107 protein-coding genes, 1 tRNA gene, 2 CRISPR repeat arrays and 1 riboswitch are annotated in these 111235 nt (G+C 70.2%); of the genes, 57 read left to right on the forward strand and 51 right to left on the reverse strand.

Going from position 1 to position 111235, the window contains the following annotated elements:
* Positions 1–158: 158 nt before the first annotated feature.
* Positions 159–743, reverse strand: coding sequence for a hypothetical protein (locus tag ACGF3A_RS35950; protein WP_393734692.1), 585 nt, complete (start codon positions 741–743; stop codon positions 159–161).
* 173 nt (positions 744–916) lie between these two features.
* Here ACGF3A_RS35950 and ACGF3A_RS35955 point away from each other — a divergent pair, with 173 nt between their 5' ends.
* Positions 917–2005, forward strand: coding sequence for a Gfo/Idh/MocA family oxidoreductase (locus ACGF3A_RS35955; protein ID WP_393734693.1), 1089 nt, complete (start codon positions 917–919; stop codon positions 2003–2005).
* Between the two features lie 41 nt (positions 2006–2046).
* On the opposite strand, the gene ACGF3A_RS35960 is transcribed toward ACGF3A_RS35955, so the two are convergent.
* The 4 genes from ACGF3A_RS35960 to ACGF3A_RS35975 form a co-directional block, all read right to left on the reverse strand.
* Entirely contained in the window at positions 2047–2922 is an 876-nt protein-coding gene (locus ACGF3A_RS35960) for a fumarylacetoacetate hydrolase family protein (RefSeq protein ID WP_393734694.1), read from the reverse strand.
* Positions 2923–2988: 66 nt separating this feature from the next.
* Positions 2989–3693, reverse strand: coding sequence for a YidC/Oxa1 family membrane protein insertase (locus tag ACGF3A_RS35965; RefSeq protein ID WP_393734695.1), 705 nt, complete (start codon positions 3691–3693; stop codon positions 2989–2991).
* Positions 3694–3813: 120 nt separating this feature from the next.
* On the reverse strand, positions 3814–4122 hold the full coding sequence (locus ACGF3A_RS35970) for a DUF6412 domain-containing protein (protein WP_393734696.1): 309 nt from the start codon (positions 4120–4122) through the stop codon (positions 3814–3816).
* Between the two features lie 132 nt (positions 4123–4254).
* A complete protein-coding gene (locus ACGF3A_RS35975) occupies positions 4255–5763 on the reverse strand; it encodes a DUF445 domain-containing protein (protein ID WP_393734697.1) in 1509 nt (502 codons plus the stop codon).
* Between the two features lie 234 nt (positions 5764–5997).
* Here ACGF3A_RS35975 and ACGF3A_RS35980 point away from each other — a divergent pair, with 234 nt between their 5' ends.
* Entirely contained in the window at positions 5998–7308 is a 1311-nt protein-coding gene (locus ACGF3A_RS35980) for an SGNH/GDSL hydrolase family protein (protein WP_393734698.1), read from the forward strand.
* Positions 7309–7338: 30 nt separating this feature from the next.
* Here ACGF3A_RS35980 and ACGF3A_RS35985 read toward each other — a convergent pair whose 3' ends face one another.
* From ACGF3A_RS35985 to ACGF3A_RS35995, 3 genes are all read right to left on the reverse strand, one after another.
* Positions 7339–8307, reverse strand: a complete 969-nt coding sequence (locus ACGF3A_RS35985) for an ATP-binding cassette domain-containing protein (protein WP_393734699.1) — start codon at positions 8305–8307, stop codon at positions 7339–7341.
* 31 nt (positions 8308–8338) lie between these two features.
* The gene (locus tag ACGF3A_RS35990; protein WP_393734946.1) at positions 8339–9103 is read right to left on the reverse strand and encodes an ABC transporter permease; all 765 of its coding nucleotides are present in this window, start codon (positions 9101–9103) and stop codon (positions 8339–8341) included.
* A 70-nt stretch (positions 9104–9173) separates the two neighbouring features.
* Complete coding sequence (locus ACGF3A_RS35995; protein ID WP_393734700.1) at positions 9174–9983, reverse strand: ABC transporter permease; 810 nt, start codon at positions 9981–9983, stop codon at positions 9174–9176.
* Positions 9984–10233: 250 nt separating this feature from the next.
* Between ACGF3A_RS35995 and ACGF3A_RS36000 the strand changes: the two genes are divergently transcribed.
* Positions 10234–12582 carry a transglycosylase domain-containing protein gene (locus ACGF3A_RS36000; protein ID WP_393734701.1) on the forward strand — a complete coding sequence of 783 codons (2349 nt, stop codon included), beginning with the start codon at positions 10234–10236 and terminating at the stop codon, positions 12580–12582.
* 85 nt (positions 12583–12667) lie between these two features.
* A riboswitch (guanidine-III (ykkC-III) riboswitch) is annotated at positions 12668–12730 on the forward strand.
* A gap of 31 nt (positions 12731–12761) precedes the next feature.
* The gene (locus tag ACGF3A_RS36005; RefSeq protein ID WP_393734702.1) at positions 12762–13082 is read left to right on the forward strand and encodes a DMT family transporter; all 321 of its coding nucleotides are present in this window, start codon (positions 12762–12764) and stop codon (positions 13080–13082) included.
* A gap of 98 nt (positions 13083–13180) precedes the next feature.
* Here ACGF3A_RS36005 and ACGF3A_RS36010 read toward each other — a convergent pair whose 3' ends face one another.
* Both ACGF3A_RS36010 and ACGF3A_RS36015 read right to left on the reverse strand, forming a co-directional pair.
* Entirely contained in the window at positions 13181–13483 is a 303-nt protein-coding gene (locus ACGF3A_RS36010) for a GroES family chaperonin (protein WP_393734947.1), read from the reverse strand.
* Between the two features lie 81 nt (positions 13484–13564).
* Complete coding sequence (locus tag ACGF3A_RS36015; RefSeq protein ID WP_393734703.1) at positions 13565–13888, reverse strand: DUF3618 domain-containing protein; 324 nt, start codon at positions 13886–13888, stop codon at positions 13565–13567.
* A 183-nt stretch (positions 13889–14071) separates the two neighbouring features.
* On the opposite strand from ACGF3A_RS36015, the gene bcp reads away from it, so the two are divergent.
* The 5 genes from bcp (at position 14072) to ACGF3A_RS36040 (ending at position 18653) form a co-directional block, all read left to right on the forward strand.
* Positions 14072–14554, forward strand: a complete 483-nt coding sequence (bcp, locus tag ACGF3A_RS36020) for a thioredoxin-dependent thiol peroxidase (protein ID WP_393734704.1) — start codon at positions 14072–14074, stop codon at positions 14552–14554.
* A gap of 71 nt (positions 14555–14625) precedes the next feature.
* On the forward strand, positions 14626–16137 hold the full coding sequence (locus ACGF3A_RS36025; RefSeq protein ID WP_393734705.1) for an MFS transporter: 1512 nt from the start codon (positions 14626–14628) through the stop codon (positions 16135–16137).
* Between the two features lie 46 nt (positions 16138–16183).
* Positions 16184–16265 (forward strand) — tRNA-Leu (locus ACGF3A_RS36030).
* 118 nt (positions 16266–16383) lie between these two features.
* Positions 16384–17628, forward strand: coding sequence for a tyrosine-type recombinase/integrase (locus ACGF3A_RS36035; protein WP_393734706.1), 1245 nt, complete (start codon positions 16384–16386; stop codon positions 17626–17628).
* 59 nt (positions 17629–17687) lie between these two features.
* Positions 17688–18653 carry an MBL fold metallo-hydrolase gene (locus ACGF3A_RS36040; protein ID WP_393734707.1) on the forward strand — a complete coding sequence of 322 codons (966 nt, stop codon included), beginning with the start codon at positions 17688–17690 and terminating at the stop codon, positions 18651–18653.
* A gap of 9 nt (positions 18654–18662) precedes the next feature.
* On the opposite strand, the gene ACGF3A_RS36045 is transcribed toward ACGF3A_RS36040, so the two are convergent.
* Positions 18663–19493 carry a helix-turn-helix transcriptional regulator gene (locus ACGF3A_RS36045; protein WP_393734708.1) on the reverse strand — a complete coding sequence of 277 codons (831 nt, stop codon included), beginning with the start codon at positions 19491–19493 and terminating at the stop codon, positions 18663–18665.
* A gap of 262 nt (positions 19494–19755) precedes the next feature.
* Positions 19756–20214: a helix-turn-helix domain-containing protein gene (locus tag ACGF3A_RS36050; protein WP_393734709.1), complete on the reverse strand. Its 459-nt coding sequence runs from the start codon at positions 20212–20214 to the stop codon at positions 19756–19758.
* A 191-nt stretch (positions 20215–20405) separates the two neighbouring features.
* Here ACGF3A_RS36050 and ACGF3A_RS36055 point away from each other — a divergent pair, with 191 nt between their 5' ends.
* Positions 20406–20789: a helix-turn-helix domain-containing protein gene (locus ACGF3A_RS36055; RefSeq protein WP_393734710.1), complete on the forward strand. Its 384-nt coding sequence runs from the start codon at positions 20406–20408 to the stop codon at positions 20787–20789.
* A 378-nt stretch (positions 20790–21167) separates the two neighbouring features.
* A complete protein-coding gene (locus tag ACGF3A_RS36060; protein WP_393734711.1) occupies positions 21168–21722 on the forward strand; it encodes a WhiB family transcriptional regulator in 555 nt (184 codons plus the stop codon).
* 56 nt (positions 21723–21778) lie between these two features.
* Here the strand turns inward: ACGF3A_RS36060 and ACGF3A_RS36065 are convergent, their stop codons facing one another.
* The gene (locus ACGF3A_RS36065) at positions 21779–21940 is read right to left on the reverse strand and encodes a hypothetical protein (protein WP_393734712.1); all 162 of its coding nucleotides are present in this window, start codon (positions 21938–21940) and stop codon (positions 21779–21781) included.
* A gap of 234 nt (positions 21941–22174) precedes the next feature.
* Here ACGF3A_RS36065 and ACGF3A_RS36070 point away from each other — a divergent pair, with 234 nt between their 5' ends.
* From ACGF3A_RS36070 to ACGF3A_RS36085, 4 genes are read left to right on the forward strand one after another with little or no spacing between them, the layout of a single operon-like run.
* Positions 22175–22459, forward strand: a complete 285-nt coding sequence (locus ACGF3A_RS36070; RefSeq protein WP_393734713.1) for a hypothetical protein — start codon at positions 22175–22177, stop codon at positions 22457–22459.
* A gap of 2 nt (positions 22460–22461) precedes the next feature.
* Positions 22462–23172: an ATP-binding protein gene (locus ACGF3A_RS36075; RefSeq protein ID WP_393734714.1), complete on the forward strand. Its 711-nt coding sequence runs from the start codon at positions 22462–22464 to the stop codon at positions 23170–23172.
* A 21-nt stretch (positions 23173–23193) separates the two neighbouring features.
* A complete protein-coding gene (locus ACGF3A_RS36080; protein ID WP_393734715.1) occupies positions 23194–23859 on the forward strand; it encodes a DUF2637 domain-containing protein in 666 nt (221 codons plus the stop codon).
* A gap of 22 nt (positions 23860–23881) precedes the next feature.
* Positions 23882–24424: a hypothetical protein gene (locus tag ACGF3A_RS36085; RefSeq protein WP_393734716.1), complete on the forward strand. Its 543-nt coding sequence runs from the start codon at positions 23882–23884 to the stop codon at positions 24422–24424.
* A gap of 123 nt (positions 24425–24547) precedes the next feature.
* Here ACGF3A_RS36085 and ACGF3A_RS36090 read toward each other — a convergent pair whose 3' ends face one another.
* Positions 24548–25393 carry a hypothetical protein gene (locus tag ACGF3A_RS36090; protein ID WP_393734717.1) on the reverse strand — a complete coding sequence of 282 codons (846 nt, stop codon included), beginning with the start codon at positions 25391–25393 and terminating at the stop codon, positions 24548–24550.
* 436 nt (positions 25394–25829) lie between these two features.
* Between ACGF3A_RS36090 and ACGF3A_RS36095 the strand changes: the two genes are divergently transcribed.
* The 11 genes from ACGF3A_RS36095 (at position 25830) to ACGF3A_RS36145 (ending at position 36550) form a co-directional block, all read left to right on the forward strand.
* A complete protein-coding gene (locus tag ACGF3A_RS36095; RefSeq protein WP_393734718.1) occupies positions 25830–26351 on the forward strand; it encodes a hypothetical protein in 522 nt (173 codons plus the stop codon).
* Positions 26352–26356: 5 nt separating this feature from the next.
* Entirely contained in the window at positions 26357–27346 is a 990-nt protein-coding gene (locus ACGF3A_RS36100) for an NlpC/P60 family protein (RefSeq protein ID WP_393734719.1), read from the forward strand.
* 35 nt (positions 27347–27381) lie between these two features.
* Positions 27382–27723 (forward strand): hypothetical protein, encoded by a 342-nt coding sequence (locus ACGF3A_RS36105; protein WP_393734720.1) that lies wholly within the window; start codon positions 27382–27384, stop codon positions 27721–27723.
* Positions 27720–28952 (forward strand): hypothetical protein, encoded by a 1233-nt coding sequence (locus tag ACGF3A_RS36110; protein WP_393734721.1) that lies wholly within the window; start codon positions 27720–27722, stop codon positions 28950–28952. The genes ACGF3A_RS36105 and ACGF3A_RS36110 overlap by 4 nt, the downstream gene beginning before the upstream one ends.
* Positions 28953–29037: 85 nt before the next feature.
* Positions 29038–30540 (forward strand): hypothetical protein, encoded by a 1503-nt coding sequence (locus ACGF3A_RS36115; protein WP_393734722.1) that lies wholly within the window; start codon positions 29038–29040, stop codon positions 30538–30540.
* 6 nt (positions 30541–30546) lie between these two features.
* Positions 30547–32082 (forward strand): SCO6880 family protein, encoded by a 1536-nt coding sequence (locus tag ACGF3A_RS36120; RefSeq protein WP_393734723.1) that lies wholly within the window; start codon positions 30547–30549, stop codon positions 32080–32082.
* A complete protein-coding gene (locus ACGF3A_RS36125) occupies positions 32079–33509 on the forward strand; it encodes an ATP/GTP-binding protein (RefSeq protein ID WP_393734724.1) in 1431 nt (476 codons plus the stop codon). Before ACGF3A_RS36120 ends, ACGF3A_RS36125 begins: the two co-directional genes overlap by 4 nt.
* Positions 33510–33524: 15 nt before the next feature.
* A complete protein-coding gene (locus ACGF3A_RS36130; protein ID WP_393734725.1) occupies positions 33525–33719 on the forward strand; it encodes a hypothetical protein in 195 nt (64 codons plus the stop codon).
* Between the two features lie 10 nt (positions 33720–33729).
* Positions 33730–35178, forward strand: a complete 1449-nt coding sequence (locus tag ACGF3A_RS36135) for a type IV secretory system conjugative DNA transfer family protein (protein WP_393734726.1) — start codon at positions 33730–33732, stop codon at positions 35176–35178.
* Positions 35175–35612, forward strand: coding sequence for a hypothetical protein (locus ACGF3A_RS36140; protein WP_393734727.1), 438 nt, complete (start codon positions 35175–35177; stop codon positions 35610–35612). The genes ACGF3A_RS36135 and ACGF3A_RS36140 overlap by 4 nt, the downstream gene beginning before the upstream one ends.
* A complete protein-coding gene (locus ACGF3A_RS36145; RefSeq protein WP_393734728.1) occupies positions 35609–36550 on the forward strand; it encodes a bifunctional DNA primase/polymerase in 942 nt (313 codons plus the stop codon). The genes ACGF3A_RS36140 and ACGF3A_RS36145 overlap by 4 nt, the downstream gene beginning before the upstream one ends.
* Positions 36551–36665: 115 nt before the next feature.
* Here ACGF3A_RS36145 and ACGF3A_RS36150 read toward each other — a convergent pair whose 3' ends face one another.
* Positions 36666–39644, reverse strand: coding sequence for a helix-turn-helix domain-containing protein (locus ACGF3A_RS36150; protein WP_393734729.1), 2979 nt, complete (start codon positions 39642–39644; stop codon positions 36666–36668).
* Between the two features lie 120 nt (positions 39645–39764).
* Here ACGF3A_RS36150 and ACGF3A_RS36155 point away from each other — a divergent pair, with 120 nt between their 5' ends.
* The gene (locus ACGF3A_RS36155) at positions 39765–39968 is read left to right on the forward strand and encodes a hypothetical protein (RefSeq protein ID WP_393734730.1); all 204 of its coding nucleotides are present in this window, start codon (positions 39765–39767) and stop codon (positions 39966–39968) included.
* 63 nt (positions 39969–40031) lie between these two features.
* Positions 40032–40670, forward strand: a complete 639-nt coding sequence (locus ACGF3A_RS36160; protein WP_393734731.1) for a hypothetical protein — start codon at positions 40032–40034, stop codon at positions 40668–40670.
* A gap of 42 nt (positions 40671–40712) precedes the next feature.
* Here ACGF3A_RS36160 and ACGF3A_RS36165 read toward each other — a convergent pair whose 3' ends face one another.
* From ACGF3A_RS36165 to ACGF3A_RS36180, 4 genes are all read right to left on the reverse strand, one after another.
* Positions 40713–41420, reverse strand: a complete 708-nt coding sequence (locus tag ACGF3A_RS36165) for a 2'-5' RNA ligase family protein (RefSeq protein WP_393734732.1) — start codon at positions 41418–41420, stop codon at positions 40713–40715.
* A 30-nt stretch (positions 41421–41450) separates the two neighbouring features.
* A complete protein-coding gene (locus ACGF3A_RS36170; RefSeq protein ID WP_393734733.1) occupies positions 41451–42818 on the reverse strand; it encodes a helix-turn-helix domain-containing protein in 1368 nt (455 codons plus the stop codon).
* Positions 42819–42908: 90 nt separating this feature from the next.
* Positions 42909–43109 carry a DUF397 domain-containing protein gene (locus ACGF3A_RS36175; RefSeq protein WP_393734734.1) on the reverse strand — a complete coding sequence of 67 codons (201 nt, stop codon included), beginning with the start codon at positions 43107–43109 and terminating at the stop codon, positions 42909–42911.
* Between the two features lie 17 nt (positions 43110–43126).
* Entirely contained in the window at positions 43127–43978 is an 852-nt protein-coding gene (locus ACGF3A_RS36180; protein WP_393734735.1) for a helix-turn-helix domain-containing protein, read from the reverse strand.
* Positions 43979–44447: 469 nt separating this feature from the next.
* Here ACGF3A_RS36180 and ACGF3A_RS36185 point away from each other — a divergent pair, with 469 nt between their 5' ends.
* The 3 genes from ACGF3A_RS36185 (at position 44448) to murF (ending at position 47000) form a co-directional block, all read left to right on the forward strand.
* Complete coding sequence (locus ACGF3A_RS36185) at positions 44448–44957, forward strand: ATP-binding protein (RefSeq protein WP_393734736.1); 510 nt, start codon at positions 44448–44450, stop codon at positions 44955–44957.
* Entirely contained in the window at positions 44954–45481 is a 528-nt protein-coding gene (locus ACGF3A_RS36190; RefSeq protein WP_393734737.1) for a DUF6624 domain-containing protein, read from the forward strand. The genes ACGF3A_RS36185 and ACGF3A_RS36190 overlap by 4 nt, the downstream gene beginning before the upstream one ends.
* Positions 45482–45605: 124 nt before the next feature.
* Complete coding sequence (gene murF / locus ACGF3A_RS36195; RefSeq protein ID WP_393734738.1) at positions 45606–47000, forward strand: UDP-N-acetylmuramoyl-tripeptide--D-alanyl-D-alanine ligase; 1395 nt, start codon at positions 45606–45608, stop codon at positions 46998–47000.
* On the opposite strand, the gene murC is transcribed toward murF, so the two are convergent.
* Entirely contained in the window at positions 46997–48409 is a 1413-nt protein-coding gene (murC, locus tag ACGF3A_RS36200) for a UDP-N-acetylmuramate--L-alanine ligase (RefSeq protein ID WP_393734739.1), read from the reverse strand. The genes murF and murC overlap by 4 nt on opposite strands.
* Positions 48410–48565: 156 nt before the next feature.
* On the opposite strand from murC, the gene ACGF3A_RS36205 reads away from it, so the two are divergent.
* Positions 48566–48976 carry a hypothetical protein gene (locus tag ACGF3A_RS36205; RefSeq protein WP_393734740.1) on the forward strand — a complete coding sequence of 137 codons (411 nt, stop codon included), beginning with the start codon at positions 48566–48568 and terminating at the stop codon, positions 48974–48976.
* An 18-nt stretch (positions 48977–48994) separates the two neighbouring features.
* Here the strand turns inward: ACGF3A_RS36205 and ACGF3A_RS36210 are convergent, their stop codons facing one another.
* Positions 48995–49855, reverse strand: coding sequence for a hypothetical protein (locus ACGF3A_RS36210; RefSeq protein ID WP_393734741.1), 861 nt, complete (start codon positions 49853–49855; stop codon positions 48995–48997).
* An 89-nt stretch (positions 49856–49944) separates the two neighbouring features.
* Positions 49945–53580, reverse strand: coding sequence for a MobF family relaxase (gene mobF, locus ACGF3A_RS36215; RefSeq protein WP_393734948.1), 3636 nt, complete (start codon positions 53578–53580; stop codon positions 49945–49947).
* A 224-nt stretch (positions 53581–53804) separates the two neighbouring features.
* Here mobF and ACGF3A_RS36220 point away from each other — a divergent pair, with 224 nt between their 5' ends.
* The 11 genes from ACGF3A_RS36220 (at position 53805) to cas6e (ending at position 66668) form a co-directional block, all read left to right on the forward strand.
* Positions 53805–54416, forward strand: a complete 612-nt coding sequence (locus ACGF3A_RS36220) for a hypothetical protein (RefSeq protein ID WP_393734742.1) — start codon at positions 53805–53807, stop codon at positions 54414–54416.
* Between the two features lie 111 nt (positions 54417–54527).
* Positions 54528–54929, forward strand: coding sequence for a hypothetical protein (locus tag ACGF3A_RS36225; RefSeq protein ID WP_393734743.1), 402 nt, complete (start codon positions 54528–54530; stop codon positions 54927–54929).
* Positions 54930–54935: 6 nt separating this feature from the next.
* Positions 54936–56519 carry a hypothetical protein gene (locus tag ACGF3A_RS36230; protein ID WP_393734744.1) on the forward strand — a complete coding sequence of 528 codons (1584 nt, stop codon included), beginning with the start codon at positions 54936–54938 and terminating at the stop codon, positions 56517–56519.
* 79 nt (positions 56520–56598) lie between these two features.
* Complete coding sequence (locus ACGF3A_RS36235) at positions 56599–57438, forward strand: phosphoadenosine phosphosulfate reductase (protein ID WP_393734745.1); 840 nt, start codon at positions 56599–56601, stop codon at positions 57436–57438.
* Positions 57435–57824, forward strand: a complete 390-nt coding sequence (locus tag ACGF3A_RS36240; RefSeq protein WP_393734746.1) for a hypothetical protein — start codon at positions 57435–57437, stop codon at positions 57822–57824. Before ACGF3A_RS36235 ends, ACGF3A_RS36240 begins: the two co-directional genes overlap by 4 nt.
* Before the next feature lie 229 nt (positions 57825–58053).
* Positions 58054–58807: direct repeats of the CRISPR family, unit length 28 nt; unit sequence GGTTCACCCCCACGCACGTGGGGACCAC.
* 129 nt (positions 58808–58936) lie between these two features.
* Entirely contained in the window at positions 58937–61480 is a 2544-nt protein-coding gene (locus ACGF3A_RS36245) for a CRISPR-associated endonuclease Cas3'' (protein ID WP_393734949.1), read from the forward strand.
* Positions 61402–63342, forward strand: a complete 1941-nt coding sequence (gene casA, locus ACGF3A_RS36250) for a type I-E CRISPR-associated protein Cse1/CasA (protein WP_393734747.1) — start codon at positions 61402–61404, stop codon at positions 63340–63342. Before ACGF3A_RS36245 ends, casA begins: the two co-directional genes overlap by 79 nt.
* Entirely contained in the window at positions 63339–63956 is a 618-nt protein-coding gene (gene casB / locus ACGF3A_RS36255) for a type I-E CRISPR-associated protein Cse2/CasB (RefSeq protein WP_393734748.1), read from the forward strand. Before casA ends, casB begins: the two co-directional genes overlap by 4 nt.
* A 38-nt stretch (positions 63957–63994) precedes the next feature.
* Entirely contained in the window at positions 63995–65260 is a 1266-nt protein-coding gene (locus tag ACGF3A_RS36260; RefSeq protein ID WP_393734749.1) for a type I-E CRISPR-associated protein Cas7/Cse4/CasC, read from the forward strand.
* Entirely contained in the window at positions 65257–65994 is a 738-nt protein-coding gene (cas5e, locus tag ACGF3A_RS36265) for a type I-E CRISPR-associated protein Cas5/CasD (protein ID WP_393734750.1), read from the forward strand. Before ACGF3A_RS36260 ends, cas5e begins: the two co-directional genes overlap by 4 nt.
* Positions 65991–66668 carry a type I-E CRISPR-associated protein Cas6/Cse3/CasE gene (cas6e, locus tag ACGF3A_RS36270; protein ID WP_393734751.1) on the forward strand — a complete coding sequence of 226 codons (678 nt, stop codon included), beginning with the start codon at positions 65991–65993 and terminating at the stop codon, positions 66666–66668. Before cas5e ends, cas6e begins: the two co-directional genes overlap by 4 nt.
* 52 nt (positions 66669–66720) lie before the next feature.
* A CRISPR array of direct repeats spans positions 66721–67356; the repeat unit is 29 nt; unit sequence GTGGTCCCCACGCGCGTGGGGGTGAACCG.
* A 468-nt stretch (positions 67357–67824) separates the two neighbouring features.
* Here cas6e and ACGF3A_RS36275 read toward each other — a convergent pair.
* From ACGF3A_RS36275 to ACGF3A_RS36290, 4 genes are all read right to left on the reverse strand, one after another.
* Positions 67825–68163: a hypothetical protein gene (locus tag ACGF3A_RS36275; RefSeq protein WP_393734752.1), complete on the reverse strand. Its 339-nt coding sequence runs from the start codon at positions 68161–68163 to the stop codon at positions 67825–67827.
* Positions 68164–68168: 5 nt separating this feature from the next.
* Complete coding sequence (locus ACGF3A_RS36280; RefSeq protein WP_393734753.1) at positions 68169–72656, reverse strand: putative T7SS-secreted protein; 4488 nt, start codon at positions 72654–72656, stop codon at positions 68169–68171.
* Entirely contained in the window at positions 72653–73210 is a 558-nt protein-coding gene (locus tag ACGF3A_RS36285) for a hypothetical protein (protein WP_393734754.1), read from the reverse strand. The genes ACGF3A_RS36280 and ACGF3A_RS36285 overlap by 4 nt, the downstream gene beginning before the upstream one ends.
* Before the next feature lie 366 nt (positions 73211–73576).
* On the reverse strand, positions 73577–74050 hold the full coding sequence (locus ACGF3A_RS36290; RefSeq protein ID WP_393734755.1) for an SRPBCC family protein: 474 nt from the start codon (positions 74048–74050) through the stop codon (positions 73577–73579).
* Between the two features lie 46 nt (positions 74051–74096).
* Between ACGF3A_RS36290 and ACGF3A_RS36295 the strand changes: the two genes are divergently transcribed.
* Positions 74097–74669: a TetR family transcriptional regulator gene (locus tag ACGF3A_RS36295; RefSeq protein ID WP_393734756.1), complete on the forward strand. Its 573-nt coding sequence runs from the start codon at positions 74097–74099 to the stop codon at positions 74667–74669.
* A gap of 3 nt (positions 74670–74672) precedes the next feature.
* On the opposite strand, the gene ACGF3A_RS36300 is transcribed toward ACGF3A_RS36295, so the two are convergent.
* Positions 74673–76214, reverse strand: coding sequence for a serine/threonine-protein kinase (locus ACGF3A_RS36300; RefSeq protein ID WP_393734757.1), 1542 nt, complete (start codon positions 76212–76214; stop codon positions 74673–74675).
* Positions 76215–76340: 126 nt separating this feature from the next.
* Between ACGF3A_RS36300 and ACGF3A_RS36305 the strand changes: the two genes are divergently transcribed.
* Entirely contained in the window at positions 76341–77117 is a 777-nt protein-coding gene (locus ACGF3A_RS36305) for an SDR family oxidoreductase (RefSeq protein WP_393734758.1), read from the forward strand.
* 19 nt (positions 77118–77136) lie between these two features.
* Here ACGF3A_RS36305 and ACGF3A_RS36310 read toward each other — a convergent pair whose 3' ends face one another.
* Positions 77137–78144 (reverse strand): DMT family transporter, encoded by a 1008-nt coding sequence (locus tag ACGF3A_RS36310; RefSeq protein WP_393734759.1) that lies wholly within the window; start codon positions 78142–78144, stop codon positions 77137–77139.
* Positions 78145–78223: 79 nt separating this feature from the next.
* Between ACGF3A_RS36310 and ACGF3A_RS36315 the strand changes: the two genes are divergently transcribed.
* Positions 78224–78823, forward strand: a complete 600-nt coding sequence (locus ACGF3A_RS36315) for a TetR/AcrR family transcriptional regulator (protein ID WP_393734760.1) — start codon at positions 78224–78226, stop codon at positions 78821–78823.
* Positions 78824–78836: 13 nt separating this feature from the next.
* Here ACGF3A_RS36315 and ACGF3A_RS36320 read toward each other — a convergent pair whose 3' ends face one another.
* The 3 genes from ACGF3A_RS36320 to ACGF3A_RS36330 all read right to left on the reverse strand — a co-directional run bounded on the left by ACGF3A_RS36320 (position 78837) and on the right by ACGF3A_RS36330 (position 82331).
* Positions 78837–79559, reverse strand: coding sequence for a GAF and ANTAR domain-containing protein (locus ACGF3A_RS36320; protein WP_393734761.1), 723 nt, complete (start codon positions 79557–79559; stop codon positions 78837–78839).
* Between the two features lie 102 nt (positions 79560–79661).
* Entirely contained in the window at positions 79662–80585 is a 924-nt protein-coding gene (bla, locus tag ACGF3A_RS36325) for a class A beta-lactamase (protein ID WP_393734762.1), read from the reverse strand.
* A gap of 48 nt (positions 80586–80633) precedes the next feature.
* The gene (locus ACGF3A_RS36330) at positions 80634–82331 is read right to left on the reverse strand and encodes a penicillin-binding transpeptidase domain-containing protein (RefSeq protein WP_393734763.1); all 1698 of its coding nucleotides are present in this window, start codon (positions 82329–82331) and stop codon (positions 80634–80636) included.
* A gap of 121 nt (positions 82332–82452) precedes the next feature.
* Between ACGF3A_RS36330 and ACGF3A_RS36335 the strand changes: the two genes are divergently transcribed.
* Both ACGF3A_RS36335 and ACGF3A_RS36340 read left to right on the forward strand, forming a co-directional pair.
* Positions 82453–83331, forward strand: coding sequence for a LysR family transcriptional regulator (locus ACGF3A_RS36335; protein WP_393734764.1), 879 nt, complete (start codon positions 82453–82455; stop codon positions 83329–83331).
* A complete protein-coding gene (locus ACGF3A_RS36340; protein ID WP_393734765.1) occupies positions 83328–84242 on the forward strand; it encodes a serine hydrolase in 915 nt (304 codons plus the stop codon). Before ACGF3A_RS36335 ends, ACGF3A_RS36340 begins: the two co-directional genes overlap by 4 nt.
* An 80-nt stretch (positions 84243–84322) precedes the next feature.
* Here the strand turns inward: ACGF3A_RS36340 and ACGF3A_RS36345 are convergent, their stop codons facing one another.
* Together ACGF3A_RS36345 and ACGF3A_RS36350 are read right to left on the reverse strand one after the other, a co-directional pair.
* Positions 84323–84922 carry a hypothetical protein gene (locus tag ACGF3A_RS36345; RefSeq protein WP_393734766.1) on the reverse strand — a complete coding sequence of 200 codons (600 nt, stop codon included), beginning with the start codon at positions 84920–84922 and terminating at the stop codon, positions 84323–84325.
* Positions 84922–85977: a glycoside hydrolase family 6 protein gene (locus ACGF3A_RS36350; protein ID WP_393734767.1), complete on the reverse strand. Its 1056-nt coding sequence runs from the start codon at positions 85975–85977 to the stop codon at positions 84922–84924. The genes ACGF3A_RS36345 and ACGF3A_RS36350 overlap by 1 nt, the downstream gene beginning before the upstream one ends.
* A 246-nt stretch (positions 85978–86223) precedes the next feature.
* Between ACGF3A_RS36350 and ACGF3A_RS36355 the strand changes: the two genes are divergently transcribed.
* Positions 86224–87276 (forward strand): PucR family transcriptional regulator, encoded by a 1053-nt coding sequence (locus tag ACGF3A_RS36355; RefSeq protein ID WP_393734768.1) that lies wholly within the window; start codon positions 86224–86226, stop codon positions 87274–87276.
* A gap of 16 nt (positions 87277–87292) precedes the next feature.
* Here the strand turns inward: ACGF3A_RS36355 and ACGF3A_RS36360 are convergent, their stop codons facing one another.
* Both ACGF3A_RS36360 and ACGF3A_RS36365 read right to left on the reverse strand, forming a co-directional pair.
* The gene (locus tag ACGF3A_RS36360; protein WP_393734769.1) at positions 87293–88177 is read right to left on the reverse strand and encodes an LLM class flavin-dependent oxidoreductase; all 885 of its coding nucleotides are present in this window, start codon (positions 88175–88177) and stop codon (positions 87293–87295) included.
* Positions 88178–88191: 14 nt separating this feature from the next.
* Positions 88192–89754 carry a serine hydrolase domain-containing protein gene (locus ACGF3A_RS36365; protein WP_393734770.1) on the reverse strand — a complete coding sequence of 521 codons (1563 nt, stop codon included), beginning with the start codon at positions 89752–89754 and terminating at the stop codon, positions 88192–88194.
* Positions 89755–89839: 85 nt separating this feature from the next.
* Here ACGF3A_RS36365 and ACGF3A_RS36370 point away from each other — a divergent pair, with 85 nt between their 5' ends.
* Positions 89840–90484, forward strand: coding sequence for a TetR/AcrR family transcriptional regulator (locus ACGF3A_RS36370; protein ID WP_393734771.1), 645 nt, complete (start codon positions 89840–89842; stop codon positions 90482–90484).
* Between the two features lie 34 nt (positions 90485–90518).
* Here the strand turns inward: ACGF3A_RS36370 and ACGF3A_RS36375 are convergent, their stop codons facing one another.
* A complete protein-coding gene (locus ACGF3A_RS36375; protein WP_393734772.1) occupies positions 90519–91430 on the reverse strand; it encodes a class I SAM-dependent methyltransferase in 912 nt (303 codons plus the stop codon).
* A gap of 43 nt (positions 91431–91473) precedes the next feature.
* On the opposite strand from ACGF3A_RS36375, the gene ACGF3A_RS36380 reads away from it, so the two are divergent.
* On the forward strand, positions 91474–92130 hold the full coding sequence (locus ACGF3A_RS36380; protein ID WP_393734773.1) for a TetR/AcrR family transcriptional regulator: 657 nt from the start codon (positions 91474–91476) through the stop codon (positions 92128–92130).
* On the opposite strand, the gene ACGF3A_RS36385 is transcribed toward ACGF3A_RS36380, so the two are convergent.
* Positions 92105–92941: a class I SAM-dependent methyltransferase gene (locus ACGF3A_RS36385; RefSeq protein ID WP_393734774.1), complete on the reverse strand. Its 837-nt coding sequence runs from the start codon at positions 92939–92941 to the stop codon at positions 92105–92107. The genes ACGF3A_RS36380 and ACGF3A_RS36385 overlap by 26 nt on opposite strands.
* Positions 92942–93137: 196 nt before the next feature.
* Between ACGF3A_RS36385 and ACGF3A_RS36390 the strand changes: the two genes are divergently transcribed.
* Positions 93138–94610: an amino acid permease gene (locus tag ACGF3A_RS36390; protein WP_393734775.1), complete on the forward strand. Its 1473-nt coding sequence runs from the start codon at positions 93138–93140 to the stop codon at positions 94608–94610.
* A gap of 9 nt (positions 94611–94619) precedes the next feature.
* On the opposite strand, the gene rdgB is transcribed toward ACGF3A_RS36390, so the two are convergent.
* From rdgB to ACGF3A_RS36410, 4 genes are all read right to left on the reverse strand, one after another.
* A complete protein-coding gene (gene rdgB / locus ACGF3A_RS36395) occupies positions 94620–95234 on the reverse strand; it encodes an RdgB/HAM1 family non-canonical purine NTP pyrophosphatase (protein ID WP_393734776.1) in 615 nt (204 codons plus the stop codon).
* 19 nt (positions 95235–95253) lie between these two features.
* Positions 95254–95643 (reverse strand): hypothetical protein, encoded by a 390-nt coding sequence (locus ACGF3A_RS36400; protein ID WP_393734777.1) that lies wholly within the window; start codon positions 95641–95643, stop codon positions 95254–95256.
* Between the two features lie 150 nt (positions 95644–95793).
* Entirely contained in the window at positions 95794–96519 is a 726-nt protein-coding gene (gene rph / locus ACGF3A_RS36405) for a ribonuclease PH (protein WP_393734778.1), read from the reverse strand.
* Positions 96520–96597: 78 nt separating this feature from the next.
* Positions 96598–96831 carry a glucose PTS transporter subunit EIIB gene (locus ACGF3A_RS36410; RefSeq protein WP_393734779.1) on the reverse strand — a complete coding sequence of 78 codons (234 nt, stop codon included), beginning with the start codon at positions 96829–96831 and terminating at the stop codon, positions 96598–96600.
* Positions 96832–97039: 208 nt separating this feature from the next.
* On the opposite strand from ACGF3A_RS36410, the gene ACGF3A_RS36415 reads away from it, so the two are divergent.
* Positions 97040–98359, forward strand: a complete 1320-nt coding sequence (locus ACGF3A_RS36415) for a PTS transporter subunit EIIC (protein WP_393734780.1) — start codon at positions 97040–97042, stop codon at positions 98357–98359.
* Positions 98360–98577: 218 nt separating this feature from the next.
* Positions 98578–99819, forward strand: coding sequence for a PTS transporter subunit EIIC (locus ACGF3A_RS36420; RefSeq protein ID WP_393734781.1), 1242 nt, complete (start codon positions 98578–98580; stop codon positions 99817–99819).
* 39 nt (positions 99820–99858) lie between these two features.
* Here the strand turns inward: ACGF3A_RS36420 and ACGF3A_RS36425 are convergent, their stop codons facing one another.
* On the reverse strand, positions 99859–100620 hold the full coding sequence (locus tag ACGF3A_RS36425; RefSeq protein WP_393734782.1) for an MBL fold metallo-hydrolase: 762 nt from the start codon (positions 100618–100620) through the stop codon (positions 99859–99861).
* 190 nt (positions 100621–100810) lie between these two features.
* Here ACGF3A_RS36425 and ACGF3A_RS36430 point away from each other — a divergent pair, with 190 nt between their 5' ends.
* A complete protein-coding gene (locus tag ACGF3A_RS36430; protein ID WP_393734783.1) occupies positions 100811–101206 on the forward strand; it encodes a type II toxin-antitoxin system PemK/MazF family toxin in 396 nt (131 codons plus the stop codon).
* A gap of 13 nt (positions 101207–101219) precedes the next feature.
* Here ACGF3A_RS36430 and ACGF3A_RS36435 read toward each other — a convergent pair whose 3' ends face one another.
* The 8 genes from ACGF3A_RS36435 to clpS all read right to left on the reverse strand — a co-directional run bounded on the left by ACGF3A_RS36435 (position 101220) and on the right by clpS (position 107856).
* Positions 101220–102170, reverse strand: a complete 951-nt coding sequence (locus ACGF3A_RS36435) for a PLP-dependent cysteine synthase family protein (RefSeq protein ID WP_393734784.1) — start codon at positions 102168–102170, stop codon at positions 101220–101222.
* A 6-nt stretch (positions 102171–102176) separates the two neighbouring features.
* Positions 102177–102455: a MoaD/ThiS family protein gene (locus tag ACGF3A_RS36440; RefSeq protein WP_344532058.1), complete on the reverse strand. Its 279-nt coding sequence runs from the start codon at positions 102453–102455 to the stop codon at positions 102177–102179.
* Between the two features lie 91 nt (positions 102456–102546).
* On the reverse strand, positions 102547–102657 hold the full coding sequence (locus ACGF3A_RS36445) for a putative leader peptide (RefSeq protein WP_393734785.1): 111 nt from the start codon (positions 102655–102657) through the stop codon (positions 102547–102549).
* Between the two features lie 120 nt (positions 102658–102777).
* Positions 102778–103203, reverse strand: coding sequence for a Mov34/MPN/PAD-1 family protein (locus tag ACGF3A_RS36450; protein WP_393734786.1), 426 nt, complete (start codon positions 103201–103203; stop codon positions 102778–102780).
* A 72-nt stretch (positions 103204–103275) separates the two neighbouring features.
* Positions 103276–104733, reverse strand: coding sequence for an amino acid permease (locus ACGF3A_RS36455; RefSeq protein ID WP_393734787.1), 1458 nt, complete (start codon positions 104731–104733; stop codon positions 103276–103278).
* 262 nt (positions 104734–104995) lie between these two features.
* Positions 104996–106549: an alanine/glycine:cation symporter family protein gene (locus tag ACGF3A_RS36460; protein ID WP_393734788.1), complete on the reverse strand. Its 1554-nt coding sequence runs from the start codon at positions 106547–106549 to the stop codon at positions 104996–104998.
* Positions 106550–106909: 360 nt separating this feature from the next.
* On the reverse strand, positions 106910–107545 hold the full coding sequence (locus ACGF3A_RS36465) for a DUF2017 domain-containing protein (protein WP_393734789.1): 636 nt from the start codon (positions 107543–107545) through the stop codon (positions 106910–106912).
* Positions 107545–107856, reverse strand: a complete 312-nt coding sequence (clpS, locus tag ACGF3A_RS36470; protein ID WP_393734790.1) for an ATP-dependent Clp protease adapter ClpS — start codon at positions 107854–107856, stop codon at positions 107545–107547. The genes ACGF3A_RS36465 and clpS overlap by 1 nt, the downstream gene beginning before the upstream one ends.
* A gap of 139 nt (positions 107857–107995) precedes the next feature.
* Between clpS and ACGF3A_RS36475 the strand changes: the two genes are divergently transcribed.
* Entirely contained in the window at positions 107996–109327 is a 1332-nt protein-coding gene (locus ACGF3A_RS36475) for a nicotinate phosphoribosyltransferase (protein WP_393734791.1), read from the forward strand.
* 299 nt (positions 109328–109626) lie between these two features.
* Positions 109627–110220: a nicotinamidase gene (locus ACGF3A_RS36480; protein WP_393734792.1), complete on the forward strand. Its 594-nt coding sequence runs from the start codon at positions 109627–109629 to the stop codon at positions 110218–110220.
* Between the two features lie 36 nt (positions 110221–110256).
* On the opposite strand, the gene ACGF3A_RS36485 is transcribed toward ACGF3A_RS36480, so the two are convergent.
* Positions 110257–110718: a hypothetical protein gene (locus ACGF3A_RS36485; protein WP_393734793.1), complete on the reverse strand. Its 462-nt coding sequence runs from the start codon at positions 110716–110718 to the stop codon at positions 110257–110259.
* Between the last annotated feature and the right edge of the window lie 517 nt (positions 110719–111235).

A 111235-nucleotide genomic window follows, 5' to 3' on the forward strand; every position in this document is an offset into this window, starting at 1 on the left:
GGGTGGCTGGGGGCGCCAATAGGGGGGGCTGGGCGCGCTGGCCCCCGCGCCCCTGCGGCCTCAGGGGCGCGGGGAACTGCGCGAGCGACCCTCCACAACCCGCAGCCTGCGACCGGCAGGCAGGGGCTGTCCCGGCCCAGTAGCCACGACACAGAGCCCTAACGCCCGGAACCGGCGATCTGGAACCGGTAGGGCGCGGACTCCCCGACCCACTCCCCGTCCGAGCCACGCCGCTGCACCGAACTGACGCTCGCCCGCACCGCGTTGCCGCCCTCCGTGCCGTCGGCGAACCGTAGCTGGACCCGCACGGAGGCGGTGCCGCCCGGCGGGAGCGCGTAGCCGTGGAATCCGGGGGCCGTGAAGACGCCCACGTTCTCGCCGGGCGCGGTGTGCCGGAACCGCACGGGGCGCCACGTACCGCCGGAGTCCCGGAACCGGGCCTGGATCTGCGCGGGCCGCAGCGCCTTGCGCCGGTCGAGCAGCACGAGCACGGGGTGGACGGCGGCGCACCGCTCCCCCGCCTCGTTTCGCAGCTCGATCCGGAACCCGCGCCAGCCCCCGCCCGGCGCGTACGTCGCGGGGCCGCCGCTCACCCGCGTCGTGAGCGGGAACCGGGCCTTCTCGGGGGCGCTGCAGCGCGGCGCCGGGGCCGACGCGGGCGCGGGCGCACTGCCGAGGAGGGCCGGGAGAACCAGAACGGCGGAGCCGAGCACGAGTGCCCGGCGGAGCAAACGGAATCGCATGGGGACGGACCTCTCAGCGCATGCGGCGAACGGGGACGTGTCCGCAACCTCCCCGCTGTCGGCCCCCGCCCCCGTCCCGCGCCGCACGGACGACCCGTACGGCGCACGCCCGTACGGCGCACGCGGCGCCCCTGTCGCTCCCGCTTCACCAGCCCCTTTGCGAGGCTGGGGGCATGACACGCATGGACGCCTCCGTCACCCCGCTCCGCGTCGGCCTCCTCGGCTACGGCCTGGCGGGCTCCGTCTTCCACGCCCCGCTGATCGCGACGACGCCCGGCCTCGCGCTCGACACCGTCGTCACCTCCGACCCCGAACGGCAGGCCCGCGCCCGCGCCGCCGCAGGCCCCGACGCCGGGGACGTCCGTACGGTCGCCTCCGCCGACGAGCTGTTCGCACGCGCGGACGAGCTGGACCTCGTGGTGGTCGCGACGCCGAACAAGACCCATGTCGCCCTCGCCCGGCGGGCCCTGGAGGCCGGGCTCCCGGTCGTCGTCGACAAGCCGCTCGCGGCGACGGCCGCCGAGGCCGACGCGCTGGCCGACCTCGCCGAAGAACGCGGACTGCTCCTCTCCGCGTTCCAGAACCGCCGCTGGGACAACGACTTCCTCACCCTGCGCTCCCTCCTGGACGAGGGCGCGCTCGGCGAGGTGCGGCGCTTCGAGTCCCGCTTCGAGCGCTGGCGGCCGAAGCCCAAGGGCGGCTGGCGCGAGTCGGGCGACCCGGCGGAGATCGGCGGCCTCCTCTACGACCTGGGCAGCCACCTGGCCGACCAGGCCCTCACCCTCTTCGGCCCGGCCGCCTCCGTCTACGCCGAGGTCGACGTCCGCCGCCCCGGCGCCGAGGCCGACGACGACAGCTTCATCGCCGTCACCCACACCAGCGGCGTCCGCTCCCATCTGTGGATGAGCGCCATCGCCGCGCAGCTCGGGCCCCGCTTCCGGGTGCTGGGCAGCGAGGCGGCCTACGTCAAATACGGCCTCGACCCGCAGGAGGCCTCCCTGCGCGAGGGCGCCCGCCCGGCGCCGGGGCTGCCGTGGGGCGTCGAGCCGGAGTTCGCCTGGGGCACCCTCGGCACCGTCGAGGCGACCCGGCCCGTGCCCACGCGCGACGGCGCCTACCCGGCGTACTACGACGCCGTCGCCGTCGCCCTGCACCAAGGCACGCCGCCGCCGGTCACGGCCCGCGAGGCGGCGGCGACCCTCCGGGTGCTGGAGGCCGCCCGCCTCTCGGCGACGGAGTCCCGCGTCGTCTCCCTCGCCTGACGGAGCCCTCGCCCAGGCCGTGAACCGTCAGCCGTCAGCCGTCAGGCCGACTTCAGCAGCTGCCGCTGACGCCCGAGCCCTTCGATCTCCACCTCCACCACATCGCCGTCCCGCAGATACGGCTTGGGCTCGGCCATCCCCATGGCCACGCCCGCCGGGGTGCCGGTGCTGATCACGTCGCCCGGGTACAGCGTCATGAAGTGGCTGAGGTAGCGGACCACCTCCGCCACCGGGAAGATCTGCTCGGCGCTGGTGCCGTCCTGGCGCAGCTCGCCGTTGACCCACAGGCGCAGGCTCAGCGCCTGCGGGTCCGGCACCTCGTCGGCCGTCACGAGCCAGGGCCCCAGGGGGTTGAACGTCTCGCAGTTCTTCCCCTTGTCCCACTGGCCGCCGCGCTCTATCTGGAAGGCGCGCTCGGAGACATCGTTCGCCACCGCGTATCCCGCGACGGACGCCAGCGCCTCCTCGTGCGACTCCAGATACCGCGCCGTACGCCCGATGACGACCGCGAGCTCGACCTCCCAGTCGGTCTTCTCGCTGCCGCGCGGGATCAGCACGGTGTCGTGCGGACCGACGACGGTGTCGGGCGCCTTCATGAACACGATCGGCTCGGCGGGCACGGCCGCGCCCGTCTCCCGGGCGTGGTCGTGGTAGTTCAGCCCGATGCACACGATCTTGCCGATGCGGCCGAGCGGCGGGCCGACCCGCAGGCTCTCCGCCTCGCCCTCGCCGCCGCCCGGCAGTTCGGGAAGGGCGCCGCCCTGGGCCGCCACCCGCAGCCGGTCCATCGCGGCGGCGTCGGCGAGCAGGTCACCGTCGATGTCCGGCACAAGTCCCGACAGGTCCCGGAGCGTTCCGGACGCGTCGAGCAGCGCGGGCCGCTCCGCCCCTACCGAACCTATGCGCAGCAGTTTCACGTGCCTCTCCCCTCACAGCGGTTTGTCAGATCCTCCAAGGCTTCGTTCACGTCGGCAAGACCTGGTTCATCTGCTGGACGCCCCCTCGGTCTCCGGCACCGGCTTCCCCGCCCCGAGCGCGGCCCGCTCGACCGCCGTCCATGACGTCGACGTCACCACGTACAGCGCGGCGGCCAGCGGCACCACGGCCACCGTGACCAGCGTCCCGAAGGCCATCAGCGACAGGTGTCGGGCCGGTCCCTTCGGCGCGGACGCGGACCGCGCCGCCAGCCTCCTCCCCCGCAGATACGTCCACGTCGCCACCGCCCCCGTCAGCGCGAACAGCCCCAGGTACACCAGCCCGTGCGCCCCGAACACCCCGCCGTCGCCGAGCGCGTCCGCCCACCGGCCGCCGAGCGGCGCCCCGAGCAGCGTGTGCCCCAGCAGGCCGTCGTCCGTCGTGAACAGGTGGTACATCACGAAGAACACGGGCAGTTGGAGCAGCAGCGGCAGGCATCCCGCCGCGGGTGACACCCCCTCCTTCGCATGGACGGCGCTCATCTCGCGCCGCAGCCGGTCCGGATCGTTCTTGTGCCGGCGCTGCAACTCCGCGACTCGCGGCGCCAGCCGGGCCCTCGCCCGCTCTCCCCGCACCGCCGCGCGGGCCAGCGGATGGAGCGCGAGCCGGACGGCCAGCGTGCAGGCCACGATGGCGGCGGCGGTGGCGGCACCGCCGAAGAGAGGGGCGAGCGCGTCCGAGAGGGACGCGACGAGCGAGGCGAAAACGGACATGGATGAGCCCTCCACGGGTCTCGTCGTGCCGGCTGGAGACAGATCGGCGTGACGAGCCACGAGGGCTCAGCGGAACGCTGAGTGCGTGAAGGACGTGAAAGCGCGGAAGGGCGCGAGCTCCTACGTGGCCGTCGGTATTCGACGGCCGGGCGCTCGGGGCCGCGGACGCCCCGAGGCGTCCGGATCCCGCTGCGGGAGGAAGGCGGTGCGCCGCTCACGGTCGCGCATCGCCGTGCGTATCCGTCCGGGGGCCAGCGCGGGCGCCGCGTCGGCCCCCGCCAGCGCGAGGCAGAGCAGGGCAATGGCGCCCGTGGCCGCGGCGGCGGCCAGCGCCGTGCCCAGCCCGCTCTGCGTGACGAGGAACCCGGCGAGAAGGAGCACGAGCGCGACGGCGCACATCCGCAGGGCGCTCAGCTTGCGGTGGATCATCCGTCCCCCCTCTCCTCCCCGCTCTCGCGTGCGACTCCCGCACACGCGTGGCCTTTTCACCACGACACCAAGCTAACGCCCACCACTGACAACGCGTTCCCGCCCCCGGAGAGCCCCGGAGAGCCCCGGCGCTCAGACCCCGAAGAGCTTCGCCACCGTGTAGATCGCGAGGCCCGCCAGCGAGCCCACCACCGTGCCGTTGATCCGGATGAACTGGAGGTCCCGCCCGATGTGGGCCTCGATCTTCTTCGAGGTGTGCTCGGCGTCCCAGCCCGCCACGGTCTCCGAGATCAGCGAGGTGATCTCGTCGCGGTACGTCGTCACGAGATAGACCGCGGCGCCCTCGACCCAGCCGTCGACCTTGCCCTGGAGCCGTCCGTCGTTCGCCATCCGCATGCCCAGCGACAGCAGCGCCGTCCGAGCGCGCACCCGCAGTTCGCTGCGCTCGTCCTCGGCCGCCGCCACCAGCATCGAGCGCACCGCGCTCCACGCGGAGGCGATGAGGTCCTGCACCTCGGCGCGGTCCAGCACCTCGTTCTTGAGCCGCTCGACGCGGGCCCGGGTCTCCGGGTCGGACTGCAGGTCGCGCGCGAAGTCGGACAGGAAGCGGTCCACAGCGCCGCGCGCCGGGTGGTCCGGCATGTCCCGCATCTCGGTGACGAAGCGCAGCAGTTCGCGGTAGACGCGCTCGCCGATCCTGCGGTCCACGAAGCGCGGCGTCCAGCCGGGCGCGCCCCCCTCGACCGCGTTCATCACCGAGTCCCCGTGGACCTCCAGCCAGTGCGCCGCACGCTCGCACACGAGGTCCACGACCCGCCGGTGCCCGCCGTCGCCGACGATCTTCTCCAGCATCGTGCCGAGCCCCGGCGCGATCTCCTGCGCGTGCGCACGCCGCGTGATGGCCTCGCTCACCACCGCCTGGACGTCCGAGTCCCGCAGCACGGTGAGCGCCCCGCGCAGTGCGGTCGCCAGCTCCGCCGTGACCCGGTCGGCGTGCGCGGGCTCGGCGAGCCAGTCGCCGAGCCTGCTGCCGATGCCGACGGCGCGCAGCCGCGCCCGTACGACGTCCTCGGAGAGGAAGTTCTCCCCCACGAATTCGCCGAGGCTCTGCCCGAGCTGGTCCTTCTTCGTCGGGATGATCGCCGTGTGCGGGATGGGCAGGCCCATCGGGTGCCGGAAGAGGGCCGTGACCGCGAACCAGTCGGCGAGCGCGCCCACCATCCCGGCCTCGGCCGCCGCCGCGACGTATCCGGCCCAGCCGCCCGCGCCCGCGTGCTGCGCCCATTTGGCGAGCGCGAAGACCGTCGCCATCAGGAGCAGCGCCCCGGTCGCGATGGTCTTCATACGGCGCACCCCGCGCCGCCGCTCCTCGTCGGCAGCGGTGAACCCGCCGATGCCGCCGCGCCCGCGAGGACCGCCGGGACCTCCCCGCCCGCCCTGGCCGCCCCCGCTCCCGCTCCCGCCCCCGGACGGAGCCGGTCCGGAAGACCCTGCCTCGGTCTCCCCCTCCTTGCCCTCGCTCTCCTCGGCATCGGTCTCGCCGGTCGCGCTGGTCGCGCCGGGCCCGGACGGCCCGCGTGTGAGAGCCCTCACATGGGCATCATCACGACCAGCCAGCTCGCCCTCATTTGTCCGATCCATCCGCTCCACGCCATCCTCACCCGGGGCATCCCACGCATATTCTCCCTTGCTCTTCTACGAAGGGAACGGTCAGCCGGTTTCCGGCGTCTGTGTGTTCGGGTGATGGCGTCGCCGTGGACGCCGCCCCTCCCCGCGTCCCGGCCCCCGGCGGAGGCCATACGCCAATCGTGGGATCATGACACCGCCGACCACTCGGAGCCTCGGGCTCCGCCAGCCCGAGGAGAAACATCGCGCATGACCAGAAACATGGGTTATGCCCTGCTCGCCGGACTAGCGGCGATCGTGGTCCTCGTCTCGACCGCGATATTCATCGGTATCGGCAGTGGCGACGACGGTCTGGACGAGGGCTCGCCCCAGGCGCGCAACTCGGCGGCGCCCGCCTCCTCGGGCAACTGGATCGGCAGCTGGTCGGCGGCGGCCGCGGCGGCCGAGCCGAACACCAAGGACGGCTTCGCCGACATGTCGATACGGAACGTCGTGCACACCTCGGTCGGCGGCACCGGCGCCCGTATCCAGCTCTCGAACCTCTTCGGCAACCGCCCCCTGACGATCTCGCACGCCACCATCGCGCTCGCCGCGGCGCCCAGCAACCCCACGGCCGCCGCCGGAACGATGCGCCGCCTCAGCTTCGGCAACAAGTCCTCCGTGACCATCCCGGCGGGCGGCGAGGTCACCAGCGACGCGGTCCGGCTCAACGTGCCGCACGCCGCCGACCTGCTGGTCACCACCTACTCGCCGACCCCCTCGGGCCCGGTGACCTACCACCCCTACGCCCGCCAGACCGGCTACGTCGCGGAGGGCGACAAGGCCGAGGAGCTCTCGGGCGCCGCGTTCAACCAGCAGAGCCAGTACTGGCGCTATCTGACCGCCGTGGACGTCTGGAGCGCCGAGACCGAGGGCGCGGTGGCCGTCCTGGGCGACTCGATCACCGACGGCATCACCTCCAGCCCGGGCGCCAACCGCCGCTGGACGGACTTCCTCGCCGAACGCCTGCGTACCGAGCGTGGAGCGCCGCGCTACAGCGTGCTCAACAGCGGCGTCAGCGGGAACCGGATCCTGGTGGACGGCAGCAAGTTCTCGCCCAACAACGGCCCCAGCGCGCTGACCAGGATGAACCGCGACGTCCTCTCCCGTACGGGGGTGAAGACCGTCTTCATCGAGATGGGCCTCAACGACGTCATCAAGATCCCCCGGCAGCGCGACCCGCAGAAGATCGTGAACGGCCTGCGCGAGCTGGTGAAGCAGGCGCACACGCGCGGCCTGCGGGTCGTCGGCTCCACGCTCACGCCGTTCGGCGGCCACCGCGGCTACACCCCGCGCATGGACGGCGTGCGCCAGCGGGTCAACGAGCAGATCCGGGGCGGCAAGATCTTCGACGCGGTCGTGGACTTCGACGCCGCGCTGCGCGACCCGGCCCGTCCCGAACGGCTGCGCGCCGCCTACGACTCGGGCGACCACCTGCACCCGAGCGACAACGGCTACCGCGCGATGGCCGACGCCGTGAGCCTCAAGCTCCTCAAGGGCTCGTCCCCCGCGAAGCTCTGAGCCCGGGCCCGACCCGCCCGACCCCGGCGCTCACCCCGTCGCCCCCTCCGCGTACATCCGCGCGATGACGTCCTCGATGTCCGGCTCCCTGACCGACAGATCCACCAGCGGATAGCCGTCCGCGACCTGGGAGACGATCGGCGCGGCGCTCGCGGAGGCGGGGAACGCGAGCCACTGGCGCGGACCCTCCGTCCGTACGGTCCGCGCCCCGCTCACTCCCTCGATCGGGGGGAGTTCGCGTTCGAGGTCCACCACCAGCGTGCGCTCGCTCTCGCCCACCTCGTGGAGCCCCGCGAGCGCCCCGTCGTACATCAGCCTGCCGTGGTCGATGACCATCACGCGCTTGCAGAGCTGCTCGATGTCGGTCAGGTCGTGCGTGGTGAGCAGGACGGTGGTGCCCTTCTCGGCGTTCAGGCCGCTCAGGAACTCCCGTACGCGCGCCTTGCTGATGACGTCGAGCCCGATCGTCGGCTCGTCCAGGTACAGCACGTCCGGGTCGTGCAGCAGCGCCGCGGTGATGTCGCCGCGCATCCGCTGCCCCAGCGAGAGCTGCCGTACGGGCGCGTCGAGCAGCTCGTCCAGCTCCAGCAGCTCGACGCAGCGCTCCAGGTTCTCCCGGTAACGCGGCTCCGGCACCCGGTACATGCGGCGGACCAGGTCGAACGAGTCGCGCAGCGGCAGGTCCCACCAGAGCGTGGTGCGCTGCCCGAAGACGACGCCGATGCGCCGCACCAGCCGGGTGCGCTCCCGCGAGGGATCGATGCCCGCGACGCGCAGCCGGCCGCCGCTGGGCGTGAGGATGCCGGTCAGCATCTTGATCGTGGTCGACTTGCCCGCGCCGTTCGGCCCGATGTAGCCGACCATCTCGCCGCGCGGCACGGAGAAGGAGATCCCGTCGACGGCCCGGACCTCCTGCTTCGTACGGCGGAACGTGCCGCTCTTGCGCCGCACCTGGAAGACCTTCTCCAGGCCCTCCACCTCGATGAATCCGTCATCCATCCGCGTCAAGACCTCCTCAGCTCCCCGTGGCTCAACTGCCCGTACTCCGATAGGCGCGCAGCCCCGTACGCCACGCCAGGCCCGCCAGGACGCTGAAGACCAGCGCGACGGCGGGCGAGGCGAAGTCCAGCCAGCCCGGCAGGCCGAGCGGATCGTCACGGCCGAGCACGCGCAGCGCCGGGAGCCAGTTGATGAAGGCCAGCGGCACCACGAACGTCACCCCGCGCACCAGGTCCTTGGCGAAGATCGTCGGCGGGTACTGGAGCAGCGTCGTGCCGCCGTACGTGAAGGAGTTCTGCACCTCGGCCGCGTCCTGGGCGAAGAACTGGAACGCGGCGCCGAACACGAAGACGCAGCCGAAGATCACGAAGCCGCAGACGATCATCATCGCGATCATCGCGATCTTCCACGGCGCCCAGTCGGTCTCCAGCCGCCACAGCGCCCACCCCAGCACCAGCGCTCCCTGCGTGATCCGCGAGAGCCGCCGCAGCGCGAACCGGTCCGCCGCGATATGGCTGAGCACCGGCACCGGCCGCATCAGCAGCACGTCCATGGTCCCGTCGCGCACCCGCTTGCCCACCCGTTCGAGGTTGCCCAGGAACAGGTCGGAGAGGCCGAAGGCGACGGTGGACGTCCCGTAGAGGAACGCCACCTCGGGCAGCGAGAAGCCGCCGAGCGCGTCCACGTGCGAGAACATGATCATGATCGCGGCGAAGTCCGCGAACGTCATCACGCCGCTGACCAGCGTGACGATCACGAACGACGCGCGGTAGGCCATCGTCGAGCGCATCCACATCCGCACGATGAAGCCGTACGCGCGCAGCCCCCACAGCGCCCGCGCGAACGGCCCCTCGGCGGATCCGGCCTCAGCCACCCTGGACCACCACCCTCCGCGTCGCGACGGCCTGGAGCAGCCGCCCGGCGCCCAGCAGCACCACCGCCCACCCCGCCTGGAACGCCAGCGCGCCCGCAGCCCCGGCCCCCTCGTGCTGCTGGAGCAGCACATCCGCGGGCACCTGGAGCGTGGCCGCCCAGGGCAGCACGCCCACCACGTCGCCGAAGGTCCCGGGGAAGATGTTGAGCGGCAGCAGCATTCCCGAGAAGAAGACGCTCAGCAGCATGCTCAGCCCGTTGACGCCCGTGGAGTCCAGCAGCCAGAAGGTGCTGAGCGCGAAGAGGTAGCGCAGCGCGAAGCTGACGACGACGCCGAGCGCGGTCGAGAGCAGGAACAGCGGCCACACCAGCGGCGCGGCGGGCAGCGCGAGGTCGAAGGCGAGCGCCCCGACGAGCAGCGGCACGATCCCCCGCCCGAGCAGATGGAAGGCGGCCCGCCCCAGATCGGCCGCGAGCCACCACAGCTGGAGGTCGACGGGCCGGTACAGGTCGATGGCGATGTCACCGGTGCGGATCCGCTCCTGCAGCTCGTCCTGGAAGCCGCCGCCCATGATCGCCGCCGTGGCGAGCAGCGCCTGTCCGACCCAGACGAAGGTCAACGCCTCCGACTGGTCGTATCCCCCGAGGTGGGGACGGGTGTCCCAGAGGGCGATGAACGTGTACGCGAGGATGAAGCCGAAGACCGTGTTGGTGAACACACCCGCGGCCGTAGCGACACGGTATGTCGCATACCGACGGAAACTGCTCATCGCTACGGCGAAATAGAGACGGAAAAGACGCATCCTTTCGAGCCCCTCCACCGTCTTCCTAGTAGCACTTCCGTACGAGAACGAAGCGACGGAGCCTAGTCCGGACCAGACCAGGCCAGCCAACTATTTTCTCGCACGACGGGTGACGGGGCGGGGCCAAACGGCCCATCAGGGGGACCGGACTGGTGTGCCCCGGCCCTGTCAATCGATGCGGATGGTGCGACAGTGTTCTACGGGGCGTACACGGGAATCGCCCGACATCGGACGAGGAGTCCCTGGAGACATGAGCGACGAACCGAAGAGCGAGGCCGAGGGCTGGGAACCGCGGCCCGAAGGTCCGTCCGAGGAGAGCGGCAAGAAGCGCCGTCGCACCGGGTGGCGCCGCGTCATTCCCACGTGGCGGATGGTGCTCGGCGGGGTGCTGCTGATCCTCCTGCTCGTCTCCGGCGCGATGGTCGCCGGGTATCTGCTGGTCAGCATCCCGGAGCCGAACAAGGCGGCGGCCGCGCAGACCAATGTCTACCTGTACTCGGACGGCAGTCAGATCGCCCGCGACGGCAAGGTCAACCGGGAGAACATCAGCCTCGCCCAGGTCCCCAAGCGCGCCCAGCACGCGGTGCTCGCCGCCGAGGACCGGGACTTCTACCACGAGTCGGCGATCGACCCGAAGGCCATGCTCCGCGCGGGCTGGAAGACGCTGACCGGCGGGGACCGGCAGGGCGGTTCGACGATCACTCAGCAGTACGTGAAGAACTACTACCTGAACCAGGAACAGACGGTCACCCGTAAGGCCAAAGAGTTCTTCATCTCGCTCAAACTCGATCGCGAAGTGAGCAAGGACGATGTCCTCCAGGGCTATCTGAACACCAGCTACTTCGGCCGGAACGCCTACGGCATCCAGTCCGCCGCGCACGCCTACTACGGCAAGGACGTCGGCGACCTCAGCACCGCCGAAGGCGCGTATCTCGCGGCGCTGGTCAACTCGCCGAACGCGTACGACACCCGCGCCCACCCCGAGAACCGGAAGCGGGCCGTCGCGCGCTGGAACTACGTGCTCGACGGCATGGTCAAGGAAGGCTGGCTGGAGGAGTCCAAGCGGGAGAAGCTGAAGTTCCCCGAGCCGGACCGGGCCAAGCCGCCGAACAGCATGTCGGGGCAGCGCGGCTATCTCGTCGAGGCCGTCAAGAACTACCTGATCAGCAACAAGATCATCGACGAGCAGCGGCTGGCGGCCGGGGGCTTCCGCATCACCACCACCCTGCAGCCCAAGAAGCAGAAGGCGATGCGCGACGCCGTCGACAAGCAGCTGATGAAGCGCCTCGACAAGAAGGGCCGCAAGGTCGACAAGTTCGTCCGCGCGGGCGGCTCCTCGGTCGATCCCAAGTCGGGCAAGGTCGTCGCGATGTACGGCGGCATCGGCTACACGAAGCAGTACGTCAACAACGCCACCCGCCGCGACTACCAGGTCGGCTCCACCTTCAAGCCGTTCATCTTCACCTCCGCCGTCCAGAACAAGTCCAAGACCCAGGACGGCGTCCCCATCAACGCGCGCACCGTCTACGACGGCACCAACAAGCGCAAGGTCATGAGCGACGGCCGCGCCACCGACTACGCGCCGGAGAACGAGGACCACAGGTCGTACGGCCAGATCCCCGTCTCGACGGCCATGGACAAGTCCGTGAACTCGGTCTTCGCGCAGATGGGCGTCGACGTCGGCCCCCGGAAGGTCAAGAACACCGCGATCGACCTCGGCGTCCCCCCGAAGACCCCGAACATGCCGGAGGACGGCTCGATCGCCCTCGGCGTCACCACCGCCTCGACGCTCGACATGGCCGAGGCGTACGCGACGCTCGCCAACCACGGCAAGCACGGCCACTACCGCCTCGTGGAGAAGATGACCCGGGGCGGCGAGGTCACCGACCTGCCCGAGCAGGACACCAAGCAGGCCGTGCCGCGCGTCGCCGCCGACTCCACGACGGCCATACTGCGCAACGTCGTCAAGGGCGGCACCGGCACCGCCGCCCAGTCGGCGGGCCGCCCGGCCGCGGGCAAGACGGGCACGGCGGAGGAGGACAAGGCCGCCTGGTTCGCGGGCTACACCCCCGAGCTGTCCACGGTGATCGCCGTGATGGGCCAGGACTCCAAGAGCGGCGTCCAGAAGCCCCTCTACGGCGCCGCGGGCCTGGCCCGTGTCAACGGCGGCGGCTTCCCCGCGGAGATCTGGGGCGCCTACACCAAGTCGGCGCTCGACGGCACGCCGGTGCGCGACTTCAAGCTCAACACCGACGGCCAGTCCGCCGACCTGCCGAGCACCCAGCCGCCCACCACGCAGGCGCCCACGACCAAACCGCCGGAGACCGACGACCCGACCACCCCGCCGCCCTCCTCCGAGGAGCCGCCGGAGACCCCGACCAAGCCCGAACCGCCGAGCACCAAGCCCCCGGAGACCCCGACGATCCCTCCGGAGATCGGCGGAGTCGACGGCGGTGACGTGATCGGCGGCGACGACGGAGGGGTCGTCGGCGGCGACACGGGAGGCGATCCCGGCGGAGCCGCCGCCAACGGCGATCCGAACGGCGGGGCGTGGGACGGCGGCAACACCGCCGACGGGGCCCCCGGCGGAGGCTGGTAGCCCGCCGGGTACACCACCTGGTGACCTGCGCCACCACCCCTTCCCGCCCCGTTTGCTACGGTTCAGGGACCGGCTGAGAGAGCGCTGAACACCGCTCCGGCCGGTCCCGACGAGACGCGTCGTACCGGGCTCGCAAAGACGACGCACCCCCGCAATGCAACATTTACGGAGGTGCCGTCATGGCCTGGATCCTGTTGGTCGTCGCCGGAGTCATCGAGGTGGCGTGGTCGATCGGAATGAAGTTCACCGAGGGCTTCACCCGCCTCTGGCCGAGCGTCTTCACCATCATCGGCATCGCCGCCAGCATGGCCCTGCTCGCCCAGGCCGCCAAGACCCTGCCGATCGGCACGGCCTACGGCGTCTGGGTCGGCATCGGCGCCGCGGGCGCCGCGATAGTGGGCATGCTGGCCCTCGGCGAACCGGCGACCGCGGCCAGAATCTTCTTCATCGCCCTGTTGCTGGTGGCCGTGGTGGGCCTGAAGGCGACCTCGGGCCACTGACCGGCCGGGGGTACGGGGGTCGCCCCCCGGAAGACACAGCATCGCCCTGTTGCTGGTGGCCGTGGTGGGCCTGAAGGCGACGTCCGGCCACTGAAAGATCAGAGGTAGAGCCCCGTGGAGTCCTCCGAGCCCTGGAGGCGTTCGGCGGCGACGGCGTGGAGGTCGCGTTCGCGCATCAGCACGTACGCGACCCCGCGCACCTCGACCTCCGCGCGCTCCTCGGGGTCGTACAGGACGCGGTCCCCCGGCTCGACCGTCCGCACGTTCTGACCGACGGCGACCACCTCGGCCCAGTCGAGCCGGCGGCCGACGGCGGCCGTCGCCGGGATGACGATGCCGCCGGACGAGCGCCGCTCGCCCTCGCCCTTGTCCGTACGGACCAGCACGCGGTCGTGCAGCATGCGGATGGGCAGCTTGTCATGGTGCGAGGGTGCGGATTCAGGCGTCTCGGAGCTCACGGCACGACACCGTATCCCAGACGCTCAGCCGCGCCGACGCCGAGCCGAGAGTGCGAAGAGGCCGCCCACGACGGCGACCGTCACCAGCGCGACGGGAACGACGCGCTCCATGCGCGGGGCCCCGTCCTCGCCGACGAACTGCGCCCGTACGTCCGTGAGGGCACGGTTCGCCGCGACGTACGCCCGCCCGGCGGTCCTGTCGACCGCCGCCGACGCCTTGGCCTTCACGTCGCCCATGATCGTACTGGGATGCACCCGGACAGCGATCTCGTCCAGCGAGGCGGCGAGCTCCTGCCGCCTGCGGACGATGTCCGCCTCGATGTCCGCGGGGGTCCTGGCTTCCGGCACCGCGCTGCCTCCGTCGCTGTCAGTCGTCCGTCATACCGTGGCTGATGGACCACATCCTGTCAGTTCACCGGGTCGCGCGCCCCACGGCACCCCCGATCGGCGCCGTCCGGCTACGCTCGGCCGCGGTCCGACAGGTCAGACAGGTTCAGTCAGGTCAGGAACCGCAGAAGGAGACAGGAACAGATGAGCGAGCGACTCCAGCCCGGCGACACCGCGCCCGACTTCACGCTGCCCGACGCGGACGGCAAGCAGGTCTCGCTCGCGGACCACCGCGGCCGCAAGGTGATCGTCTATTTCTACCCCGCGGCGCTGACCCCGGGCTGCACCAAGCAGGCGTGCGACTTCACCGACAATCTCGACCTGCTCGCCGGGCGGGGGTACGACGTCATCGGCGTCTCCCCCGACAAGCCGGAGAAGCTCGCGAAGTTCCGCGAGAAGGAGGAGCTGAAGGTCACGCTCGTCGGCGACCCCAGCAAGGAGACGATGGAGGCGTACGGCGCCTTCGGCGAGAAGAAGCTCTACGGCAAGACGGTGACCGGCGTCATCCGCTCCACCGTGATCCTCGACGAGGAGGGCAAGGTCGAGCGCGCGCTCTACAACGTCAAGGCGACCGGGCACGTCGCGAAGCTGATCCGGGACCTGGGCCTGGAGGAGCAGGGAGCCTGACCGTCGCCGGTTGACCGCCACTGGCGTATCAATTGCCGCATAAGGGCGGATGTGTGCGGTACTCATGATCCATGAGTACCGAGGCGCCGAATCCCCCCGACCCGGCCGCCGTCAAGCGGCACCGAGCCCTCTTCCGCGCGATCAAGCGGCGGCTGAGCCCCAGAATCCGCCGCAGCGACATCACGGTCACCGACGAGGCGACGGTGCGCAGGGCGACGAAGGCGGCGGCCGTCGGCAATGCCATGGAGTGGTTCGACTTCGGGATCTACGCCTATCTCGCGGTCACCATCGGCAAGGTCTTCTTCCCCGGCGAGGGCAGCACCCAGCTCCTCGCCTCCTTCACCGCCTTCGCGGCGTCGTTCCTGGTCAGGCCGCTGGGCGGGCTCTTCTTCGGCCCGCTCGGCGACCGTGTCGGCCGGAAGAAGGTCCTCGCGCTGACGATGATGCTGATGGCGGCGGGCACCTTCTGCATCGGCCTCATCCCCAGCTACTCCTCGATCGGCCTCGCCTCGCCGGTCCTCCTCCTGCTCTGCCGCGTGGTGCAGGGCTTCTCCACGGGCGGCGAGTACGGCGGCGCGGCCACGTTCATCGCCGAGTACGCGCCCGACAAGCGGCGCGGCTACTTCGGCAGCTTCCTGGAGCTGGGCACCCTCGGCGGCTACACCGGCGCCGCCGCGCTCGTCCTCCTCCTCAACACCACGCTCGGCGAGGACGCCATGCTCGACTGGGGTTGGCGCATCCCCTTCCTCGTCGGCGGCCCGATCGGCGCCGTCGGCCTCTATCTCCGGATGAAGCTCGACGAGACGCCCGCGTTCCAGAAGCGCGCCGCCGAGCTGTCCCACTCCCCCGACGCGAGCCACGAGCAGTCCTCGGATCCCAAGCTGTCGGAGAACGTGCCGCAGAAGGAGCTCAAGACGATCTTCGCCCAGCAGTGGCCCACGCTGCTGCTCTGCGTGGGCCTCGTCGCGGCGTACAACGTCACCGACTACATGCTGCTCTCGTACATGCCCGCGTACCTCACCAGCGAGCTGGACTACAAGGACTCCATGGAGCTGGTCGCGGCGATCATCGCGATGGTCGCGATGATGACGGTCCTGCAGCGGGTCGGCCACCTGAACGACCGCTTCGGCCGCAAGCCGGTCCTCCTGACGGGCATGGTCGGCTTCCTCGTCCTGACCGTCCCGGCCTTCGCCCTCTTCCAGCAGGGCAGCTTCCTCGCGGTCCTCGGCGGGATGCTGATGCTGGGCGCCTGCCTGGTCTGCCTGCTGGGCACGATGTCCGCGACGCTGCCCGCGCTCTTCCCCACGGACGTCCGCTACGGCTCCCTCTCCATCGGCTACAACGTCGCCACGTCGGTCTTCGGCGGCACGGCCCCCGGCGTCATGACCTACCTGGTCGACAGCACGGGCGACAAGCTGGCCCCCGCGTACTACGCCTCGGGCGCCGCCGTGCTGGGCATCGTCGCCGTCCTCTGCATGAAGGAGACCTCGGGCCAGCCCCTGGAGGGCTCGCCCCCGTCGGTCAGCACGGAGGAGGAGGCCCGCGAACTCGCCCGCTCCCAGACCAACGAGCCGTCCTTCTGACCCTCCACCCCTCCCGGCCTCGCGCCCCGCAGTACGATACGAGCGCGCGCGAGTGCCGGAATTGGTAGACGGGACGGCTTTAGGTGCCGGTGTCTTCGGACGTGGGGGTTCGAGTCCCCCCTCGCGCACCGCGAGCTCCGCCCTTCTGACCAGCGCGAACGCTGTCGGCGGGGTCTTTTTCGTCGTACGCGAGTGGGCACCGGGTGGGCACGGGCACCATCACCGACCCTGCGCACCGTGCTGTGCATGGCATACGTCGAAGAACGAAAGCGCGCCGACGGCTCAGTCTCCTACGTGGTGAGGTGGCGGGCCGGAGGCGCGCGCACGGGCAAGAAGGAGTCCGAGGTCTTCACCGAGGAGCCCTCGGCGAGCCAGTTCCGGGACCTGGTGAACGCTCACGGCCAGCGGTGGCCCTTCGGCTGGGTTCGGGGCGAGGGCTTCCGTACAGAGACCGCGCGAGAGATCCCCCAGGAGGAGTCGTTCGGCGCCTTCGCCGAGCACTACATCGGGCTGCTGACCGGCATCCAGGACGACACCCGGGGCAAGTACCGGCGCCAGATCGAGCAGAAGATGCTGCCGTGGTTCCAGCACCTGTCGGTGCGGGAGGGCGAAGGAGGCATCGGCAGGGACGACGTGGCCGGGTGGGTCAACGATCTGGAGGCCGGGCGGCGTGGTCCGTACGCCGCGCGTGGGCAACGTTTCCAGAAGCTCAAGCCCAAGACCATCCGCAACCTCCACGGGCTGCTCTACAGCGTCCTGCAATCCGCGGTCGACGCCGAGCAGCCGCTGCGCTCCGCCAACCCCTGCGCGGCCACACGGCTGCCACGAGTCGACGGCTCCGACGAAGAGGCCATGACCTTCTTGGAGCGCGACGAGTTCGTGCTCCTCTACGCCTGCCTGTACGGCGAGGCCCGTGACCTGGCCGAGGTCCTCGCGGGCACCGGGGCCCGGCTGGGCGAGGTCACCGCCTTGCAGCCGCGCGACCTGATCCGGCGCGGAGGACGCCCGGCGGTCCGCATCCAGCGGGCCTGGAAGACGGATGAGGACGGCAACGTCTATCTGGGCCCGCCCAAGACGAAGAAGAGCCGCCGCACCCTCGTCCTCACCCCCGAGCTGGACGCGCTCCTGCGGCGCCTTGCGCAAGGCAAGGAACCGAACGAGCTGCTCTTCAGCCTCGGCGTCGGCAAGAACGGTGCGGAGAGCTTCCGCCGCAACCACTGGCGCCCGGCCGTGAAGGATGCCGCCCGGCGCGGCCTGCTCAAACGCCCCCGCATCCACGACCTGCGCCACTCGCACGCCTCCTGGCTGATCGCCGCGAAGGTCCCGTTGCCCGCGATCCAGGCCCGCCTCGGCCACGAGTCGATCAAGACCACCGTCGACCGCTACGGCCACCTGCTGGACTCCCTCGACGACGAGGTCGTCGCGGCGGTCGCCTGGGCCATGGAGCCGGTCACGGGCCTTCCCCAGGACGGGTTCAGTGCCGCCGCGTAGGGGTGAATCACCCTGCGATCCTCCGTAGCGCCCGCCCCGGGGCGCCAAGCATGGCGCCCATGACGGCACACGCAACGCCACCAGAACTGCGCACCGAGCGGCTGACCGACCACGTCTTCGCCTTCATCCAGGGAGACGGCGGATGGGGCTACGCGAACGCGGGGCTGGTGGCCGACGGCGGGCAAGCGCTCCTCGTCGACACGTTCTTCACCCTCGCCCAGACACAGAGGCTCCGCGACGCCCTCACCAAGGTGGCTCCCACGTCGCCGGTCGAGACCGTGGTGAACACCCACCTCAACGGCGACCACTGCTGGGGCAATCAGCTCTTCCCCGACGCCGAGGTGATCACCTCAGAAGCGAACGTGGCCGGAGCCGCACACGAGGTGCCGCCAGCCCTCTTCCGGCACTTGCAGGAACAGCCCCCGCCCGGCCAGGCGGGCCGCTATCTGCTGGAGCACTTCGGCCACTTCGACTTCTCCGGGATCCACAGAGTCGTTCCCGCAGTGACGTTCTCTCAGCGCATGGAGCTGAGCGTCGGCTCCGTGGCCGTCGAGTTGCTGGACGTCGGGCCCGCGCATACGGATGGGGACGTGGTGGTGCACGTCCCCGAGGCCGGCGTGGTGTTCTGCGGCGACGTGCTCTTCCACCGCGTCCACCCCGTGGTCTGGAGCGGCCCGCTCACCACCTGGGTCTCAGCCTGCGACCGGCTCCTCGACACAGGCGCGAAGACCTTCGTTCCCGGGCACGGCCCGCTGGCCGCCCGCGGTGACCTCTGCCGCTTCCGCGACTACCTGTGCCACGTCCAGGAGCACGGGGCACGCGAGGCCAGGGCGGGGACGCCGCTGGAGGAGGCCGTACGGAAGATCCCCTTGGACGCCTACGAGCGCTGGTCCGGCCCGGAGAGGTTGGTCACCGCCCTGGCCACCGTCTATCGGCACCTCGGCGTGTCCGCGCCGCAGCAGCCGATGGAATTGCTCATGCCCGTCGCGCGGCTCGCGCAGGACTTCAACCCCGTGCGGCGGTGAAGGGGCGGGTCAGAGCTGCCAGAGCACCACGAAGCGCATGTCGGGGTTGAGCATCGGAGAGAGCAGGTAGATGTGCACCGCGACCTCCTCGCCCTGGTGGTACGGGAGGAGGAGCCTGCGGACGTCGCCGTAGGCATGCGGCAGTGGTGATTCCTTCTCCCACACCTCCTCCCACATTTCCCGGGCGTCCTCATTACCCGCGAGAATGTCGTCACGGATCTGAATGAGACCTTCCGAATCCGGGTGCATGGCGAGCGCGAAGCGGAGCTGTGAAAGGAACGGCCGCGCCCATTCGTCGCGCCAATTCACCATGCACTCGCGCGCCTCGGGGTAGAGGAAGATGCATCGCATGACATTGGGCTCGTAGGGGATCCAGGGAAACCAGTCCTTCAGGGACTGGTTGTGGGCGACGATGTCCCAGTGCAGGTTCGACAGGTATGCAGGGTGCGGAAGTTGATGGTCGAGCAGTGTCTGCGTGGCCTCGTTGGCGCACTCGCTCTGCGCCAGCCGTACTGGCTCCGGGGTACGGCCGATCGCGAGCTGGAAGAGAAGGGCTCGCTCGGCCTCGTCCAGGCGTAGCGTCATCGCGAGTCGTTGAAGGAATCCCTCAGAGAACTGATGATGCTTCACGCCGCGTTCCAAGGCGCGGTACCACGTCTCACTCACTCCCGTGAGTGTGGCCACCTCCTGTTGAGTAAGCCCAGAGGAAAGGCGACGACGCGAGTTGTCCACTCCTTGGATCCGGCGCGGGTCCAACCGCTTCCGCCAGGAAGTCAGCAGCCTCGCCAGCTCGTGAGTCGTCGGTGAGCCGCCATCTGACCGGTTTCCGGTTTGCGTCATCGGGTTCCCCTCACCTCACGGATTTTCAGCGGCAAGAGAATGAGCACACCTGCGCGCCGGAGGAATGCGGATCGACGATTTTCGCAGGTCACGCCGGGAATTTAATGATCAACACGCGCTATTAGCGGCCTGCGAAACTTCGACTTCCGCCACTCCGAGTTTTGCCGGTGGCCCTGCATGCTGCTCTGAGTACGCAAGGAGCACCCCGCCGATGAGGCTGCTCCACATCGGAGGTCACCGTGACGCCGCACTCCGGATGGACTCAAACGCTCCCGCGCTTGGCTTCGAACCGCTCGCGCCACTGGGCCTCGGTGTTCCGCAGGGCCCGCGTGAGGTCTTCCAAGGAGACATCGAACAGCTCCTGGAGCACGCCCGCCCACTGCGCACGCATCTTCCCGGTTCCAAGCTCCAGCTCAGACACGTCGGACGCCTGGACGCCAAGGCGCTCCGCCACGTCCTCCTGGCGCAGGCCGACGCGGGTCCGCAGGGACGCCAGGTCCGCGTCCTCGCGCAGCGGACGGAGAAGGCGGGAGGGCGGCACATTGAGCGCCTCCGCGAGGCTCGCGAAGAGGCGCGGACTCGGGGCGCCCTTCCCGCGCTCCCACCGCCCGATCGAGTTCGCCCCTGCCCCGGCGGCGTGAGCCAGGTCGGCCTGGGACAGCCCGGCCCGCTCGCGCACCTCGATCAGGGCGGCTGGGTCGAAGTCCTGGACGCTCTTCACCCGGCCAGTATCGCAGTTTCCCGCGAAGGGAGTGGTATGGAGACAGTGGGTTGCAAATGATGAGTCGGAAATGGTTACATGCTGATGTCGGCACTCACCCGCTCCTCGTACCTCGGCGCGAGGTCGCGAGCTGAGGCCCATCCCGGATGACGGAACCTCCGCAGTGGTTCCGAGCAGGGAGTGAACGTGAAATGGAACCCCCCACCTCCGCCCTCTCAGGGCCAAGCCCCCAGAGGCCCTCGCACGGCCACACCAACGGCAACGCCAACAGCGGTGGCAACGATCCGGAGCGCTTTCTCCTGCTCCTGCGTCACCTGCTCGATTCCCACGACCCTCGGGTGCACGTCGACTACGCCGAAGCGGCTCACCGTCTCGGTGTGAAGGAGAAGTGGCTCCGCGAGCGGATAGGCGATCTCCCCCACCGGAAGATGGGCAAGTTCGTCCTCTTCTCCAAGCAGGACCTCCAGACCATCTCCGAGATGTTCGCCGTACGCCCGGCGACGGCTGCCCGCACAGCCCCAACGGGCTCGCCTGCAGAGCTGAGACCGGCCCGCAGCATGCGACGTAACGCATAGGCCCGTCCTCACCGGCCCCGACGGGGATCCGCGAGGAACCGCCATGAGTGCGAACGACCCGAACGACGGGCCTCCCCCGCCGACACAACGGCACCCACGTGGCCGCGCTCGCCAGAGCACGGCACACGTCATCGCCGAACTGCTCCGGGCTCGCCCCGGCCAATGGGCCCACACCCACACACGACCCCAGAAACCCCAAGCGGCACGTCTCGTCACCCGGATCAACCGAGGCACGTCCACCGCCTACGCGCCACGCGGCAGCTACGAAGCGGTGCTCCGCCCGACCGACAACACATATCGGGTCTACGCCCGCTACGTCGGCGATCCAGGCGCCCCGGCAGCACCGCCCAAGCCTTCGGGCACCCGCAGGGAGTCACCATGAACCCCGGACTCGACCCCCACGTCCGCAACGCCCTCGACGGCGACTGGAACGGTCTTCTCCAGCTCGCCCAGTCCCAGTGCACCAAGTCCTTCCGAGGCGCCCCATGCGTCGGCATGCCTCCGGACACCTTCTTCCCGCACGGCGACTCACCCCATGACGGCACCGGCACCCGATGTCGGTTGGAGGTGGCGCGCGTCCGCCAGATCTGTCGCGCCTGTCCCCTGCGCACTCGCGCGCTGTGCCTGGTAACAGCCCTGGAGCAGGGCGACGAGTACGGCATCCGCGGCGGCGTCAGCGCCATCGACCGCCAGCCGCTCCACCGCGCCTGGTGCCAGCGCGTGGACGAGCAGCGGGTCAAGGCCGCGCTGAACGGCAAGCCCGTCGCCCTCACCGCCACGGAGAAGAAGCGAATCATCGCGGCGTACATCGACGACCCCGCCCTCTCGCTCTCCCGTGCCGCACGCGGGCTCGGTCTCTCGCGCGGCGCCGTGGCGTGGGCCGCCCATCACGAGCGCAAGCGCCGGGCCCGGACCACCGCGGCTTCCGCATAGATCGGAGTACCACCATGAGCGATCAAGTCGTTCAGGAAGTCTGGCGTTCCTCCCGCTCAGAACGTGGCTCGCGGCTCGTCCTGCTGGCCTTGGCCGAGGAGTGCGACGCGGAAGGCCACGTCCGCCTGTCGGCGCGCGAACTCGCCGACCGTACCCGGCTCTCCGAGCGCCAGGTCCGCAACTGCGTCGCCGACCTCGCAGACCTCGGCGAACTGCACGTGGACCGGGGCGGCAAGGGCGCCAGGGACACGAGCGAGTACACGATCCTGCTGCCGGTGGAGCGGGCTGAAGCTGAAGGGGGAAACACCTTCAGGGAAGCACGGAGCCCAAGTCGGCAATCTCTTCAGGGAAGTACGGCGGGGCAACGCGCACGCTCCCGCACGAAAGGTACTCCCTCCGGGAGTACCGACTCCCCAGCTCAGCATGCTTGCCCGCCCCCGGCGGTTCAGCCCTTGGTCGACGAACTCACCGCCGCCGGAATACTGGTCGGCTGGAATCTGACCGAGGCCGAGTGGTCCGACATCGGCGAACTCGTGGCGCGGCTGGGCGTAGAACGGCTCGTCGCCTACACGTCCCGACGGTGGGACGAACGCCGCCCGCCGAAGACCGCCCGGTATCTGCTGCGGATGTGGGCCGATCTACCGGCCTCGCGCCCCGGGACGGGCACGGTCGTCCCACTCCCTCGGCGTGCGCCGAGCCCTGGCGGTTCCTCCACTCCGTACGAGAACGGCTTCTGAACGTGGCCGATCCCGAACGCCTGGAGTCGGCCGGGCCCGCCGCCCGCGTACGCCGGATCCTGTCCGAGCGCGGCATCCCGGCGCCCCGGCCCGAGGAGCCGGAGGTCGACGCCGTACCCGAGTGGCTGCGGGCGCGGCGCCGCGAACTCGCCCTGACCCGCTGGGAATCCGCAACACCCCTGCGGTACCGGCGTGCGTGGATCACCGAACCCGCAGCCCTGGCCTGGGCGGACCGAGTCCTCGCCGACTTCACCTCCGCCGGAGCCCTGCTGCTCACCGGCCCGACGGGAACGGGCAAGACCCACGAGGCGTACGGCGCGCTCCACTACATCGCGGACGCCGGGCCACCCCGCTACGAGGTGATCACCACCAACAGCGCCGACCTCTACGGAGCGCTACGTCCTACGGCCACGACGGGCAGCACCGAGCACGAGCTACGGCGCTTCGCGTCCGTACCGCTGCTCCTGGTGGACGACCTCGGCTCCGCGAAGACCAGCGAGTGGACCGAGGAGATCACGTTCCGCCTGATCGACCACCGCTACAACCACTGCCTCCCCACCCTCCTCACCTCGAACCTCCCGGCCCGCTCCGCCGGAGGTCCCGACCTGAACGACGTGCTCGGCGAGCGCGTCACCAGCCGCCTGGCGGAGATGACGACGGTCGTGGCCATGGTCGGCGAGGACCGTCGCAGGGCACAGAAGACAACAGGCTGACCACGCGAGGAAGCACGAACCATGGCCACGATGACCGCCCCCTCCCGCCACATGATCACCGCATGGGACCGCCTCGCCATCGGCCTGCTCGGCCTCGCCGGCTTCGCCCTCTCCTACGACGCCTTGCAGCAGGTCGCCGTCGCCATCCACGTCCGCGGCTCGCTGACCTTCCTCTTCCCGCTGCTCGTGGACGGCTTCATCGCCTACGGCGTCCGCGCCCTCGTCGTCCTGCGCGGCCAACGAGGACGAGCCCGGCTCTACGCCTGGACCCTCTTCTCGTGCGCCACCAGCGCCAGCATCTGGGCCAACGCCCTGCACGCGGTGAAGCTCAACCGCCTCGACGCGACGGGGTCGGAGACGTTCCGCCTCGACGACCTGGTGGTGGGCGCCCTCTCGACCCTCGCCCCACTCGCCCTCGCGGGCGCTGTCCACCTCTACATCCTCATGGCCCGGTCCGCCGACACCCCGCCTGTCCCGGACGAGCCGGACCAGTCCGCAACCGAAGAGGACGACCCGGAAGTGCTGTCCGTCGCCCGCGAGGCCGTCCGGTGCGCGGGACGAGTGAACCGCGCCGTGGTCGGGACTGCGCTGCGCACCCACGGGCATCGCATCGGGAACGAACGCCTGGGTCACGTGCTGTCGCGCCTGCGCGCGGAGCACGAGCGGGCTGCTGGACCGAGGGCCTGAACCCCGAGGAGGGGACGAAGAGATGACCGATCCGTGGGCAGCGGCTCGCGAACTCCAGCAATGGCTGGAAGCGGGCCGACCACTGCCCACCATCGACGTACCGGACGCCCCGCTCGCGGACGGAGAGGTCGCCCACGCGGACGTGCTCTGCACCGTGGCCCGCTACTACGCCACCGAGGTCCACTACCCGCTCGGCCAACGCCTGTACTTCGAGGAACACCCGGTCCTGGGCCGTCGGCTCCGGGAGGACCTGGTCCCGACGCCGGGCGAGTTCCAGGCAGCACAACGCGCTGCCGAGCCCCAATGGCGCGACTCCTCCGCTGCCAGAGTCGTGCTCTCCTCCTCAGCCCTTCACCTTCAGCATGGCTGCGCAGGAGGGCCGTGGAGTAATTTCGCGCACTCTCACCTCGCAGGCTTTCGCCCGGACGCCAACGGCAATTACATCTCAATGAACCATCCTCCCCACGATCCGGTACTTCTGGGCGGACCGCACGTTCCATGGCTGACGGCCGCCCTTATCCACCTGCTGAATAGAGGGATCGGCGACTTTGAGGGCCGGTCATGACAGTGAAGACCCTTGGGAGCCCGAAATACTGGGGACAGGGGAAGGTCTGCTCGACGGCAGTCTCACTTCGCCATCCCCAATTAGTGTGGTTCAGCACGTCTTTTGGGTCCGGCAGGACTCGATCTACTTCAGCCCCAGAGTGACGATAAGGGCAGCAACCGCCACCGCCACGAACACTGACGAAACCGACGTGACGAGCTGTTGCGCTCCCTCCCGGCGCAGGGTGCTACGCAGGCGCTCCCACATGGTCGGTTCCAGGCCCTTGACGATGAACAGGTCATGGCCCAGAGCAGACACCACTCCGGCCGGGGAAGAGGGGTCATCAGCCGACCCGATCCACGACTTGGATAGCATTTTTTCCACGGCTGGTATCAGATCTGACACTCCATCCTCCGCCATGGCAGTTCGACAATAGCCACAGAGGTACGAGGACATCACCTTCTGACGGACATCGCTCAATACAGGAGTGACATCACACACGCAGCCCTTGGTGCCAAGGTGCACCGAGCCGCGGAGGCGTGGGGAGACAGTGGCGATCGCTTCTCGCACCGTGAGTGTCAGCACGAACTCCAGGATCGAGGGCGGCGCCATCCATCTCTCCCAGTTTCCCAAGGCAATGATGGAAACGCCGTCCTGCCGCAGCGAGTAGAAGTTGTTCGTCAGAGTTGCCTTCGTGAGCACCACCAGGCGATCGGGCGGTATGGCCTCCCTTGTTTGGAAGACGCTCCCCAGCATGCTGACGCGGTCCGTCATGCGCTGCCGGAAGCCCTCGCACTCCTCCCGTACGGCCTCGCGGCTCAGAGGCTCGTCCCGCGTGAGCATGAGGATGAGCCGATCCTCTGGCCCGTGGGTAAGGAACTCGAACTCGAAGCCGCTTTGCAGAGTGTTGAGCTGCAAGATCAGATACCGGAGTGCCGCATCGTTCCCGGCGTCGATGGAGGAGAAAATCCCAATCCGCTTGCGTCCCATCGTTCCCCTCCCCCTCCATGTCCCGCTCAGTCAGGACTTCACCACTACGCTATCCGCTCCCCCTTTAGCTCTGGGGCCACTTGACTCCCCACGCAGGATAGGGAGCGGGCCGTGTGACGGAGCGCCCGTTTTGGCCAGTCGCACTCCGCGACTGAACTGGACCGTACGAGGTTCCACGGGATCAGCCGTCGCACAGGCAGCGTTTTCTGTCCCGTTTTCTACCTATTCCTGGAGCACCAAACACCTCCCCTGTGACAGTCGTTCACGGCGTCGATCAACGACGCGGTGAAGGGCCCGACTTCTCAGCTCAGAAGGTCAGCTTCCTCATAGCGCAGGCTCTCGCCTCTCGGGGACGGACGTACTCCCTCCATGGAAGAGGTGTTCCCCCATGCCTTTTTCCGGTCATTCCCTTCTCGGGTTCTCTCTCCTGGCCGTCGTGGCGCTCGCCAAGGTCGGGACGGCCCGTAGCGCCGCTCGTTCCGAGGACTCGCGGCAGGCGAGCCCCGATGAGCCGAAGAGCAGCGCGCCCCCTCCGCCCCCGCACCGGCCCGGTGATCTCTTCCGGGACCTCGCGCGGACCGCGTCGGCGTTCACCGTCGCGTACGTGAGCCACGACGCGCGGGACGGTCACGACCGGTCGTTCGGCGACTCCGGAGTACGGGCCGCGCGGTACGCCTCGGCCGCGTTCGCGCAGGCTCTCAACGAACGGAACACCGAGCCCGACTCGTGGTCGCGGTGGCGGGCGCAGCAGGTGGTGGTGTCGGCCGAGGTGCTGCTCGTACGGCTGCCGAACGGGGTGCCGCACCCGGCGCTCGACGTGGTGCCGGTGCACGTGAAGTACGTGCGGACCGTGCGGCCCCGAATGGGCTTCACCGCCTGCGAGTTCGGCGAGCTGCCGCTGCGCCTCCGGCGCGGTGCGGAGAGCCGCTGGGTCGTCGACGAAGCGCCGAGGGTGTGATCGCCATGAAGGCTCTGTTCATGGCCCCCATGGGCTTCGTGGTGTGCGGCGTCGTGACCGTAGGCGGGGTGACCGGGCTGGCAGGTGCGTCCGCCGAGTCAGGGTCCGTCGAGCAGGCGACCGGCGGCGTGGGCGGCGGAATCGCGTCGAGCGCGCCTGTGCCCGGCTGGGTGCGGAAGCTGGTGGCGAAGGTGGCCGGCGAGTGCCCCGAGATATCCCCCTCGTTCCTGGCCGCCCAGCTCCACCAGGAGTCGAACTTCAACCCCAAGGCGGTCTCCCCCGCCAACGCCGCCGGGATCGCACAGTTCATCCCGCCGACATGGTCGCAATACGGGAAAGACGGCGACGGGGACGGCCGTAAGGACGTGATGAACCCCCGGGACGCGATACCGGCCCAGGCCGCGTACGACTGTGCGCTCGCGCAGGAGGTGAAGAACGTTCCGGGGAACGGCACCTCCAACATGCTCGCCGCGTACAACGCGGGCCCGGCCGCGGTGCTCAAGTACATGGGCATCCCGCCGTACGCAGAGACGCAGAAGTACGTGAAGCTCATCCGCGCCCAGGCAGCGCGCTGGGAGGCGGCCGAGGCGACGCCCAAGTCCGTGCCTAAGGGCAAGGTCGGGCGGGTCGTGAACGCCGCCCGGTCCGCGCTCGGCACCTGGTACCGATGGGGCGGTACGTGCGTGAAGCAGTACTGGGGCGAGAAGGGCTGTGACTGCTCCTCGTTGACGCAGATGGCCTGGCGGGCGGCGGGCGTGAATCTGCCGCGTACCACCTACGAGCAGGTGAAGGTCGGCAGCGCGGTACGCGGGGTCGCCGGGCTGCGCCCCGGTGACCTGCTCTTCTCGCGCGGGTCCGCGAAGCGGCCCGAGCACGTCGGGATGTACCTCGGGGGGCAACGCGTGATCGACGCGCCGCGTACGGGCGCGAAGGTCCGCATCAAGCCGCTGTCCGCCTGGACCTCGCAGGTCCTGGCCATCCGGCACATCGGCTGAGTCCGGTTCTCGGGGATTCCTGAAAGGAGCGGATCATGTCCGCGTTCTTCTCCGCCGCCGCTGACGTGGCACGGGACCTGTCCTTCCTCGCCGACGGCGCGAGCCCCATCCGGGACGTCAAGCCGGACTGGGGGCCGTTCGGCAAGCTCGGTACGACCGCGAAGACCCTCCTGGGCGTGTGTGCCGCCGGGGCGATGATCGCCTCGGCCGGGGCCTTCATCTTCGGACTCGCGAAGTCGAAGGGGTGGATCGGCGAGGGCCACTCCACGCTGGAGACCTCGCGGGGCAAGGGGATGATGATCGGCGGGCTCGCCGGGATCTTCCTGATCGCCTCGCTCGGCACCCTCTTCAGCCTCACCTACAAGCTGGGCGTGTGAGTGCCGTGTCCGCTCTCACCGCATTGCTCAAGGACCTGCCCCGGCGCGTGAAGCCGTGGTGGCTCGGCGCCGGGCTGGTCGCCGTCATCACCGTCCTCGGGCTCGTCGTTCTCGCCGTCGGGGGCGACCCGGCCGCCGGTGGCCTCCAGTCCTCGCGCGCGGAGGGGGCCTCTGCCCGGGGCGATCCGCGTTCGCCGGAGACCGCGAAGGCCGCCGCGGCGAACTACCTCTCCGCCGCCGGTGCCCCAACTTCCCTCCGCAGCCCCTCCGCTCGCCGGGCGAGGGCGCTCGACATGAGCCTCACGAACGCCAGGGCCCGGGTCGTCAAGCAGCTCGACGACGTGGCGACGGCCCCGAAGACTCCGGCGCGGGGCGGTCTCGCCCGTACGGCCGTGCTCGGCGAGGATGTGGCCTCCTTCAAGGATCGCGAAGCGACCGTATGTCTGTGGACGGCGACCGTACGCGGCAGCACCCGGCCCGGTAAGACGCCGCACGCGGACTTCCGTACCGTCACCTTCTTCCTCGGCTGGGAGAAGGGCATGTGGAAGGTCGCCTCGGTCTCCTCCGAGGACGGGCCACGCCCCTCGGCGTCTGCCCTCCAGACCGCCGACACCGGGAAGGACTTCGCGCCGTACAGGGCGCAGGGGGCTGATGATCCCCGCTTCTCCGGTCGTTCGTCCGGTGACGGGCTGCCCGCCTCGCCGCCGCGTGGCGCGAAGGGCGCCCGCGCCGCCGCCGTCAACGCCGTCACGCTCCAGGGCAGTGCGCGCTTCATCCTCGACGAGGGCTGGCGGGACAAGGTCCTGGACTCCACCACGGCCCCGGACGTCCTCGCGTCGGTCCGAGCCAGCGCCAGTGCCACGGCGGACCGCATCGTCGCCAACCGGCGTATCGGTCCGGACGGCCGGACCGGGGACGGCTCGGTCCTGCTGATGCGGACCGGCGTCCTCGCCCACCGCATCCTCGGCCGCTCGGCGCGGACCGCCTCCGTCGAGCTGTGGACCGTGCACGTCGGCGGTACGGCCGGAGGGGACATGCTCCAGGTCCCCCAGGTCTCCTTCCGCCGCATGCGCGTCGAGCTGGCACGCGATGAGGACAACGGCTGGAAGGCGGAGCGGATCCGTACGGCCGGGGGCCTGGTCCCGATGGTTCCGGAGCGGAAGCCGAGCGCCCCCAGCGACGAGTTCGCCGAGTGGGGAGGTGACTCCCATGCGCCTGCGCTTGCGTGACGATGCCCCAGGGCTGGCACGCCTCGTACGGCCGGAACGCACGTCCCGTTGGGGGCGCCTGCTTCGAACGGCCCTGCTCTGCGCCGTGCTCGTCAGCCTCCTCAGCGCTCCCCTCGCCCACGCGGACAAGGACTCATGGTGGTGCGCGATCCCCATGGTCTGCGAGGCGAAGGAGGTCGTCGACTTCGTCTCCGACCCGACCGGCTACATCCTCCAGCAGCTCGTGGACGCCAACATCTGGTTCCTCGGCAAGCTGCTCGGGCTGCTGCAACAGACCTCGTCGGCGGATGTCACCAGCCCCGGGTTCCTCAAGCAGTACGCCCTGATCTTCGGCGCGGCCAGCATCTTCACGGTCGTCCTGTGGATCATCGCCGTGGCCAAGCGCGCCGTACGGGGCGTTCCGCTCGGCACGGCCTTGTCCGAGGCGCTCGGCTTCCTTGTCCTGCAACTCGTGGTCAACGCCCTGACGCCCGGTGCCGTCGCGCTGGTGCTGCAGGTGGTCGATGACATCTCCAGCGTCTTCGAGCCTCGCGCCACGAAGAACTTCAAGCCGTTCCTCAGCTCGCTGATCCGGCTTCTGTCGGCGGATGTCCAGGGCTCCGTGATGGTGCTGATCGTGATCAACCTCGTCATGATGTGCGCCGCGCTCATGATGTGGGTCGAGCTGCTGCTCAGGAGCGCCGCGATCTACGTCGCCGTGGCGCTCGGCCCTCTCGTCAACGCGGGCTTGGTCGACCGCGATCTGTGGGGCAAGACGAAGAGGTGGGTCGCGGTTCTCCTCGCCCTGGCCCTCGTCAAGCCCGTGCTCTTCGCGCTGCTCGGCCTCGGCGGCGCCGTGCTGAGCGGCGGCAAGGGGATGGGGACGGACCGGATCTCCAAGATCCTCGTCGGAGCCCTGATCCTCTTCCTGGCCGTCTTCGCGTCCGCCGTGATCTACAAGTGGATCCCGATCTTCGGGGACGAGATGGCCTCGCTGGGGCAGGCCCGTAAGACCGCGTCGTCCTCCGGACCGATGAGCATGTCGGAGGGCCCGGCCAGCCACGCGAACATGGCGCTCTCCCGCCGCGTTCAGAGTTCGATCGTGGGCCGCTCGGGCGGTGGCGGGGCTCGTACGGCCTCGCCTTCCCCGGGCTCCGGCGGCGGCGCCGGTCCTGGCCCGACCGGCGGCGCCAGTTCGGGTGCTGGAGGCGCTGGAGGCGCTGGAGGCGCGGCGGGCGGGGCTGTGGGTGGCGTCGCAGCGGCTGGCGCTGCGGCCGTGAAGTCCGGCGCCGGTGCGGTCCGACAGCGGGCGGATTCCCTTCCCGCTCCGGATCCGGGCGACGGGCGTACGGACGGCGGCGGGGCCCAGTCACCCCCTTCCTCGCAGCCGCCCGCACCCCCTCCCACCGGCTCCGGCGGAGTACCGGTCGTCCGCGACGCCACCAGTGCCCAGGACGACAGCGGTACGGCTCCGCCGCCCCCACCGCCCCTGCCACAACGGCCGCCGAACCACCCCATGCCGAACCCGAATCCTCCGCCTCCCCCACCCCCGTCGCCGTCCAGCCCGGTGCTCGACCCACCCTTCCCGGACAGCGGCATTGAGGAGTGATCCACCATGGCCACCAGCCGTACATACCTGTTCGGAAAGCACCGCCCCACCGGCCTGTTCGGGAAGCGGGACCTGGGTGAGCAAGCCGTTCTCGGTGCCGGGGCGGCGCTCGGGATCCTCGGCGGATACGCGTTCTCCGCCGTCACCTTCCTGGCGGTCCTCGGGCTCCTCGGGCCGATCGCCGTCGCGGCGGTCGTCGTGTACGCCCCGTACCGGCCGAAGGGCTCGCAGAGCCGCCGCACCCTGTACCGGTGGTGGCGGATCATGGCCCACCGCCGCCGGACACTGCACCGTACGACGGGCGGGGTGTGGGTCTCACCCGCCCCCGAGGCCGGAGTACGGGCGGTCAACGGCCGTCCCCCGGACGCGGCGCTCACCGGCCCCGACGGCATGAACGGCATGACCTGGCTGCCCGCCAAGGTGCGCGGCCAGGACGTGACCGTCGTCCTACAGCCGCAGTCGCGCTGCATGACGGCCACGCTGGAGGTCACTTCGCCCGGACTGGCGGGCAAGGACCAGGACGAACAGGCCGCGGCGTTGCACCGGTGGCGGGAACTGCTGGACGCCTTCGGCAACACCGCCGAGTCGCCCATCAAGCGCGTCCAGGTCCTGGCCCGGCAGTTGAAGTCCGACCCCGAGGCGCACCAGCGCTTCCTCGACGCGCGCGACACGTCGGCCTGCACGGCGAACGTCCCCCGCTGGCTCAAGGACTCGTACGGCGCGCTCGCCCAGGCCGTCTCCACCTCCGCCGAGGAGCACCGCTACTACGTCACGATCCACGCCGCGTACACCCGCGACGTCGCCGCCGACGCCGCAGACCGCGGCAAGGGCGACGAGGGACTGGCCGCCGTCATGGCGGCGAGCGTCGAGGAGCTGTGGTCCCGGTGCGAGGACGCGGAGCTGTCGGTCATCGCCCCGCTCGACGAGGCACGGCTGACCGCCTTCATCCGCAACTCCTACGACCCCGATCACCCGATCTGGGACACCGACCTGCCACGCCAGCACGCCTTCCCCCGCAACGTCGACATCCGCGACGGACGACACCTGGCCGCACGTGCGGCGGGGTCCACGGGCTGCTGGTACCACGCGACGGCGGCGGTGGTCGCCTGGCCGAGCACACCGGTCGGACCGAGCTTCCTCTCCCCGCTGCTGATCGGGATGCCGGACGTGGTCCGTACGTTCGCGATCACGCAGGACCTGGAGCCGAACGACGAGGCGGTCGGCCGGATGCTCGCCGAGGACACCAACAACCGCGCCGAGATGCACCGTGACGCCCAGAAGGGCAAGAACATCGACCCCAGGGACATGGTCGCCCGCGACGCCACGGCCAGCCGTGGCCTGGAGCTGGCCCGATCGGGCGCGGCGGGAGCGGCGGTGGTCGGCTACCTGACCGTCTCCGCGCGCACCGCCACGGAGCTGGAGCGGGTCAAGCGGACGGCAGCCTCCCGCGCCCGTTCCGCACTGCTCCGCATCGAATGGCTCAACCTGGAGCAAGCGCGGGCCTTCGCCAACACCCTCCCGTTCGCTGGAGGTATCCGATGAACGCCCTTCTCGACCGCGCCGTACTCAGCCCGCGCCATCAGACGGTTCGCCGGGCGCTGCACACCGCCACGACCGCCTCGCAGGCGCTCTACCTCCCGGTCGCCCCGCCCACGCTCGGCAGCGCGGGAGCGGTCATCGGGCGGGAGCTGTACAGCGGAAAGGCGTTCGTCTACTGCCCGTTCAGCTCCTTCGGCGACGGTCTCCCCGGCGGCAACATGATCGTGATGGGCGACACGGGACGCGGCAAGAGTTCCCTGACCAAGACGTACGCCGCCCGTCAGTTCCGGCTCGGCCGCCAGGTCGTCGTCCTCGACACCAAGGCCCAGGCGGAGCGGGAGGAGGGCGAGTGGGCGGCGCTCGGGCGGGCGCTGTCGGGCGTACCGCCGGTGAAGTTCGCCCCGGGCGGCGGCGTACGGGACGCAGCCTGCGTGAACCCGATGGACCCGGCCATCTCCGGCAAGCGGCAGACCGAACTGATCCGCACCATCGTCGAACTCGGTCTCGGCAAACGGCTCGACGAGTTCGCCGGCTCAGCCCTGCGCCTCGCGATCCGACAGGCGCGCGAGGGCGCGGAGGCGGAGGGACGGGTCCCGGTCCTGGCCGACGTCGCCGCGGCGCTGCGGTCGCCGTACGAGGGCGATGCCAGCGCGAAGCAGCGCACCCCGGCCGAGCTGCTGTCGGACGGCCTAGAGGCGTCGTACGTCCTCGACCGGCTCTGCGGCAGCGACACCGACTCCTCCGGCGACCTGACCGGCATGCTCGACGGCCCGACGAGCCTGAACGTCGAGCTGGACGCGTCGATGGTCGTCTTCGACCTGACGCGTATCCCGTCCGGGAGCGTGGCGATGACGATCCTGGTCGCCGTGATCTCCGTCTTCCTGGAGGAGGTCTGGCTCCACCCGGTCTGCGAGTGCGGCACGGACCCCGGCGAGCACGACCGTACGACCGTCGACACGGCCTCGGGCGCCTGGGAGCTGGGCGGCAATCCGCGGGCCGGGTGCGCGGGGTACGTGCAGCGGAAGCGGATCCTCGTGTGCGAGGAGGCATGGCACATCCTCGGGACGCCGCAACTCGCCTCTCTCCTAGAGAAGTTCCTGAAATTCGCGCGCGGCTTCGGGCTCTCCTGCATCCTCATCGTCCACCACCTCACAGACATCGACGACAGCTCGGAGACGCAGGCCGCGCTGAAGATGGCGGACACCGTCGTCGTCTACTCGATGAAGCACGCAGAGGCCGCCGCAACGGTGGCCCGCCTCGGCCTCCCGTCGTGGACGGCGGAGCACATCACCCGGCTACGGCGCGGCATCGCGCTCTGGAAGGTCGGCGAGATCATCTACCCCGGCGTCCAGCACCTGCTGACGGAGACGGAGCAGCACCTGTGCTTCTCCTCGGGCTCGATGCGCGACCACGCGACGGCGACGAGCTGAGCGGGGTTGATGGCCATGGACCTCCCCGTACTCCTCTACCTCTGCGTCGCCGTGGGCATCGTGGTCCTGGCGCTGCTCTGGCTGACGACCTGGTACGGCAAGCGCAACGCGGGCTTCGCGAGCCGACACCAGCTCCGCGGACGGCTCTCGGCACGGGCGGCCACCCGCGCGCACGAGATCCGCCCGTCTCTCACCAAGACGAAGCGATGAGGGCACGAACATGAAGTACGACCCCGCCGACTTCGGCTACCGCCTCGGCGTCTCCCAGCGGCCCAAGGGCGTGGACCTGTGGTCCCGCGCCGACCGGGCATGCCGCGTCATCGGCCCGATGGGCAGCGGCAAGACGCTGCGCTTCTTCTCGCCCGTCATACGAACCTGGCCCGGCCCGGTCTTCGCCACGTCCACGAAGGCGGACATGGTGGAGACGACCTGGGACGCCCGCCGGGACCGTCCGCTCCACGTCCTGGACCCGCAGGACCTGGCCCCGTCCCTCCCGAAGCTGCGCTGGTCCCCGATCAACGGAGCCGAGGACACCGAGACCGCCATGGCCCGCGCGAAGGGCTTCGTGGCCGGAGCCCGCATCCCCGGCGTCGTCTCGGAGTCGTCCGAGGGCACCGCGTTCTACAAGGGCCAGGCGGCCAAGGTGCTGGCCTGCCTGCTTCACGCCGCCGCGCTCGACGGCGTACAGCTGCGCGAGCTGCTCCGCTGGACGCGCAGGCCGACCGATCCCGCGCCGTTGGCCATCCTCGACGCCCACCCGGGCGCCGGCCCCGGCTGGGCAGAGACGCTGCTCAACTCCACGACCGGCGACGACCGTACGGTGGGCAACACGACGGTGACGCTGGACGCGGCGCTGGAGTGCTTCGCCCACGAGGCGGTCGTCGAGGCCCTGGAGGGCGGCGAGGACGACCCGACCGACATCCGCGCACTGCTCGACGCGGGCGGCACGATCTATCTCCTCGGCAAGGACTCCGAGACCTCGACCGTCGCCCCACTCACCACGGCGATAACGGAAGACCTCCTGGACACAGCGGAACGGCACGCATCCGTCGCGGCGACGGGCCGTCTGGACCCGCCCCTCCTTGCAGCGCTCGACGAGGCGCCGAACATCGCCCCCATCCCCTCCCTCCGCCAACGCGTCGCCGACGGACGCGGCCGGGGCATCACCGTCATCTACGGCCTCCAGGGCTGGGCCTCGGCCGCGGCCCGCTTCGGCGCGGCGGACGCGAAGGAGCTGGCGTCCTTCACCAACAACGTCGTCGTCTTCGGCGGCGTGAAGGACACCGCCTTCCTCCGCGAGATGTCCGACCTGTCAGGCCAGGTCGAACGCACCAAGACCACCCACACCCGCTCCACCGCCAACGGCCCGCACGACAACGTCTCCAAGGCCGTCCACACCGTCTACGAGCCGGTCCTCCGCCCCGACGAGATCAAGGCCCTGGACGTGGAAGCGGGCCACGCACTCGTCTTCGCCGACAACCTCCCGCCGGTCGTCACGCGGCTGGAGGGCATGTGGACGTGGTCCTCCTGGCCGCAGATCCAGTCCTCGGTCCGCGAGCTGCGCGCGGCCAACGACGCCGAACGCGCCCGCCGCGCGGCTCTCCGCACCAAGCAGGCAGCGGCACACGCGAAGGCGTGGGACTCCCGGAAGGGACAGGGGACGCCATGACGTACGACCCGTTCCCGCCACTCCCGGCCGACGTCCACGAGTACCTTCTGGCGGTCATCGAGGAGGGCGGCCCGCTCCCCTGGGACCTCGGCGCGATCCCGACTTCGCTAGCGGACTCGGTCCTGCCTTGGCTCGCGACGGTGGTCCGTTGGCTGAACACCACCTACGCCTGGCAGCCCCACCAGCTCATCCCGCCCTGCTGGCGCCAGCACGACCACCTCACCTACGAGCTAGCCGCCCTCGCCTTCGCCCGCACCGATGCCTACCGCGACCCGGGCGCCGTCCCGATGTGGCGCGAGCAGTACGACCGCTTCCTGTCTCGGACGGCGACTTCGCTTGGCGCCAACGCCGACCAGTGCCGCATGGGCCGCCACCAGGACCGCCCCGCCCGCTACCACCTGGCGGTCTGGCCCGACGAGCCGAGCACATCGTGACCGGCGACATGCTGACGGCGGCGCTGGCCTGGCACCAGGCAGGCTGCTCGTTGGTCCGCGCTGCAACGGACGGCACGAAGCGCCCCCTCGGCCCGTGGAAGCGATACCAGCAGGCCCGAGCGAACGAACACCAGCTCCACGCCTGGTTCAAGGACGGCCACCCTGGCCTCGGCATCGTCTGCGGCGCCGTCTCGGGCAACCTGGAGGTCCTGGAGTTCGAGGGCGCGGCCATCACGAACGGCACCCTGGCCCAGTTCCACGCCGCGGTCGTCCGCTCCGGCCTGGTCCTCCCGTGGTCTACCCTCCGGACCGGCTGCGTCATCCGCTCCCCCAGCGGCGGCCTCCACTACTACTTCCGCACCCCAGGCCCCGCCCTTCCCAACACCCGCCTGGCCACGAAGAACGGAAACGTCCTCGTCGAAACCCGCGGCGAAGGCGGCTACGTCATCACCGCCCCGTCCCACGGTCCGGTGCACCCCACGGGCCAGCCGTACCTCCTTCTCCAGGGGGGCCCGCCGACCGTTCCGCTCCTCACGATCGACGATCGCGACGCCCTACTCACCACAGCCCGTTCCCTCGACCGGGCTCACCCCGAGGCGAGGACCAGGACGCCCCAGGCCAAGCTCGGAGGGGCACGCCCCGGAGACGACTTCGAACGCCGCACCGACTGGGCCGAGATCCTAATCCCCGCAGGCTGGGCCTTGGTCCGCACTGACGGTCACACCCGATACTGGCGTCGTCCAGGCAAGAGGTTCGGGGTCTCCGCCACCTCCGGAAACAGCACCGCTCGCGACCGCCTCTACGTGTTCTCCACCAGCACCCCGTTCGCTCCTCAGTCTCCGTACACGAAGTTCGCCGCCTACGCGCTCCTCAGCCACGCCGGGGACCACCGAACGGCGGCGCGATGGCTTCGCGACCGGGGGTATGGCAGTCGCTAGAGCGTTTCTGATGGGGCTTGGTCGACCACCGGGGGGCATGAGCCGTGCTGGGCGATCGATCTCGTCTAAGGCCACCAGATGGTTCCATGAGTCCTATTAGGTCCCCCAGGCTGACCTAGAACTCGTGAGGCTGCTTGCATTGGTCGAGCAGAGTGGAGACGGATGGTTGCCATGGGGGCGTCGGCGTACCGTCCGGGTCCAAGCCGTACGGCCACAGCCCATCCCCTTCCTCCCGTATCTCGGCCATGCGGTAGAGGACGTCAGTGGCGCCATAGTCGGCGGCCTGCCGGGCAAGAGCCTCGGCACCCTCCCTGTCCCCAACCCCCTCACGCATTACTGCCAAGCGATACAAGGCGCCGATGCTTCCGTGGTCGCCAGCCTGCCAGGCGAGCGCCTCAGCGCCGTTCTGATCTCCTGCTCCCTCTCGCATCTCGACCAGGCGGTAGATCATGTCAGTGTCACCGTGGTCGGCAGCCCGCCGAGCAAGGGCCTCCGCAGCACTCCAGTCCCCCGACCTTGCTCGCATCTCGGCCAGACGGCGCAGCATGTCGGTGTCACCATGGTCAGCAATCTGCCGCGCAAGGACCTCGGCCCCCTCCTCGTCTCCAGCCTCTACCCGCATGTTGGCCAGATGGCGCAAGGCTCCGGCGTGGCCACGGATGGCGGCCTGCCGTGCGAGGGCCTCGGCACCCTCCCCGTCCCCAGCCTCTTCCCGCATCTTGGCCAGCCGGTACAGAACGTCAGTATTGCCGTCGTCAGCGGCCTGGCGAAGAACACGCTCGGCACCTTCCCCGTCGCCAGCCCTTACCCGCAATTCGACCAGATGGAGCACGGCTCTGGTGTGGCCACGGTCGGCGGCCTGACCAAGGAAACGTTCGGCGCCCTCCCCGTCCCCAGCCTTCTCCCGCATCTCGGCCAACCGGTACAAGGCACCAGCACTGCCGTGTTCAGCGGCCTGGCGAAGAACACGTTCGGCGCCCTCCCCGTCGCCAGCCTCCCCTCGCATATCGACCAGCCGATATAGAGCGCCAGTATCGCCAAGATCGGCGGCCTGACAGGCGAGCACCTCAGCCCCCTCATAGTCCCTGGCCATCTCCCGCCTCACGACCAGCCGGTACAGGGCCCTGGTATCGCTGCGGTCAGCAGCCTCCCGAAGTAGGCGCTCGGCATCCGCCCGACTCCCAGCTTCCTCCCACATCTCGGCTACGGTGTGCAAAATGCTGGTGTCGCCGTGGTCGGCAATCTGCTGAGCGAGCGCTTCGGCATCGCCCCACCTCTCAGCTTCTATCCGCATTTTGAACAGATGTCGCTGAACACTGGCGTCACCGTAATCGGTGGCCCGCCGTGCGAGGGCTTCGGCACCTTCCCAATCCCCAGCCATCTCACGCCTAATGACCAGCCGACGCAAGGCGCCGATGCTGCCTTGGTCTGTGGCCTGTCGGAGAAGACACTCCGCTTCCTTCCGACACCCCGCTTCCTCCCGCATCGCGGCCAACCGGTACAAGGCACCAGCACTGCCGTGTTCAGCGGCCCGTCGGAGAAGACACTCCGCTTCCTTCCGACACCCCGCCTCCTCCCGTCTCAAAGCCAGCCGATACAGGGCGCCGATACTTCCATGTTCAGCAGCCTGGAGGCGAAGGGAGTGGGCCCATTGGAGGCGATGCCGGTCCTCAGCAGCCTTGGCGAGGTTGTCAAGATCTCTTGGGTTGGTGAGGTGAGTGTGGGCCGCGTGCCAGAAGGACGCAGGCGGGCACAGTTGTCTGCGGGTCAGGTGTCCGTGTTGTTCAAGGTAGTCAGCAAGACGAAAGATGGGCTCTGCGAGCGACGGAGCCGAGGCTTCCGCAGTGGTGAGGTTGGGCGGGCGCCGTGCAGGTCGGAGGGTGGTGCATCGCAAGGAGGCGTGCTTACCGTGGACAGGTTCGGCGAGTTCGGCGTAGGCCCGCTCGGACCAGTCGTCGGTCAGTTGGTCGTAGTCGTCCTGGTTGAAGTAGTCGGCGGCTGCGTCGGTGAGGAACGCCCGAGGGAGGTGCAGCCCGACGCCGAGGCGGCGTGCGTCCATCGCCACCTCCAGCAGGGCCCGGGCGGCTGGGGTGGCGTGCTCGTAGCGCTTGAGGAGTTCAGGGGCGCCAGCCAGTTCCTGAGCCACCCGCCCACCCTCCCGAGTGCGGGTGATGGCGTCGGCCAGCAACTGGTCACCGTCAGCGGCAAGGTCGGCAGCTTTGGCTAGGGCTACAGCGTCGAAGGTTTCGGGGACGGTCAGGGTGTTGCCCGCGAGGACTTCCCGCACCCGACTGTGCGCATCTTCGCCACCCAGCGTAGGCAGGGCGGTGTATTGACGGTCGTACTCCGGCCACAGTGTGCCCAGCACCAGGACCGGTCCGCGTTCCGGCCGGGTCAGCAGATCATGCACGGCCGCCGCGATCCGCTCGCCAGCCACTGAATCGCCCAGATAGTGCTGAGCCTCATTCAGCCACATCACCGTGCGTGGCCGAACGCGGTGCAGTTCCTCCAAGGCGGCCTCAGTCCGGGTCGGGTCGAAGGGGTGCCACAGCCACCATCCCTGATCCGCCAGGGGTTGCACCGCCTCCCAGCAAGCCCGTGTCTTGCCCGTCGAGGAGGAGCCCACCAGGACCACAATCCGGCTGTGCCCCTGCCCAACCTGCCTGACCGCCTCGGCCAGCACCCGATCATGGTCCCGGGGCACGTATCCGGGCAGCACCCGCCGCTGCGGCGCATCGGCACCGGACCCCTGCGGGATGGGCCCGGCAGGGTGGACCTCCAAGGCGTGCGGTTCCCACTCCCCGATCGGCCTGCCCGGCCCCTCCCTATCCCCCATGCACGGGTCCTCCGATGCGGCCCGCCGGAGTTCCAGCAGCTCCTCCACCGGCAGACGCAGCGCCCGGCCCAGCGCCGCGACCGTCGCTTCCGACGGGAGGGGCGCGTGGGGCGAGAATGCCTCCGACACAGTTGTCCGACTTAGGTGGGCGTTCTGGGCGATCTGTGTCTGTTTCAGCCCTTTCCGGGCCTTCCCGTCGGCCAGTCTCCTACACAGTTCGATGAGCGCCGGAGTCTGGCCGCTCCGCTCCTCGTTCACGCACCCCTCCCCGCACATGGTGTTCGCCGTTGTTCATCTTCCTCTCGGCGAACCCCGGCGCACATCGATTCCGCCACCGTCGCTCACGTCAAACATCCCCTCGTGCAAAGGGAGCTTGTCGTGACCGTCGCCGTCGTCCTCCTCACCACTGCGCTCGTCACCGTCATCGCGCTGCTGGCCGCAGTGGGCGCGGCCGTCCTCGCCCGCATGGATGGCGCCACCTACCCCACCACCCTCACCCGCGCCGCCACCGCCTTCGCGGCCGTCATCACCCTCGCCGCCGCCGTGACCGCCGCCCTCTCCGCCCTCCTCGCCTATTCGTGAGTTCACCAGTCGCCCGCCCCCGGGCTCGGGCATCCTCGGGCCTGAGTCGGGAGCCCCAGGCACATGACCACCAACAGCGATTCACGGCGATGCGGAGACCACATGAGCTGGACAGCGAAGGAGTTCGGGGCCTCGCACGAAGGCGTGCCGGTGGCGTTGCTGGCTGACGGGAGCGAACCCAAGCCGGTCTATTTCGATGCAGGCAGCGGCGGCGGAGGCAAGACAGTATCCGACTGGTGGATCTACGACGGGCAGTCGCGGGCTCCGTTGGCTACGCATCTACGCAGCTCTTGCGCGTGCGGTTGGCGCGGAGAGCAGCGCTACGTGCTCGACTGGTCAGAGATGATCGACAGTCCGTGCGACATCGACATCTCGGGCCCTCGCGAAGACTGGAAGCGGCACATCGAAGAGGTCCGGGCGCGTACGGTACCGCTGCCCGTCGAGCTGGAGGCGTTGCTGGAACGGCTGGAGCAGCAGATCAGCGCCCTGGCTGATGACGCGCCGCTGGCAGCGCTACGGGCGGTTGCCGCCCTGGAGCGCATCACCGAGGACATCGCACCCCACGCCGCGTGCGCTGCGGAAGCCGATGACCTGTCGTGGTCGACGATAGCTACCGCCCTGGGTCTCACCGAGAAGGAAGCTCAGTCTCGGCTGCTGCACCACCAGCTCAAGGGCATGGGCTCCCGACGTGTCCGACTGTGAGGAACTGGACGGCATGCCCGGCTCGGCCACCCGCAGTGGAGATCACTTCAACGGAATCCGGTGCAGCAGGCGTATCCGATAGGCCCTGTCGGTCCTCTGGAGTTCCACCACTTCGACGGTGCTCACGTCGAGGGCCACAGGGAGCAATTGCCGAAGCGTGGCGGCCACTTCGACCATGGGAGCGGCCGGTCGCTCACGGTTGTTGTACGCCACCCCCATATGCGGGCGGAATCCACTGGTCGGCTTGCCGCCGGGCACCCCGACCGAGGCGTTGATCTCTGTCAGGGCGGCGTGGAGGCGGACCAGGGGCGCCCACGGCGTGAGCGAGAGGCGAAGGGCTCCTCGTGACCCCGCGAGCGGATGCGCGTGCAGTCGGAACGGCGGCTCGGTGCCCTTGGCCGCGTGATCGGCCAGGACGTCGATGGCCGAGGGAGAAACCTTTGACGCGTCTCCGATCCGGGCGAGGGTGACGTGCAGGCCGTCGAAGGGGACGAGGTCCAGGCCCAGCGGGGTGATCTCCTCCTGGCAGCGCTGGACGAGGTCCCCCAACTCGCGGTGACCGCCGAAAGTGAGCATCCAGTAGTACGCGCGGCGTCCCTCGTACCACCCGGGCCGGTCCCAGTGGTTGACCATGCGCTCGACCGTCGCGAACGACTGCCAGTCGTGCTCCACGATCGTCTGCGCGTCATCGAGATCCGCGGGCGGCTCGACGGGGAAGGACGCGGCATCGGACGTCAGCTTCGGGATCACATCGCTCCATCGCTCGGCTCGGTTGCTGTCTCACGGCACGCGGCGGTCAGCCACCAACCGAGTCTGCGGATGCGACTGCCACGTGCGCAGTACCTCCGCATACTCCCTCACGGGCGCCTCACGTCGCCATCGCAGAGCCTGCTCGTAGAGTTCCCGGGCACGCTTCCAGACCGAGCGGATCGGCGGCGTGCCTCCCGTGTTCAGCGCACTCACGCCGAGCGACATCGCCTGCTCCACGTCGCGACGCTTCCGGCGGAGGAGTGCGGAGGCGACGTCCATACGGACGAGGGCCCGGCTCCACTCCGAATCGGACCGCTCGACCAGGTCCTCGATCTCGTCCGCGTCTGCCAGGACTGCTTCCGTGTCTCCGGAGGAGAGGCGCGCGGTGATCGCGTTCGCCAGCGTGCGGGCGAGCGAGTACGGAACGAAGTCGATGCACGCGGTGAGTCCCACGGGAAGCTCCTGCTGGCGCTCCGAGAGCGCCAGGGCCCGGCCGATCGCGGCTTCGGCCGCGGCGCGGTCTCCCATTCGTGCGTACGCCCGAGCGCAGCCGTTCACGAGCAACCGAATGGCCTGTGGGTTTTCGGGGGAAAGGTCGACTCCGGCCTGTGCCGCGCGCGCCGCTTCCGCGTAGCGCCCCGCGTAGTACAGGCCGAGCGAACGGGTTCCGTAGACCCACATTTCCGTTCCCGTGTCCCCGACCTCCCTCGCCAGGGCCTCTGCCTCCGCGCAGTACGCCTGTGACACGTCAAGGGGAGCCGAGGCGTTGACTGCCATGTATCCGATGAGACCGGCTGTTCGGGCCGTGTGCAGGAAGAGGTCGGAACGGACGCGGGGCGGTTGCGGGCCCTCAAGCGCACCGTGCAGAGCGTTCCGGAGGACACGGACCTCGGGAGCCAGACGATGCGGCCCGAGGCGTTCGTAGCGCTGGACGACGCTGTCGACGGCGAGGGTGGCCGTCGCCACCAGCGCGGAGTGGCCGGAGGGTTCTGTGAGAGCGAGGGTCTGGGCAACGATCTCGTCCGGGGCATCGAATTGCGCACGGCGCGGGCTCAAGGCGCCACGCGGCCCGGCTCCTTGACGCCGCGGCTCATGTGACGACGCCGACTCCGAGCTGTCCGCATGACGATGTCGGGCGGACCTGTGCTCCTTCATCCTGTCCCAGAGCCTGACCACGGCGCCGCCCGCGTCCAGGCGCTCGTCTATGGCGACGGCCAGTTGCCTGGAACAGGAGCGCTCCGCCTTCTCGATACGTTCCACCGTCGTCGAGCTGACGTGCGCCGCCGCACCCAGTTCCCGGGTGGAGAGCCCTCTCACCATGCGCCAGTTCCGGACCTCCTTGCCGAACCACGCTTCCCATGATTCGGAGTCGTCAAGGAGCTTGGGTACTTGCGGCATCGTCGTTCTCCTCCGACGCTCGATGCGGACAAGAACCGGGACAGCCCGGTGTCCGCATCAAACTTTTTGTGTACGCAAGACTTCGCCGGGTCATCGGCGGTCGACCTCGCACGAAAGGTCGTCGGCGATAAACCGACCCCATACCGTCGGGGAGAAGCGACAGACGCCATCGCGGCGCTTCGAGTCCCGGACGGCCACACGGCCGTCGGGCAGCAGCGCCGCTTCCACACAGTCGTCGCTCGGAGCGCCGCTGTAGCTGCTCTTGATCCAGTTCAACTGCTGCTCGGTCACGTGGCACCTTTCTGGGTTCATCGGTGTCCCCTGCTGATCTCTGTGATCAGCTCGGCGGAGTCGTCGGGGGAGAGCGCCTCCCGGCAGAGGTGACGGAAGGAGGCGCTGAAGGTCTCGCAGACGTTGGGCTCCTCCAGGTACAGAGAGCCCGCGGGGTTCTCCAAGTACACGACGTCGAGCCCGGGGTCGGGGCCGCCGAGCACGATGAAGGAGTTCATGGCAGTGCTGTACGCGCCGGCCCCGAAGGGCAGGACCTGGAGGATCACGTGAGGCTCCCGGCCACGGTGCAGCAGATGGTCGAGCTGGCGCCGCATCACCTCCGGACCGCCGACCGAGCGGCGGAGCACGGATTCGTCGAGGACGACGTGGTACTCCGGCGACCCCGCCCCTTCGAGCAGCTTCTGTCGCCGCATACGCACATCGAGGAACCCTTCCGATTCCGCAGGTGGCAGCGGATCGGTCGGCGGCAGCTTGATGGCGCGGGCGTAGTCCCGGTTCTGGAGCAGGCCAGGAACCACTACTGGGGCAAACTGACAGATGCGGGCCGCTTCATGTTCGAGCGCGATCAAGACCGCAAGCGGATTTGGCAGCTTGTCTGCTACCGGGACCCACCATTCGTTCTTCTTGTTCGACTGCTTGGCCAGTTCGACAAGAGCCTCACGCTCTGAGTCGGAAGTGCCGTACACACGGCACATCTGATCCACCTGGTTCCAGCGAACAGTTCCCTTCGCGCGCTCGTATCGACTCACGGTGGCCTTTGAAACACCGGCGAGTTCTCCGGCCTGCTCCGCTGTGAGCCCGCTGCTCTGGCGGAGTTCGAGTAGACGGAAACCCAATTGGCGACGGCGAGTCGTCGGTCCTCCCGCCACGGCGGCTCCCTTCGTGGTTCCGCGAGTGGTCGACATGTCCAGCAACAGGACACGTGTCCAAGGAAGTTACACGCGGCGACCCACCCACAGCGGCCACGACGAGAGCCCGCACGAGGTGATGCGGACACTTCCCCAGTGAGCGTTACACGGCGGGCCTTCCGCCGGACATACTCCAAGTCTTCCTCCGGCACGCCGGGTTGGAACACCCGTGATCGATGACCGGCGGTCAAGCCTTCCAGCTCTCTGAGGACATCAGCATGAATCAGATGTCGAAACCTGCCGCAGTACGCCCGGGGTTCACCATCTCAGCAGTCCCGACACCGACGGCTGCGGACGCAATAGACCTTGCGACGAGGTTTGCGGACGAAGACCGAGCCGCCTATTCGACCGAGGGCTGTGCGCGCCTCCCCGCCCGACTGCGTGTACGCACGCGCTCAAGGACTCGGGACTTCATCCGGGAGCTGATCCCATGCCCGTGAAGAGCCGGGTCGCCGAACTGCCCGCCATGTCCGGCTCCGGGGACGACGCGCCGCTGCAAGCCGCCTGCGGCTACTACCTGATCTCGCAAGAGGACGGCTTCGTCCTGCACATGAGCTGCAGCCACGAGCGCCTGAGCGCCCTGCGCTCGCTGGTTACGAAGACAGTCACCGGCGCGGGGGTGGGCGACACGGTGGCCGACTGCGCCGAACTCGTCACCAGTGAACTGGTCAGTAACGCCGTACGCGCCTGCGGCCCCTGGGCCCCCGTCGTCGTCCGCCTGACCGTGGACGAGGGCGCCGTACTCGTCGAGGTCCACGACCCCGACCGAGCTGCCCTCCCCGAGCGGTGGGCCACGGCGCCGGACGATGCCACGAGCGAGTCCGGCCGCGGCCTCTGGATCCTCGACGCCCTCGCCCCCGGCTGGAGGGTACGGCTCACTCCCCTGGGCAAGCAGATCGAGTGTCGCCTCCCGTACGCCGAGGCGGTGACGCAGGCATGAGGCCGCCCGCCCAGTCCCGGCCAGATGCCGTCGCCCGCGATCTCCTGCTCCGGGCAGAGGAGGACAAGCGGCTGTCCCGAATCGCGATCGAGAAGCCGTCGGCTCTTCACCGGCAGCGTCTGGCCACGTGCCGCAGGGCGAACGCGGCGGCGTTGGACCACATCGTGCGGAACGAGGGCTGGCCCGGCCGGGCGCTGGTGGGCGAGGTCGCCTCCACCGCCGCGCTGATGCTGCTGCTCCACGCCGACGATCTGGCCTTCCAGCTCCGCTGCCGGGATCTGATCACGGCGGCCGTCGAGCGCGGCGACTGCCCGCGCATCCACCACGCCTACATCGTCGATCACTGCGCGGTCGAGCAGCGGATCCCGCAGACATACGGCACGCGCGTCGCTACGAAAACCGCCCTGCCGTACGCGATCGACGACCCGGAGTCCGTCGATGAGCGCCGCCGCGCCGTCGGGCTGCCCCCACTCGCCGAGCAGACGCAGGCGCTCCGACAGCAGCTCACGGGCCGGTTCCCGTGACCTCAGCGGCTCACCGCGACACTCGACGCTCGCTGAGGCGCTCCGCCGCCAGTCGCCGGTAGCGTCCAGCCCCACCCGACCGCTCACCCACCCCCCCCCATCCACCTGACCAGGGAGAACCCTCATGCAGCCCATGACCTTGTCCGAGATCGCCGACGTGGTCGGCGGCAAGCTCGCCGACGCCGCCGACCCGGACCTCGTCGTCACCGGTCCGGCGGCCTTCGACTCCCGGCAGGCCGGTCCCGGTGTGCTGTTCCTCGCGTTGAGCGGGGAGCACGCCGACGGTCACGCGTACGCGCGCAGCGCGGTCGAGAGCGGAGCCGCCGCCGTCCTCGCCGCGCGTCCGGTCGGCGTACCGGCGGTGATCGTGGACGATGTACTCGCCGCGTTCGGACGGCTCGGGCAGCACCTGGTCCACACGCTCGACCGCACGACGATCGTCGCCATCACCGGCTCGGCCGGGAAGACGTCGACCAAGGACCTGATCGCGCAGCTCCTCCAGACCGCGGGTCCCACGGTGGCCACGCCGCAGAGCTTCAACAACGAGATCGGGCTGCCGCTGACGATCACCATGGCCGATCCTTCCACCGGATTCCTGGTCCTGGAGATGGGCGCGCGGGGCGTCGGCCACATCCGCGAGCTGACCAGCGTCGCTCCGCCTCAGATCAGCGTCGTCACAAACGTAGGCACCGCGCACATCGGAGAGTTCGGCGGACGCGACAAGATCGCCGAAGCGAAGGGCGAGATCGTCGAGGCGCTGCCGCCCGGCGGCCTGGCCGTCCTCAACGCCGACGACCCGCTCGTCCTCGCCATGAAGCACCGCACCCGCGCCCGCGTCGCCACGTACGGTCTCGCGCCGGACGCGACCGTCCGCGCCACGGACGTCACCCTCAACGAACACGGACAGCCCCGCTTCACTCTGCACACCCCCGAGGGCACCGCCCCCGTCCAGCTTCAGCTCGTCGGCGAGCCCCAGGTCCACAACGCCCTGGCCGCCACCGCCGTCGCCCGCGAGGCCGGGCTGCCGCTGGACCAGATCGCCGACCTCCTCAGCTCCGCCGCCGCGCAGTCCCGCTGGCGGATGGAGGTCACCGAGCGCGCGGACGGCGTGACGATCGTCAACGACGCCTACAACGCCAACCCCGCCTCCATGGGCCACGCACTCAAGGCCCTGTCCGCCATGAGCCGCGGTCGAAGCCGTCGCGCCATCGCGGTCCTGGGCCACATGAACGAGCTGGGCGAAGACTCCCGTACCGCCCACGAAACAGTCGGCCGGAGCGCCGCCGAACTCGACCTGGACCACGTGCTCTTCGTAGGCGGGGAGGAAGCGCGATGGATGCAGCAGGCCGCCGCGGCGGGCGGCGCCAACGCCGTCCACCTGGACGACCAGGTCGCCGCCCTGGACCACCTGCGCTCCCTCCTGCGCACGGGGGACGTCGTCCTCCTCAAGGCCAGCCGTGGAGTCCGGCTGGAACGGCTCGCCGAGCGCCTGCTCCAGCCGGACTCCGAAGGCGCTTAGGCAGCGGCGCCGACCAGCTCGGCGCTCCGCGCGGTCGCGTCGGCCAGGAGGTGGCCGTGGTCGACGAGATCACCGGTGCCCATCAGCAGCACCACATCACCGGGCCGTGCCGCCTGGGCCACGTACGCGACGGCAGCGGCACGGTCCTCCTCGACGACCCCGGTGTGCCCGAGCCGCGCGGCACCGTCCGGAGCGCCGGTCAGCACGACCTCGTCGGCGGCGGCCAGGGCCCGGCCCAGCTCCGGCCCGAAGGCGTTGAGGCGTGCCCGACCGGCGGGCTGGAAGACCACCAGCACCCGCCCACCCGCGGCGACCTCGCGCGCGGCTGCGAGATCAGCGGCGACCTCGACGGGATGGTGCGCGAACGAGTCGTACGCCCACGCCACCCCGGGGACCGGGCTGAGCCGACGCCGTACTCCGGCGGAGGACACCAGCTTCCGCGCCACGATGCCGGGATCGACTCCGGCTGCGTGCGCGGCGGCAACGGCGCAGGCCGCGTTGTGCACCTGGTGCGCGCCGAGCACGCGCAGCTCCAGCGGGTACGTGGCCCCGTCGGGCCCGTGGAGCACGCCCCGGCTCCCGCGAGCGTCCGTACGCGCCCCCTCCACACGCCAGTCGACTTCGGGCCCACCGCCGACGGCCACGAGCTGCACCCCGTCGCGGCGCAGCCGCTCGGCCAGCTCTCGGCCACCGTCGCTGCCGACGTCGCTGCCGACGTGCAGCACGACGGTGCCACCGGGCCGCATGCGCCCGGCGAACTCCTCGTACGCGTCCAGGTGCGCGGCCAGGTCCCGGTAGTTCTCGGGGTGGTCGAAGCCCACGCTCGGGATGACCGCGATGTCGACCCGGGTGTTCACGAGCGTCCGGTCCGACTCGTCGACCTCGGCGACGAACAGCTTCCCGGCCCCGTGACGCCCGCCGAGGTCGCCGTCGGCGAATCGACCGCCGAGCACGTACGAGGGCGCACAGCCCTCGTGCGAAAGCGCGGAGGCCAGCATCCCCGTCGTGCTCGTCTTCCCGTGCGTACCGGTCACCCCGATCGCGGTCCTGCCCTCCATCACCGCGTCCAGCGCCATGGACCGGTGAACCAGCGGAATCCCACGCCGCTGGGCTTCGCGGATCTCCGGGTTGTCCGCGCCGACGGCATGCGTGAACACGACCGCGGTGGCGTCACCCGGTACATGCCACGCCTGCTGCCCCGACAGCACCCGTACACCCAGCGCGGCCAGCTCCTCCCCTGCCGCCTCCGGCCGGACGTCGCTCCCGGACACGGTCAGCCCTCGCGCGGCACACACCCGCGCCAGCGGCAGCATCCCGCTCCCGCCGATGCCGACGAAGTGCACACGACTCAGATCCACACCTTCGCCCACTGGGCTGGGCACGACGGTGGGAACAGCGGTCTCGGTCATCACTCGCCTCCTCTACGACGTGGCGCCCGCCCGTCGGACGCCACCCCGCAAAGGTCCCGAGACCGCCCCTCACACGGCTATGACCTGCGACGTTGCGAATCCATCCGCAACCCCCTCCCCCACACACCGCCAGCCCCACCCACGACGGAGACCCCGATGAGCACCCCCAACTACGCGCTCGCCCTGGCCCTCTCGGCCGCCGGCTGGTCGAACGGGGAGACAGCACGCCGTATCAACGCGCACGCCAGACTGCGGGGGCATCGAGGCATCGCCATCGATGCTGCTCGGGTCGGCCGCTGGATCCGCAATGGTGAAAAGCCACGGCCTCCTATACCTGGCCTCATCTCAGAGTTGCTCATTCAAGAAGTCGGCGAACCAGCGACAGCACAGGACCTCTGTCTGACCAAATCCTGCGCCATCCGAGTCACGATAGAAGAGCCCGACTACGCCATCCTGCTACTTCGGGCCGAAGCATCGAACCTCGCGCCGGACACTTACGTGCGCAACTTAGTTCTAGCAGATATTGCCACACAAGAGAACGGGCCATCTATCAGCACCACCGACTGAAAATTGGAGATCACGCGGTCACCCACGGCCGCGAGTCTGCCTTAGCTCGGGCACATCCCCCAAGAACTCTTCGGTGACATCCTTCACTTCTCCAGCCCAATGATTCACTTGCTCAATCAGGTGCCGATACCGAGTAAATTCTGCACCCGGATGAAGATGATGGATGTAGTTCGCCCTGGACACATCAGCCTCCACGGCCTGGATCGCCTGGAGAGCCGCACCAAGCCGCTCCATCATTGGATCATCCGGCGTCGGGAATCTCCCCGGGATAGCCAGATCGAAAGTAGCACTCCCTTCCTCAACATAGCGCCCCTCGAACGTCAGCGGGATGAACTTGCACCCGGCTGAACGGCGAAGACCATCCAACACTTTGAGATGCTCACTGCGAAATTCGACCCCAATCCATATCGCATGACTTGCGTCAACCTCCGCCGCGCAACTTATAAGACGTCCTAGATGGTCCGCGTCAGACTTTTCTAGCTGGTTTTCAATGACTACGTATCGCTCCCGGTTCTCAACCCTGGTCTTCGCAAGTACATCAATGCGGTAACCCGCTATACGTTCCTCCGTACCGACAAGTTGCAGTTCATTCTCTATTCGCGCAGCGTACTGAACCTGCCCCAGGCGCTCGGCAATCCAGGGAGTGAGGTCCCTGGCTTCATGCTTGAAAAATTTGCGCAGATCCCCAACAGGCTGCGTCCACCAGGTTCTCGATGCTTCCGTCCCCTCGGGCTCTACGGCATCTGCAATGTCAGCCGTTAGGGCTTCCTCCTCTTGCGGAGCCCGGAGGAGCTCATTCGCATCCAGCTCTTCGTACGCCTCGGCGAACGCCCGACCGAGTGCTGTCCAGTCGACGGATCGCGTTTCAGTGATCATCACGCCCGGAAGGATAGATTCCGGGTCTGACAATCCCATGCAGCGCCAGCCTCAGCGAAGGCGGCAGAGCCTTTCGCGCTGCTCTAACTTCCTTATCGAGTAGGTGTCTTGGCGGCTGGCGCCGTGAAATCTCGCCGGGCCTTACAGGGCGCCGGATGATCAGCCACGCGCTTGGTCGCACTGGTTGACGCATCATGGTGGTGCGCTGTGGCTCCGTGGTCGGTGTCGCCCGAGAGCCTCTCGACGGTTGCCCGGACGTGAGACGGTATGCGGTGGCCGGGAAGTTCGGGGAGGACCAGCGTCTCCTGGGCGCCCCGCTCGATGCCGTGGAGAAGCCCGGCGACGGCCCAGTCCAGTCGCTCCGCGCCCGTAGCCGCCTCTCCATTCCGCGCACGGTCCGCGTCAGCTTCGAAAGCTGCGAGCGGGAGGTAGAGGTGCGTCTCCTGCCTGTCCCGAGACAGCATCGTGTAGAGAGCGTTGGCCAGGGCGCCAGGCCCGTAGACAAGTGCGTGGTCGACCGTGAGGCCCTGTGCCTTGTGGCCGGTCATGGCGTATCCCAGTGATAGTCCGCCTTCGGCGATGAAGTCGGACGTGACCCACTCTCTCGGCTCCTGCTCTCCACCTGTCGGTGCCTTGCGGCGCCATTCGACGAGGACCCCACGGCTGGGGTCGATGGCGCGGACAAGGCCGCGATAGCCGTTGAGGACGTCTGCGTGGGCGCCGTCCGTGGCGCGGGCACGGTAGTCGTTGGCGCGGACGAGAACCTGGTCGCCGACGGCGAGGGTGAGTGTGCCGCCGCCGGTGAGAGGGAAGTGATGGTCCTCGCTGGTGAGGTTGCCGTGGTGGCGGCGTAGGGCGCGGGCGCCGAGGTTGAGTTCGTCGACGATGGCGTTCGTGGCGGCGAGCATCACGAGCTGCTGAACCGCCTCGTGGTCGTCCTCGAATCTGGATCGGCGCTCGTGCCACGCCGTGAGCATGGCGGCGATCGTGGCGTCCTTGTCATCCTCGGCGTGGACTCGGCCGTACCGGGCCAGGGAGTGCAGCGCTTCGGCACGGTCACCGGCTCGCCAGAGGGCCAGGGCGCGACGCTCGACGGGGTCACGCTGGCGGTAGTTCTCGGTGAGGGAGAGGCCGTCGAGGAGGTCGTGGATCGCGGCGAAGCTGCCGCCGATGCCCGGGGAGTGGAGCTGCTGGGGGTCACCGATTCCGACGACTTTCGTGCCGGTGGTCTGGGCGTGGGTGAGGAGGTCGGCGAGGTCGCGGTCGTCGCACATCGCGGCCTCGTCGAGCACCAGGACGTCGATCCCCGCGAGCCCCTGGCCCCCGTCTCGTACGGAGGTCATCCACGAGGCGAGCGTGCGGGCGGGGATGCCGGTCTCGGCGGTGAGGTTGGCGCAGGCGACGGCAGCCGTGGAAGCCCCGGCAACGACGTGACCACTCGCCTGCCAGGCTTGCCGGGCGGTGTCCATCAGCGTCGTCTTGCCCGCACCCGCGATCCCGATGACGGCGTCGATGCCGTGCCCGGCGGTGAGGATCCGGTGCAGGACGGCGCGCTGTTCGGCGGAGAAGGCGAAGCCGGGGCCCTGGGCGGCTTCCGTAGCGGACACGGCCGCCTGGAGCGTGGTGTGCGGGACGACGGCGGCGTGCTCGTTCCGGCGGTTCAGGGCCTGGGTGAGGTTGGTCGTCTCGGCGTCGATGACATCCGCGGTGGTGTAGCGCTCGGGGTGAGTGAAGTGCTGCGGCCCCTTGGGCAGGAGCTGCACCGCGTACCCGGCGTGCGCGAGCACCGCGTCCGTCAGGTCCTCGGCCTCCCCCGCGCTGGCGACGCCGTACGGCATGGCGTCCAGGACGGCGGCTATCGCGGCGGCGTGCGTGAACTCCTTACTGTGAGCGGTCAGCCCCTCGGCCGGGTCGAAGACGGCCCGGCACAGGGCCTCGGTCGATGGTCTACGGTTCGTGTCCGACGTCCGGAGGAGGTCCTCGGCGATGGCTTGAGGGTCCTCGCCGCTCGCGCGCGCTTCGGCCTGCCAGTAGCGACGGAGTACGTCGTCCTCGACGGAGGCGGCCTCGTGGTTCTTGGCCGCTCGGGTCACGTTCCCGGCGCGGATACGCGCTGCGGTGGTGGCCGTCTCGTAGCTGACGCCGAGCTGCTGGAGGAGGCTCCGGATCTGGCTGTCGCGTTTGGCGAAGAGCCGTATCGAGCGTTCGGGGATGCCCTCGATCTCCCATGCCCCGGTGCGTTCGTCGCGGCGGAAGGAGAGGCCGTAGCGGGCGTGCAGGTCGTGGCGTATCCGGGCGGACATGAGTGCCTGGGTGGCTCGCGCGTGCCGGTGCAGGTCGCGGCCTCCGGCGGCAACGGTGGACCACTTCCCGTCTGCTCCCTTGACGAGGTTGGCGAGAGTGAAGTGCAGGTGGAAGTGCGGGTCGCCGCAGGCGGCGCCGTCGACCGGGCGCGCGGCCCGGTGCACCATCATCCAACCGGAGAATCCGGAGGTGGATACGCGCTCCGCGCTCGCGCCGTCGCCGTGCCGACCCCGCATCGCGTACGCCGTCCACCGCTCCATTGCCGCGACAGTCTCGCGTCCGCACGAGGTGTAGATGGCCTCCGTCTCAGCGGCCATCCCCTTGGCGGCGAAGGCGAGCAGCACTGAGTACGACTTGGGCAGCTCCAGCGTGACGTCCGCGCCCCGGTTGCCCACCTCCACCCGGCCTTGCCGGAGTGCGGCCTTGACCTCTTCCTCGTCCCAGATCCCGTACGGATCGAGGCCGACGCCCTTGGCCAGAGCCAGCGCTTCCCGCACGGGGATCGGGAGTTCGCGCGGGCGTCGTAGGGACTGGTTCCAGCACTGCTGGACCCGTCGCCGGTGCGCTTCGGAGGCGAACAGCGCGGCGATGGGCCGACGTTCCCGCTGGGCCTTCGCCGCCAGTGCCTTGAGCAACGGCCGTACGTCCAGACGCCCGCCCTCTTCAACGCGCAGCGCGCGCTCGACCTCGTCCCTCCCGTACAGGCTGAGCGCGTCCGCTCCGGCGGCTTCGGCGAGCCGGAGCAGGCCCGATACGGGCGCCCGATGGCTTTGCCCGTACCTCGCCACCTGCCGTTCCACCCGCCCGAACAGGTCCTTCGACCGCTGCGAAGGGAACAGTCCATCCGGGGCGATCCCGCGTGCCGCCGCCATGCGACGGAGCGTCTTCACCAGCGGCGCGGTGGGGAGCTTCGCCTCGGGGGCAATGGCCAACTTCGGCTCGACGAGCACGCTGCCGTCGCGCGGATCCTCGCCCCGCATCAGCCTCCGGGCCGCGTCGAAGTCGGCCGCCGTGAGCACGCTTCCGGGCTCGATACCGAACTCGGTCAGCCCGTTCCCGATCCAGACCAACGGTCGTTCGTTCGCGTCCAGGTGGTAGTCGAGCTGAGCGTCCGCGCGGGGCGGCAGCAGGGGGACGCCCGGGTAGACGTCCGTAGCCGCCAGCCCGGCCGCGCCCAGCAGCAGCACAGCATCCTCAGTAGTGACCGTCACCTCGCCACGACCTGCTCGTAGGCGCGTACGGGCAGCGAAGAAGGTCCGCTTCGCCGCCCGCGATCCCAGCAGTTCCGCGACCCCGACGCTCTCGGCATCCGCCTTCGCCTCGATCGCGGCGACCAGCGGTTCAGCGGCCAGTGCGGCGACGGTCGCGCACCCGTGTCCGCCGGTCAGTCGGTACTCAACCTGGGCGTCCGAGGATCCGATCATCGTCACCCACGCCAACCGGACCACCTCCGCCCGCCACAACTGAGCTGACCTGCGCAAACGCGCAGCCGTATCGTCGCGACGCGACGATACCTTGGTCCTGGTTGCTACCTATTTGCGCTCTCGATGTGAGAGGGTGGCCGGTTGGGCTGTTACCGAGGTAGGCGGCCACAGGAGAGCACGGGCCTCTTGGAGTTCAAAACGGATGCCGCTGGACCGTGGGCGGCATGCACCGCTCCGAGTTCGAGGACGCGGGCCTCTTCACCGCCGTCCCGCCCACTCCTACAGCCGGTCACCACCACCGACTCGCCGCCGAGGACCTCACCACCACACCCTGGGCGCGGTGGCTCGCGGACCCCCTCGTACGCGAGCGCTACCACTCGAAGATCTACCGGCCAACCGACCCGTCGGCGTGCCACTTCTGGCTCGGTGCCATCTCCGACACCGGGCACGGCAGCTTTCGCGCGGGCTCGCTACCCGGCCGCACCCGCCGGGGCACGGTCCCCGCCCACCTCTTCGGCTACCAGCTCGCCCACGGCCCGATCCCTCGCCTCGTCGACGAAGCCTTCGAACCCACCGTCTGCCACCGCTGCGACAACCACTCCTGCCAGAACCCCGCCCATCTGCGCCTGGGGACGGCGGCCGAGAACCGTTCGGAGTGGCTGGCCCGGAGAGGCGACCCGGCCAGCCCGCTCGCCGACATACGGGGACCAGCGGGCCGCGCTCGCGCCATCGCCCGAACCATCCGCGCCGCGCAAACCGCCGGTGAGGACGAGACGGCCATCGCCTCGCGCGTAGGCGCAGTGATCAACGCGGGGACCCCGTTCACTCTGTGGTGAATCGCAGCACCTGGAGAACAAAACAGCGCGATCCATACGCTACGGCTCACATCGGCCCACTCCACCGGGAGTCGGCACACGCCTCTCCCCTTCGTTCCGAGGAGAACTCCCATGCCCTCCCCCGATCTCACCGACCTCGCCGCCGCCCTGGACACCGACGCACCCGTAGCCGCGCTCGACGCGATGTGGGACGTCTTCGATGTCGCCGAGCAGGCTGCCGACTCGATCGCGTTCCGCGAGGGCTACGACGAGGTGATGGCCGCCGCCGCGTCGGGCGAAGCCGCGGCTGGCAAGTCGTTGATGCCGCTGCCGGACGCCGGGCAGTCCTACGTCCTCGCCGAGGAGCCGGAGCGCACGCTGCCCGTCTGCGCTGCCCTCCTGGAGAAGGCGGCGGGGCTCCTCGACCACGTGGCGACGGGCGCCATCGACGAGGTCCGCACGAGCCTGCGTACGGCCGCCGGGCACGCCCGAGGTGCCGCCCGCAACCTCCGCGCGGCGCCCGAGCCGCAGTGAGACGCCATGTCCGTCACCCTCGGCGAACTCCTCAAGGCTGCGGCCGACGAGGTCCGTGAGGCCGTACGCCACCTACCTTCGGCGCCGACCGGAGCCCACGCCCACATACTGCGGCACCTGGTCGCCCAACTCCGCCTCTACCCCACGGAGTACGCCCGCGATCCCGGCGCGCTCCCCGGCCCCGCCGGTCTCGTCCGCACCGCGATGTCCCCAGCGCTCTCCCGCCTCCACCACGAGCTGGGTTCGGCCGAACGCCGCCTGGACACCCTCCCGTTCGAGCACCCCTCGGAGGCGACCGACCCCGCCGCTCAGCACCTCGCCGCCGCAGGCCAACTCCTGACCGCCAGCCGCGACGTGCTCCGCAGTCACCGCGGACCAGGCGGCCGTCCGCTGACCCCGTACGCGGTTCTGCTCGCCGAGCCCGGCGTCCAGCGCTACGTCTGCTCCCGCCTGGGCGACGTCGCACGCGAGGCGGCCCGCTACGCCGACACCCTCGCGCGCCGCTCCCCCATCACCCCCGAACGCGCCCGCTTCGCCGACGTCCGCAACGAACTCGACCGCGCCACCCTCACCGGCCACAGCGCCCTGCTCGCCTCCGACCGGCACTTCGGCACACTCCCCCTCGCCGCCCCGCCCGGCGCCGAGGACCGGGGCGACCTCCTGGACGGCACCGACCGCCTGACCCGGCACATCTTCCGCGTCTCCCAGGGCGCCGACGCCCTCAGCAGCTCCGACCTCCAGCAGATCTCCCGATACCTCTACCAAGGACACCTGCTCGCCGGCCGAGTCCTGCGCCACCTCGCCACAGAACAGGACACCGGACCCGCGGCGGACCTCCAGCTCGCCGCCGACAAGCTCCGCACCAGCGCCATGGCCTGGCAGCGAGCCGCGAAGTCCTGGCACCGCGTCGTAGACCTCGGCGACCCTCGCGAGCACCCGCCCCTCGACCGCACCCAACGCACCGCGATACGCGAGGGCCGCATGCCCGCGCTCCCCCGTACGCGCCCCCACCCGGCCACGCTGGAAGCCCGCGCCCTCGTCCTCCAAGTCGGCCAGCTCCTCTACGGCCCGAGCTGGTCCCCGGAGTACGGCGTCCGCCAAAAGCCCCGCCCAGTCTCCGAGATCATCCGCAACGGCGGCGGCCCCGGCCGCCTATGGACCGCGCTGCACGGCATCGCCACCGCCAGCCGACACCTGGCCACCGCCATACCCGGCTGCATCAGCCGCCTCGCCAACCGCCTCGCCAGCGACGACCCGGACTTCATCCCCCGCAACCGCACGACCAAGAAACTCCGCTGGCGCCCTCTCACCGCCGCCCACCGCGACCGCCTCGCCAAGACCCAGGCCCCCACCGAACGAGCCTCCGAAGCAGCAGCCGCCCACCTGGTGACCGCCGCCCGCGCCACCGGCACGGACATCCCCCGAGCCCACCTCGAAGAACTCCTCCGCACCCGCCAAATCCCGGCCCCTCCGTCATCCCGCGCGGCAGACCGACTCGACGCCCTCCTCAAGGAATACCGCGCCTACGCCCGCCCGAAGGCGACGTACGCCGACCCCGTGTTCCCTCCCCCACCAAGCCCCGCCCTCTGAGCCTCAGCGGATCCGCAACCCGCGCACCTCTGCGAACGGCTGAGGTCTCTCCCGCGAGAGCAGAACAGGAGATTCAGGCATGCCCAATGCCTGCCCCCAGCGCCCTTCCCGACCTCCGCTACGTTCCTTCAGCTACGGCGGAGGCTGGCAATCCACCGCCGCCCTCGCCCTGGCCGCACGCGGCGAACTCGACTACCGCACCTTCCTCATGGCCAACGTCGGGGACGACTCCGAGAACCCAGCCACCCTCCGCTATATCGAACGGCACGCCGCGCCGTTCGCCCGCGATCACGGCCTCGAACTCGTCCTGCTCCACAAGGTCATGAAGCGCACCGGCGAAGTCCGCACCCTGTACCAGGACCTCACCCGCCCCGGCTCACGCTCACTACGCATACCCATCCGCATGTCCAACGGCGCCCCCGGCACCCGTTCCTGCACGGTCGAGTTCAAGATCAAGGTCATAGGCCAAGAACTCCTCCGCCGGGGCGCGACAGCCAGCGCTCCGGCGACCGTGGGCATAGGCATCAGCCTCGACGAGATCCACCGCGCCAACAAACGCCGCTGCGAACCCTACGAACGCATCGAGTACCCCCTGCTGGAACTCGGCATCCGCCGCAACGACTGCATACGCATCATCCGCAACGCGGGCCTCCCCGTACCCCCGAAGTCCGCCTGCTGGTTCTGCCCCTTCCAACGCGCCGAGACCTGGCACGAGCGCCGCCGATCCCAACCGGAGCTGTTCAACCGAGCCTGCGAACTCGAAGATCTCCTCAACCGGCGCCGCGACGATCTGGGCAAAGACCACGTCTTCCTGACTCGATTCGGACGACCGCTCCGCCAAGTCATCGCTGAGGGCGTGGACACCCTGCCCCTGGACGAGTTCGACACCGGCTGCGACTCGGGCTGGTGCATGACGTGAACCCCGCCGACCGCCCCCGCCCCACGGCAGCTCAACTCCGCCGCCGCATCCGGGCAGCGGAAGCCCTCCGCCTCAAGACCTGCGAAGTGGCCGCCGCAGAGGTCATCGCCGCACGCCAAGCCGCCCAGGCAACCAGCGAGGCCAGGAAGCACGCTGACACCGCGCTCAAGGAAGCAGTGGCAGCAGCACTTCGCGTCTTCGACGACCCCGACCTACTCGCCGAACTCGTTGGTCTGCCTCGATCCCAACTGGAGCGATCGGCCAAGTCTGTCCCCGTGGCCCGAGCAGCAGAACTTGCTCACGGGTTGCGGATCCGCGCCAGCCACCCACGCAATCGGGCCAGTAACGAAGAGTCTGGTTCTCAAGGCGCGCGCGACGAAGTGTGAGCCTAACGAGCCCGCACGCAGGGGCAGGACCGGGGCGCCTCCAACCACCCGGATGCACGGTACGGACGACGACATTGGGCCGAGCCCCGTCGCACTACAACCCGCCCCATTCACTGGGATAGTCGTACGTATGGGAACAAGGCTCAGCGGATGTCCTCATCCAGCACATCGGTGGTCCCCAATTGCGTGGGGACCATGTGGGCAAGCGGCTCACCATCTGGGGCGCCGCCGGTTCACCCCCGCGCCCGTGGAGACAGGCCGAGGCCGCGCTGTACCTCAACGGCAGTTCACCCCCACGCCCGTGGGGACCACGCCCGCCACATCTCGTCCATGGGCAGCACGAGCGGTTCACCCCCACGCACGTGGGGACCACACCAGGTCGTCCTCGGCATCCTCGCTACATTCCGGTTCACCCCCACGCACGTGGGGACCACGCCCAGGACCGCACGGTCGGGGTGTGCCACTCCGGTTCACCCCCACGCACGTGGGGACCACGCCTCGCGGACCGCGTCTCGCTGAGCGGCCAACGGTTCACCCCCACGCACGTGGGGACCACGACCACCAAGGGGTGACCCGGTGACCAGCGTGCGGTTCACCCCCACGCACGTGGGGACCACGATCAGGGACGTGGACGCCGAGCACCACGCCGAGGTTCACCCCCACGCACGTGGGGACCACTGGATCTGGAAGACCTCGCCGCCCGGCTTGAACGGTTCACCCCCACGCACGTGGGGACCACCGCCCCGCCTTCCCGCGCGGCCACGCGGTGCACGGTTCACCCCCACGCACGTGGGGACCACACCAGCCGGTGGCGCGGCAGGACGCCACGGTCCGGTTCACCCCCACGCACGTGGGGACCACCCGGGACTCGGCGATGACGAGACCCTCCGCTACGGTTCACCCCCACGCACGTGGGGACCACGAAGCCGTGGAGCCCGTCGGCGCGGACCACGTCGGTTCACCCCCACGCACGTGGGGACCACCCTTCCCCACCTGGGGCGTCATCCTGGCTTTGCATTCTCTTTGCCTTTCGGTTCATTCTCCCTGCTTCGTCTGGTTCGGGGTGCGGGCATGCTCGGAATCCTATGGATGACGATGATCTGTGTCTGCCGATGCATCGGTCAGTGGTGCCGTGGGGCAAGGTGGGGCCGAGGCGGGGGGCGGTGCCGCATGCGTTGATGTGTCATGCGTTGGATACCGCTGCTGTGGCGGAGTTGATCGGTAGGACGCTGTGTCGGGGGGATGCCGGTAGGCGGTTGTATCGAATGCTGGAGCCGGTGGGGGATCCCGAGTTGTGGGTGCCGGCTTTGTGCGGGCTTCACGATCTGGGGAAGTACGCGCCGACGTTTCAGGCGTTGCGCTTCGATGCGGCTCGGGGCCGCTTCTCGCCGGGTGCGCAGCGCGATATGAGGCGGCTTCTGCGGCACGCGCCCAGGGAGGTGCGTACCGATGTGCACCACGGGTGGGTCACCGCAGTCCATCTGCGGGAGTTGCTGGAACGTTGGGGGGCGCGGCCGGGGGTCGCCCGGGATCTGGCCGTGGTGTTGGGCGGACACCATGGCGTGATTCCGACGGCGTCGGTTCTCCAGGGGTGTGCGCATGCCTTGTCCGAGATCGGCGGTCTGCGGTGGAGGGAAGGGCGGGACGCGTTCGTTGGCGACTTCCTGGAGGCGTGGGGCCTGGAGGATCCGGCGGGCCGGTGGAGCGAGGTCGTCAGTGATCCGGTGGCCCTGGTGGCTCTGGCCGGGTTGACCACCACGTCCGACTGGATCGCGTCCGACAGGCGGAAACTCGCTCCGATGCCGAATCCTGCTGATCTGCGGGCATACGCCGCGCAAGCCCGTACGCAAGAGGCCGAGAAGATGGGGCGGCTGCTCTGGGAAGCGTGGGAGCCTCCGGGCGAAGCGTCGTTCGGTGAGCTGTTCCCCGGGTTCACGCAGGGCAACCCGGTGCAGCGGGCGGTGGAGCGACTGGCCGGGGCGGTCCGCGAACCCGGGATCATGGTGATCGCGGCGCCGACGGGGTCGGGGAAGACCGAGGCGGGGCTGCAAGCCGCGGCACGGATGGTGCGTTCCCTAGAACTGGCTGGGTTCTATGTGGCGATGCCGACGCGGGCGACCAGTAATCAGACCTTCCATGCGGCCAAGGCGCTGTTGGAACGGACGGGAGCAACGTCCCCTCTGGGGTTGCTGCACTCTTCGGCCAGGGAAGTGCTCGCGGAGGCCGGATCGAACGAGGCGCAGAGCGAAGTGGTGCACTGTGAGCAGGTGAACGCCGATCCTGCTGAGGGTACGGTCCGGACCAAAAAACGGTCAGGGGAGGGGGATCAGGACAAGGTTGCCCGGGCATGGTTCGCGCAGCGCAACCGTGGTCTCCTTGCACCGACCGGGGTCGGCACGATCGATCAGCTCATGCTCGGTGCCCTGCGGCGCCGCTTCAACTACCTGGCGTTGGCCGGAGTCTCGGGCAGAGTGGTCGTCTTCGACGAGGTCCACACCTACGACGACTTCCAGTACGTGCGTCTGGAACAGTTGTTGCGGTGGCTGGGGCATCTCCGGGTGCCTGTTGTTCTCCAGTCCGCGACGCTCTCCTCGGACCATACCGAGGAGCTGGTGAGCTGCTGGGTGGAAGGTGCCCAAACAGCAACGTCGCAGGCCCTGTCCCCGGACCGTGTACGGCAGCAACTGCGGGTGCCACGGCACTACCCCCGGGTGTTCTGGGTCGGCGCGGAGCCCTCTGACCTGCGTGTGGAGGAGGTCGAACAAGGGGAGGGCGAGAAAGACGGGCACGAGCGCGTGTACCGGTTTCACCGGCCGGAGACGGGCGGGAGGGACGCGTGGGAGGAGCGTGCCGACCTCGCGCTGGAGGCAGCCACCTCGCAGAACCAGTGCGTGGCCGTCTTCCACAACATCGTCCGCCAGACGCAGGAGGCGCACGCGGCGGGCGGTCAGCGGATCCGGGCACGTGCGGAGTGGGCGGACGTGGAGAATCATCTCTTCCACGCCAAGTTGACTCCGGACAAGCGGTCAGCGGCCGATCAGCGTATCCGGGCCGCGTTCGGCCCGCCCCGCGATGAGGCGGGATCCCGGCCGCAGCGCGCCGTGGTCTTCGGCAGTCCGCTGCTGGCCGAGGGGCTGGACCTCGACTTCGATGCGGCTCTGGTCACGCTGGGCCCCCTGGACCGGATGCTGCAGGCGATGGGGCGGGTGCGGCGGCATACCCGGGAGGGGCGGAACCTGGCAGAGCCGGTTCCGATCACGCTGATCGGGGTGGAGGAGAGAACGGAGACGGTCCGGGGCCGAACGCGAGTGACTGTGCACTTCCCGGGCTGGAAGCCGCAGGTCGCGCCGGAGGCGCTGCTTCTGCGCACGTGGGCCGTGCTGCGGGAGCGGACCGAGATCCGGCCGCAGGACACCCAGTACCTGATCGACCAGGTCTACGGGCCCGAGGATGCCGTCTGCTGTCCGCCCGGCTGGGAGAAGCAGTGGCAGCGCGCGCATCGTGCCTGGCGCAAACGGCGAGCCGGGTTGCGCTCCCGGGCCCTTCCCAACCTCATCCCTTACCCGGTGAGCAGCGGATGGCTGGAGGACCTCACCCGCAGGCCCGGGGTGTGGCGCGGCACGCGCCTGTCCCAGGGCCCCGAGCCCGGCTCCTGAGCGGATCGTGGGGAGCTGCCGCCACCATCCGGTGGGGGCAGGGGGGTGGGGAAGCGCTCCCATCATCCGCGCGTAGCATCAACGCGGGACATACGGCCGGAAGTTGGGGAGGGTCCGGTATCACGACGCACTCGTTCAATCTCCTGGATGAGCCATGGCTTCCCGTGGTGCGCATGGACGGCTCCACGGCGACGCTCGGTGTCGTGGAGACTTTGACGCAGGCCCACCATCTCCGCGCACTGGTCGGCGAGACCTCGACGGTCACCTCCGCGTTGCACCGGTTGCTGCTCGCCTTCCTCTCCCGTGCCCTCGGCACCGTCGATGACCTTCGGTGGCAGGAGCTGTGGAGCGCGGAGGGCGAGGGATTCCCCGCGAGCGAGCTGGAGGAATACGCCGGTCGGTGGCGGCATCGCTTCGACCTCCTCTCGTCGGAACAGCCCTTCTTCCAGCGTCCGGAACTCAAAGAAGCGCAGGGCACCGCCGCGCTGGTGGCCTTCCGTGCGGCGAAGAACAACGCCACGCTCTTCGACCACAGCAGGGACGGCGAGCCGCGCCCGCTGCGGCCGGACGTGGCCGCGCGCTGGCTCGTCACCGTCCATGCCTATGACACCGCGGGGACGAAGACCCCGGTCGCCAGGGGCAGTAAGAAGTCGGAGGCTCCGCCGACCACTCAGTTCGGGTGCGTTCTCATCGAGGGCGCAACGCTGTTCCACACCTTGCTGCTGAACCTGCTGGAGTACGCACCGCAGCGCAACGCCCCCACTTCGACGACCGAGGAGGACCGCCCGGCCTGGGAGGCACCAATCGCCTCGGAGACAGCACCGCGCCGCGCGTACGGGTGGACCGATCTCCTCACCTGGCAGTCGCGACGCGTCCGGCTCACCCAAGCCGACCAGGACGGGGAGGTGATGATCCAAGGGGCCGTCGTCTCCCCCGGCACCTGCTGCAGGAGCGAACTCCTGGAAGCCGAGCACATGGCCGCCTTCCGGGCTCCCTGGTTCGATCAGCCCAGCGATTCGTCCGAAGTGGCGCAGCGGAAGAAGACGAAGACATCATCTCTTCGCCCGGTGAGGCTCGATGCCCTGCGCGGCGTGTGGCGACACAGCCAAGAACTGCTCCTGCCCCCGGCCCAGCGCTGGTTCAAACCCCGTGGCAACAAGGGCCTGGGCCTGTCGATGGACGGCTTCCCCGAAATCAGTCCCGCTCGGCTGCGGCCGTCGGCCCTGGAGAGGATCGCCCGCCTCACGGACACCGGCGCGCTGCCCTCCGACGCCGTCTACACGCTCCGCATCTTCGGCCAGGAATGGGCGACCGGCGGCAGCGGCATGATCGGAGCCTGGCACGAGGAAGCCGTTCCCGCCCCCGCCGCGCTGCTCCGGGCCGCCAACCCACGCATCGGACGGCTGATCGGGAACGCCGTGGCACTGGCCGACGATCTCGCCAGCGTCCTGCGCTCCCTGGAGCGCAGGTACCGCCAGGAGACCGACGAGTCCTTCACCCGGAAGGAAGAGTCCCAGAAAGAACGAGAGGGCTTCCGCTACGAGTCCGAGCTGCAGTTCTGGCCCCAGCTCCCCGGCGCCTTCGCAGAACTGCTGCGAGAGCTGGCCGCGCTGGAAGACGGCGCTGGAGGCTCCGGGGGTGATCCGCGGGGCGAGATCCGCGCATTGTGGAAGTGGCGCGACCGGGTCGTCGACGGGGCCGACAAGGCCGCCGACCGGTGGGTGCGCCGACAGGCACGCACCGGCCACACACTGCTGCGCGCGAGCGCCCACCGGGAGCGGTACCGGGCCCACCGCCAGCTCGTCGTCAAGAGCTTCGAACGCGAAGTCGTGGGGCACACGGCCCCACCGGAGGAATCATGACCCTGCCGCCCACCACCTCCTCGAACGGCCTGCCGGATCTCGGCGAGCGCCAGCGAGCCTTCGTGCAGTCGCTCTACGACCTGTGCGCCACCGGCGGTGGCCGAGAGGCGGGCGGACCGGACAGCACCGACCGGATGACGCTGGTCTACCTGCGCCACAGCGTCACCCGGGACCGCCCGGACCTGACCGTCACCTCCCTCGTCTTCGCTCACGACCCGCCCTCCACACAGATCGATGCCTGGATGCTCACCGCGGGCCTGTTCGGATACGCGCCGCAGCCGGCCCCGCCTCCCTCACAACGGCACTCCCTGGGCACTGCCATGGGTCTCCTGGCAAACGCACGGGACGGCGATGGCACCGAGCGGCGCATGCGTCACCTGCTGGAGGCCGACCCCGCCAACCTGCCTTACTACGTGCGGGAAGCCGTCCAGCTCGTACACCAGGCCGAGATCGCGCTGGATTTCCACCGGCTCCTCAAGGACCTGGTCGTACTACTGCGCCGTGTCCCAGAAGGCCGGGACCCCCATGCGCGCAACGACGTGTTGCTGCGCTGGGGCGCCGATTACCAACGCGCACGACGTTCCGACGCCTCGTCCCAGGACAGCGAGCAGTAGCCCTGCCGCCCCGCTCCTGCCCATGAACGGAGAGATTCTTGATCATTGAGCTGCACCTGCTGCATTCCTTCCCTGTCAGCAACCTCAACCGCGATCAGTTGGGGCAGCCCAAGAGCGCGCGCTTCGGGGGCGTGACCCGAGCGCGTATCTCCAGCCAGTCCCTCAAGCGCGCGGCACGAGAGGGCCTGAGCGAACACGGAATGGCGCAGGACGATATCGGCGCGCGCTCCAAGCGGTACGCCCAGGAAGCTGCAGACCTCCTGGCCAGCGAGCACGGCAAGGACCGCGACCGCGCCTGCCAGCTCGCCGGACTCGCCCTGCAGGCGATGGGGCTGTCCTGGGACGAACAGAACGAGAAGCTGTCCTACCTCCTCTTCCTCCCAGCCACCGCCCCCCGCACGCTGGCCGACGCCTGTGCCCAGTCCTGGGACACACTCGATGCCGCGCTGACCAAACGCGAGGCTGCCCGGGCCGCCAGGCAGAAGAAGAAGGGCAAGGAGGAAGGCAAGCAGGAGGGCAACTTCCCCACCCATAAGGAATGGATCGCCTCACTGCGGAAAGGGCCCAGGAACGGCCCCGCAGGACCGCTCCACAAGTTCGCCAGCGAGGCGACGGGCCCCTTCCTCAGCCCCGGGCAGGCCGTGGACATCGCCCTGTTCGGCCGCATGATCGCCGACCACGCCGACAAGACCATGACGGCTGCCTCGCAGGTCGCCCACAGCCTGTCCACCCACGGTGTCACCACCGACTTCGACTACTTCAGCGCGCTCGACGACTACTCCGCCAATGAAGAAGAGATCAAGCCCGGTGCAGGCATGCTGGGCACTATCGAGTTCAACGCGGCCTGCTACTACCGCTACGCGAACCTGGACATCACCCAACTGCGGGAAAACCTCACCCTGGCCAGCGAGACCCTCGATGAGGGCCTCGTGGCCCAGGCCGCCCGGGCCTGGCTGCGCACCTTCATCCACGCCGTCCCGAAGGGCAAGCAGGCCACGATGTCGGCCCAGACGATGCCCGAGACCCTCCTGGCCGTCGTGCGCGACCACGGCTCGTGGAACCTGGCCAACGCCTACCTGCGGCCGGTCAGCGACACCGAGGACCTGATGCTGACTTCCACGCAGCGGCTGCTCCACCACTACCGGAAGATCGCCGGATTCTACGGGCAGGAACAGATCCGCAAGGCCGTCTTCCACACCCTGGCCGACGGACTCGACGACAGCGCGACCGCCTTGCTCAGTCCCATGAACACCTTCGAGGAGTTCATCACCAGCACTCTGGACGCGGCAGAGGTCCACCCGTGAGCGTCCTGCTGATCGTTCTGGACGCCCCGATGCAGTCATGGGGCCTTCGCTCACGCTCGACCCTGCGCGACACCGCCACCGAACCGACCAAGTCCGGCATGGTCGGGCTCCTGGCCGCCGCCCAGGGCATTGGCCGCGACCAGGACGAGGCGATCCAGCAGCTGGCCACCCTCCGCATGGGCGTACGGGTGGACCGCGAGGGCCAGCGGGAAGCGGACTTCCACACCGCCGCCGGTGTCGCCAAGGCCAGCCAACAGCCGCTGGGCAGCCCGATGGAGAAGCACGAACGCGCCCGGAACCGCAGCGGCGGGCACTCGGTGACCTCCTACCGCAACTACCTCGCCGACGCGCTCTTCCTCGTTACCCTGGAAAGCGACCGGACCACGCTCACCACCCTCCACCACGCCCTGCTGGCCCCGCGCTGGCCCCTCTACCTCGGGCGCCGCGCCTTCGTCCCAGCCCGCCCGCTGGTCCACCCCGACCCCGACATCGCCCTCCAGGACCTCGCCATCGAGGACGCCCTCGCCTCGCACCCCTGGTGTGGCGACGGCCGACCGCCAGGCGGCTTCCTGAGAACGCTCGTGGACGCAGCCCCCACCACCGACGGCGCGGAACTGCGCTACGACCGCCCCCGCTCTTTCCAGTCCCACGACCGCCAATACGAGGCCCGCTACGTCCTCCCCGGCCACGTGCCATGCCCACCCGCACCGACGAACCCGACACCACCACAATGACCTCCGATATCCACCACCCGGACCTCTGGCTTACCCGCATCCGCCTCAACCCCGAAGCCACTGAGGCCCGCCGCGACCTGGCGAGCGCTCCCGCGCTCCACCAAACCCTCATGCGGCTCTTCCCCGACGCCCTCGGCGAACGCCCCCGCCAGACAGCCGGAGTCCTCTTCCGCCTCGAAGAACAAGCAGACACATACGCCGTCCTGATCCAGAGCGCCATGGAACCCGAACTGGACAACCTCCCCGTCCACTACGGAAGCGCCCTCGCCAAACCCCTCACGCCGCTTCTGAAACAGCTCCAGGAAGGCATGACCGTCCGCTACCGCATCACCGCCAACGCCACCCGACGCCTCGCCATCAACTCCGACCGCGGACGCGTCGGCCAGCGCCTCCCTCTCCATGGCCCGGAAGCCGAAGCCTGGTGGCAACGCCAAGCCACCACCGCCGGCCTCGCCCTCCACGAGACCCTCAGCACCCGCCTGCCCGACGCCGCAGGCACCCGCACCGCCGACCACCGCCGCATCACCCACGCCCGCACCCGCTTCGACGGCACCGCCACCATCTCTGACCCGGAACAAACCATCCAACACATCCACGACGGCATCGGACGCGGCAAGTCCTACGGATGCGGATTGCTCTCCCTCGCGCCATGCGACAAGACCGAGGACGCATGACAGGGCAGGTCAAGAACCGGCAAAGCCACCGGAACATTGCAGGTCAGCAAGGGTGGTCCCCACGCGCGTGGGGGTGAACCGCGGGAGAAGGCAGCAGCGGACGGGTCCTCTCCGTGGTCCCCACGCGCGTGGGGGTGAACCGGCGCTGGACGACAGATGCCGTGCACAGACGACGTGGTCCCCACGCGCGTGGGGGTGAACCGGAGCAACATGAGCAGGCACTACGTGATCGAGGGTGGTCCCCACGCGCGTGGGGGTGAACCGGCGGGTCGAGAGCCTCGCGGACGTAGGGAGAAGTGGTCCCCACGCGCGTGGGGGTGAACCGGCCTACGTGTCCGGCCGCTGCGTCATCGGCGGGTGGTCCCCACGCGCGTGGGGGTGAACCGTTGGCGTTCTCCTCTCGGTGCAACTCGGCTGTGTGGTCCCCACGCGCGTGGGGGTGAACCGCTGATATCGGACGGATTCCTCTTCATGCCGGTGTGGTCCCCACGCGCGTGGGGGTGAACCGCTCCGGCAGTCGTTGCCCGCACTGGCCATGCCGTGGTCCCCACGCGCGTGGGGGTGAACCGGACCGCTGCCAGGGCCTGTCGGTCGACACCGCGGAGTCTCCACGCGCGTGCGGGTGAATCACCGGGGAGGGCGAACGTCAAGCAAGGCGACCGGTCCCCACGCTCGTGGGGGTGAACCGCAGCACGCCGCCCCGACTACCGGATCTACGGCAAGATCCCCACGGACATGAGGGATCACGTCGGGGAGACGTGGGAAGCGATGGATGCTGCTGGCCCGCTACACCCATACGCGTCATCACCGCACGCGCGCAGTCGTGCCCACCCGTGGGCACGAAGGCCGACGCAGTCGGATCAGGGCTGCACTCCAGCGGGGAGTTAAGGGTGTTTTGAGGCAGTTCTCCGGAATCAGTGCAGGTGAAGTGGGTCACACTGTCAGGTTCGAGTCCCCCCTCGCGCACCGCGAGGGCGAGCCCCCTGACCTGCGGATACGCGGTGGGAGGGCTTTTTTCGACGCTGCTCCGTGCGCACCGTGTGCGCACGGAGGCCACGGCCAGCAGCGGCCTCTTGGAGGTGCGGCGAGGGCTTCGCCGCGCAGCGAGCCCCCGCCGCCTCGGGCCTGAGGTTCCGCGCGCTGAAGCCCGCTCCTGCTACTGGTTCCGCATAGCCGCCGAAAGATCTGTCAGGAGGGTCACGAATTCATCGACCGGCAGGCGAACGTCTTCGAATTGGTCGTACAGATCGCCGATCTCCACCGTGTCGCGCGAAATCCTTTCCACAGCGGCACTTGGAGTGGAAACCGAATACTCGGCACCGTGCTCCAGTTCCATGTTGCGCCACACCTCAAGGTAATTATCGACCGCTTGCCAACTCCTCCCAAAGGGAACGATGAGTGTCTCGATGGCAAGCTTAAGATTGTTGTCAGCGGGAGGAGTTCGCGTGGCCAGCCACTCCTCGTCCTCCCAGGAAAAGCTCCACCTGACGCTCACGCTCTTCACCTCTGCTCTGGAAAGAAAGTAGACAGCACTCTGTCACCAGAAGCGCTTTTCTCAAGGAACCCTGTCATTTTAACTCCTTCATAAGACCCCTGCACCATGGATCCACCCCGTTTATAGGTTCCATTTTCAAGAAGGTATTCTCCGGCCTTCATCACCTTCCCCGCATCCCAATCCTTGGGGAAAAATGTATGCCCGACCGTAGCCTTCTTCTCCAGCCTGCCCCCATCGGCCCTCTCTGCACCGACAGTCCCATCCACTCGAACTGTCCCGTCGGGGTTGGTGACGAGGTCGCCATCAATGTACCTGCCCTTCGGTACGCCACCAGTCTGATCTGGGTGCAGGTGCCAACCAGCAAATGACTGTTTCCCTGTGATAACCCCGTTCAGGACATGCTTCTTGGCTGCCTCTGAGATCTCCTCGCATTTCAGCCCTAGCGGATCCGCCCAATACCACGGATTTATGGAGAGCCTGTGGTGGTCCGGGGCAGCCGCCAGTCCGAGCGGATCCGCAGAGATGAACCTGGCGGTTTCGGGATCGTAGTAGCGGAAGTAGTTGTAGTGAAGTCCCGTTTCGGCGTCGGCGTACTGGCCGAGGAAGCGGATTGGGCAGTCCACCTTGGGAGATGGGACGGGGAGGCGGGTGCCCCAGAGGGTGGTGCGGGGTTGCCAGACCACATGACCTTCGGCGGAGATGAGTTCCGTCGGGGTGCCCACCGTGTCAGTGACGATCGCGTGGAATCGCGCGGTCTTCAGCAGGGGGCCGCGTTCTGTCTGAGCGAGGGGTCGGTGAGTTCCTGGGGCGTAGTCCCAGGTTGTCGTCTCGCTGGCAGCGGTGATCTGTTCGGTGACGCGCGTGCCATCCCAGGTGAAGGTTACGGCACGACCGTCGGGGCCCGATTTAGATATGCGGCGGCCCAATGGATCGTAGGCGTAGTGCCACTCCTCGCCTTGGGGGTTCGTCGCCGATTTGAGGCGGTCCTCAGCGTTCCAGGTGTAGGTCCACTCCCGGGTCTGACCGTTGAGGTGGCGCCGTGTCTTTCGGATCAGGCGGCCCGCGGCGTCGTGTTCGTAGCGGGTTCGGCCCGCTCGGCAGATCAGGGTGCCAGAGTGTTCCCGTTCGCCCGCCGTCGGGTGACCTGGGCCTTCGACGTGGGACTGATTTCCGGCGAGGTCGTAGGCGTAGCGCTCTGTCCAGCCGTGGGCTTGGACACCGGTGACGCGGCCGACTCGGTCGAGGTCGAAGCGGCGGGTCCCGGTGGTGAGTTCGCGGATTTCGGTGATGTAACCGTCGGGGCGGCGGGTGTAGGACCTGTGCTGGAGTATTTCCTCGCCCGAGCCTTGCACGCGCTGTTGTGTGAGGCGACCGCTGGTGTCCCAACTCTGGCTCAAGCTGACCCATTCGGTCAGTTCGCGACGTGTTTCGCGGCCTGCGGCATCGTGGTTGAACGAGAGTGAGCCACCGTCCGTGGTGAGGGACAGGGGTCGGTAAGCGCCGTCGTATTCCCAGGTTGAGGTGTGCCCGGACGGTGTCGTGCGGCTGATGCGGCGGCCTGCCGCGTCATAGGTGTATGAGACCGTCCGGCTGTTGACCGTCTCGGCCAGGACACGGCCCAGCGCGTCACGCTTCACCGTGACCTCCGCGGCGGCGTTCGCTGTATGGACCAGTTCGCCTGCCGCGCTGTAGGTGAACGTCGTCACCTCGCCGCTGGTCTCGTCACGCTGCTCGACAGGGCGGCCCAGCGCGTCGAGCGTATAGGCCAAGCGCTCGCCCAGGGCGTTCGAGTGGGCCACGAGTTCACCGGCCCCGTTCGTCTCATACGTGCGCGTCGCCCCGTTGAAGTCTGTCTCGGCGACCAGTCGGCCGGCCGCGTCGTACTCGTAACGCCAAGAACAGCCCTGCGGGTTGGTGACCTTCGTCAGCCGGAGTTCGGTGTCGTAGGTGAAGGCGTGCTCCGCGCCGTCCGGGCCTGTGCGGGTGGCGGGGAGGTCGAAGTGGGTGTGGGTGTAGGAGGTGGTGTGGCCCGCGGCGTCGGTATGGGCGACGAGGTTGCCCTCGCCGTCCCACTCCCAGGTCTCGCGGGTGCCGTCGGGGTTCTCACGCCAGGCGGGCTTGCCCTCGATGGTCCAGCCGTGGCGGGTGGAGTTGCCCAGCGGATCGGTGAGGACCGTGGGACGGCCATGGGGGCCGCGCTGGACGTGGGTGGTGTGGCCGAGCGGGTCGGTGAGAGCGGTCGGGAGACCGGCCGGGTCCGGGGTGACGGTCGTCGTATGGCCCAGCGGGTCGGTGATCCCGGCGAGATGCCCCGCGTCGTTGTAGGTGTAGCCGGTCACGGCGCCCGTGGGGTCGGTGGTGGAGGTGCGGTTGCCGTGGTCGTCGTAGGTGTGACGCCATGTGCCACCGTTCGGGTCGCAGATCTCCAGTGGGAGGCAGTCGTCGTCGTAGAGCGCGCTGAGGACGGTGCCGTCGGCGCGTTCGATCCGGGTGAGGTTCCCGAGGTCGTCGTGGGTGTAACGGGTGGTGCGGCCCAGGGGGTCGGTGACGGTGACGGGGTAGCGGTTGGTCTCGTCCCACTCCGTGAGGGTGGTATGGCCGAGGTTGTCCGTCTCAGAGACGATCTTGTGCGCTTCGTTGTAGACGTACACCGACTCATGCCCCAGGGAGTCGGTGTAGCGGGTGGTGCGCGCCGTCTCGTCGTAGCGGAAGCGCCCGGAGAAGGTGCCGTCGGGGCCGACGGTGCGCAGGACCCGGCCGCGGTGGTCGTAGACGTAGCCGAACGCGGTGCCGTTGCGGTCCTGCCAGGAGGTGATGCGGTGCTGGTCGTCGTAGCGGTAGCGGAGCGGGTCGCCCGTGGAGTTGATGATCTGGGCGAGATTGCCCGCCGCGTCGTAGGCGTAGGAGACGAGGGTGGTGCTACGCGCTCCGTCCTGGCCGTGCAGGAGGCGAAGGCGGATGATGCGCAGCAGCTCGGGGTCGGTGTCCACAGCGACGCGGTAGCCGCCCGAGTGGGTGACCTCTCGCGGGGCACCCTGCGCGTCGTAGGTGAAGGTGATGCGGTTGCCCGCCCGGTCGGTGATCGCCGACAGGGCCAGCTCCGTTCCTCCGGTGGGCAGCGGAGCGAAGTGCAGCGTGCGGTTGCGCTCGGGGGCGCTGATGGACATGGCCCCGTCCGGCTTGCCGTCCCAGGACAGCGGCCAGCGGGGTCCGCTGGTGGGGAGGGTGGGCACATCGGGTTCGGGGACGGGGTAGGTCAGCACCATGCCGTCGTCGGCGATGTAGACGACTCCCTTGTCGTCCAGCTCCAGCCGCTGATCCAGCGTCCCGGCCCAGGTGGGGCCGAACCAGCCGCCGCACGGGTGCCCTGAGACGTGGTGCCGCTCCAGCACGAGCGGGAGGGCGCCGGGGAGCTCGACGTCCGTCGCCGACGTGAACATCTCCCCCGTCGCGGCGTCCACCGGCTCGTTGAGGCCGCACTTCTCCCCCTTGCACCGGTCGTGCTTGTGGGGCTCGCCATCCGCGCGCTCGCGCCCTCTGCCGTCCCGCCGTAGAGCCCGCTCGCGACCGGCCAGCCGCTTGACAGCGTCCTTGGCGGTGGAGGCGCCCCGGCGCGCGGCCCCGGCACCTCCGGTGGCCAGCGCGAGCAGCAGGTCGGGAGTCAGCTGACCGGCAGCACGAGCGGGATTCCGCTGCCACTCGTCCCAGTTGACGGCTGCCTTGGCGAACTCTTTGGGGTGCTCCTGCGCGTAGGCGATGCCGTCGGCCATCCCGGCAAGCTGCATGGACCAGCCGCCGAAACCGTCCTCGACCAGATACTCGCCCTGCTTGTACAAGCCGCGCGCGGTGTCCCCGAACCCGTAGAGGAACTGCTGTCCCTCGTCGTGCACACGCGCCCATCCCTTGGGCGCGTCCGGGGCCCTCTCCGCCGCCGTCTCCAGTTTCTTCTTCGAGGTGTCGACGACGCCTTGAAGTTCCTTCTCCAAGGCGTCCAAGCGGCGATAGCAGTCCTCAAGCGCAGCGGCGCCCGGGTCCTCCTCCGGCGGCCTTTCGGGAGGGTTGTCGTCCTTACGGTCCACGGCCGCGTTGTACTTCTCCACCTGACCGGCGTGCTTCGTGGACGCGGCACGGGCGGCGTCCGCGTCCTCAATGATGGGTTTGAGCCGCTTGTGTACCGACCGCAGCTTGTCGGCGTAGGCGTCCAGGGCGCTGGCGGCGGTGGTGAAGTACGTGCGTGCCGAATTCAGCTCCCTCGGCAGCACCTTGACGGCGTCCTCGAAGGACCGGGCGGCTTCGCCCGTCCACGGCATCCGCACGAGAACGTCCAGCTTGTCGTTGCCGTCGCTGAACGCCCCCGCGTAGGCCCGGAGCTTGGCAACCAGGTCGTCGATCTTGCCAGGGTTACCGATGATGACGTCGCTGGGCTCGGCATGCGGCGGTATGCGCTCACCGGTACCGGGTGACGTGCCCTCGATGGCGTCCTTCGAGGTCATGCGATGGCGCCCCCACCATCGCGCTCCTCCCAGTCGACGACCTGGTCCTTGCCGAAGCGACGAACCCTGGGCGCCTTCTCGGGCTTCGGCTCCTCCTCCCACTGTTCCTGGAGGCTCTTCGGCGCGGGGTCGAATTCCCCTCGGTGGCCTTCACGCCAGACCTCCAGCCCACGGTCCCCGACGGGAAGCTTGGCCATGTTGTCCTCGGTCGGGGAGAAGTCCTTGATCCGCAGCAGGTCGGCCATGACATAGGCGCCAAGGACCTGCCGCAGAGTTGTGAGGATGTCGTCCGCGTGCTGAGCGACACGGCCCATGCCGTAGCCCCACTCGGAGAGCACATCCTTGGCGGGCTTCTCGATATCGATCGTGGCCGCGAAGTCGATGGCCTTGGCCATCACCTTCCAGTCATCCTTGATCCTGTGGGCCGCCACGACGGATTCCTCCAGCGGCTTCATGACCTTACGGACCTCGGCGATCTCCACCGCGTACCCCTCGCCCGGCGCCTCGCCGCCCCCGCCATCTGCGCCCTTGCCACCGCCGTGATTCCCAGCCACGTCTGCTCCCCCTCCGGCAACTACCCCACCAGACCCTCACCAGTGGGTCGCTCAGGACGCTCGGAGCACAGCCGCACGGAGCGCATACACGCGAACTGCTCGGCCGGAGTCATTCGAGCCACGACCTCTTGACATGCCAGGTCACGCAGCGACATGCCGCCCCTTCCTCCTCGCGCGACCGAACGGACCACGGCCGACATGCTGGCACACAGGTGCGACTCTGCGCTCACCCTCCCCCACTCCACGTCACAGCCGGTGCATCAGCTCGGGCCCCGGCATCGTTCCCGTACAAGCGCAATTCGCGCCGCCCTGCCGAGACATCCAGTTCGCCACTTGGGGAAAATGCATGTGAAGCAGGTCGTACCGTCAGGTTCGAGTCCCCCCTCGCGCACCGGAGTCCCGGGTGAGTTCGGTGGCCAGGCGGTGCATGGCTGTGGTGTTGGCGCGGCGCATCGTGGCGCGGACCAGGGGGGACAGGAGTCGGTCGGGGAGCGGGGCTCGCACCCAGGAGTAGGTGAAGGTGACGCGGCTCCGGCCGGGCTCCAGGGGCTCGACCGTGTAGGTGCCGTGGGCGCGGCGGCGGCCTCCCGCGCTGATGTTCTCCTCGACGATGCGACGGGGCGCCTCGACCTCGACGACCTCGATGCTGACGTCTGTCTTCTGGCCTCCCAGCGCGGCGGTGACCGTCGCGGTGGAGCCGAGGCCGCGGGCGGGGCCGCCGCAGCGCCAGTTCGTCAGGTAGTGGTCCGTGAAGCGCTCGTGGTGCGCCATGACATCGAGGAAGTCGTAGACCTGCTCGGGCGGGTGCGGAACGTCGATCGACACGGTGACGGGCCTCATGTACCACACGGTACAGAGGTGGTGTACCGATTGGTACACTCGCGGCGTGGTGAATACGGACGGAGACCGGCGCGCACAGCTCGTGGACGACGCCGTCGAGCACGTCACGGCGCACGGCATCGCGGATCTGAGCCTGCGCCGCCTCGGGGACGCGATCGGCGTCAGTCACCGCATGCTGATCCACTACTTCGGCACCAAGGAACAGCTCTTCGTCGAGATCGTCCGGACGTCGGAGCAGCGCCAGCGCGAGCTGCTCACCCGGCTCCACGGGGAGCGCGAGCTCTCGCCCGCCGATGTCGCGCGGCTCCTCTGGCGGCAGTTGACGGACCCTCGGATGGCCGGTCAGGAGCGGCTCTTCTTCGAGATCTGCGGCTACGCGCTGCGGGGCCGCCCCGAGGCCGTCCGGGTCCTGGACGGCCTCGTGTCCGACTGGCTGGGGCCCCTGGAGGCCGCCGAGACCGCGGCGGGCGCGGACCCCGTCTCGGCGCGCAGCCGCGCGCGGCTGGGCCTCGCCACCGTCCGCGGCCTCCTGCTCGACCTGCTCGCCACCGGCGACCGCGCCGGGGTCGACGCGGCCATGGAGGAGTTCCTCCGGCTGTACTACAGCGGCCTGGAGTAAGGCTCAGCCCTGGGGGCCGTGCACCACGACCGTCGGCGGGGCGTACTTGGTGAGCGCCTCGGTCAGCCCGTCGTGCCGTCCGCCCAGGCGCGGCAGGCGGACGTTGACCGTGCTGAGCCCTCCCGACGGGCGCAGGACGAGCGAGGACTTCCCCAGCTCGATGCCCGCCAGCTCGTTCCAGCCGTAGCGAACGGTCCGCACGCTCTTCCGGTACGTGATGCCATCCGCGTCGAGCGTGACGCGGTACGGGAACAGCGACCAGAGGGCGACGGCCAGCAGCACGCACATCACGATGTTGGCGGGGACGACCAGGGGCAGGGGCTCGTAGAAGATCGAGCCGGGGTCGTTCTCGTGGATCGCCTGCAGCGTGACGATGGGCGCGGTCAATCCGGCGAAGGCCAGGGACCAGATCGAGCACATCACCGTGCGCCACACCATGCCCCGCTCGAACGTCTTACGGTCCGCCGTCGGTACGCGGCCCGTGCGCATGGAGGCCGTCACACCTGTCGTGGACGGCGATCCCGTCGTGGACGGCGAACCCGTCGTGGACGGTGATCCCGTCGGACCCGCCGTGGGTGCCGGGGTCGCCTCCTGCTGTGGACCCGTCGGGCCCGTCGGCGCCGGGGTCGGTGTCGGCGGCGCCTCCTCCCGCTCCCGTACGTCCGTGAACACGCTCGGCGCCGGGCCGAACGCCCCGCCGGCGGGCGCGGGCGCCGCCGCCGGGACCGGAATCTGGCTCTCGCCCGGGCGCGGGGCCACCTGCGCCAGCACCTGTTCCGGCGTGGGCCTGCGGTCCGGCTCCTTGTCCAGGCAGGACGCGACCAGGGGCTGGAGGGAGGCGGGCAGCGTGGTGAGGTTCGGCTCGTTGTGGACCGCGCGGTACATCAGCGTCATCGAGTCGCCCTCGCCGAACGGGCGTCCCCCGGACGCGTGCACCAGCACGGCTCCGAGCGCGAAGACGTCCGCCGGGGGGCCGATCTCGCGGTCGCCCTGGACCTGTTCGGGCGAGAAGAAGCCGGGAGTGCCCACGGAGACATGGGTGTTGGTGAACCGGGTCGCCTCCAGCGCGCGGGCGATGCCGAAGTCGAGGACGCGGGGCCCGTCGTCGCTGAGGATGATGTTGGCGGGCTTGAGGTCGCGGTGCACCAGGTCGTTGCCGTGGATGGCCTGGAGGGCCTCGGCGAGCGCCGCGCCCAGCGAGCGCAGCCGTTCCTCGTCCATCGGCCCGTCCTCGCCGATCGCGCTGGCGAGCGTACGGCCGGGTATGAACGCGGTGGTCATCCACGGCGGTTGCGCGTCCGCGTCGGCGTCGATGACCTGCGCGGTGTGGAAGCCGCCGACGCGCTGCGCCGCCTCGATCTCCGTACGGAAACGGGCGCGGAAGTCCGGGTCGGCCGCGAGCTCCGCCTTGGCCACCTTCACCGCGACGGAACGGCCGCCGCGCGAACGGCCCTTGTAGACCTTGCCCATGCCGCCTTCGCCGAGCTTGCCGACGATCTCGTACGAGCCGATGGTGCGCGGATCGTCCGCGCCGAGCTGAAACACGGTGGTGGGTTCCCCTCTGAAGCCAAAACGTCCGTCGCTGGTCAACGGCGCGGGTGCCGACGCTCTTCGCCAGTCTGGCTCCACCGGCAACATTCGTACCATCCTCCCCAAAGGAAGGGGAAGTTCGTGGATGGGTTCCAAGGGCAGGGCGACGGCGGCCGCGTGCTGGTGACCGGCGCCAGCAGGGGCATCGGGCTGGCGGTCGCACGGCGGCTCGCGGCGGCGGGGTACGGGGTCGTGGGGGTGGCGAGGAGCGAGCCCGAAGGGGGCCTCTCCCGCTTCCCCGGCACGTTCCTGCGGTGCGACCTCTCCGACGTCGAGGACACCGCGCGCATGCTGGCGGAGGTGACCGGAGAGCGTGCGGGGCAGGACGGGGGCGCGGTCACCCACGCGGTCACCCGCGTCGTGAACAACGCGGGCATCGCCGGGCCCCAGCCCCTCGAAGAGCTCGACCTGACGACGCTGGACCAGGTCGTGGACCTGAACCTGCGCGCCGCCGTGCAGATCACGCAGGCCCTCGTGCCGGGCATGCGCGCGGCGGGCTCCGGACGGATCGTCAACGTGACCTCGCGGGCGACGTACGGCGCGCGCGACCGTACGTCCTACGCGGCGGCCAAGAGCGCGCTGGTCGGCTGCACCCGTGCGTGGGCGCTGGAGCTGGCCCCGGACGGCATCACGTCCAACGCCGTCTCCCCCGGCCCCACCGCCACCGAACTCTTCCGCCGCGCGCGGCCGGTCGGCAGCGAGGGCGAGCGCAAGGCCCTCGCGTCGATCCCGCTGGGGCGGCTCGGCACGCCCGAGGACGTCGCCGCGGCCGTCGCGTTCCTGCTCTCCGGGGAGGCGGGGTTCATCACGGGCCACGTCCTCGACGTCGACGGGGGCAGCAGCCTCGGCGGACGCTGACCCTCCGGTCCCTCGCCCGTCACCTGCCCCCGCGCATGACCTTGCGGGCGCGGGTCAGTTCGCCGAGGAAGGAGGAGGCGGAGGCCGAGGCCGAGGTGCTCGCTGGGCGCACGGGCCGCCGCGTCTCGCCCCGCCGTACGACCTGGACCGAGGCGATCACCACGGCGAGGCCGAAGGCCGTCTGGAGGCCGAACGGTTCGCCGAACATCAGCGCGCCCCAGACCGCCGTGACCGGCGCCATCAGGAACATCAGGGTGTTCACGGCGGTGACGCCCGAGCGGCGCAGCAGCAGCCAGTAGAGGCCGTAGCCGCCGAAGGTGGAGAGGACCACCAGCCAGGTAACCGCCGTCCAGAACTCGGCCGTCGCGGGCGGCACCGCCTCCCCCGTCGCCAGGGCCATGGCCGAGAAGACGACCGCGCTCACCGTGCTGTGCAGGGTCAGCGCCGTCATCGGGGGGACGTCGGCGCGGGCGCGGCGCTCCAGGAAGGTGGCCGCCACGAGGGACAGCATGCCGAGGAACGGTACGAGGTACGCCCACCAGGCCACCTCCGCACTCGTGCCCGAGTGCGCGTCCGCCGTCGTGACCAGCGCGACCCCGGCCAGCCCCAGCAGGAGGCCGAGCCACTGGGAGCGGGTGACGTACTGGCCGAGCAGCGGACCCAGCAGGGCGCCCGCCACCAGGGGCTGCGTGCCGTCGATGAGCGCGGTCGTGCCGCTGGAGACGCCGAGCTGGATGGCCCAGTAGACGGTGAGCAGATAGCCGCTCTGGGAGAGCAGCCCGATGACAGCCTGCCTCCCGACCGTACGGGCGGAGAGCGTACGGCCGGAGCCCCCGGGTCGGTCGCGGGGGTGACGGCGGCGGCGTATGTGCCGGGCCAGGGCCGCGCCCGCCAGCAGGGCGAGGGCCAGCGGCAGGAAGCGCCACATCAGCAGCGTCACCGCGCTCGCGCTGTCCGCTCCGAGCTTCGCCCCGATGAAGCCGGAGCTCCAGGTGACCACGAAGGCCACGGACAGGAGGACGTTCATGGTCAGCTCCTCACTCGCCGAGTATACCGATCTGTATACCTCACGGCCCACACTATACAGATGGGTTTACTCTGGTGGCATGACCACCGAGACGAGTCCGCGCCGGGTCGAGCTGACCCCCGCCGCGCGACGGGCCCTGCAGGCGGCCGAACGGCTCTTCTACGCGCACGGGATCCACGCGGTCGGCGTCGACCTGATCGCGGCCGAGGCCGGGATCACGAAGAAGACGCTCTACGACCGCTTCGGCTCGAAGGAGCAGCTCGTCGTGGAGTACCTCGCCGGGCGCGACGAGCGCTGGCGCGCGTTCCTGGCGGAGCGGCTGAACGCCGAGGAACCGGCGCGCGAGCAGATCGACGCCGTCTTCACGGCGTCCCGCGACTGGGCGGAGCGGGAGGGCGGCAAGGGCTGCTCGATGGTCAACGCGCACGCGGAGATCAGCGACCCCGCCCACCCCGCGTACGCGATCATCACGGGCCAGAAGCGGTGGATGCGCGAGCTCTTCACGGAACTGGCGGGCGAGATCGTGCCGCCGGACTCGGCGGAACGGGCCGAGGAGCTGGGCCGCACCCTGATGCTGCTCCACGAGGGCGCGCTCGTCGCACACGGGCTGGAGGTCTTCCCGGGCGCCGTCGACCACGCCCGCGCGCAGGCCCGCCTCCTCGTCGACCCCGCTTCCTGAACCGCCTGACGCGTCAGGGCTTCGGGCTCAGCCCCGGGAGCGGTTCCTTGCCGTCGATGAGGGCCGTGGCGAGGTCGGTCAGGCGGCGGTTGTGGGAGCGGGCGTAACCGCGCAGCAGCGTGAACGCCTCCTCCATCCCCAGCCCGTGGCGCTCGGCGAGCTTGCCCTTCGCCTGCTCGATGACCACGCGCGTCTCCAGCGCGGTCTCCAACTGCCGGGTGAGCAGCCCCTGGTCCTCGGCGAGGCGCTGCTGCAGCACGCTGATCGTGGCCACGTCGGCCAGCGCCTGCGCGACCTCGGTGACATGCGGGTCCAGGGGCCGGGCCGCGGTGTGGAAGAGGTTGAGCGCGCCGATGGTCTTCTCGCGCAGCCGCAGGGGCAGGGTCTGGACGGCGGTGAAGCCGCACCGCTGGGCATCCTCGCCGAAGCGGGACCAGTCGCCGGGCACCGCGCGCACGTCGTGCAGGGCGACGGGCTCGCCCGTGCGGTAGCACGTCAGGGACGGGCCGCCGTCGCTCTGCGCCTGGAGCAGGTCCATCAGGTGTACGTCGTCGCTGGAGGCGGCCATCACGCGCAGCGCGCCCTCGCGGTCGGCCAGCAGCACGCCCGCCGCGGCGACCTCCAGGGTGCCCACGCAGCGGTCGGTGAGCAGGGTCAGGAAGTCGATGAGATCGAAGTCGTCGACCAGGTTGTCAGCCAGCTCGACGAAGGCCGGAGCCAGACGCCGTTCATCCATGCTGCTCACCTCGGCTCCAGAAGGACGTCGCGACCGGCCGCGGGACGCCCACCCCGATCTGCTCGGTGAGCATACCCACGGCCGTCGGCCGACGGCCCTGTCTCAGCCGGTCAGCGAACGGGCCGTCAGGCGCGCGGCGCGGGCGACCAACGGGTTCTCCGTCGGCCCCTCGGGGTCGTGCTTGGCGGAGAGGATCACGAGGACGAGCGGGGCACGGCCCGGGGGCCGGACGACGCCCGCGTCGTTGGCCACCCCGTACGCGCTGCCGCCGCCGGTCTTGTCGGCGAGGGTCCAGTCGGCGGGGAAGGCGGCGCGGAACCGTTCGGTGTTGGTGGTGTTGGCGACCAGCCAGCCGGTGAGCCGGGCGCGGTCGGGGCGGTCGAGGGCGCTGCCGACCAGGAGCCGGCCGAGGGTCCCGCCGAGGGCGCGGGGCGTGGTGGTGTCGGTCTCGCGCCAGGGCTCGGCGGAGTTCAGCTCCGGCTCCCAGCGGTCGAGACGCGTCTTGTCGTCGCCCAGAGAACGGCTGAAACGCGTGAGTGCCGAGGGGCCGCCGAGCCGCCGGAGCAGCAGGTTGCCCGCCGTGTTGTCGCTCTCGCTGACGGCCGCGGCGCACAGTTCGCCGACGGTCATGCCGTGCGCGAGGTTCTCCGGCTTGCCGGTCACCGGCGCGTAGCCGGACTTGCGGACGTACGCCTCGGTGTACCGGACGCGCTCCGCGAGGACCTCGCCGTGCCGGTCGAGGTCCCGCAGGACCGCGGCGGCGGCGAGCGCCTTGAAGACGGAGCAGAGCGGGAAGCGGTCGTGCTCGCGGTACGAGACGGTCGCGCCCGTCGCCGTGTCGAGGCCGAAGACGCCCAGCCGGGCCGCGTACTCCCGTTCCAGGGAACGGAATCGGCGGTCGAGGCCGCCGCCCGGGGCCGGTGTCGCCGTCGCGGTGCCGGGGGCCGCGGCCGTCAGCGCGGTCAGGGTGGCGGCCGTACCGGCGCCCAGGGTCAGGGCCCTGCGGCGGGTGAGGGTGGAGTGCACGGGTGCGCTTCCTTTCTCATGGGCGTCTGGTCGGAGAGGCACGCGTCGTCAGCGTGCGAGGTTCTTCAGGAAGCGGGCCGCCACCGGGCCCGCGTCCGAGCCGCCCGAGCCGCCGTCCTCCAGGAGCACCGCCCAGGCGAGGTCGTCGTCGCCCTGGTAGCCGATCATCCAGGCGTGCGTACGGGGCGGGTCGTCGGTGCCGAACTCGGCGGTGCCCGTCTTGGCGTGCGGCGCTCCGGGCAGCCCCTTGAGCGCGTGCCCCGAGCCGGAGGTCACCGTCGTCCGCATCAGCTCGCGCAGGTCGGAGGCGACCTTCGGGGAGAGCTTCGCGGGCGCGCGGTACCGTTCGTCCACCTCGTCCGGCACGAGCACCGGCTGCGTGAACGTGCCCTTCTTCACCGTCGCCGCGAGCGAGGCCATCACCAGGGGCGAGGCCTGCACCCGGGCCTGGCCGATGACGGCGGCGGCCTTGTCGTTGGCCCCGTTGTTGACGGGGACCTTGCCGTCGTACGTCGTCGCGCCGACGTCCCAGTGGCCGCCGATGCCGAAGGCGCGTGCGGTGTCGCGCAGGGCCGAGTCGGAGAGCCGGTCGCGGGCGCCGACGAAGAAGGTGTTGCAGGACTCGGCGAAGGCGTCCTCGAACGTCGAGCCCTTCGGCAGCGTGAACCGCCCCTGGTTCTCGAACCGCTGCCCGTCCACGTGCGCGAACTTGGGGCAGGACGCGGGGTCCGAGGGCTTCAGCCCCTTCTCCAGCAGCGCGGCGGTGGTGACGACCTTGAACGTGGAGCCGGGCGGATAGCGGCCCTCCAACGCCCGGTTCATGCCGCCGGGCTTGTTCGCGGCGGCGAGGATGTGCCCGTTCCGCGGGTCGACGGCGACGATCGACGCGTTCTTCTTCACCTTGCCCAGCGCGTCGGCGGCGGCGCGCTGCACCCGCGGATCCACCGTCGTCCGCACGGGCTTGCCCTTGGCGCGCCGCACCTTGGACAGCGTGCGGACCGCCTTTCCGCTGTTCCGGTCGGCGACCACGACGGCCTTGTGCGGGCCCTTCCCGCCGGAGAGCCGGTCGTCGTAGCGGGCTTCGAGGCCGGAGGCCCCCTTGCCGCTCTTCTCGTCGACCGAGCCGGTGAGCGAGGCGGCCTCCAGCGGGTCGCCCTCGCGGTCGAGGATCTTCCCCCGGGTCGCGCGGTCCGAGAGCGCGAGCGTCTGGCCGTCGCGCAGCTCGGGGTGGACGGCGGCAGAGCGGAACGCGACGGTCCAGGTGCCGGAGCGCTCGCGCATCCGCGCCTCGGACCGCCACTCGTACGTACCGGCGCCCGGGATCCGCATCGAGGCGGTGAACGGGATGCCGACCTCGCCGTCGCCCTTCGTCCCGCCGTCCTCGGCGGTGAGGCGCGTACGGCTCGGCCCGAGGTTCGTCATGACCGAGTCGAGGAGCGACTCGGCGCGCTCCGGGCTGTCGGTGTACGAGGCGGCGCGCTCCGGCTTCTCCGCCTGCCAGGCCCGCAGGAAGCGGTCGAAGCGCTCCTCCGCCGCCGTGACCCTCGGGTCGGTCTCCTCGTCCGCGAGGAGGCGGTACCCGGCGTAACCCCCGCCGGCCAGCAGCACGAGGACGGCGAGGATGCCCCACAGCCGTTTGGGGGAACCCACGGGCGAGCCCATGCGGGAGCCCACGCGGCGGTACAGCGGGGAGGCGTCGTCCCGGCCTGTCGGGGGCGGCAGGTCCGGTTCTCCGAGATGCGACAAAACGGCCTCCTTCGCTGTACCGCTGCTGTGGATCAGTGAAGTCCCGAGCGCCCCTTATGTCGAATACACTCTCGACACGCACACGATTCTCTTTGGATATTCGGGCACGTCAGGGGCCACCTTGCTCACGGAACGCCATTTGGAAATCTTCGTCGCGCTGGCGGAGGAGGAGCACTTCGGCGCCGCCGCGCAGCGCGTGGGCATCACCCAGCCGCCCCTCTCGCAGGGGCTGCGGCGGCTGGAGGCGCTGCTCGGCGTCCGGCTCTTCGAGCGCGCCCGGGGCGTCACGCTCACCGACGAGGGCTCGCTGCTGCTGCCGCACGCCCGGCGCGCGCTGGCGGCGCTCACCGAGCTGCGCGAGGCCGGGGACCGCGAGGCCGCCGACGGGCGCAGGCTCCGCCTGGGGCTGGCCCCCGAGGTGCCCGCCGGGGTCGCGGCCGCCGTGGCCTCGGCTCCGGTCCACGCCGGGGAGAGCGGCCGTATCGCGGTGACGACGGCGCCGACGGCGACACTGCTGTCCGAGACGAAGGCCGGGCGCCTCGACCTCGCCGTGGTCCGGCACCCCTCGGTCCTGCACGGGCTGGGCGCGGGCCGCGTGGTCCTCTTCCCCACCTGGCTCCTCTCCCCCGGGCGGGCTGCGATGCGGCGGCTGCCCGTCGCCGTACGGCCGCGCGAGGAGGCGCCCGCCGCGTACGACCTCTTCGTGGACACCCTGGCCAGCCGCGGGCGGCGCGTGGAGACCGTGACGGTCTCCGACGAGCGCGCCGGGCTCGCGCTGGTGGCCGCGGGACAGGCGGTGCTGGTCACCGCCGACGGCACGCTCACCGCGCACGGCGTCGCGCGCGCCCCGGCGGCCTCCCCGCCGCTGCCGCTGCGGCTGCGGGTGGTGTGGGACGCGCGGCGGCGGGACGGCGAGGAGATCGAGCAGACCGCGCGGCTGCTGGTCGAGACGCTCGCCCTCCAGGCCGCGGCCACCACGAGTGCTGGGGAGGAGTGGTGAGCGGCGGCGTGACGCGCTGGGAGAGCGCCGTACGGCGCACGCTGCGGGGGATGTTCGACGACGCGGGCGTACGCGGCTGGCTGCACGTCGCCGAGGTGCGCCGCCCGAGCGCGTGCGTGACCCTCGACCCCGACGAGCCGGTCCCCGTCGGCTCGGTCTACAAGGTGGCGCTGATGGCCGCCTTCTGCCGCATGACGGACGCCGGGGCGCTCGACCCGCGGCAGCCCGTGACGCTCGGCCCCGAGGACCGGCTGCCGGGGCCGACCGGCGTCTCGGTCATGCGGGACCCGGTCACGGTCTCGCTGCGCGACCTCGTGCTGCTCATGATGAGCGTCTCGGACAACACCGCAGCCGACGCCGTGCACCGCAAGGTCGGCGCCGCGCCCGTCGAAGAGCTGTGCCGGGACCTGGGGATGGCGGACACCCAGGTGCACGGGGGCGTCGCCACGACGTTCGCGCAGCTCATGGCGGAGACCGGCTCCCCGACGGTACGGGCCGCGCTGGCGCGGATCTCGGACAACGACGTGACGGTGCCGCCCGGCGTCTACAACCCGATCTCCAAGGCGTCCGCCTCCCCCGCCGACATGGCCCGGCTGCTGCGGGCGATCTGGACGGACGAGGCCGCGTCGGCGGAGAGCTGCGCGTTCATGCGGGAGGTCATGGGCAGGCAGGCGTGGGGACACCGGCTCGGCTCCGGATTCCCGTACGACGACGTGAAGGTGTCCGGCAAGACGGGGACGTTCGGCGCGATGCGCCACGAGGCCGGGGTGGTCGAGCTGGCGGACGGGAGCACGTACACCGCCGTGGTCTTCACGCAGGCCGCGCGCGCCGACAGCAAACTCCCGCGCGCCGACGCGGTGATCGGCGCGGCGGCGCGGCTCGCGGTGGAGGAGCTGCGGGGCAACGCGTGAGCGGGACGTCGTGAACGAGGGGCCGGGCCGCCGCGGAGGTCGTGACCTTCCGCGACGGCCTGATCCGCCTCGCAGACCCCTCAGGGACCCTCCAGGTCCCCCGCAAGGAACTCCTCGACCAGCTCCGGCGGGTTGGCGGCGCGGGTGAGGGCGAACATGGCCTCGGTGTCGAACATGTTGTAGAGCACGATCGGCAGGGGCCGTCCGAGGGCGGCCACGAGATGGCCGCCCTCGTGGAGCCGCCGCGCCACCTGCACGCACAGCTCGCGGAACTCCTCGTCCAGCCGCTCCCCGAACTCGTCCTCCTCCGGGTCCCCCTCCTCGTACCAGAGCCCCTTCTCGCGCGTCTCGCGCAGATGCAGCGCGGCGCCGTCCGGGTCACGCTCGGGGTCGTGCCCGAGGGCGCGGATGCCCTCCAGCCCCGACGAGGGGAAGTACGCGTAGTTCCAGCGGACCAGCCAGGGGTCCTCCTGGGAGGCGGCCAGTTCCCGGGCCACCGCGTCCTCCGTGTTGTAACCCATCGCGAGATACGGGAAGCGGGGGTCCTGGTCGACGCTGTCGACGTGGAACGTCACCGCGTAGATCCCCGGGATCTCGTCCGGCGGGAACAGGGCGAGCGTCCGCACGGCCTCGTCGTGCATGTGCTGCGCGAAGGCGGTCCGCGACGGCGCCTGGGCCATCAGTGGCGCGCGTTCTTCGCGAGTTCGAGCGCGCGGTCCGTGAACCACTGACCCGCCTTGGGGCCGCCCTGGCACTCGCCGTCGGAGTCACCGGCGCGCTTGATCCAGAGGTAGGCGTCCACGCCCTTCACCCCGGTGTCCGTGGTCGGCTTCTCGCCGAGCGCGCGGCCTCTCGGGTTGCACCAGGCCTCCTCGTCCTGGCCGCCCTTCACCGGGCCGTTCCCGTTGCGGCTGGTGTCGATGACGAAGGGCTTGTTGCCGATCATGGGCGAGAGGCGCTTGCCGTAGGCGACGTTGGCCTTGGTCGTCTCGAAGTTGGACACGTTGAGCGAGAAGCCGTCGGCCTCGTCGATGCCCGCGCGCTTGAGGGGCTCGACCAGGGCGCCCGGGTCGCGGGTCCAGCCGGGGTTGCCCGCGTCGAGATACACCTTCGTGCGCGGCTGCTCCTTCATCCGCTGGACGGCGCCCTTCAGCAGGTCGTACCGCTCCTCGTGGAACTTCTTGGGCGTGCAGCCCTCCTGGAGCAGGTGCGGGATCGAGTCCGGCTCCACGACGACCGTGGCCTTCCGGTCCCCGATGCCCTTGGCGACCTTGTCGACGAACGCGCGGTACTCCTCGCCGGTCTCGAAGCCGCCCTGCGAGTACTGCCCGCAGTCGCGGTGCGGGATGTTGTAGAGCACGATGAGCGCGCGCTGGCCCGCGTCCGCCGCCGCCTTGCTGACCTTGCGGGCCTCGCCCTCCGGGTCCTCCGGGAGGATCCAGGTGCCGACGGGCTGTTCCGCGATCTTCTTGACCAGCGCGGCCTGCTTGTCCTCGCCGCGCTCCTTGTGCTGACGCATCGCCTGGGCGGCGTTGCTGTCCGGATTCACCCAGTAGGCGGACTTCGCACCGCCGCCCTGGCCTCTCCCCTCGTCCGTCTCCTTGCTCTCCTCCGAGCCGCCCCCGGAGGACGTGCAGCCCGTCATGAGCAGCAACGCGGCTCCGGCCGCGGCGGCGCCCGCCGTGAAGCGGCCACGCCCCCCTCGTATGGCCCGGCCCGCTCGCCTGCCGATCATTCACCCCTCCTCGAACCGTTCTGCGGCACTACCGGGACCTACGCTCCACGGCCGCCAATGGTTCCTGCCGCGCCCGGCGGGCCGTTCCCGGCAGCCGCCTTGGCCACGCTCGGCGGCGTTCTCTAAGGTCTGCGTGCCGGGAGGCATCAAGAAGGCGTCAGGGGGACGTCAGGATGCGGAATTCGGGGAACCGGGAAGCGGGCCCCGGGAATCGGGAATCGGGGGGTTCGGGTGACCGTGGAAGAGATGCCCGACGTGAACGACGAGGAGTACGTGGAGGGGTACGCGCGGATCCTCGCCGAGGTCGCCGCGACCGGCCGCCGCCTCACGCGCGACGAGCTGGACTCGCGCCGGGCGCTGGGCGAGCGCGCGGCCGAGGCGGGCGTCGGCCTGCGACAGCTCGTCAACGCGCACCTCGTGGCGGCCCGTGCCGCCTGGCCCTCCTCGCCGGGCGGCCAGGACAGCGCGCTGGCGGGGATGCACCAGGTCGTGGACGCCGTCGCGGAGGGGTACGAGCGGGCGCAGCGGCACGCCGTGCGCCGCGAGGAGGCGGCCCGCCGGGAGTTCATCGACGACCTGCTCTACGGGCGCAGCGACCTGGGCCGCCTCGCGCAGCGCGCCGAACGGTTCGGGCTCCAGCTGTCGCACGCGCACGCGGTCGCCGTGGCGTGCGGCCCGGAGGGGTACGACGAGGGCGACCCCGTCGCGCGCCGGGTCGAGCAGGCGATGATCGCCCGGTTCGGCGACCGCAGCATCCTGCTGACGACGAAGGACGGCCGCCTGCTGTGCGTCGCGCCCGGCGACCACGAGGACGCGCTGCGGTTCTTCGCCAAGCACGCGTACGAGGCGACCGACGGCGGCCAGGTCGCGATCGGTCGCGCCCAGCCGGGCCCCGGGGGCGTGGTGCAGTCGTACGAGGAGGCCGTGTCCGTCCTCGATCTCGCCGAGCGCATGGAGCTGGACGAGCCCGTCCTGCACGCCGCCGACCTGCTCGTCTACCCCGTACTGGCCCGCGACCGGCAGGCCCTGACCGACCTCGTCACCCACGCCCTGGGCCCGCTGACCTCGGCCAGGGGCGGGGCACGTCCGCTGCTGGCCACGCTCACGGCGTACTTCGACTCGGGCTGCGTGGCCGCGGAGGCGGCGCGCCGGCTGTCGCTGAGCGTACGGGCGTTCACCTACCGCCTGGAACGCATCCGGCAGCTCACGGGCGCGAACCCTGCGGATGCCACGCACCGTTACATGCTGCAGACCGCCGTCATCGGTGCCCGGCTCCTGGACTGGCCCCCGGAGGAGTAGTCCCCGGCCTGCTCCGTCAGAGCGTCGGCGGGCCCTCGTTGATGCGGTGGAGGACCGGGGGGAGGCGGTCGAAGCGGTCGCCGTTCATGAGCTGGCGTTCGTCCCACCAGGTGGCGCCCGCCTCGGCGAGGGGCGCGACGAGGTCGCGCGCCGCGGCGTGGTCGCCGGGGCTGACGCCGCCGACGACCAGGTCGAAGGGGGCGCCCGTACGGTCCGCCTCCTCGGACTCGGGGCGGTGCTCGCGGACGTACGAGGCGACCTCGCGGACCTGGTCCGGCGTCGGCGGGGTGCCGTGCCGCGCGTCGGCGAAGAGGGGGGCCGCGCCGTCCCAGCGGGCCGCGCGGCGCATGGGCCTGCGGTGCGGCCAGAAGCCGCCGACCCAGACCGGCGGCCGGGGCCGCTGCACGGACGCGGGCAGCAGTTCGACGTCGTCCACCGTGAAGTGCCGCCCGTGGTGGGTGACCCGCTCGCCGGTCCAGTAGCGGGCGAGGAGATCGAGGCCCTCGTCCAGGAGTTCGGCGAGGACCACGGGGTCCGTGGGCTCGCCGAAGCTGCCGTACTCGTCCTCGACCGGCCCGCCGAGCCCAGCGCCGAGGACGGCCCGGCCGCCGCTGAGCGCGTCCAGCGTGGCGACCTGCCGGGCGAGCTGGTGCGGGCGGCGGCGGGCGACGGGTGTGACGAGCGTGCCCAGCCGGATGCGGGAGGTCGCGAGCGCGGCGGCGGTCAGCAGCATCCAGGGGTCGCCGAAAGCCTGACCGCGCCGCGCCTCCTTGTCGTGCGTCACGTGATCCCAGAGGAAGAGCCCGTCCCAGCCCGCCTGTTCGGCCGCCCGGGCGACGGTGGCCACCGTACGGACGTCGGCGAAGTCCCCGAAGTTGGGGATGTTGATCGAGAAGCGCATGCCCGCATGCTCCGTCAGTCCGTGGCCCCCGGCAACGGTGCGCGCGTACGGCCCGCGCGCCGCAGGTCCACGGCGGCGAGGACGAGCCGCTCCACCGCGAGCAGCGGCGCGAGGACGAGCACGGCGACCGCGCTCCAGCCCACGTCCGGCATCCATACGAGCAGCTGCGGGACCGAGCCGCCGAAAGCCCCGGGCAGCGCCCGCCACACGACCGCCCCCAGCAGCAGCGCGAGCGTGACGGAGAGCGAGGTCGTCGTCAGGACGCGGCGCCGGGAGCGTGCCCGTGCCCGGCGCCGGGGGCCCGGCAGCACGCGCAGCGCGGGCGCCGCCGCACAGAGCAGCAGGACGGCCGCGGTCCCGGCCACCGCCCAGGGCAGGGTGACGGCGAGCGTGTCGGCGGGAACGGGCGCGGGGTCGGCGCCGGAGAGGATGCGGGCGGCGCCGAACGCGGCGTCGTTGCGGCGCTTGGCGTCGAGGAGCTGGTAGGCGTTCTGCAGGACGAGCACGGCGCGGTCGCTGTCGGGGAGCATGACGACCATCGACTGGTAGCCGGGCAGCCCGCCGTCGTGCGAGACCATCCGCTCGCCCGTCCCCTTGAGCGTGCCGACCGACCAGCCGAGCCCGTAGCGGTCGGCGCTGCTGTCGACCAGGCCGCGCTGGCTGAGCGCCGTGCTCCTCGCGGAGAGCACCCGCCGCCCGTCCACCTGTCCGCCGCCCATCTCGGCGAGGACGAACCGCTCCAGGTCCCGGACGCTGCCGCCGAGATAGCCGTAGGGGGTGCCGGAGGTGTCGTACGGCGCGTCGTACGACACGGGGCGGCCGAAGATCTGGCGGTGCCCGGCGGGCACCCGCTCGCGGCGGAAGTCCCGCTCGGTGGCCACCGCGTCCCGCATGCCGAGCGGGTCGAGGACGGTCCGGCGCAGATGGTCGCCGAACGGGCGCCCCGACACCCGCTCGACCAGCGCGCCGAGCACGGCGTACCCCGCGCCGGAGTACGAGTACGACCTGCCGGGCGGGGCGCTGGGCGTGACGTCGGCGAGGTCCCGGACGGCGCGGGTGAGGGCGCCGGGCCCGTTGTCGTACCGCTCGGAGATCCGGAAGGTGGCGGACTCGGGAATGCCGCTGGTGTGGGTGAGCAGCTGCCGGACGGTGATCCGGGCCGACGCCTTCCGGTCGGCGAGCCGGAACCAGGGCAGATACGTCCGCACCGGCGCGTCGAGCTCCACCTTCCCCCGGTCGACGAGCCGCAGCACCGCCATCCCCGTCACCGGCTTGGCGAGCGAGCCCCACAGGAACGGGGTGCGGGGCGTGACCGCCTCGCCCCGCGCGTCCTCGCCGAAGCCCGCGCGGTGGACGACGCGCCCCTTCTCGATCACGGCGAGGGCCGCGCCGGGCGTCCCGGTGGCGTCCAGCCGGTCCCGTACGTACGCGTCCACGCGCTCCCAGCGCCCATCCCCCGAGGGCGCCGTCGCGGACGCCGGTGCCGCTCCCGCTCCCGCTCCCGCTCCCGCGCACAGCAGTGCCATCAGCAGCGCCCCGACCACCGCACGTCGCAGCCATCCCGTTCCCACGGTCATGTCCCAGCCCCCGTTCGCTCGTTTTTACAATATGAGCATACGGTTAAAGTGCGGGGCAAGCCCCTCCCGGCGCTACGCTGGCGGGATGCCGAAGGTTGTCGATCACCAGGCCCGGCGCGTCCAGGTCGCCGACGCCGTCCAGCGGCTGGTCACCGAGCAGGGCCTGGACCGGGTCACCGTGGCGCGCACGGCGGAGGAGGCCGGGGTCTCCGTCGGCCATGTGCAGCACTACTTCGCGTCCAAGGACGAGATGCTGCTCTTCACGCACGAGCGCGTCGTGGCCACGATCCTGGAGCGGGTCTCCACGCTGGAGGAGCGCTCCGCGCGGCGGCGGCAGCCGATCCGCGACGTCGTCGTCGAGGGGCTCGCCGAGTGGCTGCCGGTCGACGCGCGCCGCCGCTCGGCGTTCCGCGTGACGCTCGCCTTCCTGGGCCGCACGGTCGACAACCCGAAGCTGGCGCGGGCCCACGCGGAGACCGGGCGGCGCATCCGCGGCATGCTGGCGCGGGCCGTGCACAACGGCATGGAGTGCGGCGAGGTCCCCGAGGGCACCGACCCGGCCCCGCCCGCGCTGGCGCTCCACTCCCTGGTCGAGGGCCTGGCCCTCCAGCTCGGCGCCCAGCCGGAGCCGGACACCGGGCCCGACGACGTGACGGCGGCAGCGGCCCTGGAGCTGCTGACCGCGCGGGTCCACGCGGTCTTCCCGGGGCGCTGCCGCCAGTACGAGTAGGAGCCCCCTTCGGAGTCCGGAGCCGTCAGGGCCGTCAGGGCCGTACGGCCGTCACCAGCCAGGCGGCGCCGCGGAGTTCGACGCCGCGCGGGCCCTCGTAGCGGCGCATCGCCTCGGTCAAGGCCTCCCCCGCGCGGCGCGTGACCTCCTCGCCGACGCCGGTCATGTGGTGGCGCACGGGGCCCCACGCGGCCAGGAACGACGCCGCGTCCTCCGCGTCGCTCCCCCAGCGCTGGGTGGCGTCCAGGGGCGCGACCCCGACGCCGGTGAAGCCCGCGCGCTCCAGCAGGCCGCGGACGACGGCCGGGTCGGAGAGCGAGACCGGGCCCTTCTCCTCGGGCGCCGCGTCGCGCTCGTACTGCCAGGGCGCCGCGGGCAGCGCGCGGGAGAGCGCGGCGACGACCTCGCCGAGGTCCTGGTCCTCGAAGGGGCGCATGCTGACGAACGCGAGCCGCCCGCCCGGCCGGAGCGCTCCGGCGAGGTTCGCGAAGGCGGCGACCGGGTCGGCGAAGAACATCACCCCGAACCGGCTGAGGACCGCGTCGAAGGGCGGCCCGTCGAAGGTGTGGGTCTGCGCGTCGCCTCGTACGAACGCGACGTTCCCCACACCCTCCCGCGCCGCCCGCTCCCGCGCCGTCTCCAGCATCGGGGCCGACAGGTCGAGGCCGACGGCGGCGCCGCGCGCGGCACGGCGCGCGGCCAGCCGCGTCAACTGGCCGTTGCCGCAGCCGACGTCGAGGACGCGTGCGCCCCCGGCAGCCCCGGCGCCTCCGTCGCCCCCGTCGTCCCCCGAGAGTCCGACGGCGGCGAGCAGCGGCTCGTTGAACTCGCTGTTGACCGCGTCGTACCGGTCGGGGTGACCGGCCCAGTGGGCGCCCTCGTAACCGTTCCAGGCCTCGGCCTGGTCCGTGTTCACGAGGCGGGGAATGGAGTCGTGCATGGTCATACGGCACCTCTTTCGCTTCGATTTCTGGAGTTAGACTCCAGCGATGACTGGCGAGACGGCGAAGGCGACGCAGGGCGGCAAGCGCGGCCGGAAGGCGGCGGAGACCCGCCGCCGCATCCTGGAGGCCGCGGGCGAGCTCTTCGTGAGCCGGGGCTACGGGGCCACCACGCTCCAGGACATCGCCGCCCTGGCCGGAGTCGCCGTCCAGACCGTCTACTTCGTGTTCGGGAACAAGCGCACGGTCCTCAAGGAGCTCGTCGACGTCACCATCGCCGGTGACGACGAGCCGGTGGCGACGATGGACCGCCCCTGGTTCCGCGCCGCGATGGACGCGCCGAGCGCGCCCGAGCACCTGCGGCTGCACGTCACGGGCACGCGCGCGGTCCTCGACCGCGTCGCCCCCGTCACCCAGGTGCTGGCGACCGCGGTCGCCACCGACCCCGAGGTGGCCGCGCTCTGGCCCGGTGACGAGGACCCGCGCCACCTCGTGCAGAGCGCGGCGGCCCGCTCCCTGATGGCCAAGCCGGGCGCCCGCGAGGACGTGACGCCCGAGCACGCGGCCGACGTGCTGTACGGGCTGCTCAGCCCCGAGACGTACCTGCTCTTCGTCCGCGACCGGGGCTGGGAGCCCGGGCGCTGGGAGCGCTGGGCGTACGAGACGCTGAGTCCGCAGCTCACGCGTCCGCCGTCACAAGCCTGACCGTCCCCGGGATCCGCACCGCGCCGTCCCTGACGAACGGCCGCAGCCCGTCGGCCAGTTCGCGCAGAACGCGGTCGCGCTCGCCGGATCCGGCCTCCCGGAGCGCGCGGCGGACGGCCCCCATGCCGCAGATGCCCGCCGCGGCCTCCTCCGCGTCCCGCCCGAGCACCTGGTCGGCGACGACGGTGGTCATGGCCGTCCCCGTGAATCCGGCGCCGGAGAGCACCTCGCGGATCCGCTCCTCGTCGGCCAGCGCCATCATGGCCCGGCCCGCCGGGGAGGGGCCCTGGACGAGGCCGCGGAGCGCGGCGGTCGCCCGCGCGTACTCCCCCTCGGGGTCGGCCGGGACAGCGACGACGGCCGCGAGCCGCCCGCCGGGCCGCAGCGCCTCGCGGAGGTGCGCGAACCCGGCGACGAGGTCGGCGAAGAACATCACCCCGCCCCGGCTCACCACCACGTCGAACCGCCCCTCGCCCCAGGGGTGGACCTGCGCGTCCCCCTGCTCGAACGTGACCCGCGCCGCGAGCCCCGCCGCCGCCGCGTCGGCCCGCGCCCGCTCCAGCATCGGCGCGGACAGGTCGACGCCGAGGACCCGGCCGCGCGGCGCCCGGCGCGCGGCCAGCAGCGCCGTGCGCCCCGTACCGCAGCCGATGTCGAGCACGGCGCTGTCCGGGGCGAGGCGGGCCGCCTCGAACAGCGCGTCGTTGAAACCGTCGAGCATGCCGTTGTAGAACTCCGGGGCCTCCGCCCAGTGCGCCCCCTCCCAGCCGTTCCACGCCTCGCTCTGCTCCGTGTTCACGAGTGCCGCCATGGATCCTCCCGTTATTTAGAGTCCAACTCTAGTGTTGAGCTCTAGAGTCAGGCGCCCACCGCGTGGTGTCAAGAGCGGCCTGGGCACGGCACGCGCCCCCACAACGGGTGAATTCCCCCCTCTCCGGCACCGTGCGGCACGTTCCGGGCACGCGGGGCGGGAAGCATGGCGCGGACGGCTAAACGGAGGAGCGTCCATGCGCACCTGGTTCAGGACCAAGACCATCGAGGACTCCATCCGGGACACGGAAGAGCCGGGCCGGGGGCTGCACAAGTCGCTCTCCGCGCTCGACCTCACCGTGTTCGGGGTCGGCGTCGTGATCGGAACCGGAATCTTCGTCCTGACGGGCCAGGTGGCCAAGACGATGGCCGGGCCCTCGACCGCGCTCGCGTTCGTGGTCGCGGGCGTGGTGTGCGGGCTCGCGGCGCTCTGCTACGCCGAGTTCGCCTCGACGCTTCCGGTCGCCGGATCCGCGTACACGTTCTCGTACGCCTCGCTCGGCGAGTTCCCCGCCTGGATCATCGGCTGGGACCTCATCCTCGAACTCGCCCTGGGCTGCGCGGTGGTGGCGGTCGGCTGGTCCGGGTACGTCCGCTCACTGCTGGACAACGCGGGCTGGCACCTGCCCCAGTCGCTCTCGGGCACCACCGACGAGACGGGCTTCGGCTTCGACCTGCTCGCCTTCCTCCTCGTCCTGCTGCTGACGGGGGTGCTGGTCGCGGGCATGAAGCTGTCGGCCCGGCTCACCCAGGCCGTGGTCGCGATCAAGGTCGGCGTGGTCCTGGTCGTCATCATCGCCGGGGCCTTCCTCATCGACGGCGACAACTACAAGCCGTTCGTCCCGCCCTCGGAGGGCAGCACGGGCGCCAAGGCCGGACTCGGCGCCCCGCTGGTGCAGCTGATGTTCGGGTACGAGCCGACGACGTTCGGCGTGATGGGGATCTTCACGGCCGCCGCCGTGGTCTTCTTCGCGTTCATCGGCTTCGACGTCGTCGCCACCGCCGCCGAGGAGACGAGGAACCCGCAGCGGGACATGCCGCGCGGCATCATGGGCTCGCTCGCCATCTGCACGATGCTCTACGTCGCGGTCTCGATCGTCGTCACCGGCATGCAGAAGTACACCGAGCTGACCGTCGAGGCCCCGCTCGCCGACGCCTTCAAGTCCACCGGGCACCCGTTCTGGGCGGGCCTCATCAGCTTCGGCGCGGCGGTCGGCCTGATCACCGTCTGCATGATCCTGCTCATGGGCCAGTCCCGGGTCTTCTTCGCGATGAGCCGCGACGGGCTGCTCCCCCAGCTCTTCTCCCGGGTCCACCCGCGCTTCCGCACCCCGTACCGCTCGACCGTCCTGCTCGGGGTCGTCGTGGCCGTGGTCGCCGGGTTCACCAGCATCTCGGAGCTGGCGGAGCTGGTGAACATCGGCACGCTCTTCGCCTTCGTCGTCGTCGCGCTCGGCGTGATCATCCTCCGCCGCACCCGCCCCGACCTGCCCCGCGCCTTCCGCACCCCGCTGGTCCCCGTGCTGCCCGCCGTCTCGGTGCTGGCCTCGCTCTGGCTGATGCTCAACCTCCCGGCCGAGACCTGGGTCCGCTTCGGCGGCTGGATGGTGCTCGGCCTCCTGCTCTACGTCCTCTACGGCCGCTCGCACAGCCGCATGCAGGGCGAATGAGCTGACGGCTCAGTCCAGCTCCAGCAGCTCCCGGACGACGGGGACGAGGGCGCGGAACGCCTTGCCCCGGTGGCTGATCGCGTTCTTCTCCTCGGGGCTCAGCTCCGCGCACGTACGGCTCTCGCCGTCGGGCTGCAGGACCGGGTCGTAGCCGAAACCGCCGCTGCCCGAGGGGGCGTGGCGCAGGGTGCCGCGCAGGCGGCCGTTGACGACACGCTCGGCGCCGTCGGGCAGGGCGAGGGCGGCCGCGCACTCGAAGTGGGCGGCGCGGTGCGCGTCGTCGATGTCGGAGAGCTGGGCGAGGAGCAGGTCGAGGTTGGCGCGGTCGTCCCCGTGGGTGCCCGCCCAGCGCGCGGAGAAGATGCCGGGGGCGCCGCCGAGCACGTCGACGCAGAGCCCCGAGTCGTCCGCGACGGCGGGTAGCCCGGTGGCGCGGGCCAGGGCGTGCGCCTTCAGCAGCGCGTTCTCCGCGAAGGTCACCCCGGTCTCCTTGACGTCGGGGATCTCGGGGTAGGCGTCCGCGCCGACGAGGTCCAGATCGAGGCCCGCGTCGGCGAGGATCGCCTTCAGCTCGACGACCTTGTGGGCGTTACGGGTGGCGAGGATCAGGCGCTTGGTGCTCATGGGCCCGATTATCCAGGTGCTATCCCGGCGTGCAGACCTTGGTCAGCTCCTTGCCCGCGTCCTTGACGGGGCCGACCTTCGGCACCTTGTTGTCGTTGATGTCCGTGCGGGCGCTGTCGACCGCGTCGCCCATCTTGTCGACGGCCTTGGTGACGTCCCCGTCGTCCGTCTCGTCCTTGATCTTGTCGAGGTTCTTGTCGATGCGGTCGAGGGACTTCTTCGCCTGGGTGGGGTCCTCGGTCGCGTCGGAGGCGGCCTGGCTGAGGTCGTCGGCGGCCTCGGCGACCGTGGCGGCCGTGTTGGCACAGTCCAGCGCCTTGTTCACAACGTCCTCCGCGCCGCAGCCACTGGCGACGGGCACAGCGAGCGCGACGGCGGCGAGCGCCGCGACGGTGGTCTTGCGGAGCACTGTGGATCCCCCTCTGAGATTTTTGGTCGGGCCGCACGGTTCGACACGTGCGGCCCGCACCTGGTCAGACGCGTAAAGCGCGGGCAAAGTTCCGCCGCGGCGCGATGACTTACGGATTCCCCGGGATCCCGGGGACGGGGACCCCGGGAATCACTGCCCCAGCGCGCTGCGCTGGGCGCCGTCGAGCTGGGCGCAGCCCTTGACCGCGAGGTCGAGCAGCCCGTTCAGCTCCTCGCGCGCGAAGGGCTCGCCCTCGGCGGTGCCCTGCACCTCGACGAAGCGGCCGTCGCCGGTGCAGACGACGTTCATGTCGGTCTCGGCCCGCACGTCCTCCTCGTAGCGCAGGTCGAGCAGCGGGGCGCCGTCGACGATGCCGACGCTGACGGCGGCGACGGTGCCGGTGAGCGGTTGGGCCTTGGGCTTGATCAGCTTCCGCTCCTGCGCCCAGGAGACGGCGTCGGCCAGCGCCACGTAGGCGCCGGTGACCGCGGCGGTACGGGTGCCGCCGTCGGCCTGGAGGACGTCGCAGTCGAGCACGATGGTGTTCTCACCCAGCGCCTTGAAGTCCACGACGGCGCGCAGGGAGCGCCCGATGAGGCGGGAGATCTCGTGCGTACGCCCGCCGATCTTCCCGCGCACGGACTCCCGGTCGCCGCGGGTGTTGGTGGCGCGCGGCAGCATCGCGTACTCGCCGGTGACCCACCCCTCGCCGCTCCCCTTGCGCCAGCGCGGCACGCCCTCGGTCAGGCTGGCGGTGCACAGCACCTTGGTGTCGCCGAACGAGACGAGGACGGAACCCTCGGCGTGCTTGCTCCAGCCGCGCTCGATGGTGACGGGGCGCAACTCCTCGGCCGTACGGCCGTCGATACGAGACATGGGAGCGAGCCTATCCGCACGGCAGAGGGCCCGGTTCCGGGGAGCGGAACCGGGCCCTGTCGCCTCTCGGGGAGAGGCTCACATCATGTCTTCGATGTCCGCGGCGATCGGGTCGGCGTCGGTGCCGATGACGACCTGGATCGCGGAGCCCATCTTCACGACGCCGTGCGCGCCCGCGGCCTTGAGCGCGGCCTCGTCGACGAGCGACGCGTCCTTGACCTCGGTGCGGAGCCGGGTGATGCAGCCCTCGACCTCTTCGATGTTGTCGAGCCCGCCGAGTCCGGCGACGATCTTCTCAGCCTTGCTGGCCATGTGCTTCTCCTGAGGTTCCGGCCCGGTGGACCGCTGGGCGTCGCAATTCACATTAGCCCACGTTTAGCCCAACTTCGCGGGCATATGTCCACTCGCTGGCGAATGATGGCGATTACCTGGCGCTGCGAGGCGGTCACTCCTGACCACTCCGCACCACTAGAGGTCTACACCAGTATGCGTCAGGTGCGAGGAGAGTCAGGAGGAGCCCGTGAGTTCCGACGCCGCAGCCGCTTCCGCGCCCCGGAAGGCGCAGAAGAAGTGGACGTCCACCTTCTTCCAGGGGCTCCAGAAGATGGGCCGGAGCCTGCAGCTCCCCATCGCGGTGCTCCCCGCCGCCGGCATCCTCAACCGGCTCGGCCAGCCCGACGTCTTCGGCGACGACGGCCTCGGCTGGACGGACGTCGCCAAGGTCTTCGCGGGCGCGGGCAGCGCGCTCCTCGACTCCGCGCTCGGCCTGCCCCTGCTCTTCTGCGTGGGCGTGGCCATCGGCATGGCCAAGAAGGCGGACGGCTCGACCGCGCTCGCGGCGGTCGCCGGGTTCCTCGTCTACTACAACATCCTCCACCAGTTCCCCGAGTGTCCCTCCGGCGCCTCGTTCGACAGCGCGATGGGCACCTGCGTGGGCGACGGGGGCAAGGCCGCGGGCATGCCGACGTACCAGAACCCGGGCGTGTTCGGCGGCATCGTGATGGGGCTGCTGTCGGCCTGGTTCTGGCAGCGGCTGCACCGGGTGAAGCTCGTGGACTGGCTGGGCTTCTTCAACGGGCGCCGCCTCGTGCCGATCATCATGGCGTTCGTGGCGCTGATCTTCGCGGTGCTCTGCCAGTGGGTGTGGCCGCCGGTCGGCGACGCGCTGACCAGCTTCTCCAAGTGGATGACCGACCTCGGCTCCTGGGGCTCGGGCATCTTCGGCCTGGCGAACCGGGCGCTGATCCCGATCGGCATGCACCAGTTCCTGAACACGTTCATGTGGTTCCAGTTCGGGGACTACGAGAAGCCGGGCGGCGAGGTCGTGCACGGCGACATCAACCGCTTCCTGGCGGGCGACCCCACGGCGGGCCAGTTCACCTCGGGCTTCTTCCCGATCATGATGTTCGCGCTCCCGGCCGCCGCGCTCGCCATCACGCACGCGGCGCACCCGCACCGCCGCAAGGTCGTCGGCGGCATGATGCTCTCGGTCGGCCTGACCTCGTTCGTCACGGGCGTCACCGAGCCGATCGAGTTCTCGTTCCTCTTCGTGGCCCCCGTGCTCTATGTGATCCACGTGGTCCTCACCGGCGTCTCGATGGCGGTGACCTGGGCGCTCGGGGTGCACGACGGCTTCAGCTTCTCGGCCGGACTGATCGACTACGTGATCAACTGGAGCCTCGCGACGAAACCCTGGCTGATCATTCCGATCGGACTCTGCTTCGCGGTCGTGTACTACACGCTCTTCCGCTTCGTGATCGTCAAGTTCGACCTGAAGACGCCGGGGCGCGAACCCGAGGAGCTGGCGGAGGAGATCGAGAAGGAGAACACCCAGGCGTAAACGGGATTCCGCTTCCCCGCCCCCTCGCGAAGGCCCTCAAGTCACCCGGCTTGAGGGCCTTCCGATATGCCTTCGTGACCTTGGGAACGGCCTCGGACGAAGTGATTCCGTTCGCCGCCGGACGCATGTTAATAATGGTCTAAACCACTAGCGTGGACTAGACCACCCAGCGGGCCTCCTCCTGAGCGCGGTGCCCGCTTCTCCTGGAGGACAATCCCATGAGCACGGACACCGCTGCTCCCGCGAAGAAGCGGGGCTCCGGCCTGTTCCAAGGGCTGCAGAAGGTAGGGCGCAGCCTTCAGCTGCCGATCGCCGTCCTGCCCGCCGCCGGTATCCTCAACCGGCTCGGCCAGCCCGACGTCTTCGGCGACGAGGGCCTGAAGTGGCACGACGTCGCCGCCGCCTTCGCGGGCGCCGGTGGAGCGATCTTCGACAACCTGCCGCTGCTCTTCTGCATCGGCGTCGCCATCGGCTTCGCGAAGAAGTCCGACGGCTCGACCGCGCTCGCCGCGCTGGTCGGCTTCCTGGTCTACAAGAACGTGCTCCAGGCGTTCCCCGTCGAGGAAGCCGTCGTCAAGGCCGGTGAGGACACCCCGGCCGTCTACAACGATCCGGGCGTGCTCGGCGGCGTGCTCATGGGACTGATCGCCGCGGTCATCTGGCAGCGGTTCCACCGCACCAAGCTCGTGGACTGGCTCGGCTTCTTCAACGGCCGCCGTCTGGTGCCGATCATCATGGCCTTCGTCGGCCTCGCCGTCGGCGTGCTCTTCACCCTGATCTGGGGCCCGATCGGCGACGCGATCACCGCGTTCGGCGAGTGGATGACGGGCCTGGGCGCCGCGGGCGCGGGCATCTTCGGCGCGATCAACCGCGCGCTGATCCCGGTCGGCATGCACCAGTTCCTCAACACGGTGGCCTGGTTCCAGCTCGGCGACTACAAGAACAGCTCCGGGGACATGGTCCACGGTGACATCGCGCGCTTCTTCGCCGGTGACCCGAGCGCGGGACAGTTCATGTCCGGCTTCTTCCCGATCATGATGTTCGGCCTCCCCGCCGCCGCCATCGCCATCGCGCACTGCGCCAAGCCGCACCGCCGCAAGGCCGTGATGGGCATGATGGTCTCGCTGGCCCTGACCTCGTTCGTCACCGGCATCACCGAGCCGATCGAGTTCTCGTTCATGTTCATCGCGCCGGTGCTCTACGTGGTCCACGCGGTGCTGACCGCGATCTCCATGGCGGTGACCTGGGCGCTCGGGGTGCACGACGGCTTCAGCTTCTCCGCGGGCTTCATCGACTACGCGATCAACTGGAGCCTCGCCACGAAGCCATGGCTGATCATCCCGATCGGACTCTGCTTCGCGGTCGTCTACTACGCGCTCTTCCGCTTCCTGATCGTCAAGCTGGACATCAAGACGCCGGGCCGCGAGCCGGACGAAGAGGTCGAGGACCTCACCAAGTAGGCCGCTGGCCGAGGGCCGGGCGTGGTCTACGAGCTCGTACTACAGCTCGTAGACCGCGCCCGGCCGTGCCATGTCCACGGGGCCGTCGAAGACGGTCTTCGCGTCGCGCAGGTTGATCTGCGGGTCCGTCCACGGCGGTACGTGCGTGAGGACGAGCCGTCCCGCACCGGCCCGCTGCGCGGCCTCCCCCGCCTCGCGCCCGTTCAGGTGCAGGCCGGGGATGGACTCCTTGCCGTGGGTGAAGGACGCCTCGCACAGGAAGAGGTCCGTGCCCCGCGCGGCCTCCTCCAGCGCCGCGCACGGGCCCGTGTCGCCCGAGTACGTGAGCGTCTTCCCGCTCTCCACGTGCTCGACGCGGAACGCGTACGCCTCCACCGGATGGTCGACCAGCTCCGCCCGTACGCGGAAGGGGCCCGCCTCGTACGCGCCGTGCGCGGCGAGGGAGCGGAAGTCGAAGACCTCGCTCATGGACTTCTCGGTGGGCGTGTCGGCGTAGGCCGTGGTCAGCCGCTCCTCGGTGCCCTCGGGCCCGTACACCGGGATCGGGGCGCAACGGCCGCCCTCCACCCGGTAGTAGCGCGCGACGAAGTAGCCGCACATGTCGATGCAGTGGTCCGCGTGGAGGTGGCTGAGCGCGATGGCGTCGAGGTCGTAGAGGCCGCAGTGGCGCTGGAGCTCGCCGAGCGCGCCGTTGCCCATGTCGAGCAGCAGGCGGTAGCCGTCGGCCTCCACGAGGTAGCTCGAACAAGCCGATTCCGTCGAGGGGAACGAACCGGAACAGCCGACGACGGTGAGCTTCATGGAGCGGGAACCTCCGTAGACGGCCGGCCGGGGATGCTCCCCTCTCGGCGACGAGGGGAATTCCGAGCGTAAGCCGCCGCGGTCCTGCTGACTCCTCGGTAGCACGCTGGTGTGGGCGGAATCACCAGCCCGGGGCAATCCTTGGAGCAGCCCGCTGGTGCCCGCCTCCGGCGCGGCTTAGCGTCGACGGATGGACACGTCGTGGTGGGTGGCGCTGGGGGTGGTGGTGCTGCTCGCGATGATCGCGGCGCTCGTGGACGGCCGGGGGCGGCTGGGGCCCAGGCGCCGCGACGCGCTCCCCGAGGTGCCGCCCGCGCCGGGAGAGGTGTGGCTGGCGAGGCTGCCGGGCGGGACGGAACGGCCGTTCCTGGTCCTCACGGTCCGCGCCGACGGCGGAGCGCGTGTCGCCCGGCTGGCCCCCGAACCCCCGGGGAGCCCGGAGGTCCAGGTGCTGCCCCCGGAGGGAGGCGGTCCGCTCTACCCGGCGCCCGAGGGCCTGGCGGACATCGGCGCCGCCCGGCTCGTACGCCGTACGGGCGAGGTGGCGCCGGAGGTCTGGGACGAGGTCCGCCACCTCGCGGAGTAGTCCGGACCGTGCGTTACGCCCAGAGCTGGCCCTGGACCGCGGCCACGGCCTCCTCGGTCGTCGCCGCCGTGTAGAGCCCGGTGGAGAGGTACTTCCAGCCGCCGTCCGCGACGACGAAGACCACGTCCGCGCTCTCCCCCGCGCGCTGCGCCTTGCGCGCGACACCGATCGCCGCGTGCAGCGCCGCGCCCGTGGAGACGCCCGCGAAGATGCCCTCCTGCGCGAGGAGTTCGCGGGTACGCGCGACCGCGTCCTCGGAGCCGACCGAGAAGCGGGTGGTGAGCACCGACTCGTCGTACAGCTCGGGGACGAAGCCCTCGTCGAGGTTGCGCAGCCCGTAGACCAGGTCGTCGTAGCGCGGCTCGGCGGCGACGATGCGGATGTCCGGACGGTGCTCGCGCAGATAGCGGCCCGCGCCCATCAGGGTGCCGGTGGTGCCCAGGCCCGCCACGAAGTGGGTGACGGAGGGCAGGTCGGCGAGGATCTCGGGGCCCGTGCCCGCGTAGTGCGCGCCCGCGTTGTCCGCGTTGCCGTACTGGTAGAGCATCACCCAGTCCGGGTGCTCGGCGGCCAGCTCCTTGGCCACCCGTACGGCCGTGTTCGACCCGCCCGCCGCGGGCGAGGAGATGATCTCCGCGCCCCACATGGTGAGGAGCTGGCGCCGCTCCTCGCTGGTGTTCTCCGGCATCACGCAGACGATGCGGTAGCCCTTGAGCCGGGCCGCCATCGCCAGCGAGATGCCGGTGTTGCCCGAGGTCGGCTCCAGGATCGTGCAGCCCGGGGTCAACCGGCCGTCCTTCTCGGCCTGTTCGACCATGTGCAGGGCCGGGCGGTCCTTGATCGAGCCGGTCGGGTTCCGGTCCTCCAGCTTGGCCCAGATCCGGACGTCCTCGGAGGGCGAGAGACGCGGCAGCCGCACGAGCGGGGTGTTGCCGACCGCGTCGAGCGGCGAGTCGTAACGCATCGGCGGTCAGCGCATCCCACCGGCGACGGCGGGCAGGATCGTCACGCTGTCGCCGTCGCTGAGCTTGGTGGAGATGCCGTCGAGGAAGCGCACGTCCTCGTCGTTCAGATACACGTTCACGAAGCGGCGCAGGCCGCCGTTCTCGACCAGGCGGTCCTGGATCCCCGCGTGGCGGCTCTCCAAGTCGGTGAAGAGGTCACCGAGCGTGTCGCCCGAGCCCTCGACCGCCTTCTGGCCGTCGGTGTAGGTGCGGAGGATGGTCGGGATGCGGACCTCGATGGCCATGAGTGTGCTCCTGTCGGAGTAGAGAAGAAGGCTGGCTGTTCTGCGGGCAGCGGGCAGCGGGCACCGACGTGTGCCGCGGAGGGGGCGCGCGTCAGGGGAGCGGACAGATGGCGCTGGCGAGACGGCAGAGATCGACGTGCAGGCGCGCCACGAGCAACATGCCCGGGGACTTCTCGCTCGCGTTCACGTCGTGGACAACCATGGGCTCATCGTAACGATTCCCGGCCCCGGAATCGGATGCCGGTTCCATCATGCGGACGGAAGCGTCTCAGAAACGGTTCCGCAGCTGGTCAGGGCCGCGCAGAGACCGCTCTGAGGCCGCTCAGTACGCGTCTACGACCGTGATCTCCTCCTCCGTCACCTCGCCCTCGACGATGCGGAAGGAGCGGAAGGAGTACGGCCCGTCCTCGTTGCCCGTCTCCGCGGTCGAGACGAGGACGTAGTGCGCGCCGGGCTCGTTGGCGTAGGTGATGTCCGTACGGGAGGGGTACGCCTCCGTGGCCGTGTGCGAGTGGTAGATGACGACCGGTTCCTCGTCACGGTCGTCCATCTCGCGGTACAGCTTGAGCAGATCCGCGGAGTCGAACTCGTAGAACGTGGGCGAGCGCGCCGCGTTCAGCATGGGGATGAACCGCTCGGGCCGCCCCGAGCCCGCGGGCCCCGCGACCACTCCGCACGCCTCGTCGGGGTGGTCCTGGCGCGCGTGGGCGACGATCTTGTCTCGCAGTTCGGCGGTGATGGTCAGCATGCGGGCCAGCATAAGCAGCCCACGGAAAGAGGGCCCGAGGGGTGATCCCCCGGGCCCTCTTCACGGCAGGTCTCAGCTCGTCGGCGTGCCCGACTTGAAGACGTTCGGGGTGCGCGCCTTCAGGACGAAGTACGCGACCGTCAGCAGCACCGCCCAGATCGGGGCGACGTAGAGCGAGACGCGGGCCTCCTTGTCGAAGCCCATCAGCACGATCACGAGGCCGATGAAGCCCAGCGCGAAGGCGCTCGTCCACGGCGCGCCGGGCGCCTTGAACTCCGACTGCGGCAGCTCACCCCGGTCCGCCTTGGCGCGGTAGCGCAGCTGCGAGCAGAGGATCATGATCCAGGCCCACATGCCGGAGATGGTGGCGAAGGAGACGACGTAGTCGAACGCCTTGGTCGGCCACTGGTAGTTGATCCAGACGCCGACCAGCATCAGCGCGGCGGAGAACGTGGTGCCGAGCAGCGGCAGCCCCGTCCTGCTCAGCCGGGTGAAGATCTTCGGCCCCTGCCCGTTGAGCGCGAGGTCGCGCAGCATCCGGCCGGTGGAGTACATGCCGGAGTTGCAGGACGAGAGCGCGGCGGTGAGCACCACGAAGTTCACGATCCCGGCGCCCGCCGGGAGGCCGATCTTCGTGAAGGCGGCGACGAACGGGCTGGTGCTCGGCGCGAACGCGGTCCAGGGGACCACCGAGAGGATCACGATCAGCGAGCCGATGTAGAAGAGCGCGATGCGCCACGGCACGGTCTTGATCGCCCGGGGGAGCGCCTTCTTCGGGTTGGTCGCCTCGCCCGCCGTGACACCGACCAGCTCGACGGCCAGGAAGGCGAACATCACGATCTGGAGGGTCATCAGCGTGCCGCCGATGCCCTTGGGGAAGAAGCCGCCGTGGCTCCACAGGTTGGAGAACGAGGCGGTGTCGCCCGCGTCCGAGAACCCGATCGTGACCACGCCGAGGCCGATCAGGATCATGCCGATGATGGCGGTGACCTTGACCATGGAGAACCAGAACTCCAGCTCACCGAAGAGCTTCACCGAGATCAGGTTGATGCAGTAGAGGGCGATGGTGAAGACCAGCGCCGAGATCCATGGCTTGATGTCCCACCAGTAGTTGACGTACGTGGCCGCGGCGGTCACTTCCGTGATGCCCGTGACGACCCAGAACAGCCAGTAGGTCCAGCCGGTGACGAAGCCGAAGTACGGGCCGAGGAACTCGCGCGCGTACTCGGAGAAGGAGCCCGAGACCGGGCGGTACATCAGCAGTTCGCCCAGGGCGCGCATGATGAAGTAGATCACCGCGCCCGCGACGACGTAGGCCAGGATGAGGCTCGGCCCCGCCTTGGTGATGGCCTTGCCCGCACCGAGGAAGAGCCCGGTGCCGATGGCGCCGCCGATCGCGATCATCTGGATCTGACGGCCGCCGAGTCCTCGCTGATAGCCCTCGGACTCCGCGGAGGCCGCGTCTGCCCCCCGCTGGCCGGGGACGTGATCCCTTGGCGGGTCCTGTTCTTCGACCTGCTCGGAGGTCATACGCTGCGCCTTTCTCCATACCGATCCGGACCGTTCCGGATCGGGTTCCGATCCCCCCGGATGGAGTTGTGCGTGCCGACGGTCGGCCGGCGGGCATCCCTCATCCACAGGGGTGGCGTGGAAAAAGGGATCGGGAAGGTCTACCACGGAGAGAGGTCATGAACGAGTGACCCGGGCCACCCTCAAAGCAGGGTGACCCGGGACAACCAGCACGTTCGAGTGAACACCTTGAAGTGTTCGTTAGTCAGATTTTGCAGTCCGTTTAACGGACGGCGGCGGCTTCCTCCGTCGCCTCGATCTCCTCCTCCGACTCACCCGCGTCGCGGCGCCGCGCGTAGTCGAGCACCTTCCGCAGCTCCTTCTTCACCACCGGCATCAGGAAGTAGAGCCCGGCGATGTTGAAGAGCGCGGCGGCGAACAGCGCCGCGTCGGAGAGCCCCACCAGGGTGCCCAGGGAGAGCAGCGCGCCCGCGACCGTGATGACACTGAAGACGATCTTGTACGAGATGGCGGCGGCCCTGCTCTCGCCGAAGAAGAACGTCCAGCACTTCAGCCCGTAGTAGCTCCACGTGAGGACGGTCGAGAAGGCGAAGAGCAGCACCGCGACGGTCAGGACGTAGGGGAACCAGGGCAGCGCGGTCTCGAACGCGTCCGAGGTGACGGAGATGCCCTGGCTGGTGCTGCCGTCCACCGCGCGGCCCGCCGCCGCGTCGTCGCGCAGCTTCTCGTACATCGGCCCGCCCGCGATGATGATCGTCAGCGCGGTCATGGTGCAGATGACGACGGTGTCGATGAACGGCTCCAGCGAGGCGACCAGCCCCTCGGTGGCCGGGCGCTTCGTCTTCACGGCCGAGTGCGCGATGGAGGCGGAGCCGATGCCCGCCTCGTTCGACCACGCGGCCCGCTGGAAGCCGACGATCAGCGCGCCGATGGCGCCGCCCGCGACGCCCTTGGGGCTGAACGCCTCGGTGACGATGGAGGCGAGCGCGTCCGGCACCGCGGTCACATTGAAGAGGATGACCATCAGGCAGGCGACGACGTAGACGAGCGCCATGCTCGGCACCAGCTTGCTGGCCACCCTGCCGATGGCCTTGACGCCGCCGAGCAGCACCACGCCGACGAGCGCGGCGATCACGACGCCGTAGAAGAGGGCGCCGCCCGAGCTGTTGAAGAAGCTGTCCTCCTTGCCGGTGACGCTGACCAGCTGCTCCAGGCTCTGGTTGACCTGGAAGAGGTTGCCGCCGAAGAAGGCGAAGACCAGGATCATCAGGGCGCTGCAGAAGGCCAGCACCTTGCCGAGGCCCCCCATGCCGCGCTCGGCCAGGCCGTGGACCAGATAGCGCATCGGGCCGCCGGAGACCGTGCCGTCCTCGTTGATCTTCCGGTACTTCACCCCGAGCGTGCACTCCACGAACTTCGTGGCCATGCCCAGGAAGCCGCAGAGGATCATCCAGAACGTGGCGCCGGGGCCGCCGACGGAGACGGCGATGGCGACGCCGGCGATGTTGCCGAGCCCGACGGTCCCGGACACCGCCGACGAGAGGGCCTGGAAGTGGCTCAGCTCGCCGGGCGCGTCCTTCTGCTCGTACTTGCCGCGCACCAGCCGCAGCGCGACCGGCAGATGCCGGATCTGCGCGAAGCCGAAGTACACCGAGAAGACGGCACCGGCGACCACCAGCCAGACGACCATCAGCGGAAGATCGGCCCCGAGGACGCGGACGTCGTAGAAGACGATGTCGTTCATCGTCGTGGAAATGGGGTCGAAGAAATCGCTGATTGATTTGTCGACCTGATCGGTCCAGGACTGATTTGCCATGCGTTTACCTTTGGCCGAGCGGTACGGATCCGATTCCGCGGGCGCCGGAAAGGCGTGAGGGGCCGCCGTCAGGAGGGCGGGGGAATCGGGTTCCGGGCTTCCTACCACGGCGCACGGCTCCACTTATGTGACCTGGATCACATGAGCAAAGAGAGATCAAAACGGCCGGGCACAAAAGCCGCATACCACCCATTAAAGGCATAACTTTTGCCGGGACTGCCGGGAATCGGGGGTCTTCGGCGGGAGCGGCAGGGAAACGCCCGCAATCCACGGCCGTCGGCCGACCGTGGGAAGGGGTCGTGAAAGGGATCGGGAAAGGAATTCAGGCGGAGCTTCCGGAGAATTTCCGGAGTCCGGGCATCAATCCATCAGGGTCTCGACGAGAGTTTCCTGGAGGCCGCCGAGCCAGAGATAGGCCATTACCATCGGTTTACGCGGATCGGAGTCCGGCAGCGTGTACATCTCGCCGCCGTCCTCGTCCGAGACGTCCAGCCGGGTGCCGATGGCGAGCCGGAGATCGTTGAGCGCGCCGAGCCACTGCCGGGAGTCGTCCGCCGTGAGCGTGAGCACCGCGCCCCGGTCACCGGGCGTGAGCCCGTCCAGGGCGCGCACCATGGCGAGGCCGTCCTCGCGCTTGCGGGCCCGCAGATCGTTCTCGGTGTAGCGGCGGAACTCGGAGGACGCCGCGCGGGCCTCCTCCAGCTCGTCGGGCTTCGCCTCCCCGGCGTCCGGCCCCGGCCCGTAGGCGTCGGGGAAGAGCCGGGCGAGGGCGGGGTCGGCCGGGGGCTCGGACGGGCCGTCGGCGAAGGGCCAGGCCACGTCCTCCAGGCCCTCGAACCCCTCCATGCCCTCGGGCGCGGCCCCTCCGGCGGGCTCCGCGCCGGGGCCGATCAGCTCCAGGAGCTGGACGGCGAGGCTGCGCAGGATGGAGACCTCGACCTCGTCCAGCGCGATGGCGGCGCCGCCGCCGTCCACGGACTCGAAGTGGCCCGCCATCAGCGGTCCTGGGTCAGGGTCGCCCAGAGGCCGTAACCGTGCATCGCCTGCACGTCGCGCTCCATCTCCTCGCGGCTGCCGCTGGACACGATCGCCCGCCCCTTGTGGTGCACGTCCAGCATCAGCTTCTTCGCCTTCTCCTTCGAATAACCGAAGTACGCCTGGAACACGTACGTCACGTAGCTCATGAGGTTGACGGGGTCGTTGTGGACGACCGTCACCCAGGGCACATCGGGCTCGGGCACCTCGACGTGCTCTTCGCTCGACTCCGGGCGCTCGATCTCCGTAGGGGCGACACTCACGGGTCCCATGCTGCCACCCGGGGCGGGCACCCGCGCAAACGCGGCCCCCGGCGGGGGCCCCGCCGGGGCCTCCGGCGCATATCGTCAAGCTGACGAGATGTGGGGTACGCTCAGCCTGACCGAACGAACTCGCGAGGTGGGACCGAACGTGAACGAGGCAGATACGGGGCTGCCGGTGACCGTGCCCTCGACGGCGCTGTTCACCGACCAGTACGAGCTGACCATGCTCCAGGCCGCGCTCCGCGCGGGCACGGCGGAGCGGCGCTCCGTCTTCGAGGTCTTCACCCGCAGGCTCCCCGAGGGCAGGCGGTACGGGGTGGTGGCCGGCACGGGCCGCGTGCTCGACGCGGTGGAGAACTTCCGCTTCGACGACCGGATGCTGGAGTTCCTGCGCGCGGGCAAGGTCGTCGACGGCCCCACCCTGGAGTGGCTCGCGGACTACCGCTTCAGCGGCGACATCCTCGGATACCCCGAGGGGGAGGTGTATTTCCCCGGCTCGCCGCTGCTGCGCGTGGAGGGCAGCTTCGCCGAGTGCGTGCTGCTGGAGACGGTCATCCTCTCGATCCTCAACCACGACTCGGCGGTCGCCGCCGCGGCCTCCCGCATGGCCGTCGCCGCGGGCGGGCGCCCGCTGATCGAGATGGGCGCCCGGCGCACGCACGAGCTGGCCGCGGTCGCCGCCTCCCGCGCGGCGTACGTCGGCGGCTTCGACACCACCTCGGACCTGGCCGCCGGGTTCCGGTACGGGATTCCGACGGTCGGCACCAGCGCCCACGCCTTCACCCTGCTGCACGACACCGAGCGCGACGCCTTCCAGGCCCAGGTCGACTCGCTGGGCAGCGGCACCACGCTGCTGGTGGACACGTACGACGTGACGGCGGCGGTGCGTACGGCCGTCGAGGTCGCGGGCCCCGGGCTCGGCGCCGTCCGGATCGACTCGGGCGACCTGCTGCTCCTCGCGCACCGCGTGCGCCAGCAGCTCGACGAGCTGGGCGCGGAGAAGACCAAGATCGTCGTCACCAGCGACCTCGACGAGTACGCGATCGCCTCGCTCGCCGCCGCGCCCGTCGACGCGTACGGGGTCGGCACCCAGCTCGTCACCGGCAGCGGCCACCCCACCTGCTCGATGGTCTACAAGCTCGTCGCCCGCGCCGACTCGGACGAGCCCGGCGCGCCGCTCCGGCCCGTCGCCAAGCGCTCGATGGGCGGCAAGACCTCCGTCGGCGGCGCCAAGTGGGCCGCCCGGCCGCTGGACGCCGACGGGGTCGCGGAGGCCGAGGTCATCGGCAGCGGCCCGGTCCCCGAGGAGCTGGCGCCGCACCAGCTCCAGGCCGAACTGGTCAAGGGCGGCTCGGTCATCGGCCGCGAACCCCTCCAGGCGGCCCGCGAGCGCCACCGGGCCACGCTGGAACGGCTGCCGATGTCCGCGAAGCAGCTCTCACGGGGCGAGGCCGTTCTCCCGACGGAGCATCTCCGGTGACGAAGTCTGGGGTGCTGCGCAGGGGCTGCCCCGCACCGTTTCGCCGCAGGCCGCGGCACACATGTGGCTGGGCGCGCAGTTCCCCGCGCCCCTTCGGGGCGCACCTGCCGTGCCCCGTCAGGGGCGCGGGGAACTGCGCGAGTGACCACGACGCGCCCGCGGCCGGCGAAGCACCGAACGGGGCAGCCCCTTCTCCGCCCCGAGATGCCGCGTACGGGAGGGACGAGGGGCGAGGCCCACTGCCGCGTACGCGCGTACGCGTCTAGTCTCAGAAGCGAGCCGACCGAAGGGTGTGCACCATGCACCGGGCACTGATCGTCGTCGATGTGCAGAACGACTTCTGCGAGGGCGGCAGCCTCGCGGTCACCGGCGGGGCCGACGTGGCCGCCGCGATCACCGATCTCGTGGCGGACTCCTCAGCGGGGTACCGCCACGTGGTGGCGACGCGCGACTTCCACATCTCCCCCGGGGACCACTTCTCCGAGCACCCCGACTTCGAGCGCTCCTGGCCCCCGCACTGCGTCGCGGGCACCGAGGGGGTCGGCTTCCATGCGAACTTCGCGCCGGTCGTCGCCTCGGGCGCGATCGACGCGGTCTTCGACAAGGGCGCCTACACCGCCGCGTACAGCGGTTTCGAGGGCGCCGACGAGAACGGGACGTCCCTCGCCGAGTGGCTGCGGGCCCGCGAGGTGACCGAGCTCGACGTCGTCGGCATCGCGACCGACCACTGCGTGCGCGCCACGGCGCTGGACGGCGCCCGCGAGGGCTTCCGGGTCCATGTGCTGCTGGACCTCACCGCGGGCGTCGCCGAGGGCACCACGCAGCGCGCGCTGGACGAGCTGCGGGACGCGGGGGTCGAGCTGACGGGGAAGCCCGTGGTCTCCACGGCGTAGCCCCGCTCCCCCGCCTCCCTCAGGCCGGGGCGGCGCCTAGGCGGTGCCGACCCGGAGCAGCGAGGCGATGGGGTGCCAGGACTCGCGGTCGTCCTCGGGGACGGCCCGCCAGACCAGCCCCTCGGGGTGGTGGAGCACGGCGGTGACCTCGTCGGCGGTCGGCGGCTCCGCGTTCCCGTTCAGATAGATCGCGCGCAGGCCGAGGTTCCGCAGCCGGGTCAGGGCCCGGGCCCGGTTCTGCGCGTGGACGAGCACACGGACGCGTGGCTCGTCCCCGTGCCGCCGGGGGGCCGCGGCGCGCACCGTGTGCGGCTCGTCGGCCTGCGCCGACCAGCGGCGCGGGCCCAGGGGTCCGGCGGCGCTCGCGCGGGTCCCGCGCGGCGCTCCTGAGAGCCGCAGGGCACCACCTCCGGCCGGGCCCTGCGGGCGCGGGCGGGGCAGGCTCAGCGCGACGATCACGCTGCCGTCCGGCAGCCTGACGAATCCGCCTCCTGACATGTACATCATCTCCCCCGTGAGACTCGCTTCGGGTGGTCACGCGAGGGCCCGGTCGAGGAACCCTCACAGGAGGCATCTAAACGCGATCGCGCTCCCACCGCCAGGGGGTAACGGGTGATCATGTTTTGACCTGCAACGATGCAAACAAATTCATCCCTGGGTTGCACACACCATGATCGTCAAACCTCGGGACCCCGCTGTGGATCTTGTCAGTGGCATGTGCAGGGGTGATTCGATCACCCTCGCCGTGACCTTGGTCACGCTATGCCCGCTTCTCCGCCATATGTCCCTTGAGCTGGAATTTCGCGGCCCGGAACGCCTCCCGCACCCCCCGTTTCACCTCGCCTGGAGACCGTACGGCACCGCCGTACGGGCCAACCACGGGCCGGTGGGCCATAGTTGGGGAGGACGGGCGCACGGCACCCGGGACCGTCGGGCCCCCGCGGTCCTCCGGAGCAGTTCAACTCACCGTCAGATAACGGATGCGAACACCGGTACGTCCCTCCGGCACGCCCCC

The organism is Streptomyces sp. NPDC048172, assembly GCF_043202595.1.
Taxonomy (GTDB): domain Bacteria; phylum Actinomycetota; class Actinomycetes; order Streptomycetales; family Streptomycetaceae; genus Streptomyces.

What these genes read in the sequence shown, in the direction of transcription:
- ACGF3A_RS36235 (WP_393734745.1), top strand. Translation starts at nt 56,599, where the DNA reads ATGCCCAATGCCTGCCCCCAGCGCCCTTCCCGACCTCCGCTACGTTCC.
- ACGF3A_RS36320 (WP_393734761.1), bottom strand. Translation starts at nt 79,559, where the DNA reads ATGGATGAACGGCGTCTGGCTCCGGCCTTCGTCGAGCTGGCTGACAAC.
- ACGF3A_RS36085 (WP_393734716.1), top strand. Translation starts at nt 23,882, where the DNA reads ATGACCGATCCGTGGGCAGCGGCTCGCGAACTCCAGCAATGGCTGGAA.
- ACGF3A_RS36460 (WP_393734788.1), bottom strand. Translation starts at nt 106,549, where the DNA reads ATGGCAAATCAGTCCTGGACCGATCAGGTCGACAAATCAATCAGCGAT.
- ACGF3A_RS36220 (WP_393734742.1), top strand. Translation starts at nt 53,805, where the DNA reads ATGCACCGCTCCGAGTTCGAGGACGCGGGCCTCTTCACCGCCGTCCCG.
- ACGF3A_RS36245 (WP_393734949.1), top strand. Translation starts at nt 58,937, where the DNA reads ATGCATCGGTCAGTGGTGCCGTGGGGCAAGGTGGGGCCGAGGCGGGGG.
- ACGF3A_RS36420 (WP_393734781.1), top strand. Translation starts at nt 98,578, where the DNA reads ATGAGCACGGACACCGCTGCTCCCGCGAAGAAGCGGGGCTCCGGCCTG.
- ACGF3A_RS36360 (WP_393734769.1), bottom strand. Translation starts at nt 88,177, where the DNA reads ATGCGCTTCTCGATCAACATCCCCAACTTCGGGGACTTCGCCGACGTC.
- ACGF3A_RS36345 (WP_393734766.1), bottom strand. Translation starts at nt 84,922, where the DNA reads ATGGCCCAGGCGCCGTCGCGGACCGCCTTCGCGCAGCACATGCACGAC.
- ACGF3A_RS36170 (WP_393734733.1), bottom strand. Translation starts at nt 42,818, where the DNA reads ATGCCGCAAGTACCCAAGCTCCTTGACGACTCCGAATCATGGGAAGCG.
- casA (WP_393734747.1), top strand. Translation starts at nt 61,402, where the DNA reads ATGGCTGGAGGACCTCACCCGCAGGCCCGGGGTGTGGCGCGGCACGCG.
- ACGF3A_RS36390 (WP_393734775.1), top strand. Translation starts at nt 93,138, where the DNA reads ATGCGCACCTGGTTCAGGACCAAGACCATCGAGGACTCCATCCGGGAC.
- ACGF3A_RS36315 (WP_393734760.1), top strand. Translation starts at nt 78,224, where the DNA reads ATGACCACCGAGACGAGTCCGCGCCGGGTCGAGCTGACCCCCGCCGCG.
- ACGF3A_RS36370 (WP_393734771.1), top strand. Translation starts at nt 89,840, where the DNA reads ATGCCGAAGGTTGTCGATCACCAGGCCCGGCGCGTCCAGGTCGCCGAC.
- ACGF3A_RS35955 (WP_393734693.1), top strand. Translation starts at nt 917, where the DNA reads ATGACACGCATGGACGCCTCCGTCACCCCGCTCCGCGTCGGCCTCCTC.
- mobF (WP_393734948.1), bottom strand. Translation starts at nt 53,580, where the DNA reads ATGATCGGATCCTCGGACGCCCAGGTTGAGTACCGACTGACCGGCGGA.
- ACGF3A_RS36125 (WP_393734724.1), top strand. Translation starts at nt 32,079, where the DNA reads ATGAACGCCCTTCTCGACCGCGCCGTACTCAGCCCGCGCCATCAGACG.
- murF (WP_393734738.1), top strand. Translation starts at nt 45,606, where the DNA reads ATGCAGCCCATGACCTTGTCCGAGATCGCCGACGTGGTCGGCGGCAAG.
- ACGF3A_RS36485 (WP_393734793.1), bottom strand. Translation starts at nt 110,718, where the DNA reads ATGTCAGGAGGCGGATTCGTCAGGCTGCCGGACGGCAGCGTGATCGTC.
- ACGF3A_RS35970 (WP_393734696.1), bottom strand. Translation starts at nt 4,122, where the DNA reads ATGATCCACCGCAAGCTGAGCGCCCTGCGGATGTGCGCCGTCGCGCTC.
- ACGF3A_RS36230 (WP_393734744.1), top strand. Translation starts at nt 54,936, where the DNA reads ATGTCCGTCACCCTCGGCGAACTCCTCAAGGCTGCGGCCGACGAGGTC.
- ACGF3A_RS36480 (WP_393734792.1), top strand. Translation starts at nt 109,627, where the DNA reads ATGCACCGGGCACTGATCGTCGTCGATGTGCAGAACGACTTCTGCGAG.
- ACGF3A_RS36355 (WP_393734768.1), top strand. Translation starts at nt 86,224, where the DNA reads ATGCCCGACGTGAACGACGAGGAGTACGTGGAGGGGTACGCGCGGATC.
- ACGF3A_RS36100 (WP_393734719.1), top strand. Translation starts at nt 26,357, where the DNA reads ATGAAGGCTCTGTTCATGGCCCCCATGGGCTTCGTGGTGTGCGGCGTC.
- ACGF3A_RS36105 (WP_393734720.1), top strand. Translation starts at nt 27,382, where the DNA reads ATGTCCGCGTTCTTCTCCGCCGCCGCTGACGTGGCACGGGACCTGTCC.
- ACGF3A_RS36025 (WP_393734705.1), top strand. Translation starts at nt 14,626, where the DNA reads ATGAGTACCGAGGCGCCGAATCCCCCCGACCCGGCCGCCGTCAAGCGG.
- ACGF3A_RS35975 (WP_393734697.1), bottom strand. Translation starts at nt 5,763, where the DNA reads ATGGATCGGACAAATGAGGGCGAGCTGGCTGGTCGTGATGATGCCCAT.
- ACGF3A_RS36310 (WP_393734759.1), bottom strand. Translation starts at nt 78,144, where the DNA reads ATGAACGTCCTCCTGTCCGTGGCCTTCGTGGTCACCTGGAGCTCCGGC.
- ACGF3A_RS35950 (WP_393734692.1), bottom strand. Translation starts at nt 743, where the DNA reads ATGCGATTCCGTTTGCTCCGCCGGGCACTCGTGCTCGGCTCCGCCGTT.
- ACGF3A_RS36350 (WP_393734767.1), bottom strand. Translation starts at nt 85,977, where the DNA reads ATGATCGGCAGGCGAGCGGGCCGGGCCATACGAGGGGGGCGTGGCCGC.
- ACGF3A_RS36375 (WP_393734772.1), bottom strand. Translation starts at nt 91,430, where the DNA reads ATGACCATGCACGACTCCATTCCCCGCCTCGTGAACACGGACCAGGCC.
- ACGF3A_RS36140 (WP_393734727.1), top strand. Translation starts at nt 35,175, where the DNA reads ATGACGTACGACCCGTTCCCGCCACTCCCGGCCGACGTCCACGAGTAC.
- ACGF3A_RS36160 (WP_393734731.1), top strand. Translation starts at nt 40,032, where the DNA reads ATGACCACCAACAGCGATTCACGGCGATGCGGAGACCACATGAGCTGG.
- ACGF3A_RS36455 (WP_393734787.1), bottom strand. Translation starts at nt 104,733, where the DNA reads ATGACCTCCGAGCAGGTCGAAGAACAGGACCCGCCAAGGGATCACGTC.
- ACGF3A_RS36055 (WP_393734710.1), top strand. Translation starts at nt 20,406, where the DNA reads ATGGAACCCCCCACCTCCGCCCTCTCAGGGCCAAGCCCCCAGAGGCCC.
- ACGF3A_RS36060 (WP_393734711.1), top strand. Translation starts at nt 21,168, where the DNA reads ATGAACCCCGGACTCGACCCCCACGTCCGCAACGCCCTCGACGGCGAC.
- ACGF3A_RS35985 (WP_393734699.1), bottom strand. Translation starts at nt 8,307, where the DNA reads ATGGATGACGGATTCATCGAGGTGGAGGGCCTGGAGAAGGTCTTCCAG.
- ACGF3A_RS36425 (WP_393734782.1), bottom strand. Translation starts at nt 100,620, where the DNA reads ATGAAGCTCACCGTCGTCGGCTGTTCCGGTTCGTTCCCCTCGACGGAA.
- ACGF3A_RS36000 (WP_393734701.1), top strand. Translation starts at nt 10,234, where the DNA reads ATGAGCGACGAACCGAAGAGCGAGGCCGAGGGCTGGGAACCGCGGCCC.
- ACGF3A_RS36445 (WP_393734785.1), bottom strand. Translation starts at nt 102,657, where the DNA reads ATGGTTGTCCACGACGTGAACGCGAGCGAGAAGTCCCCGGGCATGTTG.
- ACGF3A_RS36450 (WP_393734786.1), bottom strand. Translation starts at nt 103,203, where the DNA reads ATGCTGACCATCACCGCCGAACTGCGAGACAAGATCGTCGCCCACGCG.
- ACGF3A_RS36435 (WP_393734784.1), bottom strand. Translation starts at nt 102,170, where the DNA reads ATGCGTTACGACTCGCCGCTCGACGCGGTCGGCAACACCCCGCTCGTG.
- clpS (WP_393734790.1), bottom strand. Translation starts at nt 107,856, where the DNA reads ATGGGACCCGTGAGTGTCGCCCCTACGGAGATCGAGCGCCCGGAGTCG.
- ACGF3A_RS35995 (WP_393734700.1), bottom strand. Translation starts at nt 9,983, where the DNA reads ATGCGTCTTTTCCGTCTCTATTTCGCCGTAGCGATGAGCAGTTTCCGT.
- murC (WP_393734739.1), bottom strand. Translation starts at nt 48,409, where the DNA reads ATGACCGAGACCGCTGTTCCCACCGTCGTGCCCAGCCCAGTGGGCGAA.
- ACGF3A_RS36005 (WP_393734702.1), top strand. Translation starts at nt 12,762, where the DNA reads ATGGCCTGGATCCTGTTGGTCGTCGCCGGAGTCATCGAGGTGGCGTGG.
- ACGF3A_RS36080 (WP_393734715.1), top strand. Translation starts at nt 23,194, where the DNA reads ATGGCCACGATGACCGCCCCCTCCCGCCACATGATCACCGCATGGGAC.
- ACGF3A_RS36385 (WP_393734774.1), bottom strand. Translation starts at nt 92,941, where the DNA reads ATGGCGGCACTCGTGAACACGGAGCAGAGCGAGGCGTGGAACGGCTGG.
- bcp (WP_393734704.1), top strand. Translation starts at nt 14,072, where the DNA reads ATGAGCGAGCGACTCCAGCCCGGCGACACCGCGCCCGACTTCACGCTG.
- ACGF3A_RS36185 (WP_393734736.1), top strand. Translation starts at nt 44,448, where the DNA reads ATGCCCGTGAAGAGCCGGGTCGCCGAACTGCCCGCCATGTCCGGCTCC.
- ACGF3A_RS36205 (WP_393734740.1), top strand. Translation starts at nt 48,566, where the DNA reads ATGAGCACCCCCAACTACGCGCTCGCCCTGGCCCTCTCGGCCGCCGGC.
- ACGF3A_RS36190 (WP_393734737.1), top strand. Translation starts at nt 44,954, where the DNA reads ATGAGGCCGCCCGCCCAGTCCCGGCCAGATGCCGTCGCCCGCGATCTC.
- cas6e (WP_393734751.1), top strand. Translation starts at nt 65,991, where the DNA reads ATGACCTCCGATATCCACCACCCGGACCTCTGGCTTACCCGCATCCGC.
- ACGF3A_RS35990 (WP_393734946.1), bottom strand. Translation starts at nt 9,103, where the DNA reads ATGTGGATGCGCTCGACGATGGCCTACCGCGCGTCGTTCGTGATCGTC.
- ACGF3A_RS36225 (WP_393734743.1), top strand. Translation starts at nt 54,528, where the DNA reads ATGCCCTCCCCCGATCTCACCGACCTCGCCGCCGCCCTGGACACCGAC.
- ACGF3A_RS36430 (WP_393734783.1), top strand. Translation starts at nt 100,811, where the DNA reads ATGGACACGTCGTGGTGGGTGGCGCTGGGGGTGGTGGTGCTGCTCGCG.
- ACGF3A_RS36090 (WP_393734717.1), bottom strand. Translation starts at nt 25,393, where the DNA reads ATGGGACGCAAGCGGATTGGGATTTTCTCCTCCATCGACGCCGGGAAC.
- ACGF3A_RS36440 (WP_344532058.1), bottom strand. Translation starts at nt 102,455, where the DNA reads ATGGCCATCGAGGTCCGCATCCCGACCATCCTCCGCACCTACACCGAC.
- ACGF3A_RS36290 (WP_393734755.1), bottom strand. Translation starts at nt 74,050, where the DNA reads ATGAGGCCCGTCACCGTGTCGATCGACGTTCCGCACCCGCCCGAGCAG.
- ACGF3A_RS36280 (WP_393734753.1), bottom strand. Translation starts at nt 72,656, where the DNA reads ATGACCTCGAAGGACGCCATCGAGGGCACGTCACCCGGTACCGGTGAG.
- ACGF3A_RS36465 (WP_393734789.1), bottom strand. Translation starts at nt 107,545, where the DNA reads ATGGCGGGCCACTTCGAGTCCGTGGACGGCGGCGGCGCCGCCATCGCG.
- ACGF3A_RS36040 (WP_393734707.1), top strand. Translation starts at nt 17,688, where the DNA reads ATGACGGCACACGCAACGCCACCAGAACTGCGCACCGAGCGGCTGACC.
- rdgB (WP_393734776.1), bottom strand. Translation starts at nt 95,234, where the DNA reads ATGAGCACCAAGCGCCTGATCCTCGCCACCCGTAACGCCCACAAGGTC.
- ACGF3A_RS35965 (WP_393734695.1), bottom strand. Translation starts at nt 3,693, where the DNA reads ATGTCCGTTTTCGCCTCGCTCGTCGCGTCCCTCTCGGACGCGCTCGCC.
- ACGF3A_RS36035 (WP_393734706.1), top strand. Translation starts at nt 16,384, where the DNA reads ATGGCATACGTCGAAGAACGAAAGCGCGCCGACGGCTCAGTCTCCTAC.
- rph (WP_393734778.1), bottom strand. Translation starts at nt 96,519, where the DNA reads ATGTCTCGTATCGACGGCCGTACGGCCGAGGAGTTGCGCCCCGTCACC.
- ACGF3A_RS36380 (WP_393734773.1), top strand. Translation starts at nt 91,474, where the DNA reads ATGACTGGCGAGACGGCGAAGGCGACGCAGGGCGGCAAGCGCGGCCGG.
- ACGF3A_RS36365 (WP_393734770.1), bottom strand. Translation starts at nt 89,754, where the DNA reads ATGACCGTGGGAACGGGATGGCTGCGACGTGCGGTGGTCGGGGCGCTG.
- ACGF3A_RS36410 (WP_393734779.1), bottom strand. Translation starts at nt 96,831, where the DNA reads ATGGCCAGCAAGGCTGAGAAGATCGTCGCCGGACTCGGCGGGCTCGAC.
- ACGF3A_RS36045 (WP_393734708.1), bottom strand. Translation starts at nt 19,493, where the DNA reads ATGACGCAAACCGGAAACCGGTCAGATGGCGGCTCACCGACGACTCAC.
- casB (WP_393734748.1), top strand. Translation starts at nt 63,339, where the DNA reads ATGACCCTGCCGCCCACCACCTCCTCGAACGGCCTGCCGGATCTCGGC.
- ACGF3A_RS36135 (WP_393734726.1), top strand. Translation starts at nt 33,730, where the DNA reads ATGAAGTACGACCCCGCCGACTTCGGCTACCGCCTCGGCGTCTCCCAG.
- ACGF3A_RS36120 (WP_393734723.1), top strand. Translation starts at nt 30,547, where the DNA reads ATGGCCACCAGCCGTACATACCTGTTCGGAAAGCACCGCCCCACCGGC.
- ACGF3A_RS36130 (WP_393734725.1), top strand. Translation starts at nt 33,525, where the DNA reads ATGGACCTCCCCGTACTCCTCTACCTCTGCGTCGCCGTGGGCATCGTG.
- ACGF3A_RS36010 (WP_393734947.1), bottom strand. Translation starts at nt 13,483, where the DNA reads ATGCTGCACGACCGCGTGCTGGTCCGTACGGACAAGGGCGAGGGCGAG.
- ACGF3A_RS35980 (WP_393734698.1), top strand. Translation starts at nt 5,998, where the DNA reads ATGACCAGAAACATGGGTTATGCCCTGCTCGCCGGACTAGCGGCGATC.